Origin of the sequence: Massilia sp. YIM B02769 (assembly GCF_030411995.1) — a bacterium.
GTDB lineage: Bacteria > Pseudomonadota > Gammaproteobacteria > Burkholderiales > Burkholderiaceae_D > Telluria.
In genome coordinates, this window is the sequence record NZ_JASNRC010000004.1 from 1 (window position 1) to 113,846 (window position 113,846).

Below are 113,846 nucleotides of genomic sequence, written 5' to 3' on the forward strand. Positions count from 1 at the left end.
GGACTGAGCCCTGTACAATTCAGGACTCAGCACTTGGCAGCGTAACTCACTGTCCAACGAAATGGGGTCACTTCAGGAGTGCCCACCCTACGTCACCGAACGCCGGATGCCAGGGCTAGTCGCCTGCGAATCCGCTCGACTGCCGCCGTATCGTTCGCGGCCTGTGCGCGCTGCTCCTGCACGCCGAGCCACATCAACAGCGGCCGGCGCCAGCCTTGCTCCGAGGCCGTATTCGCGGCCAACTCGATATCGGCCGGCGTGATGCGCCCTGCTTTGAACAAGGCGCCCGCCGCGACCAGGCGTGCCAGGGGATCTGCCAGGCCAGCCAGCGAGCCGCTCGCCACCACCGGCCGATGCTGCTCCGGCAGCGCCGCCGCATCCAGGCCTTCCCAGCGGCCGGCGATGTAGGCCGCGTACGCGCGCTGCTGCGCCGTGGCGTCGGCCGACAGCGCAACAAATCCCGGACAGCCGTCGAACTCCAGGCTGGCCGTCAGCGTCGCGCAGCGCACCAGCTCGACCTGCGCCACCAGTGCCGGCTGCCCGGTACTGGCGGTCTCGCGCCGCGCGCGCAGGAACTCCGCGTTGGCCGCCGCCGTATTCCCGCGCAGGTAGTCATCGGTAAAACCGTCGAGCGCGTCCTTTGCATCGGCCTGCCAGCTCGGCGGCGCCGGTTTGCTGGCGCAGCCGGCCAGCACCAGAGCAACCAGGATCAGGGGCATCTTCATGGCAGCTTGATCTCCTGCTTCGCTTGGCCGAACGGCCACTTGCGGTTGATTTCATCGACCAGGCGGTTCACCTTGCGCAGGCTGGCGTCGACCTCGCCGCGCAGCGCGCCCAGGTCTTCGGTGGCCACGCGCGCATTCGAACCCACGGCCTGGGCCTCGACCAGCACCGCGTCGACCTTCTTCAGCGTGCCGCGCGCATCCTGCAGCACGCCCTGCAGCTCGACCACTGCCGCCTGGGCATCGTCGACCATGCCCTTCTTGCCGTACAGGCGCTGGTCGGTCTTGGCCAGCAGGGTATCCAGGCGCTGCAGGGTCTGCACGAACTTGCTGGCTTCGTCGTCGCCCAATGCGCCGCTCAGCAAGCCGTACTTGCCGGACAGGCGGCCGGTCAGCGTCTGCAGGTTATCCAGGCTGCCGCTCATCGACGAGCCGTCGGCCGTCATGTTCTCCAGGTTGTTCAGCAGCGAACGGGCGGTGGCCACCAGGCCCGGAATCTCGGCCGTCACGTCGCCGCGCAGCACCGGCCGCACCGAGTTGTCGGGCAGCGGCGGATCGTCCAGCAGGCCGGTAAAGGCGCGAATGCGGGTCTCGCCCACCACGCTGCGCTCCAGGGTGAAGACGCTGGAGGTGCGCAGCCATTTGGCGTCTTCCTTCGAGACGTCGATCACGATGTTGACCTTGCCGTCTTTCGCCAGGTCGACCAGGCGCACGCGCCCGATCGGGAAGCCGGCGAAGGTCATGTCCATGCCGGGGATGACGCCCTCGGAGTTGTCGGTCTCGAGCACCAGTTTCTGGGTCGGCTCGAACACGCCGCGCGCGTACATCACGTACACGACAAAGGCGACGATCAGCGCGGCGACCACCGCCAGCAGGATCATCGCCTTGGTTTCCACGTGGGCCGGTTCGTCCTGGATTGGTTCGTTCATGATGAATGGTCAGATGTATTTGATGGCAAGCGAGGAGCCTTCGATCAACAGCAGCACGAACAGCAGGCGCAGCGCGCCGGGCTGGACGTTCGAGGCCAGGCGGCGCGGGTAGCGCTGCAGTTCGAGGATGGCGGCGGTCGGGATCACGGCCACCGCCAGGCCGAACAGCACAGTCTTGAGCACGAAGCCGATGGTCACCACCGGCTCGAACACGCGGCCGACGGTGCGGGTGTAGTCCGGCAAGCCCCAGGGCGAGAGGCCGTAGACGTTCAGGTAGGCCAGCAGCAGCACGATGCTGGAGCTGACCATCGCCAGGCTCAGGACCGAGAAGGCGTTCGCGAACAATTGCGGCACCAGGTCGCGGCGCAGGCGGCGCAGGGCCTCGGCGTTGATGGCGTCGGTGGGCAGGCCGGCGCGCGCCAGGCCCAGGGCCGAGGCGTCGAAGGCCATGCCGGCGCGCAGCGCGGTGAATAGCGCGGCCGACAGGGGAATCAGTTCCAGCACCAGCACCCGCACCACCATCTCCAGGGCGTAGCGCGACAGGCCGTAGCTGAGCGCCGTCACCAGCACGATGCGGATGATGACGAGGCTGATCAGGGCCGAGAGCAGCGTGAACCAGGGCAGGACTTTCCAGGTGCCGGCGTGGATGTAGAGGGCGGTGGCATGGCGGCTGGCGCGGCTGTAGCTCGAGGGCGTGAGGGCCGTGACGATCGCCACGGCGCCGAGATGGAACATGTACCACCAGCTGCGCAGGTAGCGGGCGAAGGCCAGGCCCCAGAGGCTGGGGCGGGTGGCGAGGTTGAGGGTGCGGCGGACGATCATGCGCTCAAGCCCCGCTTCGCGTGCAGGGGCGAGATCGGGGGCCGCAGGCATGCCCGTATGCACGGCCGCAGGCCGCTCATGCTTCCGCGTGGGCACGGGGTGCCCACCCTACGGTCGCGGCCAACGATGCATCAGGCGCGCGGAGCCGATCGACCATGAACAGCGAGGCCATCATTGGCGCCGCGCCTCGTGCACGTTCTGCACCTCGCGGATCGCGCCCAGGGCCTTTTGCAGCTGGCTGGTCGAGCCGATCTCCGCGGTGAACACCATGCGCGCCTGGCCCTTGGTCGACTGGGTGTTCACGCCCGTGACGTTGATCTTCTCGCGCGAAAACACCTCGGAAATGTCGCGCAGCAGGCCCTGGCGGTCGCTCGCCAGGATGAAGATATCGACCGGGTAGACCGTCTCGCTGCCGGCCGAACCCCACTCGGTCTGGATCACGCGCTCGGGCGCCTTGGTGCGCATCTCGGCGAAGTTCTTGCAGGAGAGCCGGTGAATCGACACGCCCTTCCCGCGCGTGACAAAACCCACGATCGGGTCCGGCGGCGCCGGCTTGCAGCACTTGGCCAGCATCGTCATCAGGCCCTCGGTGCCGACCACCAGCACGCCGGATTTCGCACCCTGCTCCACGCTCGAAGCGCGGCTCTTGTTGACCACGGCCGCGTCTTCGGGCGGCGGCGGCTCGGCGGCTTCGTGCAGCGCCGCTTCCACGTGGCGCAGGCTGAACTTCTCCTTGCCGACCGCGATGAACAGATCGTCGACCTTGGCGAAGCCCAGCTTGTGCGCCAGCGCTTCCAGGTTCACCGCCGTCTTGCCCTCGCGCTGCAGGGACTTCTCGACCAGCGCCCGTCCCTGCGCCAGGGTCTCGGCCATGTCCATCGCGTGGAACCAGGCGCGGATCTTCGAGCGCGTGCGGCTGCTGACCGTGTACTCGGGACTGAGCCAGTCGCGCGACGGTCCGGCGCTGCCGGCCGGGCCCTTGGCGGTGATGACCTCGCAGGTCTGGCCGTTGCGCAGCGGTGTGTTCAGCGGCACCATCACGCCGTCGATCTTGGCGCCGCGGCAGCGGTGGCCGACTTCGCTGTGCAGGTGGTAGGCGAAGTCGATCGGCGTGGCGCCGACCGGCAGTTCCAGCACCCGCGCCTGGGGGGTCAGCACGAAGATGCGGTCGTCGAGCGTGGTCGCCTTCAGCTTCTCGACCCACTCCTTCTGCACGTCCTCGCCGGCCACGGCGTCGGCGACGTCGCTCTTCCAGGCCAGCAGCTGGCGCAGCCAGGCGATCTTTTCGTCGTACTTCTCGCCCTTGAAGGTCGAGCCGCCGGACTCTTTATAGCGCCAGTGCGCGGCGATGCCGTACTCGGCGAAGTTGTGCATCTCCTGGGTGCGGATCTGCACTTCGAGCGGACGCCCGTCCTCGGCCGTGACCACCGTATGCAGCGACTGGTAGCCGTTCGGCTTGGGACGGGAGATGTAGTCGTCGAACTCCTTCGGGATCGGGGTCCAGATGTTGTGCACCAGGCCCAGCACCGTGTAGCAGGTCTTCACATCCGGCACGATCACGCGGAATGCGCGCACGTCGTACAGCTCGGAGAAATCGAGGTCCTTGCCGCGCATCTTGTTCCAGATGCTGTAGATGTGCTTCGGCCGCCCGCTCACCTCGGCCTTGATGCCGGCCGACTTCAACTCGCCTTCCAGGCGGTCGATCGAGGACTGCACGAAGCCTTCGCGCGCCATGCGCTTTTCTTCCAACATCCTGGCGATGCGTTTATACGTATCCGGCTGCAGGAAGCGGAACGACAGGTCTTCCAGCTCCCACTTCAGCTGCCAGATGCCGAGGCGGTTCGCCAGCGGCGCATACAAATCCATCACCTCGCGGCCGTAGTCGCGGGTGGTGTCGTCGAAGCGCTTCTGCTCGGCGAACCAGCGCAGCATGGTGGCGCAGGACGACAGGCGCACCAGCACCACGCGCATGTCGGTGGCCATGGCCAGCAGCATCTTGCGCAGGGTTTCGATGTGGGCCGCCGCTTCCTGGGCCGCGTTCTTGCCGCGCCCGAGCACCGGCTGCGCCACGGTGAGGTCGCGCAGGCGGATCAGTTGCTGGACGCCGCGCACCAGCGTCGCCACCTCGCTGCCGAACAGCTGCTCCAGCGTCTCGACGATGGCCGGCTCGAACATCGCCAGCTCGAACAGCAGGCCGGCGATGCGGGTTTCGACGTCGCTGCGCAAATAGGCCAGCGTGCCGGCCACGCCCAGCGAAAACTCGAAGGCGTTCTGGTTCGATGCCAGGGCGCGCTCGCCATAGGCGGCCGCGGCGTAGTCGAGCGCATGCTGCACGCGTGCGCATTCCTCAGGGCTGAGGCCCTGAACCAGCTGGGTGGTGGCGTCGCCGAGGGCGGCGGTGGAAACCATCGCTTAGCGCAGCGCGGCGGTGACGACGATCTCCACCAGGCAGGCCGGGTTGGCGAGCTTCGATTCGACGGTGGCGCGTGGCGGCGTGTGGCCTTGCGCCACCCACTCGTCGTAGACCGCGTTCATGCCGGCGAAGTGCGCCATGTCGGCGATGTAGATCTGGCACATCAGGATGCAGGTCTTGTCGCTGCCGGCCTCGGTCAGCAGGCGGTCGACGTGGCCCAGCACTTCGCGGGTCTGGCCCTCGATGTCCTGGGTGGTGTCTTCGGCGATCTGGCCGGCCAGGTACACGGTGCCGTTGTGGACAGCGGTTTCGGAGAGGCGTTTGCCAACGTGGTAACGGGTGATTTCCATCTTCTTCTCTTTCTAGAACGTGGGGCTTCGGTCGGATGAACCTCAGCCCAGTAAAAATGCGCGTGCAAGCGCGATCTGGTCGGCGTGCACGAAGGTGGGCGCGTGGCCGACGCCAGGGAACTCGACCAGGCGCGGACGCGGGCCGCGCGTCGTCATTTCCTGCGCCGTCGCGTGCGACAGCAGGTCGGACAGTTCGCCGCGCACCAGCAGCGTCGGGCAACGGATCGCATCGAATGCGCGCCACAAGGCCGCCTGGCCCATTTCGGCGCGCGCGGCGGTGACGGCCTTGAACGGCTCGGCCAGCGCCAGGTCGTAGTGGCGCACCCACTCGCCGTTCGGCGCCTGGCGCAGCACGTCGTGCGCCAGCTTGCGCCATTCGTCATCGGTGTGCGGGCCGAACGAGCTCGACACTTCCCGCACGAAGCGTGCGCCGGCGTCGAAGTCCGGGAAGCGCAGGTCCTGGCCGATGTAGTCGGCGATGCGGCGCATCGCGGCTTCGTCGAGCACCGGGCCGATGTCGTTCAGCACCAGCTTGGCGATCGGCGTCTCCGGCAACGAAGCCAGCACCATGCCGATCAGGCCGCCCATCGAGGTGCCGAACCAGTCGACCCGGCTGTCTTCGCTCTCTGCCGTCACGCGCGCGATCAGCGTCACCATGTCGGCCACGTACTGGGGCACCGCATACAGCTGCGGGTCGCGCAGGTGGTCGGACCGGCCGCGCCCGGCCACGTCGGGGCAGACCACGCGGTAGGTGTCCGACAAGTCGCGCGCCAGGGCGTCGAAGTCGTCGGCCACGCGCGTCACGCCATGCACGCAGACCAGCACGCGCGGGTTGGCCGGGTCGCCCCACTCCTTGTAGGCGATGCGGTGCAGGCCAGCCCGCGAGCTGCACTGCACATGTTTGATCCTCGCTTCGCTCATCCCGCCTCCATGATGCAATATTGTCTGCCTGTTCAGCCGCAACCGACATTTTAGCTGGCAGTGCGATTAGAATTCTACCAATTCCGAGCAGGCACCTTGAACACCACTTTAAAGAGGGCAGCATGAGTCTCAGCAAAAGCGCAAGCACCAGCATAAAGATGTTAAGCGGTAAAACGGCACTCGTCACCGGCTCCACCTCGGGCATCGGCCTCGGCATCGCCCGTGCGCTGGCCGAACAGGGCGCGAACATCGTCTTCAACGGCTTCGGCGACGCCCAGCAGATCGAAAAGCTGTACACCGACGTCGGCCAGGAATTCGGGGTGCAGACCGCCTACCACAACGCCGACATGTCGAAGCCCGAGCAGATCGAGGCGATGATGCAGTTTGCATCCGTCAAATTCGGCGGCGTCGACATCCTGGTCAACAATGCGGGCATCCAGCATGTGGCGCCGGTCGAGGACTTCCCGGTCGAGAAATGGGACGCCATCATCGCCATCAACCTGACCTCGGCCTTCCACACCACGCGCCTGGCCCTGCCCGGCATGAAGCAGAAGAACTGGGGCCGCATCGTGAACCTGGCCTCGGTGCACGGCCTTGTCGGCTCGGCGCAGAAATCGGCGTATGTCGCGGCCAAGCACGGGCTGGTCGGCTTCACCAAGGTGACCGCGCTGGAAACCGCGCAGACCGGCGTGACCTGCAACGCGATCTGCCCGGGCTGGGTGCTGACGCCGCTGGTGCAGAAGCAGGTCGACGACCGCGCCGCACGCGAAAGCGTGTCGAACGACGAGGCGAAGCGCGCGCTGCTGGCGGAGAAGCAGCCTTCGGGCGAATTCGTCACGCCGGACGAACTGGGTGCGCTGGCGGTGTTCTTCTGCTCGCCGGCCGGGGCGCAGGTGCGCGGCGTGGCGTGGAACATGGATGGGGGCTGGGCCGCGCAGTAAGCAGTTTCGTAGGGTTGGGGTAATTGATGCCGGGGGCATCAATTACGTGCCCACGCGGTCTCATCGAATGACCATCGGCGAACGAAAACGAAACCGGGATGCACGCATCGCCATCCCGATTTGTGCCGCCCTCGTGCATGTGATGATCCCGCGTGGACACAGCTGTCCACCCTACGAAAAGCAATCCCGTATGCGACAATTCTGCCCTTCGATACCACAGCAGAACCAGCATGCAGCACTTTGAACGGCGGCGCGACCGCTTCGACCTCTTCGACCGCATGGACAGCCCCGCGGTCAACCTCTGCTTCACGATGGACCTGCCGGACTTCCGGCCCTGGTGCAAGGCGCAGGGCCTGCCGCCCTTCCACGTGCTGCTGTGCGCCGTGCTGCGCTCGGTGCTGGCGATTCCGAACTTCCGCTACCGCGTGTTCGAGGGCGAGGTCATCGAGATCGACCGTTTAATGCCCTCGTTCACGGTCACCAACCAGCACCACGACCTGAATTTCGCCCTGTTCGACTGGTCCGACGACCTGCGCGAGTTCGTACGGCGCAGCGTGGCCGCGCGCGACGAGGCTGGCGCCATGCTGGCGTTGAACAACGCCTACGCCGGCCTGTCGCCGCGCCAGGCAAAGGACCAGGTCTTCATCACCTGCATACCGTGGCTCGATTTCACGTCCATCCAGCATCCGGCCGCCAGTCTCGGCGCGCCCGACATTCCCTCGCTGGCCTGGGGCAAGTTCAAGGATGGCCCGAACGGCCGCCTGGCGCTGCCGTTCTCGGTGCAGGCCCACCACGGCTTCGTCGACGGCTACCACATCCACCAGCTGGCGCAGCGGATCGCAGCCGAGCTGGAAGGTTTCATGGTCTAGCCTGCCGAGGCGATGCCAGCGCGCGGCGCACAGATTCTGCTTGACGCGGAAATATGATGATCATAATATGAAGTCCATCATATTTTGTTTCAGCCGTCATGAACTCCGAAGCCAAGCAAACCCGGCGCGAGCTTTCCCACCAGCGCATCCTCGACGCGGCCGCCCGCGCCGTGCGCCGTCACGGCTATGCCGGTGTCGGCGTGGCCGAGGTGATGAAAGAAGCCGGCCTCACTCACGGCGGCTTCTACGCCCACTTCAAGTCGCGCGACGCCCTGCTCGCCGCCGCGCTCGACCATGCCGGGGCCGGCAGCGCCAGGGTGCTGGCGCGGCGCCTGGAACTGGCGCGCGAAGCCGGCATCAGCCCCTTGCGCGCCCTGGTCGACGGCTACCTGAGCGAAGAGCATGTGGCAGCGGCCGAACGTGGCTGCCCGGTTGCCGCTCTCGGGTCCGAGATGAGCCGCCAGCAGGAAGACGTGCTGGCCGCTTCGCGCCGCCGCGTGCTGGGGCTGATCGGCATCGTGCGCCAGGCGCTGCCGCCAAGCGCATCTGAGGCGCAGGCGCAGGTGATTGCCAGCACCCTGGTCGGCACCCTGCAGTTGGCGCGCGCGCTCGGCGACGGCGCCGGTCCGCTGCTGCAAGCGTCACGCGAGGCCTTGCTGGCGCAGTACGACAAGGCGTCTCCGTAGGGTGGGTTCTCGAACCCACCATCTACATGCGACAAGCACTGGATACGCATGGTGGGTACAAGTACCCACCCTACATTTCGCCTTCAAATATGATGAGCGTCATATTTTCTTAACCTGAAAGAGGAACGCCATGAAACTCGCAGATGCCACCGTCTTCATCACCGGCGCCAACCGTGGCCTCGGTCTCGCCTTTGCGCGTGCTGCTTTGGCAGCGGGCGCACGCAAGGTCTATGCCGCCGCGCGCGACCCGGGCAGCATTGCCCTGCCCGGCGTCGTGCCGATCGCGCTCGACGTCAACAATCCCTCGCAGCTTGCGGTCGCCGCTGCCGACTGCGGAGACGTCACCCTGGTCATCAACAACGCCGGCATCGCCACCACCGGCGGCCTGCTCGACGTCGGCAGCATCGAGGCCACCCAGCGCATGATGGAGACCAATGTCTACGGCATGCTGCGCGTCAGCCAGGCCTTTGCCCCGGTGCTGGCCAGGAACGGCGGCGGCGCGCTGCTGAACGTGCTGTCGGTATCGAGCTGGCTCAGCGCGCCGGTGCTGGCCGGGTATGCGGTGTCGAAAGCCGCCGCCTGGAGCATGACCAACGGCCTGCGCAACGAACTGCGTGCGCAGGACACGCAAGTGCTCGGCCTGCACGTCGGCTTCATCGACACCGACCTGACCAAGGGCTTCGACGCACCGAAGCTGGCGCCGGATTTCGTGGTCGAGCGGGCCTATGCGGCGCTGGAAGCCGGCGCCAGCGAAATCGCGGTCGACGAATGGACGCAGGGGATCAAGCGCGGCCTGTCGAACGAACCCGGCATCTACATCGGCATCTCTCCCGATTCTGCACGCTGATCCTTTTCGGGCCACCACCATGACCACTCCCTCCATCGCCCCGTCCCCGCTGGCCGCCGGCGCCGCAGCCAGCGCCTCTCCCTGGCCCATCTTCTGGATCGCTAGCATCGCCGTCTTCCTGGTCTCGCTCGACGCCACCCTGCTGTACGCCGCCTTCGGCCCGCTCGGGCGCAGCTTCCCGAGCGCCACGCCGGCCGACATGTCCTGGGTGCTGAACGCCTACACCATCGTCTACGCCGCCATGCTGGTGCCGGCCGGCGGCCTGGCCGATACGCACGGCCGCAAGCGCGTGTTCCTCGGCGGCGTAACGATCTTCCTCGCCGCGTCCGCCGCCTGTGGCATGGCCGACAGCGTGGCCTTTCTGATCGCGGCGCGCGTGGCGCAGGCGCTCGGCGCGGCGCTGCTGACGCCGGCCTCGCTGTCGATCATCCTCGACGCTTTTCCGAAGGAGAAGCGCGCCGTTGCCGTCAGCCTGTGGGGCGCCGTCGGCGGCCTGGCGGCGGCCGTGGGGCCGAGCCTGGGCACGACCGTCATCGAACACTTCGGCTGGCCGGCGGCGTTTTACCTGAACCTGCCGCTGGGCGCCTTGTCCCTGTGGTTCGGCGCGGCGCGGCTGCAAGAAGCCGGTGCCGTTGCAAGCCGGCAGCGGGTGGACGTGGTTGGCATGCTGCTCCTGATCCTGGCGGTGGGCGCGTTTGCGATGGCGATCACGCAGTCCGAGTCGCCGCACTGGAGCCGGGTCGAGCTGGCGGTGCTGGCCCTGAGCGGCGTCGTGGGACTGGGCGCCTTTGTCATCTGGGCGCGCACGGCCAGCGCGCCGCTGGTGGACCTGGCGCTGTTTGCGAACCGCAGCTACAGCCTGGTGAACCTGGCGACGCTCGCCTTCGGCACCGCGTTCGCGCTGATGTTCTTCTCCTACTTCGCCTATCTCACCAAGGTCTGGCACTACAGCCTGCCCGCCGCCGGCCTGGCGGTGACGCCGGGGCCGCTGACCGTGGTGCCGACAGCGATCATCGCCGGGCGCATCGCCGCGCGCTACGGACACCGGCGCGTGCTGGTGCCGGGCGCGCTGGTGTATGCGTGCAGCAGTTTGTGGCTGTTGACGATGGTGGGGAGCGAACCGCATTACCTGACGCAATGGCTGCCGGCGGTGCTGCTCAGCGGGACGGGTGTCGGCATGGTGCTGCCGTCGCTGGCGGGTGCGGCCGTGGCCAGGTTGCCGCCGGCGCAGTATGCGGTGGGCAGCGCGGTGAACCAGGCGACGCGCCAGCTGGGCGGGGCGCTGGGGGTGGCGATTGCCGTGGTGCTGGTGGGATCGGCGACGCTGACGCGGGCGGATTTCGTGCCCTTGTATGCCTTGCACGTGACACTGGCGCTGCTCACATGTGGCTTGTGCCTCGGCGTGAATACGCGCAAAACAGGTGAATGAGCCTGGCGGTGCCTCGCCGTATGCGGATGGTGGGTTCGAGAACCCACCCTGCAATGTAGGGTGGGGACTCGTCCCCACCGATCAAGACGAGACGCCGCCGCCCATCCCACGCAGAACCGCAACCTGGCCGATGATGGGCACGCCATTCTCGCTGCGCAGCGGCGACGATTCCAGCAACGTGACCCGGAAGCCATGCGCCTCCGCCAGCCGGCGCAGGTAACCGGCCGAATGCGCATAGCGGTTCGACGCCTGCAGCACGAAGTCCTCGCCCGCGCAGGTTTCGGTGGAAAAGCAGAACGCGCCGCCTGGCTGCAGCACCCGCTTCACTTCACCGAACACGGCGGCCAGGTCGCCGAAGTACACGAACACGTCGGCCGCCACGACCAGGTCGACGCCATCGCTCTCCTGCGCCAGGAAGGCGACGATGTCGGCGCAGGCCAGGCGGTCGTATCGCCCTGTCTCGCGCGCCTTGTCCAGCATCCGCTCCGACAGATCGACGCCCACCAGCGAGCGTGCGCCCGGCTTCAGATAAGGCGCGCACAGCCCGGTGCCACAGCCCAGGTCGAGCACATCGCCACTGATAGACACCTGCGCCTGGCGCAAGGCGGCATCGATGGCCGCCGGCGTGCGGTAGTCCAGCACCCCGGTCAGGTGCTGGTCGAAGTGACCGGCATACTGGTCGAACAGCGCCTTCACGTAATCCTGCGGCGCGCGTTCCGGCGTGCCGCCCACACCAAGCGCGGCAAGCGCGAAGTCGACCTGGCCTGTATCGACGCCATGCTCGCCGAGGATCCGGCGCGCGGACGCGTAGGCGTCGATGGCGTCCGGCTTGCGCTCCAGGGCCACCAGCGTCGCCGCGCGATGCTCGTGCGTGGCCGCATGGCCGGGCCGTAGCGCCAGCGCCCGGTCGTAGCTGCGCAGCGCCTCGTCGAAGCGGCGCAGCTTGTGCAGCGCCATGCCACGGCCGGCATGGGCCTCGGCCATATTCGGGTCGACCGCCAGCGCGTGGTCGTAGGCATCGACCGCATCGCGCAGGCGGCGCAGCAAATACAAGGCATTCGCGCGCACGCACAGCGCCTGCGCATAGCGCGGCTGGCCGGCCAGTGCGCGCTCGGCGCTCTCCAGCGCGGCCTGCGGCTGGCCGAGGTCGAGCAGTGCCGCCGCGCGGTTGCAGGCCGCTTCCGGATACGGCGAGCGCAGCGCCAGCGCGCGGTCGTAGCTGTCGATTGCTTCCTGCGCGCGCCCCAGCTTGCGCAGCGCGTTGCCGCGGTTGGCGAAGGCCATCGCGTACGATGGATTCAGGCGCAGCGCCTGGTCGTAGCTGGCCAGCGCCTCGGCGCTGCGGCCCAGGTCTTGCAAGGCTGCCCCGAGGTTGCAGTGGGGCGCGGCCTGGGCCGGATTGATGGCGATGGCCTGCACGATCAGGTCGACGGCCTGCGCCGCATCGCCCTGCTGGCGCGCAATCACGCCGAGCAGGTGCAGGGCGTCGAACTGCTTCGGCACGGCGGCCAGCACCTCGCGGTACAAGGCCTGCGCCTGCGCCAGCCGGCCTGCCTGGTGATGTGCGACGGCCTGCTGCAACAGCTGCGTCATGTCGCCCTTTCCTGCCTGTGTCATGCCTGCCTTTCGAATGTGGATCGGCGCAAGGATACCGGAAGGCCTGTCACGTCGCCAGGCAGTCCGCTATCATTCCATCTTCACAACAATAAGAGACCCGCCATGCGCCGCTGGACCCGCAAACTCGCCGTCACCACCCTCACCTTACTCGCCGTATCCGCCGCCCAGGCGGCCGAACCGCGCACCCTCTTGCTCACTGCCGACCGCGTCTGGACCGGCGACGGCCAGGCTAGAACCGGCTGGGCGGTACTGGTGGGCGATGGCCGCATCAAGGAAGTCGGCCCGCTCCAGAAGATCGCCGTCCCGGCCGACGCCGAGCGCATCGCCCTGCCCGGCAAGACCCTGATCCCGGGCCTGATCGACCTGCACTCGCACGTGCTGCTGCATCCGTATAACGAAACCACCTGGGACGACCAGGTGATCAAGGAACAGGTGGAGTACCGCACCCTCCTCGCAGGCAAGCACGCAAAGGAGACGCTGCAGGCTGGCTTCACCACCCTGCGCGACCTCGGCACCGAAGGCGCCAACTACGCCGACGTCGCCGTCAAACGCGCCATCGAAGGGGGCGTGGTCGACGGCCCGCGCCTGCTGATCGCCACCAAGGCGATCGTGGCCAGTTTCAGCTACGGCCCGGCCGAGCGCAGCTACCGCCCGGACATGGAGATCCCCTATGGCGCCCAGCCGGCCACCGGCGTCGACGAGGTGACCAGGGCGGTGCGCGAGCAGGCCGCGCACGGCGCCGACTGGATCAAGTTCTATGCCGACTACCGCACCGGCGTCGACGGCACCAGCCGTCCGACCTTTACGATGGAAGAGATGAAGGCGATGGTGGCCGCCGCCCACGTCACCGCGCGCAAGGTGGCGGCCCACGCCAGCACCGACGAGGCGATCCGCATGGCGGTGCTGGCCGGGGTCGACACGATCGAGCATGGCTATGGCGCCAGCGAGGCCACCTTCCGCCTGATGAAGGAGCGCGGCACCGCGTACATCCCGACGCTCACGGCGCCGGAGGCGATCGGCGAATACTTCCAGAAGCATGTGCGCGGCGGCGAGCCGACGCCGTCGATGAAGGAGGCGGCACGGGCCTTTGCCCTGGCGCGCAAGGTCGGGGTCGTGATCGGGAATGGCAGCGACGTCGGCGTGTTCACGCACGGGACCAATGCGCGCGAACTGGAATGGATGGTGCGGCTGGGGATGACGCCGACGGAGGCGCTGCGCGCGGCGACCGCGGTGGCGGGCGATATCCTTGGCAAGGGCAAGGACCTGGGGCGCCTGGCGCCGGGCGCGTTGGCGGACGTGGTGGCGGTCGAGGGCGATCCGACGGCGGATATCGCGGCCCTGCGCAAGGTGGGTTTCGTCATGAAAGGCGGGAAAGTCTACCGCAAGCCGTAACGGGGTTGTAGGGTGGACACCTGTGTCCACGCGGTCGTACCCATGCCAATCCTACCGATGAAAGAAACCGGCGACGTCCGCGACCCTCCGGGTTGGCGTTTCAACATGCATGCGCTGTACCGCGTGGGCTCGGGAGCCCACCCTACGAACATCGGTAGGGTGGGTTCTCGAACCCACCATTTGCGTGGCCAATGCGCACCGGTACGCGTGGTGGGTACGAGTACCCACCCTACATCGGTGCATGCATGCACCACCGTCAGTCATCCGTTTTATTGATATCCGCCATCAATACGGACATCAAGAAACCATATGACGGTCATTCACGGACCTGCGGATATCCACAATATGCACCCGCGAGAGATTTTGTGATGATGCGATCACCATCAACCTCTCGAGAAGAGTTGTCATGAAAAAGCCATTCTATAAAATCCTGTACGTACAGGTCCTCTTCGCCATCGTGCTGGGCGTCCTGCTGGGCGTGTTCCATCCCGAGCTCGGCGAGAAGATGAAGCCTTTGGGAGACGGCTTCATCAAACTGATCAAGATGATCATCGCACCGGTCATCTTCTGCACCGTGGTGGCGGGTATCGCCGGCATGCAGGACATGAAGAAGGTCGGCCGCGTCGGCGGCAAGGCCCTGCTCTACTTCGAGGTCGTGTCGACCTTCGCGCTGGTGATCGGCCTGCTGGTGGCGAACATCGCCAAGCCGGGCGCCGGCTTCAACGTCGACGTCGCCCACCTCGATACCAAGGCGATCGCCCAGTACACCGAGAAGGCCTCGCACCAGAGCACGGTCGATTTTCTCATGAACATCATCCCGAACACCTTCGTGGATGCCTTCGCCAAGGGCGACATCCTGCAGGTGCTGCTGATCGCGATCCTGTTCGGCGTGGCCCTGTCGATGCTGGGTGAGCGCGGCCGTCCGATGACCAAGATCATCGACGACTTCTCGCACGTCATCTTCGGCGTGGTGAACATCGTCATGAAGCTCGCTCCGATCGGCGCGTTCGGCGCAATGGCCTTCACCATCGGCAAATACGGCCTGGCCTCGCTGGTCCCGCTGGCAAAGCTGATGGGTTCGTTCTACCTGACCTGCTTCCTGTTCGTCGTCATCGTGCTGGGCACCATCGCCAAGATGACCGGCTTCTCGATCTTCAAGTTCATTTCCTACATCAAGGAAGAACTGCTGATCGTGCTCGGCACCAGCTCGTCGGAATCGGCCCTGCCGGCCCTGATGCGCAAGCTGGAAAAGCTGGGCTGCTCGAAGTCGGTGGTGGGCCTGGTGGTCCCGACCGGTTACTCGTTCAACCTGGACGGCACCAACATCTACATGACCATGGCCGCCCTGTTCGTTGCCCAGGCAACCAACACCGACCTCACGCTCACCCAGGAACTGACCATCCTCGCCGTGGCGATGCTGACCTCGAAAGGCGCATCGGGCATCACCGGCGCCGGCTTCATCACCCTGGCCGCAACCCTGGCCGTGGTCCCGACCATCCCGGTGGCCGGCATGGCGCTGATCCTCGGTATCGACCGCTTCATGAGCGAATGCCGCGCCCTCACCAATTTTGTGGGCAACGGCGTGGCCTCGGTGGTGGTGTCGAAGTGGGAGAAGGAACTCGACCACGACCGCATGAACGCCGTCCTGAACGGCACCTACGTCGAACCGGCCGAGACCATCGACCCAGTGGTCGGCACCCCGGTGATCCAGAAGGTAGCGTAATCGCCTTCGGCTCCCAGGAAACCGCGCCTCGTGCGCGGTTTTTTTTCGTCCCTGCCCGGCCCAGGCAAACCGCACCGCCTGATGCTAAGATCGCTTGCATGACACAACAGCAAAGGGACACGGACATGAGCAGGGACAGCACTTCCGCGGCGGCGCACGACTTCGACGCCGCCATCGCCCTGGCAAGCATCGGCGACAACGAGACGCAAGGCCAGACCCATCCCGCCTACGGCAACATGGTCGGTCCCTTCGGCGGCATCATCGCCGCCACTTTGCTGAACGCGGTCATGCGCCACCCCGATCTGCTGGGCGAACCGGTCTCGCAGACCGTCCACTTCGCCGCCCCGATCGCCGACGGCGGTTTCACGGTCCGGACGCGTGTGATGCGCACCAATCGCACGACCCAGCACTGGCATGTGGAATTGATCCAGAACGGGGAAGTGGCCGCCTTTGCCACGGCGGTCACCGCGGTGCGGCGCGAAACCTGGGCCACCCTCGACGCCAGCTTCCCCAAGGTGCCGCCGGCCGGCAGCATCGCGCCTGCTCCGCACATTGCCCGCGCCGCCTGGACCGGCCGCTACGAGATGCGCTTCATCGACGGCGCGCCCGGCGCCCCGGACACGCCCAGCGACAGCTCGCAGTCGACCATGTGGATCCGCGACACGCCCGAGCGCCCGCTCGACTACCTGTCGCTGGCCGCCCTGTGCGACGCCTTCTATCCGCGCATCTTCGTGCGCCGCCCGAAGTGGGTGCCGATCGGAACCGTGGCCCTGACCACCTTCCTCCACGCCGACGCGCAGCAGCTGGCAGCGCAAGGCAGCGCGCCGCTGCTCGGCGTGGCGCGCGCGCAGCGCTTCGGCAACGGCTTCTTCGACCAGAGCGCCGAGATGTGGAACGAGCGCGGCGAGCTGCTGGCCACCAGCCACCAAGTGGTGTATTTCAAGGAATGAAGCAGTTCGACCTCGTGGCGATCGACATCGACGGCGCCAGCTTCTGGATCACGCATGACGACCGGCAGGGCGGGATCCAGCTCGAAGCGCAGGCGCCCGCGTTCAACGACATCGTGGCCAGGCTGCGGCGCACGCTCAAGGACGGCGCGCGCTGAATCAGGCTGGCGACGCGGCCTGCCTGGTGTTGGCCGGGCGCCGCGTGTGCCTGCGCCGCCCTCCTCATCCCATCAAGCCACGTTGTCCTCGACCACCGGCGCGTTCGTGCCCGCGCGCACCGTGATGCGCGTACGCTTCGCCAGCGGCGCCGCCGGCTTGCTGCCGTCCGCATTCAACGGCTGCACCTTGTTGAAGACCACCGTGAACGCCGCCGCCGTCACCGTTGCCACCGCATAGCCCTGGGCGTTGTGGTCGACATAGGCAAAGGCCGGGTTGTTCAGGCGCAGCACGCCGTCGAAGGTCTGCGGCGTGGCCACCAGCGGCGCCAGCGGCGTGCCGGCCGAGCCGGCGCGCAGGTACTGGTAGAACGAGGACGAGCTGATACCGGCGCTGACGAAATCCACCGCCACCGCCTTGCCCGTGGCCGGGTCGGCATTGTCGTAGACGACGCCGCACTGGAAGGCGTGCAGGTCGCCCGTGATCGCCACCACGTTGGCCACGTTCTGGCTGCGCAGGTAGCCGAGCAGCTCGGCGCGGTGGGCCGGATAGCCGTCCCAGCCGTCGGCGTTGACGATGTAGAGCTGGTTGAACGGCGCCGGCGCCTGGGTGCGCATGTCGAGCCACATGCGGTTCAGCGTGACTTCGTTGCCCCACACCTTCCAGGTCGCCGTCGAGCCCTTCATGGTGTCCTTCCACCACTGGGTCTGCGTGGCGCCGAGGATACTCGGCGCCCGGCCGCGCGCTTGCGTGGCGGCCGCTTCGAACTGCTGCAGCAGCGGCTGCGGCACGAAGTAGCGGCTGCCGATCGAATCGCTGCCGTTCACCGGGTCGTTCCCCATCATCTGCGCATACGCCGCCTCGCCGACGATGTGGTCGTCGCGGTACAGGCGCTGGTCGGTCATCACCAGGTGCAGCAAGCTGCCGAACCGGAAGTCGCGGTAGATGCGGATGTTGTCGTAGGACGCCTTGTTCAGGTCGAAGGAAACGTCGCCCCAGTCGACCGGCATGTACTCGGCCCAGGCCTGGTTGGCGGCGCGGCGGCGTGCGGTCTGCTGGACGTTGGCGTTGCTGTAGGTCTGGTGGTCTTGCCAGCAGTCGTCAGAGAATTCGTGGTCGTCCCAGATCACGACCATCGGCCACTTGCGGTGCAGCTCCTGCAGGCGCGGGTCGCCACGGTAGGTACGGTAGAGCGTGCGGTAGTCGTCGACCGTGTTCGCATGCAGCGCGGCGCCGCCCATCGCCACGCCGTTCGGCAGCGTGATCTTGCCGTGGGCCGGCTCGGCGGCGCCGGCCTGGAAGGCGGCGCCGACGGTTTCGTAGATGTAGTCGCCGAGATGGACGATGAAGTCCAGTTCTTCCTTCGCCATCAGTTCCATCGCGCCCCAATGGTTGACGCTCCAGTCCTGGCAGGTCATCCAGGCAAAGCGCAGCTGCGCCGGCGCGCTGGCGGCGGCGGGCGCGGTGCGGGCCTGGCCCGCCGGGCTGGTGTCGCTGCCGGCGATGAAACGGTAGAAGTAGGCGGTGGACGGCGCCAGCCCGGTCACCTTGGCGCGCACCGTGAAGTCATACGCCGCCACGGCCTGCAGGTCGACCAGGGCCACCGGACGGCTGAAGGTCGCATCGAGCGCCACTTCGAGGCGCAGGTCGACCGGCGCGCTACCCGAGATCGGGGCGCAGCGGGTCCAGAACACGATGCTGCTGTCCTTCGGGTCGCCGCTGGCGACACCGAGGCCGAACGCGTACATACCTTGCGGCGACGAATCGGAACCGCCGCATGCCGACACGAGTACGCCCGCGCCGGCTACTGTGAAATAGGCTGCGCTCCTGATAAAGCCACGACGATCCATGACACCTCCGTTCGTTGAATGCCGTGAGTCTACTGACGCCATGTGTCGCAATCGTGACAAATACGCAATCGTTTGCCGCGTACCGCGCGCCAGGCGATGCATAGACAATGGAACAATCCATTGCTAATATATGGCAACGACCAATTCCACACAAAAGCATGTCGACATTCATCAAACTTGCTGCCTCTGCCTTGTTGCTGGTCTCCGCGCTCGTCCAGGCCGCACCGGAAGCGCCCCTGACACCCCAGCAGCGCAACCAGGTCATCGCCGACATCGCCAGCGCCTTCGAGCAGACCTACATCTTCCCCGAGGTCGGCAGTGCCATCGCGCGCGATTTGCTTGCCCGGCGCGCGCGCGGCGAGTACGACCACGTCAGCGCCTCGCGCGACCTGGCCGCGCTGCTGAGCAAGCACATCGACGACATCAGCCACGACAAGCACACCGAGGTCGCCTACCTCGAGGAAGACCAGCTGGCCGCGCCGCCGCCGGCCGATCCAGCCACGGTGCGCAAACGCGCCGCGGCCCGGCGCGCCCGGGCCAAAGCCGCCAACTACGACTTCGCCGCGCCGCAACACCTGGACGGCAACATCGCCCTGGTCCGCTTCGACAGCTTTTATCCGCCCGCCGAGGCCGCGCCCTTCGTGCACGCGCTGATGAGCGACCTGGCCGACGCCGACGCCCTCATCCTCGACCTGCGCGAGAACGGCGGCGGCGCGGCCCAGCTCATCCCGGTGCTGGCCAGCTACCTGTTCGACGAGCAGCCGGTCCATCTCTACGACACGCTCGACCGCCGCCTCGGCACCCGCAGCGAAGCCTGGACCGCGCCGGCGCTGACCGGCGCCCGCTTCGGCGGCAGGAAGCCGGTCTACATCCTGACGAGCGCCGGCACCATCTCGGCCGCCGAGAACCTGGCCTACACGCTGCAACAACTGGGCCGCGCCACCGTGGTCGGCGAGCGCACCGTCGGCGCGGCGCATGGCTCCTACGGCAAGCCGGTCAGCAGCCACCTGGTGCCGATGGTCGCCAGCCGTCGCATCATCCACGCGGTCACGAAAAGCGACTGGGACCGCAGCGGCGTGCTGCCCGACATCAAGGCGCCGGCCGGGGAAGCGCTGGACGTTGCGCTGGCGCGCGCCAGGGCCGACCTCGCCAAAAGCGCGCCCTGAAGCGGCGCACGGGCCCGGCGCGTCCTATCGTGCGCCGGCTGGTAGCCCCTTCCACCTTGGTGTAAGCTTTTTCAATTCTGTCGGCATTCCGGCAGCGTGCACCTGTCCCGGCAGGAGGCCCCATGGTCAGCGAGCAGTCTTCCGGTACCCTGGCATGTCTCGACGACGTGCTGATCACCGGCGAGCTGGCGCGGCGCCCCGCCCGCGCCCCGGACTTTGCGTCCGAAAACCGCGCGCTCACGGCGCTGGCGCTCGAGATGGCCAACCAGCCGCACCGCGTGCTGCAAACGCTCGCCGAACTGGTGGTCGAGCTGCTGCGCGCCGATTCGGCCGGCATCAGCATCCTCGAACCCGGCGGCGAGCACGGCGAGTTCCGCTGGCACGCCGTCGTCGGACCCTTCGCCGTGCAGCTCGGCAGCACCCTGCCGCGCGAGCGCAGCCCTTGCGGCGTGGTGGTGGCGCGCGCCGCGGTGCAGCTGTTCGACGGCGTCGAGCGCTGCTTCCCCGAACTGGCCGGCGCAACGCCCCGGCTGCACGAAAGCCTGCTCGCCCCCTGGAACGCCGACTCCGAAGCGGTCGGCACCGTATGGGCGATCGCGCACACGCCCGAGCGCCATTTCGATGCCGAGGATGCGCGCGTGCTGGAGAGCCTGGCGACCCATGCCGCCTCGGCCTACCGGATCGGCGCCGCCCTGGCCGATGCCCACGAAAACCGGCGCGCGCTGGAAGAGCGGGTGGAGGAGCGCACCCGCCTGCTGACCGAAGCCAACGCGCGCCTGCAGCAGGAAGCCGAGGGGCGGCGCCAGGTCGAGGCCGCGCAGCGCGAGAGCGAGGCGCGCTTCCGTGCCCTGGCCGACGCCTCGCCGGCGCTGATCTGGCAGGCCGACGAAGCCGGCCGCGCGGTCTACTTCAACCAGCGTTTCCTCGACGTGGTCGGCCTGCTGCAGGAGCAGCTGCTCGGCCACGGCTGGCACGCGGTGCTGCATCCGGACGACCTGCCAGCCTACCTCGAAACGGTGCGCGCCGCGCTGCGCGAGCAGGCGCCCTGGCAGCGCCGCGTGCGCATCCGCGTGGGCGACGATGGCTGGCACCCCTTCGATGCGCACGGCGCGCCCTGGTTCGGCGCCGACGGCGGCTTTCGCGGCCATGTCGGCATCTGCATCGACATCAGCGCCACGGTCCAGACCGAGGATGCATTGAAGGAGGCCGACCGCCGCAAGGACGAGTTCCTGGCCACGCTGGCGCACGAGCTGCGCAACCCGCTGGCGCCGATCAGCAATGCCGTGCACCTGCTGCGCCACCCCGACGGCCGGCGCGCGGCCGACCGCATGGTCGAGATGATCGAGCGCCAGGTGCGCCAGATGGTGCGCCTGGTGAACGACCTGATGGACGTCTCGCGCATCACACGCGGCAAGATCGGCCTGAGCAAGACGGCGGTGGACCTGGCCGACATCCTGGCCGCCGCCATCGAGACCAGCCAGCCGGCCATCGACGGCGCCCGCCACGCGTTCACGGTGTCGCTGCCGCTTGAACCCCTGATGCTGCAGGCCGACAAGGTGCGCCTGACCCAGGTGTTCGCGAATTTGCTGAACAACGCAGCCAAGTACACCGACCGCGGCGGCCGTATCTGGCTGGGCGCCCACCGCGACGGCGACATGGCCGTGGTGAGCGTACGCGACAACGGCACCGGCATCGACGCCGCCGCCCTGCCCCATTTGTTCGAGATGTTCGCGCAGGCCCACGCGCCGTCCGACCGGCACCAGGGCGGACTCGGGATCGGGCTGACCATGGTGCGCAACCTGGTGCATCTGCACGGCGGCACCGTCGAAGCGCAGAGTGCCGGCAGCGGCATGGGCAGCGAGTTCGTGGTGCGCCTGCCCCTGCGCGCGCAAGGCGCTGCGCCAGCCGGACCGGGCGAGGCCGCGCCCGCGGCCGCCGTGCTGGCCGGGCGGCGCGTGCTGGTGGTGGACGACAACCGCGACGCGGCCGATTCGCTGTGCCTGCTGCTGAAGACCGCCGGGGCCACGGTCGAGGTGCGCTACGACGGCCTGGCGGCGCTGGCGGCGCTGGAAGCGTCGGGACCGGACGGCTTCGATGCGATGGTGCTCGACATCGGCATGCCTGGCATGGATGGGTACACGGTGGCGCACCGGGTGCGGGAGGGTGGGCAACACACGGGAATGAAGATCGTCGCGCTCACCGGCTGGGGCCAGCAGGTGGACCGTGCGCGCTCGCACACGAACGGGATCGACCACCACTTGACCAAGCCGGTGGACTGGAAGACGCTGGTGAATCTGCTGGCGGCCGCGTGAGGTGCGCTGCAGGCTTGCGTGGACGTCGAGGAGAAGAAGCCAGTGCTGGCCGGATCGCTCGACGGCAAGGAAGGCCGGCGCGGGATCTTCGTGTTCGCCACGCCCGAGATCGAGGAGGCGCGGGAGCTGGTGGCGACCGATCCGGTGATCGTGCAGAGGGAGATGGTGGCGGAGTACCACAAGTTGTATGGGTCGGCGGCGATGATGATGATCAACGACGTGCACAACCGGATTCAGAAGAAGTAGGGTGGGCGCCCCGTGCCCACGCGTGAACGATGCGCATTGTTGGCCTACTTTGCCTGGCCAACACCATGCGAACGTTACGCGTGGGCACAGGGCGCCCACCCTACGTTGGATGCACCGGTTCCCCTGCACGCGTTCATCCACGCCGGCCATACCGCGCCGGCGCGCCCCGCTCACGCGCTGAGCGTCATCTTGCTCATCAGCTTATCCAGCGTCACCGGGTAATCCCGGACCCGCACGCCGGTGGCGTTGTAGATGGCATTCGCCACCGCCGCCGCCACGCCGCATATCCCCAGCTCGCCCACACCCTTGGCCTTCATCGGCGAGGAAATCGGGTCGGTCTCGTCGAGGAACACGACTTCCTGGTGCGGGATGTCGGCGTGCACCGGCACCTCGTAGCCGGCCAGGTCGTGGTTCACGAAGAAGCCGCGCCGCTTGTCGACCACCAGGTCTTCCATCAGCGCCGCACCGACGCCCATGGTCATCGCGCCGATCACCTGGCTGCGCGCCGACTTCGGGTTCAGGATACGGCCCGCCGCGCACACGGCCAGCATGCGCCGCACGCGCACCTCGCAGGTGGCGACATCGACGCCGACTTCCACGAAGTGCGCGCCGAAGGTCGACTGCTGGAATTTCTTGTCCAGGTCGCCATACTCCATGGTGTCTTCGCCCACCAGCTCGCCGGCGTCGGCGGCCTGGCGCAGCAACATGGAGCGGCCACCGGCACGCACGCTACCGTCCGCGAATTCGGCCGTCGCCGCATCCAGCCCCAGCTTCGCCGCCACGGCTTCGCGCAGCTTGACGCAGGCCGCGTACACGCCGGCGGTCGAGCTGTTGCCGCCCCACTGCCCGCCCGAACCCGAGGACACCGGGAAGGTCGAGTCGCCCAGCTTGACCACCACGTTCGACAGCGGCACGCCCATCATCTCGGCCGCCGTCTGGGCGATGATGGTGTAGCTGCCGGTGCCGATATCGGTCATGTCGGTTTCCACGGTGACGATGCCGTTTTTATCGAGTTTCACGCGCGCCGCCGATTTCATGACCATGTTGTTGCGGAAGGCCGAGGCCACGCCCATGCCCACCAGCCAGCGGCCGTCGCGCACCTTGCCCGGCTGCGCCTGGCGCTTGTTCCAGCCGAAGCGCTCGGCGCCCTGGCGCATGCACTCGACGAAGCGGCGCTGCGAGAACTTGCGGCCCGGCTTTTCCGGGTCGCTGGTGGTGTCGTTGATCACCCTGAACATCACCGGGTCCATCTTCAGCTTTTCGGCCATCTCGTCGATGGCGATTTCCAGCGCCATCATGCCCGGCGCCTCGCCCGGCGCACGCATCGCGTTCCCTTCCGGCAGGTCGAGCACGGCCAGCTTCAGGCGCGTCAGGCGGTGCGCGCCGGCGTACAGCAGGCGCGTTTGCTGGACCGCCGTTTCCGGCTGGCCGCCCGGCAGGTCGCCCGACCAGCTTTCGTGCGAGATCGCCGTGATGCGGCCTTCGCGGGTGGCGCCGATGCGGATGCGCTGGATGGTGGCCGGGCGGTGCGTGGTGTTGTTGAACATCAGCGCGCGCTGCAGGTTCACCTTCACCGGACGCCTGGCTTCGCGCGCGCCCAGCGCCGCCAGCAGCGCTTCCGAACGCAGGAACAGCTTGCCGCCGAAGCCGCCGCCGATGAAGGGCGAGATCAGGCGCACGTTCTCGACCGGGATGCCGAGGGTCTTGGCCATGTCCTTGGTGCCCCAGTGGATCATCTGGTTCGAAGTCCACAAGGTCAGCTTGCCGTTGTCCCAGGACGCGATCGAGGCATGCGGCTCCATCATCGCGTGCGACTGGTCGGGCGTGGTGTACTCGGCGTCGAGCTTCACCGGCGCGTTGGCGTAACCGCTGTCGAAGTTGCCGAACTTCGATTCCGGCTTGTCTTCCTTCTTCGGCAGTTGCGCCTTGCCCTTGGCCTTTTCCAGGTTGTATTCGCCCTTCTGCTCGGTGTAGTTCACCTTCACCAGATGGGCGGCGGCGCGCGCCTGCTCGAAGGTCTCGGCCACCACCACGGCCACGGCCTGGTGGTAGTGCTGCACGTCCGGACCGGCCAGCAGTTTCGCCGTGTTGTAGTCGCCCTTCTCCAGCTTGCCGGCGTTCTGTGCGGTGACGATGGCGATCACGCCCGGCGAGCGGCGCGCGGCATCGAGCTCCATCGAGGCGATGCGGCCCTTGGCAATCGTGGCGCCGACTACGTAGCCGTAAGCGGCGTTCGGCGCGGCCTCGTGCTGCTCGTAGGCGTAGCGCGCGGTACCGGTGGTTTTCAGGGGGCCGTCGATGCGGTCCACGGGTTTGCCGACCACCTTCAACTGGTCGATCGGGTTGGTGGTGGCGGGGGTATCGAATTTCATGGTTATCCTTTCTTCGCTTCCGCCAGCACGGATTCCAGGGTGCGCTGGACCAGGGTGACCTTGAAGGCATTGTCGGCGGTCGGCTTGGCGCCGGCCAGCAGGCGTTCGACGACGGCATTCGCGCCGCTCGCCATGCGGCCGTCGGCTTCAGGCACGCGCCACGGCCGGTGGGCAACGCCGCCCAGCGCCACGCGGCCGCTGCCGTCCGGCTGCACGACGGCGGCCACCGACACCAGGGCAAAGGCGTAGGACGCGCGGTCGCGCACCTTGCGGTAGAAGTGACGCCCACCGAGTGGACGCGGCAGGGTCACGGCCGTGATCAGTTCACCGGCCGCGAGCGTGTTCTCGATGTGCGGCGTATTGCCCGGCAGGCGATAGAAATCGGCGATCGGGATGGTGCGCATGCTGCCGTCGGCGCGCACGGTTTCGACGCCGGCGTCGAGCAGCTGCATGGCCACCGCCATGTCGCTCGGGTGGGTCGCGATGCAGGCCTCGCTGTGGCCGACGATGGCGTGATTCCGGGTATAGCCGCCGATGGCCGAGCAGCCGCTGCCCGGCACGCGCTTGTTGCAGGGCTGGGCGGTGTCGTAGAAATAGGGACAGCGGGTACGCTGCAGCAGGTTGCCGGCGGTGGTGGCCTTGTTGCGCAGCTGGGCCGAGGCGCCGGCCAGCAGCGCGCGCGACAGCACGGCGTAGTCGCGGCGGACGCGCGCGTCGCTGGCCAGGTCGACGTTCAGTACCTGGGCGCCGATGCGCAGGCCGCCCTCTTTCGTGGCCTCGATCTTGTCCAGGCCGAGGTGGTTCACGTCGATCAGGTGGGTCGGGGTTTCGATCTCGAGCTTCATCAGGTCGAGCAGATTGGTGCCGCCGGCGATGAAGCGCGAACCCGGATGGCGTTCGGCGGCCTGCGCGGCTTCGGCCGGGGTGCTTACGCGCTGGTAGGTAAAGGCCCTCATGCTTTTCCTCCTGCGACTTCAGTGATGGCATCGACTATGTTCGAGTAGGCGCCACAGCGGCAGATGTTGCCGCTCATGCGCTCGCGGATCTCGTCGATGGACAGCAGCGGTTTCTGGTTCAGGTCGGCCGTCACGTGGCTCGGGACGCCCTTCCGGATCTCGTCCAGCACCGACACGGCCGAACAGATCTGCCCCGGGGTACAGTAGCCGCACTGGTAGCCGTCGTGCTTCACGAACGCGGCCTGCATCGGATGCAGCTTGCCGGGCTGGCCCAGGCCTTCGATGGTCGTCACTTCCGAGCCGTCGTGCATGATGGCCAGGCTGAGGCAGGAATTGATGCGGCGGCCGTCGAGGATGACGGTGCAGGCGCCGCACTGGCCCTGGTCGCAGCCCTTCTTGGTGCCGGTCAGGTGCAAATTCTCGCGCAGCACGTCGAGCAGCGAGGTGCGGGTGTCGACGGTCAGTTCGTGCTGCTTGCCGTTCACGCGCAGGCTCACTTTCGAGGTGACCGGCGCGCCCGCCGGCGCAGCGGGCGTGCCGGCGCCGCCCGCATGCGGGGTCTGGGCAATGGCGCCCAGGGGCACGGCGCTGGCGGGGGCCGCGCAGGCTGACGTGGGAGGTGACCGGCGCGCCCGCCGGCGCTGGGGGCGTGCCGGCGCCCCCCGCAGGGGGGGTGGGGGCAATGGCGCCCAGGGGCCCGGCGCTGGCGGTGGCCGCCAGCGCACCGGTCTTGAGCACGTTGCGGCGCGCGATGTTTGTTTCGATGGAGTCGTCCATGTCGGTCCTTCCGGGCTATGGGTGGGTATTGACGTGCCGCGGCCTGCGGCAGCGCAGCAACGGCACTTATATTAAAGACATTCTTGCTGGTACGCGGCACGGTAGACTTTTCGTCACTTCTGTTCATTCCGTACACGGAAGATGTATCATTTTGGAAACCTCAGCCGTTTCCATCGATAAGGAAATCACCGTGATCCCTCGCCTGCCCCACGCCGCTGCGCTCGCCGCCGCACTCAGCTTTTCGCTCACCGCCCAGGCCCAGCTCCCTACGTCACTGAAAACCCAGGTCGCCGCCAGCGTCGACAAGGCCTGGCCCGCGTTGGAAGGCGTCTACAAGGACTTGCACGCGCACCCGGAACTGGCGTTCCAGGAAACCCGCACCGCCGGCAAGCTGGCGGCCGAAATGCGCAAGCTCGGCTTCACGGTGACGGAAAAGGTCGGCAAGACCGGTGTCGTGGCGATCTACAAGAACGGCGCCGGCCCGACCGTGATGGTGCGTACCGAGCTCGATGGCCTGCCGATGGAAGAAAAGTCCGGCCTGCCCTATGCCAGCCGCGCGAAAGCGACCAGCGAAGGGCGCGAAAGCTTCACCGCCCACAGCTGCGGCCACGACATCCACATGACCTCCTGGCTGGCCACGGCGCGCACGCTGGTGAACATGAAGTCGGAGTGGAGCGGCACGCTGATGTTCGTGGCCCAGCCGGCCGAGGAAACCGTGTCGGGCGCAAAGGCGATGCTGGCCGACGGCCTGTTCACGCGCTTCGGCAAACCGGATTATGCGTTCGCCCTGCACTCCTGGCCGCTGGCCCACGGCACGGTCGGCTACAACGTCGGCGCCGTGTCGTCGAACTCGGATGCGATCGAGATCGTGTTCAAGGGCCGCGGCGGCCACGGGTCGGCGCCGGACAAGGCGGTCGACCCGATCGCCATCGCTGCGCGTTTCGTCACCGACGTGCAGACCGTGGTCAGCCGCGAAAAGGACCCGAAGGAGTTCGGCGTGGTGACGATTGGCGCCATCAACGGCGGCACGGTCGGCAACATCATCCCCGACAGCGTGCAGGTGCGCGGCACCATCCGCTCCTACAGCCCGCAAGTGCGCGCCAAACTGCTCGACGGCGTGAAGCGCATCGCCCTGGCCTCGGCCGCGATGGCGAATGCGCCGGCGCCGCAAGTGGAGCTGATCCCGGGCGGCACGGCGATTGTCAACAGCGAGGCGCTGGTGCAGCAATTGGAGCCCGTGTTCAAGGATGCCTTCGGCGACGCCAATGCCCAGCGCATGCCGGCCATGACCGCCAGCGAAGACTTTTCCCAGTTCGTCGACCAGGGCGTGCCGTCGGTGTTCTTCTTCACCGGCGTGTACGACGCCAAAGACGTGGCCGAAGCGGCGCGCGAAGGCGGCAAGCCGATCGCCTTCAACCACTCGCCGTTCTACGCGCCGGTGCCGGAACCGTCGATCAAGACCGCCGCGCAGGCGATGAGCCTGGCGGTGCTGAATGTGCTGAAGCGCTGAGGCCTTATTCGAGCCTGAACACCACGTCGACCGGCTGCATCAGCTTCAGCGCTTCGATGGCGAGGAAGTCGCTCCTCGTCACGTTCGCGCTGGCGCCGCGGCGCGAACTGAAATCCTCGCGCAGCAGGCCCATTGCATAGCCGACGTTCTTCACCCCGGCCGGCGTGACGGCCGTGACGGCGCCGAGCTTGCGGCGCGCGCCCTTGGCGATGATCTCGGCGCGGCGGCGCGCTTCGCGCAAGGCGTTCGCCATCAGCTCGGCCTCGACTTCCTCGCGCGTGCTGGAGTCAAAAGAGGTGGCGAAGCTGCCCAGGTTCGGCATGTCGAGCAGGGGCGCGACCACGGCGGCCCACTTCGACAGATCGCGCATGTTGATGTGCACGCTGGAGCGCAGCTCGTACACGGGCGCGTCCGGCGGCGCGTCCTTCTGCTGCTCCTTGCGCACGTCGCGCGTTTCCATGTCCTCCAAAGACACGCCCTGCGCCTGCAGCAGCGCGCGCACCTCGGCGATGCGGGTCTCGACCGTCGTGCGCGCGGCTTGCGGGTCGGCGCCGGCCACCAGGATCTCGAAGTCGATGGCGCCGATGTCGGGCACGCGGTACACGGAAGCGTCGGCGCTCACGTGCACGAAAGGATAGCCCGGCAGGGGCGATGCGGCGGCGGCGAGCGGCAGCGTGGCGATGGCAACGGCGAGGGCAAGGCGTGTCAGCATGGGGTCTCCAGGGTGGTCAAGTGCTGCCAGCATAGGCCAATGTAGACATCGATGTCTACATATTTCGAGAAGCATTCAAAGCACGATTCAAATCACATAGACAAGAATTTCTAGACAAGCTATTCTGGAAGCGTCCCGTTACCAAGGAAGCGCCATGCCCACCCCGTCCGATCTCCCCAAGCCGACCGCGGCCGAACTCGATCTCCTGCAGGTACTGTGGCCGCTGGGCGCCGCCACCGCGCGCCAAGTGCATGAAAGCATGCAGAAGAACCGCCCCGACGTCACCTACGCCACCGTGCTGCGCCTGATGCAGATCATGCACACCAAGGGCCTCCTGATACGCGACGAAAGCGAGCGTTCGCACGTGTACGCGCCGGCCCAGCCGCAGGATTCGCTGCAGACCAATTTGCTGAAAGACCTGGTGCAGCGCGCCTTTGCCGGTTCGGCCAAGGCCCTGGTGCTGGCCGCGCTGAAAAGCGGCATCTCGAAAAAGGAACGCGCCGAGATCGAGAAGCTGCTGAAGGAGGACAAGGAATGACGCTGCAGACCCTGGTATCCCAGCTCGGCTGGGTGCTGCTCGACTTTCTCTGGCAGGGCGCGCTGATCGGCTGCGCAACCGCGCTGCTGCTGCTCGCCCTGCGCAACGCGCGCGCCGAATCGCGCTACCTGGTGGCCTGCGGCGGCCTGCTGCTCTGCCTGTTGTGGCCGGCCGCCACGCTGGTGCTGCGCCTGTCGCATGGCGCGGATGCCGGCGCCGCCGCCCTGCCCCTCGGCCACTGGATGGCCGGCGGCACGGTGCAGGCCGACGGCTGGTTCGACACCTTGCAGGGCAAGTTGTCCTGGGTGGTCGGCGCCTGGGCTTTCTGCGCGGCGGCGCTGGCCCTGCGCATGGTGCTCGGCCTGGTGTGGATCGGGCGGGCGGCGCGGCGCGAGGCCGGCAATGCGCAGTGGCAGGCGCGCCTGGACCTGCTTGCGCGCGGCGTCGGCATTGGCCGTGCGGTGCGCTTGCGCATCGTCGATGGCCTGGCCAGCCCGGTCACGGCCGGCTGGTGGAAGCCGGTGGTGCTGGTGCCGGCGGCCCTGGCGTCGGGCATGCCGCCGCAATTGCTGGAAGCCTTGCTGGCGCACGAACTGGCGCATGTGCGCCGCTGCGACTACCTGGTCAACCTGGTGCAGAGCGTGATCGAGACCCTGCTGTTCTACCACCCGGCCGTGTGGTGGATCTCGCACCGCATCCGCGTCGAGCGCGAACACATTGCCGACGACCTGGCTGCGCGCCAGATCGGCGAACCGCGGCGCCTTGCCCTGGCGCTTTCCGAACTGGAAAAACTCCAGTTCTCCAACAACAAGCTGGCCATGGCGGCCAATGGAGGAGATCTCATGCAACGCATCAAACGACTGGTCCGTCCCACGCCCGATATGCAGGCACTGAACTGGAAGGCGGCGCTTCCCGTGCTGGGCCTGAGCGCCACCCTGCTGGTCGGCTGCGCGCAGGCGCCGGTGGCCGACAGCGCGGCCGACGCCGTCACCACCCCGCCGCTCGCCCAGTTCAGCAGCTGCGCCAAGCCGCAGTACCCGGCCGACGCGCTGGCCAAGCGGCTCCAGGGCACAGTGACCTTGCAGTTCAAGGTCGAGACCGATGGCAGCGTGCAGGACTCGAAGGTGATGAAGTCGAGCGGGGATGCGTCGCTCGACGAAGCGGCGCGCGTGGCGATTGCCAAGTGCACCTTTACGCCGGCAACGGTGAACGGCAAGCCGAAGGCGGCGTGGGCGCCGGTGCAGTATGTGTGGTCGCTGGAGTAGAGAACCGCGATTGTTCGCCATTGGTTGCGCCGTTCGTAGGGTGGGCACCCCGTGCCCACGCGGAACGATGATCATTGTTGCCGCTTGTCGTATCGAGATTGACGCAGGTTGCCGGCGTGTCAGGAGCGTGTCGCCAACGTCTCCATCATGGTTGGCGCCGCGGAGCGAATCGTCGCGGCAGCGAACGATGGATGCACACGTAACCGCGTGGGCACGGGGTGCCCACCGTACGTTACCGCGAGCGAATCCGGTCGTACCTCGATAATGCGCGCACAGCCGCAGTAAACGACAAAGGGCGCTGATATGTCAGCGCCCTCTTCATTCAACGCGACGAAGGATTACACCGCCGACACGTCCAGCTCCGCCCCGGTCGCCGCCAGCACGTCTTCCTTGCTGACACCCGGCGCCAGCTCGACCAGCTTCAGCCCGGTGCCGGTGACGTCGATCACGCCCAGGTCGGTAATGATGCGGTCGACCACGCCCACGCCGGTCAGCGGCAAATCGCATTTCTTGAGGATCTTGTGCGAGGTCGTGCCGTCCTTGGCGGTGGCGACGTGTTCCATCACCACGACCACGCGCTTGACGCCGGCCACCAGGTCCATCGCGCCGCCCATGCCCTTCACCATCTTGCCGGGGATCATCCAGTTCGCCAGGTCGCCGCCTTCCGAGACCTGCATCGCGCCCAGGATGGCCAGGTTGATCTTGCCGCCGCGGATCATGCCGAAGGAATCCGCCGAGCTGAAGTAGGCAGCGCCCGGCAGCGCCGTGACGGTTTGCTTGCCGGCGTTGATCAGGTCAGCGTCCACCGCATCGTCCGTTGGGAAGGGGCCGATGCCGAGCAAGCCGTTTTCCGATTGCAGGAAGACTTCGATATCGTTCGGTACGTAGTTGGCGACAAGGGTCGGCAAGCCGATACCCAGGTTCACATAAAAGCCGTCCTGCAGTTCCTTCGCTGCGCGCGCGGCCATTTCATCACGAGTCCATGCCATGTTCTGTCTCCGAATAATTAGTTGGCGCGCACGGTGCGCTGTTCGATGCGCTTTTCCGGCGTCGGATTGTGGACGATGCGGTGTACGAAGATGCTCGGGGTGTGCACCTGGTCCGGGTCGATCTCGCCGATCTCGACCAGTTCCTCGACTTCCGCGATGCAGACCTTGCCCGCCGTGGCCACGTTCGGATTGAAGTTGCGCGCGGTCTTGCGGAACACCAGGTTGCCGGCCTTGTCGGCCTTCCAGGCTTTCACCAGCGAGACGTCCGGCACCAGCGAGCGCTCCATCACATACTGTTCGCCATCGAATTCGCGCGTTTCCTTGCCGTCGGCAACGATGGTGCCGTAGCCGGTTTTCGTGAAGAAGGCCGGGATGCCGGCGCCGCCCGCGCGCAGCTTCTCGGCCAGCGTGCCTTGCGGGGTGAATTCGAGTTCGAGTTCGCCGGCCAGGAACTGGCGCGCGAATTCCTTGTTTTCGCCCACATAGGAGGCGATCATTTTCTTGATCTGGCGCGTTTCCAGCAGCTGGCCGAGGCCGAAGCCATCCACGCCGGCGTTGTTGGAAACCGCGGTCAATCCCTTCACGCCCGAATCGCGCAGCGCCGCGATCAGCGCCTCGGGAATGCCGCACAGGCCGAAGCCGCCGACAGCGATCATCTGGCCGTCTTGCACGACGCCGGCCAGCGCCGACACCGCGTCTGGATACACTTTGTTCATACCCGTCCCTTTTATGAGTTAAGCCCGGAAAGCTCTTTATGTCCTGCAGAGTAGAGCGAGCCAGCATAAAATACGCTTGCGCAAAGCACAATACCGTAGAAATACCGCCTCGCGCGGAACTCCCTTCCCAGTCGACCTGCATCAGATGAATTCATCATACGCCATTGATTACGAAATGATTTTCCAGCATGCCCCGGTCGGCATGTGCATTTCGGTGAACCGTGTGATCCAGTCCGGCAACGTGGCGCTGGCATCGATGTTCGGCTACGCGCAAGGCCAGCTCGACGGCCAATCCTTCGCCGTGCTCTACCCCACCATGGATGAATTCCTGCGCACCGGCGACCGCATCGTGCCGATCATGAATGCGCGCGGACGCTATTCCGACGAGCGCATCATGCGCCGCGGCGATGGAGAATTGTTCTGGTGCCACGTGACCGGGCGCTCGCTGAACCCGGCCGAGCCGCTCGGCGCCGGTGTATGGACCTTCGAGGACGTAAGCGAGAAGCGCCCCGTCACCGCCGAACTCACGCCGCGCGAACGCGAAATCGCCGCCCTCCTCGTCGAAGGCAAGACCAGCAAGGTGATCGCGCGCGAAACCGACCTCAGCCCACGCACGGTGGAAATGCACCGGGCGAAACTGATGCGCAAGTTCGCCGCCTCCACCTCGTCGGAACTGGTGCACAAGCTGGTCGGCGTGGCGCGCTGACACCTCTCGCCCAAGCTGCAAGCAAGATCTGTCATTGACAGATTGCCTATTGCGAGAAAAGAAACTAAACTGATGCTCCTGGACAATATTTCGTCTTAACAATACTCTTGGAGCAGCTTCATGAAACGATTCAACCGGCTTCTCGTGGCCCTTCTCGCCAGCCCCCTGCTGGCAGGCGCAGCGCTGGCGGCCCCGATCACCAACACCGACGTCGTCAAATTGCTCGACGCCGGCATGCCGGAAGAAGTCGTGCTGCAAGCGATCAACAATGGCCAGGCACGTTTCGACACCTCGGCCAATGCCCTGATCGCGCTGAAGGCCAAGGGCGCCACGCCCAACGTGCTGAAGGCCATGCTGCAGGCCGGCGACGCGAAGAAGACCGGCGGCGCCGCGCCTGCCGCCAAGGCCGCATCGGGCTACAACCCGGAAGAAGTGACCGTGGTCGTCGACGGCCAGCCGAGCATCATGCAGTACCGCATCGCGCAGTCGCGCAGCGCCGCCCGCGCGCTCGGCTTCGGCGGCATGGCCACCTATGCCACCCTGAGCGGCAGCGCCGCCCAGCGCCGCCTGGCCGGCACGCCGGAATTCATCATCTCGGTGCCGCGCAATGCCCAGGCGCCGGACTACCTGACCCTGGCCAATTTCGCCGTGCGTAACAACGGCACCCGCGAAGTCATGACCGGCGGCGGCTACATGTCCTACACCAGCGGCATCAACAAGAGCCGTGTTGTTCCGGTCAGCAGCGAAGCCTTGGCCGACCAGTCGGGCGCGCGCGACGGCTTCGTCCTGTACTCGGTGAAGCCGTCGGCGCCGCTGCAGAAAGGCGAATACGCGCTGGTGCTGTACACCGGCGAAATGCGCACCGCCGGCTTCTTCTCGCAGAACACCAACAGCTACTTCGATTTCGGAGTGGACTGACTCCAGGATTGGAGTGGCATGCGGGCCGCCTGCGTGGCGGCTAGTCGACGCCGGCCATGTTCATCATGGCCGGTTGCACATCCAGGGCCCGGGTACTGCTCAGCACCAGCGCCAATCCCGGCAATTCGTGGAAGAGATCGTGGGTGGCTTCGCAGCCCAGCTTGATATGGGCCTCGTGGCGGCACCACATTTGGTAAAAGGCGGGCACGCGCGCGGCCGGACCCAGCGCCCGCAAGCGCTCTGCCGGCTCATCCCCAAAGGCCTGGGCGGCAATCGCGAGCACGTCGCGCCCGGGAGCGATGCGTTCGATGTCCAGCCCAACCGGCCCGGACAGGCTGACCGCGCAGGCGACCCACTGGCCGCTGTGGGAAATGCTCAGGCCAAGGCCGGGCTGAGGCGGAAAGGCCAGCGCCGGCGCATTGCCGGGCCGTTCATCGAGCATCACCTCGCGCGGCGCGACGCCCAGCAGTTCGCCCAGCGCCCTGCGCAGCAGCACGCGGCCGGCGACGAACTGGCGCCGCCGCTCGGCGCGCACGAAGCGCGCATGGCGCAGGCGCTCGGCCTCGTTCAGCCAGGCGGCGCCGGCCGCGAACCAGTCCTCGCCCAGCGGCGCCGTATCGGCCAGCCACAGCAGCGTTTCTGTCGTCGCCATGGCTGCTTCCTGCTGCTTACTTGAGCTTGACGAAGTCGGCCTTCAGCGCCACGCCGGTCATCATCGCGCCGTCGTGGCACTCGAACTCGGTTTCGCTCGAATACTCGACGTTCTTGTAGTTGCTGACGATGTTCACCACGGCATTCGCGCCGAGTTCCTGCGCGCGCGCCTTCAGGCGCAGCATGGCCGACAGGAAGGCCCAGTTGCACGACTTCTCGGGCGACTTGCCGAAGGAATTGGTCTTCTGGCTGGTCTGGTCGGTACCCAGCTTCTTCAGGACCGCCGGGGTCTTCTGCTTGCCGAAGTAGAACTTGACGTCGTCGCCCAGGCGCGACTGGGCGTCGTTGTCGGCCATGGCGGCGTCCAGCGGCATCATCAGCTTGGTGTCGCGGGCCTGGGCCGGGAGGATGCTGCCGATGGCGGCGATCACGATGATGGATAAAGCAACTTTTTTCATTGTTATTTCCTTTTTATTGAACATCTTGAAAATGGCGATGCTCACGCGCCGCCGACCTTGCTGCATGATGAACAGAGCGGCTTTACTGAAGCCCATCGAATCCGGCGAGGACCCGGTAAGTGATGTCCGTATTCGTCGCACTGATCACTTCAATACGGGCACCCTTATAGCTGAGCGAAGTCGATTCGGTCAGGTCATAGCTGACGTCGTTACTTGAGGTCGCCTTGCCTGCGCTCTTGATGAACTCGCGGTAGCCCAGCGTTACCTTGTCGGCGATTTTGCCGTTATAGACCAGCACTTGACGTGGTCTTGCACGCGAGAAAGCGGTGGTCTGTCCGAGCGAAAAATCAGCTTCGGCGCAGACAGAACGGCTCGCACACAATTGTTTACTCGATCCATTGCGAGCAAAAAGGAACAACTTCCCACGACTGGAAAGTTTATTGCGCCGAAGCACATTGACGCGGTTGAACAGTTGATGGTCGTCGGTGGAGACGGCCAATGGATAAGTGCCCTGCTTGAATGTCATGTCGCCCATCGTGACATCATTGCGCAGGATCAGTGCGTCGACAATTGCAGCATCGCCTTGCTCGATCAGCTCCTCGCCTACCTCGGCAGTCGAGGTAGTACCGACCGCGGGAAAGGCTTGCAATGAATATGCTGGCGTAACCGGTTTCGTTTTGCAGGCGCTAATTGAGGTAAGGGACAGGGCAATCAACACAAGTCCGGCGATTTTCGATCTGTTCATGGTCTGGGGATCAGGTAGTAAGAAGTTAAGTATCAGCGGTATTTCTTGAAAATCAGGGAGGTATTGATGCCGCCGAACGCAAAATTGTTCGACATGACGTACTCGCAATCGAGGCGCCGTCCCTCGCCCCGGATGTAATCGAGTTCCCCGCACTCGGGGTCGACTTCGTTCAGGTTCAGCGTCGGCGCGAACCAGCCCTCGCGCATCATCTCGATGCTGAACCAGGCCTCGAGCGCGCCGCAGGCGCCCAGGGTATGGCCCATGTAGCTCTTCAGGGAGCTGATCGGCATGCGGCTGCCGAACAGTTCGTGCGTGGCCTGGCTCTCGGCAAGGTCGCCCTGCTGGGTGGCGGTGCCGTGCGCATTCACGTAGCCGATCGCCTCCGGCGCCAGGTTCGCATCCTGCAAGGCCAGCTCCATCGCCACCTTCATGGTGGCGGCGTTCGGCTGGGTCACGTGGGTGCCGTCGCTGTTGGTGCCGAAGCCCACCAGTTCGGCGTAGATGGTGGCGCCGCGCGCCAGCGCGTGTTCGTATTCCTCGAGGATCAGGCAGCCGGCGCCTTCGCCGATCACCAGGCCGTCGCGCGCGCGGTCGAAGGGACGCGGCGTGGTCTCGGGCGTGTCGTTGCAGGTGCTGGTGGCGAACAGGGTGTCGAACACCGCCGCCTCGGTAGCGCACAACTCCTCGGCGCCGCCGGCGATCATGGCCACCTGCTTGCCGCTCTTGATCGCTTCATAGGCGTAACCGATGCCCTGGCTGCCCGAGGTGCAGGCCGACGAGGTCGTGAACACGCGCCCGGTCACGCCGAAGAACACCCCGATGTTCACCGGCGCCGTGTGCGCCATCATCTTGATGTAGGTGGTGGCATTGATGCCGCGCGTGGTGCGCTCTTCCATCATGCGGCCGAAGTCGCCGATGGCGCTCGGGGTACCGGCCGAGGAACCGAAGGACACGCCGACCTGGCCGCTGGACAGGATAGGATGATCGAGCAGGCCCGCATCCTGCAGCGCCAGTTCGCTGGCGCGCGTGGCCAGCAGCGCCACGCGGCCCATGCTGCGCGTGGTCTTGCGGTTGAAGCGGCTGGACAGCTCGAACGGCATGGCCGGCGCGCCCAGACGCGTGTTCAGGCCTTCGTAATCGGCCCAGTCTTCCATGCGCACGATCGCGTTCCGGTACGCGCCCAAACGCTCGCGTACGCTGGCCCAATCGTTGCCGAGCGGGCTGATGCCGGCCATGCCGGTGACGACGACGCGGCGGTTCATGCCAGGCCTCCGTTCACCGACAGCACCTGGCGCGTGACGTAGCCCGCGTCTTCCGACATCAGGTAGCTGACCGCCGCCGCCACTTCGTGCGGACGGCCGACGCGGCGCGCCGGGATCATCTTCAGCGCTTCTTCCATCGGCACCTCGCCGATCATGTCGGTCTCGATCAGGCCCGGCGCCACGCAGTTGACCGTGATGTTGCGCTTCGCCAGCTCCAGCGCCAGCGCCTTGGTGGCGCCGATGATGCCGGCCTTGGCCGCGCTGTAGTTCACCTGGCCGCGGTTGCCGACCAGACCCGACACCGAGGCCATGGTCACGATGCGGCCCGGCTTGCGGCGCTGGACCATCGGCATCACCAGCGGATTCAGCACGTTGAAGAAGCCGTCGAGATTCGTGCCCAGCACCTGGTCCCATTCCTCGCCGCTCATGGCCGGAAAGGCGGTATCGCGCGCCACGCCGGCGTTCGCCACCACGCCGTAATAGCAGCCGTGGGCCTCGACGTCGGCCAGCAGCGCGGCGCTCGTCGCATCGCGTTCGGCGATATCGAACTGCAGCACGCGCGCCTGCCCGCCATCGGCCTGGATGCCGGCGGCGACCGCATCGGCCTCCTCGCGGCGGCTGCGGCAATGCACGACCACCGTGTAGCCGTCGCGCGCCAGGCGCTGGGCGATGGCCTTGCCGATGCCGCGCGACGAGCCGGTCACCAGCACACTCTTGTCCTTACTGTTCATTCTGCACTCCGTTGCAAAAACTCTTCAACATTATCTGGTTGGAAGACGGTGATCGTGGCCGTGGCCACTTCCCTGACGCCGCCGTCTTCGCCGATGTCCTCGATACGGCAATCGAAGGCGCCCAGGCCGTTCTCGCCCTGCAGCGCGCGGTGCACATGGACCGTCAGCACGCTGCCCAGCGCAAAGGCCGGCACCGCGCAGGCATAGCGCCGCGTGCCGAGCAGGAAGCCGACGCGCACCGGCTCGCCGCGCCGGGTGGCTGCGTAACCCGCATGCGCGGCCACCGCCTGCGCCATGTATTCGACGCCGACCCAGGCGCCGACCGCGCCGTCAAGCAGGAACATGGTGTCGGGCCGGATCGTCACCTGCGCCGTCAGGTTGTCCTCGTCGGCGGCGACGAAGCGGTCGAGCAGCGACATGGCGCCGCTGTGCGGGACCAGGCTGTGGATGTCGGGCGCGTTCATGCCGGCCTCCCGAAGACCAGGGTCGCGTTCGAGCCGCCGAAGGCGAAGGAATTGCTCAGTGCGTAGCGGATCGGGCGGCCCAGGCGCGCGCCCGGCGCGGCCACGTTTAACTTGGGCAGCGCCGGATCGGCCGCGCCATCCCACAGGTGCGGCGGCAGCTTGCCCTCCGGGTTATCGTCCAGCATGGCGAGCCAGCAGAAAGCCGCCTCTACCGCGCCCGCCGCACCCAGGGTGTGGCCGGTAAACGGCTTGGTCGAACTCACCGCCACCTCGTGGCCGAACAGTTCGGCCACGGCGCGCGACTCCATCGCGTCGTTCTGCACCGTCGCGGTGCCGTGCAGGTTGATGTAGTCGACCTGGTGCGCTTCGATGCCGGCGCGGCGCAAGGCTTCGCTCATGGCGATGCGCGCGCCGCCGCCCTGCGGGTCCGGCGCCGACATGTGGTGGCCGTCCGACGACTCGCCCCAGCCGCACAGGGCGACCGCCGCCGGCTCCTTCGTCATCAGGAACAGCGCGGCGCCCTCGCCCAGGTTGATGCCCTTGCGGCTGGCGCCGAGCGGATTGCACTGCACCTCGCTCACCGATTCCAGCGCGCTGAAGCCGGCCACCGTGAAGCCGCACAAGGTGTCGACGCCGCCGGTGAGCACGGCATCGACCAGGCCCATGCGGATCAGGCGCGCGGCGCTGGCCATGGCCTTGGCGCTCGACGAGCAGGCGCTCGAGTGCACATAAGCCGGGCCGGTGGCGCCGAGTTCGCGCGCCAGCAGCGCCGCCGGCGACACCATCTCCTGCTGGCCGTAATGGAAGTCGTCCGGCAGCGCGCCGCTGTCCAGGTGCGCGGCCAATGCGGCTTCGGTGGCGCCGACGCCCGAGGTGCTGGTGCCGATGATCACGCCCACGCGCCCGGCGCCGTAGCGCGCGACCGCGGCGTCGACCGCCGGACGGATCTGGGCCAGCGCCGCCAGGGCCAGCGCGTTGTTACGGCTGCGCAGTGGCAGCGGCAGATGGGACAGGTCGGGCAGCGCGGCGTCGGCCTGGCCCAGCGGCAGCGGGCGGCCGGGCGAGCAGGCGTCGGACAGGCGCAGGCCGGAGCTGGCGTCGTCCAGCAGGCGGCGCTTGATCGCCGCGCGGTCCTCGCCCAGCGCGCACACCAGGGCGCAGTCGTTCAGGTAAAGCATGTCGGTTCTCACTCGCTCGCCGACACGATGGTCAGCTTGTATTGGTAGCGCTGGTTGTCCAGCACCGCGGTGCCCTGCCAGCGCGGCAGGCCGCTATAGGTGATCGTGGCCACGGTGTCGCCGTTCAGGCGCAGCGTGCGGCGCAGGCCCGCTTCCTCGACCGTCCAGCCGGCCGGCAGCACGCGCGCGATCTCGGCCACCGGCCACAGGGTCAGCTGCACGTCTTCGAGCACGTCGGCGGCGCGCACCTGGGCCGGCAGCATGGCGTGGCGCCATTCGGTCAGCTCACGGCCGTCGTATTCCAGGCTCAGCACGCGCATGCCGAGCGCCAGGCCGACCAGGCTGACTTTATTCGCATCGACTTCGAGCGCGGCGTCGAGGTCGTTGGTCTTGCCGGCGCGCTGCACCGTCAGGTGCTGCTGCACGCTGATGGTCTCGCCCAGCGCGGCGGGCGCCAGGCGCAGGCCGAGGCGTGCGGGGCCTTCCTGCTTCGTCGCGCAACCCGCCAGGGTCAGCCCGGCGGCAAGCAGTGCGGCCGTCTTAAACGAGGACAGGCGTCGCATGGATGGTTTCCTTTTTCAGCGTAAAACAAGGGGCCGCCAGCCAGACCAGCGCGGTCCCGACCAGCATGGTCATGCCAAAGGCCTGCAGCGCCGGCGTGCCGCTCAGGCCCAGCAGGCCGAACGACAGGATGGCGCTGGCGGCGGACAGGCCGACGGCGAGCCAGGGCGCATCCCCGGCATCGGCATGTTCTTCCTGCATGAAGATGCCATAGTCGACACCCACGCCCAGCAGCAGCATCAGCGCCAGCACGTGGAACAGCATCAGGCCCTGGCCCAGCAGGCCGATGGCGGCAACGGTCAGCACGCTGGCCAGCGCGGTCGGCGCCAGCACCCGCCAGGTGCGGCCGCGATAGCGCGGCAGCAGCACCAGGAACACGACCAGGTAGGCGCCCAGCACCACCCAGCCCATGTCGGCGCGGTAGCGGCCCAGCACCGAGGAGATGCCGCCGACCTTGTCGACCCACTGCACACCCGTCAGGCCCTCGCTCGCCCTTGCCAGCACCGGGATCGAGGCGTAGCGCATGCCGCGCAGCGCGACGATGCTGGCGTGGACGCCTTCGACTTCGCCCAGCCACAAATGGCGCCAGGGCTGGCTGGCCGGGGTGCGCATGAAGGCGTCCAGCGCCACCGGCTGGGCCGATCGTTTCAGGTGCGCGCGGGTTTGCGCCACCCAGTCCGGGTCTTCGCCGATCTCGTGCGCCAGCACGGCCAGCGGGCCGGCGTCGCCCAGCAGCTTGTCGTCGACCAGCGCCAGGCGCGCGCCCTGGGTCTGCTTCGAGGGCACCCAGTTCGACAGCGCCTGGTAGCCGGCGATGTGGTCCTGGCCAATCAGGACATCGAGGCGCCGCTTCAGCGCTTCCTCGCGCTGCAGCACGTCCTCGGTCGTGGCGCCGCGCACCAGGTAGTATTGCACCGGGCTGGGGGCGTCGAGCAGCTTGCCGAGCTTGATCTGGTCGCTCACCAGTTGCGGCGGCGAGGATTGCAGCGAGCGGATATCGTCGTTCGTCTTCAGGCGCGACCAGCCAGCCACCGCGAACACGGCCAGCAGCGCCACCAGCACCAGGCTGCGCGGCGTCATCGAGAAACGCGGCCAGCGCAGGATCGCGCCGCGGTAACGGCGCGCCAGCCAGCCCGGCTTCAGGGTGTCGGCCTTGATCAACGCCGGGAACCAGCACACCACGGTCAGCCAGGCGAACACCAGGCCCAGGGCCGAGAACACGGCCATGTGGCGCAGGCCCGGGAAAGGCGTGAGCGCCAGGCCCAGGTAGCCGATCACGGCGGCCAGCAGGGTCAGGCCCAGGCCGGGGAGCAGGCGGCGCAGCAGCGCCGGGGAGTCGACTTCGCGGCCGGCGCCGAGACGGTGGCACAGGAAGTAGATGCCGTAGTCCTGGGCCACGCCGATCAGGCTCGCGCCGAACACCAGGGTCAGCAAATGAATGCGGCCGAACAGCAGCCAGCACAGCGACAGCGCGCCGAGAAAACCCACGCCGATCGACAGCAGGGTCAGACTGATCGGCTTGACCGAGCGGAAGGTCAGCCAGGTCAGCAGGACGATGCCGACCAGCGAGCCGGCGCCGATGGTGTGCACTTCGCGGCTGGCCTGGGCGCCGGCGGCGGCCGCGTGCAGGATCACGCCGGCGGTGATGATCTCGCTCGACGGGACGGCGGCGTGCGCCGCCGCCTTGGCCGCGTCCAGCAGCGGCACCACGCTCTGCTGGGCGCCGAGCGAAAAGGCCGAGGGTTTCAGGGTGTAGGTCAGCAGCACGTACTCGCGGCCCTCGCCCGCCACGAACAGCCGGCCGTCGCGCGGGCGCACCGGGGTTTCGCCGGCGCGCTCCTGGGCCCAGCCGGCGAACAGCCCGAAGGGGTCGTCGCGGAAGGCGCCCAGCTTGGGGCCGGAGAAAGCGCTGTACAAACGTGCCAGCGCGGACTCGGTCCAGAAGCGGGCCGGCTGCTCGCGCAGTTCCTTTTCCTGGGCCGCGCCGATCAGTACGGCCGCATGCGGCTGCAGGCTGGACAGCCAGTTGGCCTGGGATTCGTCGCCCATGGCGTCGAAGGAAATCAATGCGCCGTGCGGCGCCAGCACCTTGCGGTAAGCGTCGGCGGCGCGGCCGGCGTCATTCCAGTCTTTGGCGCCGACCAGCACCACCACACGCTGCTGGGCGCTGTCGACCATGTGCGTGAACGACTGCTGCAGCACCGGGTCGCGTTCGTCCAGCGGCAGCAGCGCCAGGATGTCGGTATCCGGCGCGATGCGCTGGCCCAGCCACAGCCAGGCGTTATGCCCGAGCAGCAGGCAGACGACCAGCGCCCACAGCGCGGCAAGACGGTGTTGACGCTTCACAGCAGCGCCGCCTCTTCCGGCAGCATCGCGCCGGCGCCGGTCTTGATGTCGGAGAAGACGATGTCGGTGCGGTCGCCGCTTTCTTCCGCCATGTGGATGGTGCGCACATAGGCGCCGCCTTCGAGCGAGATGGCGCCGACCGCGCGCGCCAGGGCCGCATTGCGCGCCTTCAGCGCCACCTTCCAGCTGTCGTTCGTGGCCGTACCGTCGACCTCGAACAGCGAATCGAGCTGGCCCAGGTCGCCGGCCAGCAGCGAGAACAGCACGCCGTTGATCATGCGCACGGTCGGCTCCTGGCTCGCGTCCAGTCGCATCGCCACGCGCTCGCCCTGCAAGTGCACGATCTCGTCGCGCTTCAGGCGCAGCGTGTTCGGGAAAGGTTTCAGGGTGCGCCACAGCACGCCCTTGCCGGCCACCACGCAGAAGCGCCCGCTGGAGGCCAGCGGCTTCTTCATGCCGGCCAGCTGCTTGGTCTGGCTGAAGCTGCCGCACAGTTGCTCGGGCTTGGCCAGCATGGCCTGGATTTTCGCGATCGGTGCGGCGGCATGTGCAGTCGTTGCGGCCAGGGCCAGGGTGGCGGCGATGAACAGGCGTTTCATGGTGCGGGTACTCCCAGTTTCTCGAACAGGATGGCGGGCGAGGCGAAGCACATCTCGCCGCTGTGGACGTCGACCGCCACTTGCGTGGTGGTGGCGCGGTTCAGGCGCTTGCCGCTGGCGGCGTCCGAAATCAGATAGTCGATGCGCAGGCGGTTTTCCCACTCGACGATCTCGGCGCGCAGCAGCAGGCGCTGGCCGAACGTGGCCGGGCCGGCATAGCGCAGGTTCATCTCGATGATCGGCCAGGCATAGCCGGATTCCTTCATCTGCTCGTAGTTGTAGCCGATCTTGTCGAGCAGCGCGCAGCGCGCCACTTCCAGGTATTTCACGTAGTTACCGTGCCAGACGATCTGCATCGGGTCGAGGTCGAAGAACTGGACACCCATCTCGACTTCGGCCCACCAGCGGCTCGGTTCCCTGGACAGTCGCGCACTTTTAGGCATACAGGCTCCAGGCCTGGTCGCGGATGCGGCCCAGCAGCAGGGTCAGTTCCGGATCGAGGCGGCGGTCTTCCAGCACCGGCGCCACGTCCTGGCCGAGCAGGTCCATCATGCGCGCCAGCGGCGCCGGCAAGGTGCGCGCAGTTTCTCCATGCGTGTCCAGGCGCTGGCGCAGCCACACGCCCTGGCGCACCGTCACCAGCAGCGCGGCGGCGACCTGTTCGGTCAGTTCCAGCACGCGCAGGCAATCGCGCGCGGCGATCGTGCCCATGCTCACCTTGTCCTGGTTATGGCATTCGGTCGAGCGCGAGAACACCGAGGCCGGCATGGTCAGCTTCAGGGCTTCCGCGGTCCAGGCCGAGGCGCTGATCTGCAGCGCCTTCAGGCCGTGGTTGATGGCGGCGCGCTCGCCCGTCATGCCCGACAGGTTGGCCGGCAAGCCTTGGTTATAGCGCGCGTCGACCAGCAGCGCCATCTGGCGGTCCAGCAGATCGGCCAGGTTGGCCACCGCGTTCTTCATGCCGTCCATGGCAAAGGCGATGTGGCCGCCGTAGAAGTGGCCGCCATGCAGCACGCGCTCGCCTTCGGCGTCGATGATCGGGTTGTCGTTGGCGCTGTTCAGTTCATTCTCGATGGCGTCGCGGAAGAACGGCAGCGCATCCGCCAGCACGCCGATCACGTGCGGCGCGCAGCGGATCGAGTAACGGTCCTGCAGGCGCTTGCCGTTGCGTTCCAGCTGGCCGGCATACGCCAGGTCCTGGCGCAGCCAGGTGGCCACATTCTGCATGCCGGCATGCGGCTTCACCGAGAACAGGGTCTCGTCGAAGTGGTGGTCGTTGCCGTCCAGCGCAAACGAGGCCAGCGCCGTGATGCGCGTGACCAGGCGCGCCAGGTAATCGGCACGGTCCCAGGCCAGGCAGGCCAGGCCGGTCATCACGGCGGTGCCGTTCATGATCGCCAGGCCCTCTTTCGGACGCAGTTGCAGGGGTTCGATACCCGCTTCCTGCAGCGCTTGCGCTGCAGGAAGCTGCACGCCATCCCTCAGCACTTCGCGTTCGCCGCACAGCACGGCGGCCAGGTACGACAGGGGCGTGAGGTCGCCGCTGGCGCCGACCGAGCCTTCGCTCGGGATCAGCGGCAGCAAACCGGCGTCGAACAGGCGCACGATCTGTTCCAGCAGGCCGACGCTGACGCCGGAAAAGCCTTTCGACAGCGAAGCCAGGCGCGCACCCATCACCGCGCGCGTCTGCGCCGGCGTGAGGACCGCGCCCAGGCCGCAGCCGTGGTAGGTGTAGAGGTGGTGCGGCAGCTCGGCCACCAGCGACAGCGGCACGGCCACGGTGCAGGAGTCGCCATACCCCGTGGTCACGCCGTAGATGGCGCCGTCCTCGCGCAGCAGGCGGTCGAGGAAGTCGGCGCCCTTCGCGATTGCGGCGCGGAAGGCCGGGTCGTTCGAGAGTTCGGCGCGGGCCGTGCCGCGCGCCAGGTCGACGATGTCCTGCAGCGCCAGGCGCTCGCGGTCGAAGCGCACGGTGCGCTGCGGGGTGTTGAGGTCAGTGAGCTGCATCGACGTGTTCCGTTCCGGGTAAATGCCAAAAATCGTAGAAGTTGAACCACTCCAGCGGCGCGCGCCGGACGTGGTGTTCGAGGCGCGCGGCGTAGTGCGCGGCCAGTTCGGCCAGCGCCTGTTCGCGCCCGCGGCGCGGCAGCGTCACGCGCTCGCGCAGAAGTTCGAAGTGCAGTTCGTGGCCATTCGCGAACAATGCGTAGGTCGGGCAGCCGAGCACCGAGGCCATCACCCAGGGGCCGACCGGGAAAGCCGCGTCCTGGCCGAGGAAAGGCGCGATTGCCACGCGCGGCTTGTCGGCCACCGGCACGCGGTCGCCGGCAATCACCACGAACTCGCCGCGCTCGATGCGCTCGGACAGCGTCATCGCCATGGCCGGCGTCATCTCGGTCACCTGCATCAGGTTCAGCTGGCTGCGCGGGTCGAGCTTCGCCAGCATGTCATTGAAGGCCTGGGCGTGGCGCGTGTGCACCAGCACGTTGATTCTCAAGCCCGGCGTGCGCAGCGACAGCGCGCGGCACAAATCCAGGTTGCCGAGGTGCGCGCACACCAGCAGCGCGCCGCGGCGCTCCCGGATCATGTTCCAGAGCGGCTCGGCGCCGTGGATGCGCACCTGCCCGAAGTCGTACAGGCCGCCCCAGAGCAGCATCTTGTCGAGGATGGCTTCGGCAAAGGCGCCGAAGTGGCGCAGCACGCCCATGAAGCCGCCCGGCGCGCCGACGCGCGCCAGGTAGGCCGAGGAAGCGCGGCGCGCGCGCGCCTGGGTCAGCACGTACCAGGCCAGCACCGGATACAGCACCACGCGGAAGGGCCAGCGGCCGAACACGCGGCAGACCCAGAACAGCAGGCGCATGCCGCCGACGAAGCTGGCTTCGTTGATGGCGGCCCAGTGGCGCGAATCGTGTGGACGACTCAGCGCCATCTGCGCACCAGCAAGGAGGGAATACGCGGCAGCATGCCGAAGAACAGGGCCACGTGCATGCGCGTGATCAGGACGTTGTCGGTCCATGCCTGGAAGTGGGACACGCCGTCTTCCGGGTAGCCGACCTCCGTGGGCAGGTTCACCACCTCGACGCCGTCCCAGTACAGGCGCACCAGGATCTCGATGTCGAAGTTCATGCGCAGGCCGAGGCGGCGGCGCTTCGCCAGGGCCAGCACCGGCGCCACCGGATACACGCGGAAGCCGCACATCGAGTCGCGGATCGCCAGCGACAGCGTGTTGATCCACACCCAGACGTGGGTCAGGTAGCGCGCGTACAGGCGCAGCGCCGGAACCGATTCGTCGTAGACCGGGCAGCCGGCCACCACCGCCTGCGGCCGCGCGCGCGCGGCCTCCAGGAAACGCGGGATGTCGGACACCGCGTGCTGGCCGTCGGCGTCGACCTGCAGAACGTGGCTGTAGCCATCGCGTGCGGCGCGCGCAAAGCCGGTCAGCACCGCCCCGCCCTTGCCCTGGTTGACGGCATGGCGCTCCAGCACCACCTGCTGCGGATGCAGGGCCGCCAGGCGGTCCAGCTCCGCCGCGCAGGCGGGCGAGCTGCCGTCGTCGACCAGGATGCAGGGCAGCGCATGCGCCAGCACTTGCGCCAGCACCTTGCCGATCGCGTGCTCGTGGTTGTAGACGGGGATGATGACGCAGGGCTTGAACACGTCAGGCAACCTTGGCAAAGCGCAGCAGCGAATGGCAGTAGCCGATGTTGTCGCGCGCGGTGACGAGTTCCAGGCCGGCCGCTTTCGCCAGACGGATGTAGTCGTCGCTCTCGTACACCTTGCTGTTGCCGCTGGCGAGGTTGTTAAAGTATGGCGAAGTATTAATTAAGCAATACGACGCGATGTCGTAGCGCTGGCGGTCCCAGAAGGTGTCCATGATCAGGACCTGGCCGCGCGGGCCGAGGGCGGCGGCGGCACGTTCCAGTATCGAGGCGATCGCCTCTTCCGAGAAGCAGCTCAGGAACTGGCTCATCCAGATGACATCCATGTCCGCCGGCAGCGCGGCGGCTTTATCCAGCAGGTTCGTCGGGTGCAGAGTCGCACGTTCGCGCAGGCCGGCGTCCTGCAGGTTCTTCTCGGCCACCGCCAGCTGGCCCGGCAAGTCGACCAGGTGCAGTTCGATATTGTCGTTGGCGGCGAGCGCGGCCAGCGTGAACTTGCCGGTGTTCGCGCCGATGTCCATCACGCGGCGCGGCGCGGTGGCGAAGACGTCGGGCAGGATGTCCGGGAAGGAGGTGTCCGAGTAATAGTGGTCGAAGGCGAACCAGCTGGTGCGCGCCGGTTCCGGCAGCTGCGCCAGGCCCTCATAAATAGTCGGCCATTCGCCGAAGACCTTCAGGCCCAGCGGCTTTTCCGCGTCCAGGGTCTGCTCGAGCGAGAACATCGCCTCGTAGCAGACGTCGTGGTTGAAATCGATGTTCACCTGCGTGATCGGGTCGGTGAGGACGACAAAGCCGGCCTTGTCGAGGGCGTAGCGGCCGTCATTGAGCAAGACCACGCCGGCGGACAGGCAAGTCTCCAGCACCACCTTCAGCACATAGGGCCTCCACTGGCCGGTGGCGGCCAGTTCGTCGACCGAGAGGCCCGCCTCGCCGGCATCGGCGATGGCTTGCAGCATGCCGCGCTTCCAGGCATAGCGCACGCACTGGAACACCACCGGGCCATAGGCGATCTTCTGGGCTTCGAAACGGGCTTCGAAGGCACTCTGGCGCTCCGGCGAAAACTTCTTGTTCAACATGCTGTATCAGGTCCCCAGGAGTATGCGGCCGCTTGCGTGCGCGCCGGCATCGGAAAAGTAACGGAAGTTCAGGCTGTTTTTATGCGTATCGTGGACCAGCTCCAGCTGCACCGGATGCAGCGGGCGGATCATCTGCTGGAATTTCAGGGCGTTGATGCCGGCGAAAACACCGGTCAAGCCCAGGTAGGCGCGGCCGTAGCCGATTGCCCAGTCGACCTGCACCACACCCGGCAGCACCGGGGCCACGCTGAAGTGGCCGTCGAAGTACAGCAGGTCGGGCGGCACGGTCAGTTCCAGCAGCACGCGCGCCGGGTCCTGCTCGATCACGCGCAAGGCGGGCCGGCGCGGACGGCTGTCCGGCGCAGGTTCCAGCAGCGCCAGCAACAGCGCCTGCGTGGTCTTGCCCTGGGCATTCACCGGCAGGCGCTCGAGATAGCGCCAGCGGCGCGGCAGCGCCACCGTTTCCACGCTCGCCGTGAGCAGCGTGCGCAGGCGCGTGTTCATGGCGTTCTTGCCGCCTTCTTCCAGCAGCGCGGCGCCCTCCGCCGTCAGCACCACGAAGGCGGCCAGCGACTGGCGCTGGTGGCTTTCCTGGTGCTGAGCGATCAGCGCAAGCACGCGTGCTTCGCGCACCAGGCCACCCGCCAGGAGCGCCGCTTCCACGGCATCGAGCGAAACGCGCTTTTCTTCGATCTTGACGATGCGGTCGGCACGGCCGCGCAGCAGGAAGCGTGCGCCGTCGAGCGCTGCCACGCGGTCCGAAAGCGGATGCCATCCGCCCGGCCCGGCCTGGACCGAATCGACTTCCAGCAGGCCGTCCTCGCCCGCGCGCCAATGCACGAAGGGCAGCGGACTCCAGCCTTCGTCGGGCAACTGTCCGCGCTGGCGCCAGGCGATGCCGCCGGTCTCCGAGCTGCCGTAGACCTCGATCGGCGCCTGGCCCAGCAGCGTGCGCGCGTGGAGCGAGGCGTCGGCGTCCAGCATGCCGCCGGAGGAGAACACGGCGCGCAACTGTGTGCGCGCGCCCTGCCAGTCGAGGTGCTCGGGCAGGCGTTTCAGGTGCGCCGGGCTGCCCAGCAGCACGCAGGGCCGTGCGGCCAGCGCTTGCGCCAGGGTTTCCGGGTATTCGTGGCGCGCGGCGTGGATCGCGCGGCCCGCCATCAGGGGCCAGAGCACGCGGAACAGCAGGCCGTAGATGTGCTGGTGCGAGACCGTGGCCAGTACCTCGGCATCGTCCAGCGCCGCGCCGAACTGGGCGTCGAGCGCCTCGACTTCGCCGGTCAGTTGCGCGAGCTGCTTGTGGATGGGCGCCGGTTCGCCGGTGCTGCCCGAGGTGTAGACCACCATGGCCGGGAAGCCTGGCGCCGGCGCCGTCCACGCCAGGGCGGCATCGTCGCCGCCGGCGGGCACGACTGGTGCGCAGGAGGCGGGGAAGTCGCCCCAGAACCCGGTGACCTGGAGGGCGAGCGTGGCGCAGTTGGCCGGCAGCGTATCGGCCGGCATCCACACGGTTTTGCCGGACAGCCAGGCGCCGACCAGGGCGGCGCCGAACTCCAGGCTATCCTCGACGTAGAGCGCGACCTGGGTGCCGGCCATGCGGCCCCCGAGCGCGGCCCAGGCACGCACGCGTGCCAGCCAGGCGCCATGGGATACGGGCTGGCCGGCGCGCCAGCCTGCCAGCGCGTTCACATCGCGCGTGGCGAGACGGGTAAAGAAATCAGACATGATGCAGCCGCTTGAAGCGTATGCGCAGCAGGAATTCGCCGCCGAACATCAGCCCCATCAGCAGATAGGAAATCACGCCGGTGTAGAGCGACCACACGGCTTCGGAACAGAACAGGGCCGTGCCCAGCGCAAGCGCGCCGTTCACGACAAAGAAAACGCACCAGGCTTGCGTCACGCGGCGGGTGTAGGCAACGCCTTCAGGCGGCAGATCCGGTTCGCGCAGGCGCGCCAGGCGCTCGACCATCGAGGGACCGTGCACCAGGCTGACGCCAAAGGCCGCCAGCAGCGCGCCGTTGACCAGCACCGGATACAGCTTGAGCGGCAGTACCGCGTTCGACGCCACGGCCAGCGCCACCAGCGCCAGCGCACCCGCGGCCGACCAGCGCGCCGACGCATTCACCTTCAGCGCCGGCAAGCGCGCCGCCACCGTTGCCAGCAGCAGGAAGGCCAGCCAGCGCGGCTCCACCACGCCGTGGCCGAACCAGATCGCCAGCGGATACAGCAGCGTCAGCGCGGCCGCGAGGACATTCCAGAGCACCGTCTTTAAGCCGGCTGCTCTTCGGCCAGGCCGGCTTGCGCCGCGTTCGACACTGCCAGGTCCGACAAGGCAGCGACGACGTCGTCGATGGTGCGGATGGTCTTGAAGACTTCCGGCGCCAGGCGCTTGCCGGTCATTTGCTTGAGTTTCACGGCCAGGTCGACGGCGTCGATGCTGTCGATGTCGAGGTCGGCATACAGGTTCGATTCCGGGGTCAGCGCGTCGCGGTCGAGTTCGAACATCTCGGCCAGCAGGTCGGCGATCCAGACAAACAGTTCGTCGCGGTTCATGTCGTTAATGGCTACCATGGCCTTCTCCTACTTCTTGCGGTTAGCTTCAATCATCGCTGCGAGCGCGCGCACCGATGCGAAATGGCGGCGCGTTTCCTGCGACTCCGCCGACAGCGTGATGCCGTAGCGCTTCTGCAGCGCCACGCCGATCTCGAGCGCGTCGATCGAATCGAGGCCCAGCCCTTCCACGAACAGGGGCGCCTCGCTGTCGATGTCGGCGGAGGTGATGTCTTCCAGCTGGAGGACGTCGATGATCAGTTCCTTCACTTCCTGTTCAAGCATGTTGCTGGCCTTCTTCCAAAAATAAGTGTTGCAGGTGTTCGGTGAGGCGGCGCGCGGCCATGACCTCGCTCGCGCCGGATTCCTTGAAGCGCTCGACGCCGATGTCGTCCAGCACCTCGATGCGGAAACTGGCCTGGCGCGGCGGTACGTGCCACCACTTGTCGCCCTTGCCCAGGGTTGGCGGCGTGCAGCTGATCAGCACCGGGGTCACCGCGCGTTCGCCGCGCACGGCGATGTTCGCGGCGCCGCGTTTCAGCTGCATGGCGCCGTCGCGCGGGGTGCGCGTCCCTTCCGGGAACACGATCAGGTTGCCGCCGGCGCGCAGGGAGCCGATGCAGTCCTCGACCAGTTCGGGGCCGCGGTCGTTGCAGATGTAGCGCGCCGCGCGCACCGGGCCGCGTGTGAACGGGTTGTTCCAGAGGCCGCCCTTGACGATGCAGTCGGCGTTGCGCACGAAGGCGATCAGGAAGACGGTGTCGATCAGGGTCGGATGATTCGCCAGGATCAGCTGGCCTTCGCGCGCCAGCTTGTCCAGGCCATGCACCTCGTAGCGCAGCACGCCCAGGGTGCGCATGATGCCCACGAACAGGCGGAAGCTGGCGCGGATGGTGGCGCGCGCCGCGCGCATGCGCGTTTGCGGGTCGCGCAGACACAGCGACAGCAGCGGGAACACGAGCACGCGCAGCAGCAGGCCGCCGAGGCCGAACAGGGCGAAGCTGATGCCGGTGGCGAGGATGCGCCAGCCGTGCCAGAGCCGCTCAAGCATCGCGGCTCCAGGTCCAGCGCATGGCGCCGGTGTGGCGCACCAGCGCGCCGGCGGCGCCGAGCTGGAAGCGCAGGACGTCCAGGCCGCCGGGGGTGCGCGCGGCGTCGCCGCTGTCGGTGGCGCCCTCCCAGGACAGGCGCAGCGGCCTGGCGCCGGCGGCGGTCATGGTCCAGGCAAAGGCCCAGGGCTGTTCGTCGCAGTCTTCGAAGCGGGCCAGCAGTTCCGGCAGCGGCGCGTCGCAGGCCACCAGCAGCACGCTCGGGGCGCCATCGGCCAGCATGCCGCAGGCTTCGATGACCGCGTGTTCGACCGTGGCAGTGCCGCCGGCCAGGGCCACGTGGTTGGCGCGGTCGGCGCGCGCGATCGAGAACAGGCCGGCGCTGGCGTTGTGCACGGCCAGGCCGAACGCGGTGGGCGACAGCGGCTCGCCGCGCGCCAGGTCGGACAGGAGGTCGATCGAGCGCCCCACTTCGCCGTGGCGCGAGCAGAACACGGTCGGCACGTCGGTTTGCCCATCCAGGCATGCGTAGGCCACTTCGAGCGCCATGCGGCCGAGGAAGCCGGCGCGGCGGCGCAGCATGGCGGGCATGGCGGCGACCTTCGGCTCCTCGCCCATGGCCAGCGGCCAGGGCGCGTCGGCCCACGCGGCCCATGCGTCGGACGAAGCCACGCCAGGCGCCCAGGCGGCGTGCCGGGCAATGGAGAAGGCGACTTCGTTTGTGGGCATAGACGAGAAAGGCGTTGAAAGTGGGTTGATTTCAATCGTGCGACGATGCAGTGTGGATCAAATTATAATCGCGCGATTTGCCATCGAGAACAATGTCGGTAGTGGCAAGCCTCTTTTGCAACACTTGACAGACGCCCCTTATGCAGCGGGCATGCGGTCCGACATGGTCGTTTCGAAAGCGCGCCATATTGCCACACCGCAAGGCGGTGAAAACTCACACATTCTCACAATCGACGGGATTACAACGGTCTGTGGCGGGGGCTTGACGGCTGGCGATGGAGGATGTCTTGCGCGTTGTGGCAGGCTAATTTTGGACGATACGCTTCCCGTAGGGTGGGCACCCCGTGCCCACGCGGTACGTGTTTGTCCTTGCACCTGTTGCCTTGAACTGTCGCTCGCCAGCTTCGAGCGGAGTTGGAACGCCGAGCGACGTTTGTCGTGCATGGATGCGTTTCGAGCGATGCCTCGCTGCCGCCGACTGGCGGGGACGTGCGTACCGCGTGGGCACGGGGTGCCCACCCTACGGAGACGTCTCGACTCCGATGAGTCTGTGGGTGTATCTGCCTTGACGAGATCAAAAAAAAAAGCGCCCCGCAGGGCGCTTCGGTCATGCTGCCGGCAGCAGGCTGCGGATCTCGTCCGGCAGCGGCACCGACTTCTCGGCCGCGAAATCGACCCAGACGATCTTCGCCGCCCCCTCGGCATGCAGCGCGCCCGCCTCGCCGTTCGCGTCGACCAGGCGGATCTCGTGCGAAACCTCGAAGCTCGAACGCCCCGGCGGACCGACCCAGGACGTGACCTCGATCTCGGCCGGATACTTCAGCTGCTTCAGGAACGAACACTGCGCATTGATCAGGACCGGACCCGTGCGGGCTGGGTCGGGCAAGGCGCCGACCTGTTCCAGCCAGGCAATGCGCGCGCTTTCGATGTAGCGGAAATAAACGGTGTTATTGACATGGCCCATAGCGTCCATGTCGCCCCAGCGGACGGGCATCCGCATGGTGTGTACCAACTTCTTGTTGCTCATGCTTCCTACTCTTGTTACAAATAAAACGTACTGCGACCTTTACTGCGCCGTCATGCCGTCGTCGGCCGTGATGATGGCGCCATTGATGAAATGCGCTTCCTCGGCTGCCAGCAACAGCAGCAGCCCATCGAGGTCTTCCGGCTTGCCCGGGCGCTTGCGCGGCAGCAGCTCGATCAGCTTCTTGCCCTGCTCGGTCTCGAAATAATCCTCGTTCATTTCGGTGGAGATGTAGCCGGGGCAGATGGCGTTCACGTTGATGCCGTACTTGCCCCACTCCACCGCCATCGCCTTGGTCATCTGCACCACACCGGCCTTGCTCATGCAATACACGCCGATCTGCGGCAGCACGCGCAGGCCGGCGACCGAAGCGATGTTCACGATGCGGTGCTGCTTGCGCGGGTCGCCCTTGGCGCGCTGGATCATGCGCTTGGCCGCCTGCTGCGCGACAAAAAAGGCGCCGCGCAGGTTGGTGTCCATGATGTACTGGTAATCGTCTTCGGTGACGTCCAGCAAACGCTGGGTGCTCTGCACGCCGGAGTTGTTGACCAGGATGTCGATCGGGCCGGCTTCGGTTTCGGCGTGGGCGATGGCCGACTTGATGCTGGCCAGGTCGGTGACGTCGAGGGTAACGACGTGGGCGGCGCCGCCGTCGGCCTCTATTTCGGCGCGCAATTCCTTCAGGCGCTCGATACGGCGCGAGGCCAGCACGACCTGGGCGCCGGCGCCGGCCAGGGCCTTGGCGAAGCGTGCCCCGAGGCCGCTCGAGGCGCCGGTGACCATGGCGATCTTCCCTTCAAAATTCACTTCGATGCCCACGTTGACTCCTGTCCTGGTGTGCGGCGGCACGGATGACTATGTAGGCATATGATGTCACAGAATCACGCCGCCGACTGCCGGGATTAGATTGCCGCCCCTAATAATCGCCCTAAAATGGCGTGCCACATTGCAAACGGCGCGGAAAACCCGCACACTCGTGCTTAAATTTTTTTATCCCTTTTCAAGACCATGACAGAGCCTAATCACATCCTCGAACAATACGGACCGCGCGAAGCAATGGAGTACGACGTTGTGATCGTTGGCGGCGGCCCGGCGGGCCTGTCGGCGGCGATCCGCCTGAAGCAACTCGCCAGCGAAAAAGGCCAGGAAGTCTCGGTCTGCGTGCTGGAAAAAGGCAGCGAGATCGGCGCCCACATCCTGTCGGGCGCGGTGATGGACCCGATCGCCATCAATGAACTGTTCCCGAACTGGAAGGAACTCGGCGCGCCGCTGAACACCCCGGTCACCGAAGACCAGGTGCTGTTCCTGACCGAGACCAAGTCCTACGCCACGCCGGGCTTCATGGTGCCGAAGTCGCTGACCAACCACGGCAACTACATCATCTCGCTGGCCAACGTGGTGCGCTGGCTGGGCCAGCAGGCCGAAGCCCTGGGCGTGGAAATTTTCCCCGGCTTCCCGGCGGCCGAAGTGCTGTACAACGACGACGGCTCGGTGAAGGGCGTTGCCACCGGCAACATGGGCGTCAAGCGCGACGGCGAACCGGGCCCGGACTTCCAGCTCGGCATGGAACTGCATGCGAAATACACCTTCTTCGCCGAAGGCTCGCGCGGCCACCTGGGCCGCCAGCTGATCGCCAAGTACGCCCTGGACAAGGGTGCGGATCCGCAGACCTACGGCATCGGCATCAAGGAACTCTGGGAAATCGACCCGGCCAAGCACAAACCTGGCCTGGTGATCCACACCGCCGGCTGGCCGCTGCCGTCGGATACCTACGGCGGTTCCTTCCTCTACCACCTGGAGAACAACCAGGTCGCTGTCGGCTACGTCGTCGGCCTGGCTTACCAGAACCCGTATCTGTCGCCGTACGAGGAATTCCAGCGCTATAAAACCCACCCTGCGATCCGCGGCTACTTCGAAGGCGGCAAGCGCATTTCCTACGGCGCGCGCGCGATCACCGCGGGCGGCTTGCAGTCCCTGCCGAAGACCGTGTTCCCGGGCGGCGCCCTGCTCGGCTGCGATGCCGGTTTCCTGAACGTCAGCCGCATCAAGGGCAGCCACGGCGCCATCAAGACCGGCATGCTGGCCGCCGAATCGGCCTTTGCCGCCCTCGGTGCCGGCCGCCAGCACGATGAGCTGAGCAGCTATCCGGAAGCCTTCAAGAACTCCTGGCTGCACGAGGAACTGCACATCGCGCGCAACTTCAAGCCGTGGATGAGCAAGGGCCTGTACCTGGGCACCGTGATGACCGGCATCGACCAGCTGGTCTTCAAGGGCAAGGCGCCGTGGACCCTGCGTCACAAGCACGCCGACCACGAGTGCCTGCGCCCGGCATCGGAGTTCACGCCGATCGTGTATCCGAAGCCGGACGGCAAGCTGACCTTCGACAAGCTGTCGTCGGTGTTCATCTCGAACACCAACCACGCCGAAGACCAGCCGGTGCACCTGACCCTGAAGAATCCGGCGGTGCCGGTCGAAGTCAACCTGGCCAAGTACGCAGGTCCCGAACAGCGCTACTGCCCGGCGGGCGTGTACGAGTACGTGAAAAACGATGCGGGCCAGGATCGCTTGCAGATCAATGCGCAGAACTGCGTGCACTGCAAGACCTGCGACATCAAGGACCCGACCCAGAACATCGTGTGGGTGACGCCGGAAGGTGGCGGCGGGCCGAATTATCCGAACATGTAAGACGGTTCGTCCGGTTGATGAAGACAGCTCGCCTTGGCGGGCTGTTTTTGTTTGTGGCGGTCGGGGTATGCATGGACACGAAAGACCGCGTGGGCACAAGTGCCCACCCTACAACGGCGCCCCGCTTTTCGTAGGGTGGACACCTGTGTCCACGCGGTACGGCGCCTGATCATGCGGGACGCTGGCATCTCACACGACGCCGACATATGTTGCAACTCAACAACATATGTCGAACCTATCCAAATGCCTGGTTCACCATATTATCCATATGCAATAATTCGCGCCTTCCATTTCCACCAACCTTGCCCATGCCAAGCACCCTCCGCCGCGCCCTCCTCTGCACCGCCCTCGCCGCCGTCTTCACTCCCGCCAGCGCCCAGACCACGCCGTCCTACCTGATGACCCGCCTGGCCCAGCTGCCCGAATTCAGCCGCGCCGCCAGCACCACCGTCGTCTACGGCACGGTCGACCTCGGCGCGCTGTACACGACCACCGACCACGCGCCCGGCAAATGGCAGATGCAAAGCGGGGGCACCTACAGCTCGAAGCTCGGCTTCTACGCATCGGAAGACCTGGGCGGCGGCCTGAAGGCGGAGATCAAGCTGGAAGCGGGCTTGAATGCCGACGACGGCACCCAGCAGGCGGCGGCGCTGTTCAACCGCGAGTCGTGGATCGGCCTGCGCTCGGCCACCTGGGGCGCGCTGCGCATCGGCAACCAGATCAATGCGATGCTGCCGCTGTTCATCGATCCCTACGGCCTGCCGGTGACGAACTCGGTCTACACCTGGGTCGGCGGCGGCATCATGCAGACGCCGCGCGGCCTCGGCTCGAACACCGATCTTGGCCCCGGCGCCGCCACGATCCCGGTGCGCGTGCCGAAGTCGATCACCTACGCCACGCCGCGTGTCGGCCCGTTCTCGGCCCAGTTCATCTACGCCACCAATCCGACCGGCGCCAACGAGCCGAAGACCGGCGCACGCGGCGGCGTTTTGTCGTACAACACCGGGCCGTTCTACCTGGCGGCCAGCCTGACCCAGGGCTTCAGCAGCCCGGTCGTGGTGACTCCGGGCACGCCGGCGCAAAGCGTGCGCACGGATATCCCGTCGGTCGGGGCGATCTTCGACAACGGCAGGCTGGTGCTGTCGACGTCCTGGGTACAGATCAAGCCGCGCGAGGCGCAGAGCGGCGAGGCGTCGCTGGTGACGCTGGGGCTGATCGTGCCGCGCGGGCCGTTCACTTATCGGGCGTCGGCGGTGTACCGCGATACGGAGCGGGCGCGCGATGTTGCCGGCCAGCTGGCGGAGTCGTCGGCGCTGGGGATCATGCTGGGGGCGGATTACGATTTGTCGCGGCGCACCGGGCTGTACCTGCGCGCGGGGACGGTGCGCAATTTCGGGGTGTCGACGATTATCCTGAATGGCACGGCCTTGCCGCTGGTGGCGGGGACGGCGATGCCGCAGTTGGGGATCGAGACGCGCACGCTCGCAATGGGTGTGACGCACCATTTCTAAGCCAGCGGCACGGGCGGCCCGTCGCGGGGCGGCGGGCCTCTGTGCGCAAGTGCAAGTGCAAGTGCAAGTCAGTACATCATCCGCCGACCATGGGAACCAAAGCGGTGGCCGACCACCAGCGTGGTGCTGGCAACCAGGCTCGACAGGCCGATGATCAGCTGCACCAGCCTGTCGTCAGGCAGCAGCCAGTACTGGCCCGGCGGCGGCTCGGCGCCGGTGGCGGCCGTGATCAGCGGTGCGATCCAGGCCGCGTCCGGCTCGACGTCGAGCACGATCGCATCCGCGCCCGTTTGCATGTAGATATCGCCGCCCTCGGCCAGCGTGAACCGGATGCCGACACCGGTTTCCTGCGGCTTGATCAGCTCCTGCATCGCCTGGTCGTGCTCGGCAATCCAGAGCTCGACGTCCTGCGGGGTGTCGAGGTGGATCCAGGGACGGGGGCGGAAGCGCGGCGCGGGAGTGTTGGCGTCGTTGATGTCGTTTGCTGCGGTCATGACCTGCGATAAGAATAACGTAAGAGCCGTATGCTACGGCATTTCAAAGCGCAGGTGTGCCCGAAGACGTATGTCGAAGCACGGCGAATCGGAAGGATGGTGCAAGGTGTATCAAAGATGCCCGGACCATTCGCTTTCCAGCCGGCGACGCAGTAAAATATTGCTAACAAACAATATCGTTATCGTCTTATTCCTGAAGGTCTGTTGTATGAAGAAACTTGCGCTTGTTATCTGTCTCGGTATTTTGTCCGGCTGTGCCAGCACTGCACCCGCCAAGATCGGCGCCGATACCTATTACTCATCGAAAACGAATACCGCCGGCATCTTCGGCGATGTGTCGGCTGTGGCCGGCGCCCTGATTGTCGAGGGCAATCAATTCTGCGGAACCATGAATAAAGAATTCGAACTGGTTACGCAGTCAATCACGCAAAATATTCCTGGCGTACGTCTTGGCGGTGCGTCGATCACTTTCAAATGCGTCAGTCAAGCGAGAAATCCTGTCATGCGGCCGGATAACGGCGTGTCGGAAGTCTCGGTCAAGTAGCGGTAATGAGCGTCACAATGCGCGGCTTTACTACATCGCCTTCAATTACCAGTTCGGCGCAGGAGATCGGCAGGCTGAAACGCCGCCGTCCGGCACTGCCCGGATTGATGTAGAGAACCCCTGCCCGCTCGCTGCAGGCGGGCTTGTGCGAATGCCCGGACACGACCACGCGCACGCCCGCCGCGACCGGATCGATGTCGAGTTCCTTCAGGTCGTGGATCGCATACAGCGCCAGCTCGCCGAACCGCAGCGTGGCGCTCACGGGGATGGCGGTGGCCCAGCCCTCGCGGTCATTGTTGCCGCGCACGACAGTCAGCGGCGCTATCTGCGCCAGGTGTTCGAGGATCTCGGGTTTGCCGATGTCGCCGCCGTGGACGATATGGTCGCAGCCGGACAGGAAGCGCAGTGCTTCCGGACGCAGCAGGCCGTGGGTATCGGAGATCAGGCCGACGCGCACGGCCCTGCCCTGTATCGGCGCGTCAATGGCGCTTGGCGCCGGCCATCTTTGCCGTCGTGTAGATCGAGTACAGCGCGGCCAGGCCGACCACCACGTACACCAGGCGCGTGGCCGGGCTGCCCGGGCCGAAGATGGTGGCGACGATATCGACGTCGAACAGGCCGACCATGGCCCAGTTCAAGCCACCGACGATCAACAGCGCCATGGCCAGGTAATCGAGTGCCGACATCGCCGAACGGCGGCCTTCGCGCAGGGCGAGGCGGCGTTCCGGGCTGGTACGGCGGTCCATCGTGGGTGCATTCATCGTTGCCATCGTTTCCTCCTCGAATCGGATGAGTCGGCGCAAGGGCGCGTGGGCGCCGTGCGAACCTACGATAGCAAAAATCCCAACGCGCTGGCGCACTCGCAAGCAGAGCGCCAGGCAACGCCTTCAGGGCAAGCGATGCGGCGTGCCGAAACAGCGTCGAAGACAGTACGAACGTACGGCGCGGCGCTGCGACGCGGCCATGGAGGCGTTGCCTGGCGCTGTCAGCCTTTCCAGGTACGGTTCAGGCCAGTATCTGCATGAATCCAGCCGCCCTTCGGCCCGGACCGGTAGTAATACCCGACGCCGCCGGTACGGAAGCTGCGCACGAGGCCGCCCAGCACTTCCTCGTTCAGGCTGGCGATGCGGATGTCCGCCGCCTTGCCCGTCATGTGCAGCGACTTGCGCGCGGCCGGCACGCCGGCTTCGATCAGGCGCGCGTTCGAGGCGGGGGTGCGGTAGCCCGACAGGATCTCGAGCGGCTGCTCGAGGCCGTAGCGGGCGATGAACGCCTGCGTGCTCCACAGGATTTCCAGCAGCTTCGGGTCGATCGGCGCGGTTTCCTTGCCGTTCACGTCGCGCAACAGGTGGCACAGTTGCTGGTAGGCGGAATCGATCATCTCGCCGTCCTTCCAGTACAGCAGCTTGGCCTTTTCGCCGCTGGCCGGACGGGTCACGGTGAGCATGCGCGGCTTGACCCAGAAATCGAGGTCAAGCAATTGCGCGTCGAACAAATCGGGAGGGGGAGTCAGGTCGGCCGGCGCTGCCTGCGCTGCATGTGCAAGAACCGGGGCGGTACCGACCAGCGTCGGGCTCAGTACGCCAAGTGCGGACAGGTGCATGCCCTGTCGGAGGAAATCTCTGCGGGAAGACATAACGTACTCATCATTGCGAAGGTCTGTACTATAACGTAACAACTTCGCTTAAAGAAGATGGTACGTGTTGCTTATTGACTGCAATTGCAAAAACGTTTGCCCTGTTTCGCCGCAACCGCTGGATCGATATCCAGTGCTTTCCACAACAGGCTGCTCTCCATGCCGAAGCAGGACTTTTCCAGGCCGGCATTCGTGTAGCCATGGCGCTCGAAAAACTGGGCCGCGCTGCGCGGGCTGTGCAGGTGCAGCTTGCGGATATTCCAGGTCCGCGCCTGCGCTTCCAGCGCGGCCAGCAGGGCGCGGCCGACGCCGATGCGCAGTGCGTCCGGCTCGACATAGCACAGCGGCACCTTGCCGGCCTGGGTCAGCAAGGCCAGGCCGAGCAGCTTGCCATCCTGCTCGGCAACGATGGCGTAATTGGTCGGCGAAGCGAACCAGGCGCCGACATTCTCCGGCGTCTTGTTGCCGAGCCAGGTGTCGAGCAGGCCCGGCTGGTCGCGATGATCGGCCTCGCAGCCCCGCTCGATCGAGCGGCGTAGCAAGGCGCAGGCGGAAGCGGCGTCGGCCGGTGCTGCTGTGCGAATATCGATACCCATACCATCTAACCTGTCAAACGTTGTCTCATTATTCTCGTGCGCAGCACTATCCTCGTGTTATCCCATCAGGGTAGCGCAATGACCGGACTATACACCGAAAGCGGGTTCGTCTGCCGGATGGGATGCATACCTCGGCCTATCTTCGCGGGGCTTCTAAGCATATGACGAAAGTATTCTTCCGTTTCGACGCGAAATTAAGGAACATGCACACTGTCTTCACTGCATACAAAAAGCGAGAACAACCCTATGCCGAACAAACACCTCCTGCCCCTGCGCCGCCTTACGTTGTCGCTGGGCGCCGCTCTGGCCCTGGGCGCGGCGCTGCCGCTGAGCGCGAGCGCCGCCAATGTCGAGCTGCTGAACGTGTCCTACGACGTGGCGCGCGAACTGTACAAGGACGTGAATCCCGCCTTCATCGCCGACTACAAAAAGGCAACCGGCGACACCGTCACCGTCAAGCAATCGCACGGCGGCTCGAGCAAGCAGGCGCGCGCCGTGGCCGACGGCCTCGAAGCCTCGGTCGTGACCATGAACCAGGCCAACGACATCGACATGCTGGCCGACCGCGGCCTCGTCGCCAAGGACTGGGCGAAAAAGTTCCCGAACAACGCGGCGCCCTACTACTCGACCATGGTGTTCCTGGTCCGCAAGGGCAATCCGAAAGGCATCAAGAACTGGGACGACCTGGCCAAGCCGGGCGTGCAGGTCGTGATCCCGAATCCGAAGACCGCCGGTAACGGCCGCTACACCTACCTGGCGGCCTGGGGCTCGGTGCTGAAAAAAGGCGGCAACGCAGCGCAGGCGCGCGACCTGGTCGCCCGCATCTTCAAGAACGTGCCAATCCTCGACGCCGGCGGCCGCGCGGCCACCACCACCTTTACCCAGCGCCAGATCGGCGATGCTCTGGTGACCTTCGAAAACGAAGTCAGCATGGTGCGCAAGGAATTCGGCGACAACTTCGAGGTCGTGTATCCGCAAACCTCGATCCTGGCGGAATCGCCGGTGGCCGTGGTCGACAAGGTGGTCGACCGCCGCAACCTGCGTAAACCTGCCACGGCTTACCTGAACTTCCTGTACACCCCGGCGGGCCAGGAAATCGGCGCCAAGCATTTCCTGCGCGTGCGCAACGAAGCCGTGATGAAGAAGTACGCGGCCAACTACAAAGCGATCTCGCTGTTCTCGGTGGATGAGCTGTTCGGTGGCTGGCGCAATGCCCAGAAAGTCCACTTCGACGATGGCGGCGAGTTCGACAAGATCTACCAGCCGAAGTAATCGCGACAAGAAGCGGATTGACGAATCAGTCAGCTTCTTGCAACTTCAAAAAGGCCCTGTTACAACGCAGGGCCTTTTTTTCGGGAAAATATGCATATAGAGGTCGTTTTTTCCTGTGCGCCATAGACACACAGAAATGGCGATGCTATCTTTCAAGCTTCGGTGTGCCTTACAGCAAGACTTTGTAGCGTGGCGCCTTCCTGGCGTCCTGGCCCTCAACCCGACTCCCTATTCCGACACCATGATGAAAAAACTGTTCGCTGCCGTCCTATTGTCGATCTCGTCTGCTGCCGCATTCGCGGTGCCGTTCGGTTCGCAATCGGTGCTGGTGGTGGAAGATGACACCGGCAAGGTTTTGCTGGAAAAGAATGCCAGCGCCGTCATGCCGATCGCTTCGCTGACCAAGCTGATGACCGCCATGGTCATCCTCGACGCGAAGCAGGACATGCAGGAACTGATCGAAATCGACCGCAGCGACGTCGACACGCTCAAGCACAGCAGCTCGCGCGTGCCGGTCGGCGCCAGCATCCCGCGTGAAGACGTGCTGCAGCTGGCCCTGATGTCCTCGGACAACCGCGCCGCCGCATCGCTGGCCCGTACCTACCCGGGCGGCGTGCCTGCCTTCAAGGCTGCAGTGCGCCGCAAGATCGCCGCGCTGGGCATGACCAACACCGTGATCGAAGAGCCGACCGGCCTGTCGCCGCACAACCGCTCGACCGCGGCCGACCTGGTCAAGATGGCGAACGCCGCCAGCGGGTACAAGGAAATCACCGACCGCACCACCGATGCCAAGAACCTGATCAGCATCAACAGCCGCGAAGTCGAGTTCCACAACACCAACCGCCTGGTCGGCGCCAAGGGCTGGGACGTCGGCCTGTCGAAGACCGGCTACACCCAGGAAGCGGGCCGCTGCCTGATCATGAGCATCAAGGCCGCCGGCAAGAACGCGACCATGGTGCTGCTGAACGCCGGCGCTTCGTCGGCGCGCATCCTCGACGCCCTGAACATCCGTCGCTACATCACCGGCGAATCGCCGACGGTCGCCAGCGCTGCACGCGCGCCGACACTCAAGGCCAGCAGCCGCGCTCCGCGCATCAAGGCCTCAGCCGGCCGCGTGAAGGTGAAGGCAAAAGCCTCGACCCGCAGCAAATCCAAGGTCGTGGTCACGCCGAAGAAGAAAAAGGCGGTCGTGACGCGCAAGCGCCGCAACTGATCCGGCGCCGCCTGGGGCGGCCTGCTTCATCGACAAAGGGACTTCCGTTAGCGCGGCAGTCCCTTTTGTTTTGGCATGCGCCAGCGTAGGCCACGCACCCGGCGGGTGTTCGCGATTCCTCACATCCGCGCAATCGCACGACAGCCCACGATACCGCACGATTTGCCCGCGAAAGTGCGCGATATGGGTCCGCAATCGCCCGATATCCCAACGAATTCACACGCAGCCAACGCGATTGCGCACGATATCCACGGTCTTATCTCGACATATGCCGCTGCGTATAACGGACCTCATCGTGCGAAATCGTGCGGCGCTCGCGTGATGTCGTGCCGCATTCGTGCGAATGCGCGCCGGCATCGCGCGGTTTCGCGCGCATATCGTGCGATATCGCGGACTATCGTGCGAAAACGGGGCAATCAGGAGAATGACTACCCTGCCTGGACGGCCGGCGCCATCAGCGTGAACCCTTTCAACGGCAGGCGCATCGACACGGCCGCCGCGATCACCAGCAGCACGCCCGACATGCCGAACGCCACCCAGTGCGTGCCGAAGCGGTCGAAGGCCCAGCCGCCCAGCCAGGAGCTGAGCATGGCGCCGACCTGGTGGCCCAGGTAAGCGGTGCCGTACATGACGCCGACCAGGCGCACGCCATAGATATCGGCCAGCATCGCCGACGAGGTGGCGATGCTGCCGGCCCAGACCATGCCGCCGATGGCCGCGGCGATGTACAGCTCCCAGTGGGTGCCCACCAGCAGCAGCGCAAAGAAGCCCAGGCCGCGCACCAGGTAGATCGTGCCGAGGATATTCCGGCGCGGCAGGCGGTCCGACAGGCGGCCCAGCACCAGCGTGCCGAGGATCGCCACCAGGCCGATCAGGCCGATGCCATAGGAACTCGTCATCGCGTCGAAGCCATGGTCCATCAGCATCGGCACGCCGTGGGTACCGAGCAGGTTCATGCTGAAGCCGCAGGCGAACAGGCCGGTCACGATCTTCCAGAACGGCGCCGTCCGGACCGCCGCAGCAAAGCTCAAGCTGACGGGCGCCGCCTGGGTGGCCGCCTTGTGGACGCGGATCTGTTCGGGCAGCAGGTCGGTATGCTCGGGCGCCGCCTCGCGCATGCAGAACAGCGCCCCCGGAATCGTCACCACGGCAAAGATGATGGCGAAACCGATCAGCGTCGACTGCCAGCCGGCCGCGTGGATGGCGGCGGTCAGGATCGGCGTCAGCAGCGCCATGCCGGCCATCGATCCGGTGGACAGGAAGAACAGCGCCATGCCGCGCTGGCGGGTGAACCAGCGGCTGATGATGGGCGTGAGCGCGACCGGACTGGTGAAGCCGAGACCGACCGACATCAGCACGCCAAAGGCGAGCAGGAAGCTCAGTGGAGTACGCGCGTTGACGGTCCAGACTACCGAGCCGAACACGATGGCCGTGCCGAGCAGCAGCACGAAACGGGTGCCGTAACGTCCCACCAGGTAGCCCGCCAGCGGCATCGCCAGGCCGTAGCACAGCATGCCGATGGCGATGATCGAGGCCAGCAGACTGCGGCTGAAACCGAGGTCCTCGACCATCGGCAGGAAGAAGGGACCGATGCCGAGGCGCATGCCTACCGTGAGGGTGGTCAGGAGGGTGGCGGCGGCAACGATGTTCCAGCCGAAGTACCAGGATTGTTTCGTCATGATGAAAAAGCCGGGGTCATGAAAAGCCGGAAAAGCCGGGATCAGGTCTGCCATTCGGATACGGGTTCGGCCGGGGTTCAGCCGGGGTTCAGCTGTAGATCCCGGCGCTTCCTCCTTACGCCCCCGCCATCTACAGCAGGGGCCGTGTTCGGATGGCAGACCTGCCCCCGTCGTGTTGACGCTTGGTTTTCGCTTACTTGCCGATCACTACCGGCTGGTCGAATCCCAGCTCCTGCATGCGCGGCAACTGGGTCTTGGCGTCCCCCACCACCAGCCAGACCATCTTCGACGGATCGAGGTACTTCTGCGACAGCGACTGGATCTGCGGCAGCGTCATGGTCTTGACGATGCCTTCGCGGTCCTTGACGTAGTCGGCGCGCCAGCCGTACTTGCTGATGTTATCCAGCATGCCCAACTTCGCCGCCGAGGTCTCGAAAGCGCGTGCGTTACTCTTGATGAGGAAGTTCTTGGTGGTCTCCAGGTCGGCCGCCGAATAGGTGGACGGATACGCCTGCAGCACCTGCTTCACCAGTTGCGCCGATTCGAGCGTGACGTTGCTGCGTACGCCGCTGGCAATCGTGAACGGCCCGGCGCTCTGGCTGCCCGAGAAGCCCGAATTGATGCCGTAGGTGTAGCCCTTCCCTTCGCGCAGCTGCTGGGTCAGGCGCGAAGCGAAACCGCCGCCGCCCAGGATGTAATTGGTAACGGTGGCCGGGTAAAAGTCCGGATCGGTCGCAGCCAGCGCGCGGTAGCCGATGCGCAGAACCGATTGCTTCGCGTCCGGCACATCGACGAAATACACCTTCGATGGCGCACGCGCGGCCGCACTTGACGCCGCCGGCAGCGTGACCGGTTTGGCTTTCCAGTCGCGGTTCAATTCGGCCAGGGACGCGCTGATCGCCGCTTTCGGCAAGGCGCCGACCACCTGCATGCGCGCCACCGATGGCGACAGGTTTGCGCTGTAATACGCCTTCAGGTCGTCGATGGTAATCGCGTTCACGCTCGCCGCCGTGCCCAGGATATTGCGCGAACGCGGATCGTCCTTGCCGTAGACCAGCTGGTTGAAGTGGATACTGGCCAGTGCGTTCGGATCGGCTTCCTGCTGGCGGATCTGGCTCAACACGCTCTGCTTGATCAGCGCGAATTCCTTCTCGTCCCAGCGCGGCTGTAACAGGATTTCCTCGACCAGGTCCAGCGTCGCCGCGTAATTGCGGGCCAGCGTCGTGACGCTGATGCGCACGTCTTCGCTGCGTGCCGCTACGTTGATCGACGCACCCAGTTGCTGGATCGCTTCTTCCAGTTCCTGCGGGGTCTTCTTCGCCGTGCCCTGGGTCATCAGGCGCGCCATCAAATTGGCCACGCCCACCTTTTCCGGCTTGTCGAGCAGCAGGCCGCCATCGATGGCGATCTCGAACTGCACCAGCGGCACTTCCTTGTTCTCGATGCCGACCACGCGCATGCCATTCGCCAGCGACGCGCTCCACACCTGCGGCACCTTCACCACCGGGGCGGGACCATACGGCGGCTCCTTGCTGCGGTCGAAGCTCGACGGCGTCTTCGCGTACTCGGCGTTCGCGCTCGGGTCGACCGCGTTCTCGGCGCCCTGCACTACCTTCTCTTCGACCACGTCGGCCTTGCCCGAACCGCTCAGGGCCAGTTCCAGCTTGCCGCGCGGGACAAAGCTGGTCGCCACATACGGCTTGCCCTTGATGTAGGTGTCGTACACACGGCGCACGTCGGCAGTGGTCACGGCCAGCGTCTTCCGGATGCCTTCCTCGATGTGGCCCGGATTGCCGGTCAGGTAGTTGTATTCGGCCAGCAGCGCCGATTTACCCAGCACGCTCGACACCGAGTCATAGAAACGCGTTTCGAGGCCGGCCTTGATGCGGTTCAGGTCGCGCTCGGAAATGGCTTCTTTTTCGAACCTGGCGAAGGCCTTGTCGACCGAAGCCGCCACATCGTCGAGCGGCTTGCCTTCGAAGGCGCGCACCTTCAGCATGAACTGGCCGGCCAGTTCGGCGGTCTGGTTGCCCATCTGGACGGCGGGCGCCAGCTTGTCGTCTTCCACCAGCACCTGGTAGAACGGCGCGCGCTTGGTGTCGGACAGGTATTCGGCCAGCACTTCCAGCGCGTAGGAATCCGGGTGCAGGTCCTCGACGGTCGGCCAGGCCATGGTCAGCTCGGGCAGCTTGGCGAAGTTGTCCTCGTGCGCCAGCTTGACGGTCTGCTTCACCACACCGGGACGCTTGGCCATGGCCTGCATCGGCGCGCCGCGCTTGATCTCGGAGAAGTACTTCTCGACCCATTTGCGCGCCTGGGCCGGATCGAAGTCGCCGGCGATCACCAGGGTCACGTTGTTCGGCACGTACCAGAGGCGGTAGAACTCCTTGACGTCGTCCAGGGTCGCATTCTGCAGGTCTTCCAGCGAACCGATCACCTGCCAGTTGTACGGGTGGTTTTCTGGGTACAAGGCCTTGTTGATGACGTAACGCGTGTGGCCATAAGGCGCGTTGTCGACACCTTGGCGCTTCTCGTTCTTGACGACCTGCTTTTCCTTGGCCAGCACCGGATCGGTAACGGTGTTGATGAACCAGCCCAGCTTATCGGCCTCGGCCCAGATCATTTTTTCGAGCGCATCCTTGGGCACCGTCTGCAGGTAGTTGGTACGGTCCTGCGAGGTCGAACCGTTGGCGCCGGAGCCGCCGATGCGCGCCGTCATCTTGTCAAGGCCGCCCTTGCCCAGGTTTTCCGATTCCAGGAACAGCAGGTGTTCGAACAGGTGGGCAAAGCCGGTGCGGCCGGCCTTTTCGCGCGACGAGCCGACGTGCGCGGTCAGGTTGACGGCAACGACCGGGTCGGAGCGGTCGATGTGGAAGACCACGTCGAGGCCGTTCGGCAGCGTGAACTTCTGGAAGTCCACTTTCAGGCCGGCTTTCGCCGCGCTGGCCGCCGGCTTGGTGGCGGCCTGGGCCGGCGCCAGGGCGGTCGACGCGAAGGCCGATGCGATACACGCTGCCAACAACAGCTTCGATGGAATAGTCTTCATGCAATCAGATCCTCAGAGTAGAACGGTGCGTGACAACGCAGGTTCTGGATAGTATTGCAATTTCCTGATTGCTACAATCTTGACGCCGGGGTCGCTCGTTTGGCGGGCGTGTTGGGGGATTGCCGCGCTGTCCTTGCTGAAAACCATTGAGTTCGCTATTCCGCTACTTGCCAGATTGAAACAGTGCTAATCTGACTGCTTTCATCACGCGAGGGCGATCATGTTCAAGAGACTGGCAGCGGAAGCACTAGGGTTCAGCGATATCGGCGTCATTGTCGGCTCGGCCGATTACGACAAGGTCGATGCCGACGATTACCTGTTCAGCGAAGACGGGGAGCAGATTTTCTTCCTCATCAAGAGCAAGAAGGACGAATACTGCTTCACCAACCTCGCCCTGATCCACGTGGACGGCGATTCGGCCGTGTCGTCGAAGCGCTCGATCAAGCGCTACGATTACGCGTCGTACCAGATCACCGACGTCAGCATCGAGACCGCCGGTACGCTCGACATGGACATCGAACTGAAATTCAACTTGGAAGGCACGAAGTTCTCGATCGACGTGAAGAAGAGCTTCATCGAGCAGCTGAAGGACATCTATAAAGCCCTGATCACGATCGGCAAGCAGCAAAAGCGCAATGCGCTGTCGCGCGAGAATGCCCTGCGCGCGCTGGACGCGACGGCGTCGGTGCACAAGCTGAATATCGCGCCGGGCGCGGGCAGCCTGGTGAGCCAGTATGGGGAATTGTTGGAAGCGCTGAATACGGCGATGTTCGATACGCATACCAAGCGCGATTTCAGCGATGTGTTTGTGAAGTACATCCACAACTAAACAAGCAGGGGACATTCGGACACGCGCTCTGTTCCAGGCGCCCGCCTGAGCAGGCGGCCTGGAATTCAAGGCTGAGAGCGTGTCTGAATAGGAGACCTGCCCCCGGTTGCTGTCAATTTCTCGATTGTTGCGATGACAGTGGGCCAATCGTACGGATAGCGGGGGTTCGCCAACTCATTGTCCAGCTGTCGCTTGCGCCTTTCCTGTTCTTCCGCAAGCGCCGCGACATCGATCCGAACCCCGGTCGCCAATCCGTTGGCCTCCAGTCTCCCTATTCGCTCCTGCATCGCGGCGCACAAACGCTCGCAAAAGTCTCGCAGCTCGGCGATGAAGCGCTCGCGCGGCAGGTAACGTGCGGCTCGTATGACGCGGGAGGCAATGGTGCCTTCAGCGACATCCGCCCGGTTCTCCCATTGGATGTGGACCCGGCCCTCGAATGACCACATGAGTGTTGTGGAAGACGCCGTCATATAGCTTGTGTCCAAGGTCCGGAGGCGGCGCATTTCGCTGGACGCGCGCAGCAAGTTGTCGCCTTCGGCCGTTGGCGGCGCATCAGCGATGTGGTTCCACCAGGCTTCCCGGTAGTTTTGCCAGGATCTTCCGGCTTCACGGGCGAAAAAGGCGTGCAATGGCTGCGGCACCTCCGTCAGGACGAATGGCGCCATCTCGGTCAGATCATCGAATAGGCGGGCCACCTGGTATTCGCAGACGTTTCCCAATGGCGTAGCTTCGTCCTTATCCGGCTCGCACCCGAACACCTGCGAATCGCCGGCATCGATCCAGAACCAGCCATCCGTCAAGCCGAACCAATTCAACGCCGGGCCATCCGGTTCACTCCATGGAGCGATGTCTTCCAAGCGGCGCAGGCGAAACGCAAACAGTGGATGGGGCATGGCGGGACGGTTTCCTATCTTGTCGAGAGTGGCGCGCGTTCAGCGCTCGATCAGGCTGCGCAGCCCACTGGCCCGGTGCGTCCTTCTCGCCACCGCCTCCGCCAGCACCGACCCGGCCGGCGACACCAGCGTGAACTCCGCACTGGCCCGCGTAATCCCCGTGTACACCAGTTCGCGCGTCAGGATACCGTGCCGGTCCTCGGGCAACACCAGCACCGTATGCCGGAACTCCGAGCCCTGCGATTTGTGCACGGTCATCGCGAACGCCGTCTCGACGTTGCGCAGGCGGGTGGCCAGCACCGAGCGCACGGCATCGCCTTCCATGAAATACACGCGCAAGGAACCCGGGCGCGCCGGATCGCTCAGCGTTAATCCAATATCGCCATTGAACACGCCGGTGCCATAGTCGTTGCGCGTCACCATCACCGGCCGCCCGACATACCACTCGCCGCCACGGCGCAGCAGGCCCGCCGCTTCCAGGCGCTGCTCGATGGCGGTGTTCAGGCCCGACACGCCCCACTCCCCTTCGCGCACCGCGCACAGGATGCGGAAGGATTCGAAGCGCCCCAGCACCGAACGCACCCAGTCTTCGTGTGCGCTGCCCGCCGGCCGGTCGACCAGCAGCGCCAGGTAGGGCTGGTAGCCCTCCAGCGCCAGGTTGACCACGTGGTGCTGGTGCGCGCGCTCGATCCAGCGCACCTGGGCGGCGTCGCCGTTGCGCAGCACGGCCTCGGCCTCCTCGGCATCGCCGGCATTCACCGCCAGCGCCAGCTGGCCGATCGGGCCGCCGAAGCGGCGGCTGTGGCGCAGCATCACGGTTTGCTGGGCCAGCGGGCCGGCGCTGCCGAGGAATTCGGCGGGCAGCTCTTCGCCGCTGGCGACGCGCACGTAATCCGCCGTCTCCTGGCTGTAGCCGCCGGACTGGGCGTTGTGGCACAAATCGCCCAGCACGGCGCCGGCTTCCACCGAGGCCAGCTGGTCCTTGTCGCCCAGCAGGATCAATACGGCGCCGGGCGGCAGCGCGTCGAGCAGGCTGGCCATCATCTCCAGGTGCACCATCGAGGCTTCGTCGACGATCAGCACGTCGACGTCGAGCGGATTCCCGGCGTGGTGGGCGAACGAGCGTGTGTCGGGCCGCGCACCGAGCAGGCTATGCAGGGTGCGGGCGGCGCCCATGCGCTCGGTCAGCTGGCGCAGCGGCAGCGCCTCGCCCACGCGTTCGGCCAGCTCGGTCAGGGCCTTGTCGATCGACTGCTTCAGGCGCGCGGCGGCCTTGCCGGTCGGTGCTGCCAGGGCGATGCGCTGGCGCGCGGCGTCGGGTGCGGTGGCGAACAGCAGCGCCAGCAGGCGCGCCACCGTATAGGTCTTGCCGGTCCCGGGGCCGCCGGTGATGATCGCCACCGAGCCGCGCAGGGCCACGGCGCAGGCCAGCTTTTGCCAGTTCGGCTTTTCGGTGGCGCGCTGCGAGAAGAACAGCAGATCGAGCCAGGAGTGCACCTTGGCCGCGTCCACCGCGCGGGTGCCGGCGGCGCGCGCGCGGATGCTGGCGGCAACCACGGTCTCGTCGCGCCAGTAGCGGCGCAGATACAGGCGCTCGCCGTCGAACACCAGCGGCTCGCCGTAATCGAGGTCGCCCACCTTCCACACCTGTTCGCAGGCGGCCAGCTGGGTGGCCCAGGCCTTGGCGGTCTTCGGCAGCGGCGCGACGGTGGCCGCCAGGCCTTGCCACTGTTCCTCGGTCCAGCCGAGCAAGGCGGCCGGATCGCCGGCCAGGTCGGTCAGTTGCAGGCAACTGTGACCATGCCCTTCGAGTTCGGACAGCACCGTGGCCGCCAGCAGCATGGCCGGCGAAGCCCCACCCAGCGAGGCCACGAAGCGCGCGAATGCGCCGGACAGGCGGCGCAGCTCGCCGGCCTCCGTCAGGCGCGCGGTCTCAAGCCACAGCGCGTCGATTTTTTCTTGTTCTGTCATGCGAGACTTCCGTTGGCAAGCAGGCGGTCCAGCCCGTCGAGCAGGGCCAGGTCCGGTTCGAGCAGATAGCAGCCATGGGTGGCCGTATTCGCGATCCCGCGCAGGAACAGGAACACGGCGCCGCCCAGCTGTTCGGCCGGGTCGTAGTTGTCGCCCAGGCGGCTTTTCAACAGGCGGTGCAGGGCCAGCATGTAGATGGCGCCCTGGATGTCGTAGCGGTGGCCGGCCATGCCCTCTTCCATTGCGCGCTTCGTGTAAGCCGCGTCGCCCGTGCCGAGCGCATTCGATTTGTAGTCGAGTACCCAGTAGCGGCCGGCGTGTTCGAACACCAGGTCGGCGAAGCCTTTCAGCATGCCGTGCAGCGCGCGCTCGGGCAGGGTCGGGCGCGCGGTGTTGCCGAGCAAACGGCGCCGGCACAGGCGGTCAAGCGCGCCCACGTCCAGTTCTTCGCTCGGGAACCAGAATTCCATCTCCGGCAAAGGCGCGTCGATTTCAAACAGGCTGGCGCCGAACGGCGGCAGGCGCGTGGTGGCGATCATGCGCAGCCAGGCCAGGGCGTCGTCGAGGCGGTTGCCCCAGCCGGCGCGCTGGATCCGCTGCACCAGGCGCGATTCGAAGCTAGGATCGTCGATGGCGAAGCCTTCCTGCGCCATCCACTCCAGCTGCTCGTGCAGGAAGTTACCCGGCACCGAGCCGCGCGGGAAGCGGTGCCAGGGCGCGTCTTCGCCGCGCGGCGCGGCGACCGCGACCTCTTCTTCTTCGAGCAGCGTCTCTTCGGCAGCGCGCTGCGGCGGCGCCATTGTGTGACGCGTGATCGAGGTGAAGGAGCCGACCGACCAGTTGCGCTCGAACTGGGCGTCGAAGGGCGCCGGCTCGATCAGCGGGGCGCGGGTTTCCACGCGTTCGAGCATGGTGCAGCCGTCCAGGTTGTCGTCCAGGGTATGCAGCTCGATGCCTTCGCAGTCGCCGCGCAGGCGTTCCAGGTGCTCGGCCAGGTGCGCCGTCGCGACCGGGCTGCCGCCGCTGAGCAGGTAGCCGAGCGCCGATTCGTGCAGGCGGTTCTCGCCCTTCTTGCTGGCCGCCACCGCCGCCACGCCCAGCCACAGGAAGTGGCGCGCGCGCGTCAGCGCCACGTACAGGAGACGCAGGTCTTCTTCCAGGCGCGCGCGGTCGACCGCCTGCAACGCTTCGTCGGACAGGGCCAGGTCGATCTTGCGGCCGCCCTCCGCGTCCACGTATTCGAAGAAGGTGCGATTGCGTTTGTCGGTCTTGCGCGCGGTGACGGCAAACGGCAAATACACCAGCGGGTATTCCAGGCCCTTCGACTTGTGCACCGTGATCACCTTCACCAGCTCGGCGTCACTTTCCAGGCGCAGCACGCGTTCGTCGCCGCCCTCGCCCAGGCCTTCGACCTGTTCGGCGAACCAGCGGATCAGGGCTTGCTCGCCGTCGAGCTGGGTGGAAGCCTCTTGCAGCAGCTCGGCCAGGTGCAGCAGGTTGGTCAGGCGCCGCTCGCCGCCGGGTTCGCGCAGCAGGCGCGCCGGCAGGCCGAGTTCGTGGATGAAGCGGCGCAGCATGGCCAGCACGCCCTGGCGCTGCCAGCAGTTGTGCAGGTTCTTCAGTTGCTCGACGCGGGTTTCCCAGGCCGTCTCATCACTCGACAGCAGCGCCAGTTCGCCCAGCGGCAGGCCGGCCGTACGCGTGGCCAGCGCAGCGCGCGCGAGTGCGCCATCGAGCGGGTTCGCCACCGCATGCAGCCAGCGCAGCACGTCCTGCGCTTCTTCGCTTTCGACCACCGAGTCCTTGTCGGACAGGTAGACGCTGGCGACGCGGCGGCGCATCAGGGCGTGGCGGATGGCCGCCGCCTCGCGCCGGTCGCGCACCAGGATGGCGATATCGGCCGGCATCAGGCGCGTGAAGCTGTCGCCATCATCGAAGCCCACCGCCTCGTCGTTCAGCAGCTTGACGATGTGCTCGGCGCAGTGGTGGGCGAAGAATTCCCGGTACTCGTCGGCCTTCATGTCCTCGCGCGCGGTAGCGCTCATGGTCAGCGCCTGGTAGGGGCCGTCGACGCCGACCAGTTCGGCCTTGCGCCCGGCCGCGCCCACCGGCTCGAAGGGCAGCGGGTTCTCGTCGCCCTTGCGGAAGCGGAAGGCGCCGGTGGCATAGCCCGGATGCGCCGTGTCGCGTTCCGCGTAGTCGAACATGCGGTTCACCGCCTTCACCAGCGCCGCGGTGGAGCGGTAGTTGGTGCCGAGCTGGTAGTGCCGGCCCGCGGTGGCGCGCCGTGCCGACAGATAGCTGTGGATGTCGGCGCCGCGGAAGCCGTAGATCGACTGCTTCGGGTCGCCGATCAGGAACAGGCCGCCGTTCGCGTCGTTCTCGGCCACGCGGTACAGCAAATCGAAGATACGGTACTGGTCGGGCGAGGTATCCTGGAATTCGTCGATCAGCGCCACCGGGTACTGGGTGACGATGCGGCGGCGCAGGGCTTCGCCGTTCGGGCCTTCGAGTGCATCCTTCAGGCGCGCCAGCATGTCGGCAAAGCCGAACTGGCGCGTGCGCTGCTTCAGCTCCGCCATGCGCGCGGCGATATGGCCGGCGGCGTGGCGCAGCAAGGCGTGGGCCAGCGGATCGATCGCATCGAGCGCTGCGCGCAGCGCTTCGGTGCCGTCGAAGCAGGCTGGCACGTCGGCGCTGAAGTCCTTGCTGAAGGCGTCCGCGATGCCGTGCGGCGTGAGGCGCTTCCAGGCGGTGTCGGTGACGTCGGGTTCCAGCATGGCCGGGTCCTGGGCCCAGGCGCGCAAGGCCTCGAACCATTTGACCAGCGAATCGGCACGCATCTTGTTGCCGTTGAAGCACTTGGCGTTCGCGGCGCGGTGGCCGGCGATCCAGCGTTCCATCTCGTTGGCGCGCTCGAACCAGCCGTCCTTCAGGCGCGCGAGTTCGGCCTGCTGGCTGCGCTGCACGCGCGCCACCAGGCTGGCCAGCGGTTCCGGATCGGGTGCGCCCAGCACCGCCGTGCGGCCCACCAGGTCGCGGACCGACGATTTCATGGCCTCGACATCGCGCCAGGTGTCGATCACGGCCGCCAGTGCATGGCTGTTCAGTGGATACACGTGCTGGCGCCAATAGTCGTGGGCCGCGTCCTCGAACAGGGCGCGCTCGTCGCTCACCAGTTCCTCGTCGAACAGGCTGCCGCTGTCGAACGCGTGTTCGCGCAGCATGCGCTGGCACCAGGCGTCGATGGTGAAGATCGCCGCTTCGTCCATGGTTTCGGCTGCCAGCACCAGGCGGTGGGCGGCGACGAAGCGTTCGCTGTCATCGCCGTAGCTGTCGGCCAGGTCCTGCAGGTAGGGATCGTCGAGATCGAGTTCGCCACGGAAGTAGGCGGCGGCCTGCACCAGGCGCTCGCGCACGCGGTTCGACAGTTCGCGCGTGGCGGCGCGGGTGAACGTCATCACCAGGATGTCGGACGGCAGCAGCGGGCGAACAAAAGCCGCGTCGCCGCCATGGCCCAGCACCAGGCGCAGGTAGAGCGCGGCGATGGTCCAGGTCTTGCCGGTGCCGGCGCTGGCCTCGATCAGGCGCGAGCCGTGCAGCGGGAATGCCAGGGGTTCGAGCAGCTGGCTCATGCTTCTTCTCCGTCGAGCTTCGTGATCTGCACGCCTTCCAGCCAGCGCGCCAGTCCGCCATACAATTCGTCCGCCAATGCCGGCCAGTTGCCGCCCGCCGTCAGATAGGCGAAATCGGGCCAGAGACGCGCGAGACACGGGTCGGCCACTTCGCCCGAGAGCTCGAAGCCGCCTTCGTACACGGTACGTGGATCACCGTCCTGCACTTGCGCCAGCGCGGTCTTGCAGGCCAGCGGCAGCGGCGCGTCCAGGTTGCGGCGCCACAGGCGCGCCAGGTTGGCCAGTTCGTCGTAGGCGGCTGCGTTATCCAGAGGCGCCATCGTGATCACCGCATCGCGCGCCACCAGGTAGCCCGTCACTTGGGCACCGCTTGCCGCGGCCGCCAGCTGGCGCAGCCAGGGAGCGATCAGCTTGTCGCCGCGCGGCTTGCCGGCCTTGTCCAATACCTTCGACGAAATCTGCATCAGCCAGGCGGTTTGCTCACCGTTGCTGCGCAGGCGGTCGATCCAGTCGTCGAGCAGCAGGCCGTTCAGTTCCAGGCTCACCGCCAGCTTCGGCGCGGCCTGCGGAAAGCGCGCGCCAAGGCGCAGCCAGCTGCTCCGCACCGGCACCAGCCCTTCGACCAGTTGCTGCTGCCATTGGCGGCCAAGCAGGCCGATCGGCAGCACGCCTTCGCGCGCCAGGCGCTCGGCGCGCACGTCGAGCGTGGTGCGCACTTCGTCGAGCTGCTCGGGCTTGCCGGCGTCGTCGAGCAGGCTGTCTTCCAGGAAGTAGCGTTCGAGCGCATCGAGTGCGAACGGTTCCTCGTCTTCGCCGATCACCTCGGCCTCGCCGAACATCACGCCCAGGCGGCGGCGGAAGAAGTAGCGCGCCGGCTGCTTCAGGAAGCTGGCCAGATCCGACAGCTTCAGGCGGAACTCGGAATCGAGTTCGTAAGGGGGCAGGTCGCCAACGACGCCGCCCTCTTCCGCACCATGTGCCGCGCGCCATTCGCGCGCATAGGTCAGCAGGCCGCCTTCCTCGAAGTAGCGGCGGCTGAAGGGCTGCAGCGCGTGTTCGACGGTGATGTCGTGCAGGTCGAGATGCCAGCCGAGTTTCAGGTAGTCGCGCAGCTGCGATACCAGCACCGATGGCGGCTGCTCGCTGTTGTCGCGCACGTTGCGGCCGACCCAGCTGACGTACAGCTTGTCGCGCGCGGCCAATAAGGCTTCGAGCATCAGGTAGCGGTCGTCGTCGCGGCGCGAGCGGTCGCCGGGGCGGTGCATGCCCGGCAGCGCCAGCAAGTCGAAGTCGGCCTGCGGCGCGCGGCGCGGGAAGTCGCCGTCGTTCAGGCCCAGCAGGCACACCACGCGAAACGGCACGGCGCGCATCGGCATCAGGGTGCAGAAGGTCACGCCGCCCGAGACGAACTGGTGGTTCAGGGTCGGCTGGTCGATCTGGCTCAGCCAGGCTTCGCGCAGCACGGCCAGCGGCACCGGCTCGTCGAAGCCGCCCGCCTCCACCATTTCGAGCCAGCATTGCAGGCCTTCGTTCAGCTGCGACAGGGTCAGGCGGTCGGCTTCTTCGCGGCCGTCGAAGAAAGTGGCCAGCAGTTCGCGCGCTTCCACACCCCACTCGGCAGGGGTGAGCGATTGCGCCAGGCGCGCACGCCATGCGAGCAGGCTTTCGACCAGCTGGGCCAGCGAACCGGCCAGCGCGGCGTCCAGCCCGCCGACTTCGGCATACGGTTCGATGTCGCCATAGCGCGCGCCGGCGCCGCTGGCATACCCCAGCAGCATGCGCCGCACGCCGAAGATCCAGGCATTCTGTTCGCCGGCCGCACCCAGCCCGAGGCCGGCGCGGTGTTCGCGGTCCAGGCCCCAGCGCACGCCGGCGCCTTCGATCCAGTGGCCCAGGGTCGGCAAATCGTCTTCGTGCAGGCCGAAGCGGGTGGCCACCGCCGGCACGTCGAGCAGGTCGCGCACTTCGCTCTGGCGGCAGCGCTGCTGCGGCAGGCGCAGCAGCCATTCCAGCGCCACCAGCAGCGGATTGACGCTGCGGTCGCGCGTGTCGCCGATCTCGAAGGGGATATAGCGCGGGTCGTTGCGGCGGTGCTGGTCGAACACGGCGTGGATCGCCGGCGAGAAGGTGTCGATGTCGGGCACCATCACCACCACGTCGCGCGGGCGCAGCGTGCTGTCCTGCGCAAACATGGCCAGCAGCTGGTCGTGCAGCACCTCGACTTCGCGCTGGGTGCTGTGGGTGACGTGGAACTCGATCGAGCGGTCGTGCGGCTCGGGCGGCATCTGCGGGTGCTCGGACAGCGGCAGCAAGTCGCGCACGGCGGCCTGCACCTGCTGCAACAGCGTCTCGCCCTGGCCGTCCGAGAACAGGTCGATGCGCAGTTTGGTCATGCCGGCGGTTTCCGGGCGCCCTTCCTCATTGTCGAATTCGTCGAGCATGCGCACGAAGTCGCGCCCTTGCCGGCCCCAGCTCGCCAGCAGCGGGTGGCTGTGCGCGTGCAGTTCCTCGATCGGCAGCGCGGCCAGGTCGATGCCGCCGCGCTCCGGGTGGCGTTTATGGGCGGCCTTCAGCAGTTCGCGCCCCTCGATGATGTCGCCCCAGTAAAACTGGCAAGGGTTCGGCACCGCCAGCAGCACCTGCGTATGGCGCGACAGTGCGGCGATCGCCTGCAGCGTCTGGTACGGCAGGGCCGACATCCCGAACAGCACCACGCGCCGCGGCAGGCGGTGCTTCGGCTGGTCGCCCGAGAGGATGGCCGAGACGAAGACTTCGTGGATCGCCGCGCGGCCGGTACCGCGCTGCATCACGGGGACGCTCTCGTGCACCGCACGCCAGAGGCGCGCCTGCCAGCACTGGTCGGCAGCCAGCGGCACCGGCTCGCCGCCGGCGCGGCGCAGCTGGTCGCGCCCGACTTCCCAATCCGTCAGCCAGTCGGCGCGGTAGACCTGGTACTGGTCGTACAGATCGGCCAGGCGCTCGGCCAGCTGCAGGCGGCGCTCGGGGCAGCCGTCGCCGAGGAAGTGGGTCAGCGGCGCGAACACCGGCTCCTTCAGCAGCGTCGGCAACAGGCGCATCAGGCGCCAGGTGAGCGGGTCCTTGTCGAACGGCGAGCGGGTTGGCACGCGCTCGCGCCCCAGGGTGGCGCGGTAGGCTTCCCACAGGAAGCGCGCCGGCAGCGCCACGCGGGTGGCGGCGCACACGCCCAGGTCCTGGGCCAGCGCGATCTTCAGCCACTCGGCAAAACCGTTCGACTGCACCAGGATGGTTTCCTGCTCCAGCGGCCCGAGCGGATGGGTGCGCAGCCAGTCGAAGACGGCTTCGCGCAGCATTTCCATCTGGTTGCCATGCAGGATCAACAGGCCGGGCGTAATGGTGGAAGACATGGGCAATGGGAGCAGATAGGCTGGTGAATCGGCTGGTGAATCGGCTGGTGAATCGGCTTGGGCAGCTCGGCGCCACAGGATACTCTGTTTGGCACAGCTTTTAAAGGACAGGGGCGGCTCAGCGCTGATCCGTCGCGCGCGCGCCAAGTTCCGCCGCGACCTGGCGCTCCAGCCGTGCAAACAGGCTGCGCAAGCGCGCGCCAAGCGCACGCGCCTGGGCCACGGCGCCGCGCTGTTGCTGCTGCTCGAGCTCGGAGCAGACTTCGCCGAAGGCCATGGCGCCGACCGCGCGCGCCGAGGACTTCAAACGGTGCGCCGCCGCCCCGGCGCGCGCCAGGTCGCCCGAGACCAGGGCGATGTCGATCTCGGCCAGTCCCTCGCGCGCGCTGTCGAGGAACATGAAGGCATATTTACGCAGCTTGTCGGGGTTGTCGCCGAAGGTGGCGGCCAGCACCGCGGTGTCGAACAGCGGCGCGGCATCCGCCTTCGCAGGTGCCGGCGCCGCCGCCGGCGCCGCAGCCTGCGCCGCTTTCGCCGTGGCCGCAGCAGGGGTCGTTATGGGCGCCGCTTGGGCCGCGCCGCCGCGCCGGATCGCGCGCGCGATGGTCGCCGCCAGGTGCTCGGGCGCCACCGGCTTGGTGAGGAAATCGTTCATGCCCACCGCCATGCAGCGCGCCTGGTCCTCGACGCCGGCGTTCGCGGTCATGGCGATCACCACGGTGTCGGCCAGGCGCGGGTCGGCGCGGATGCGGCGCGTGGCCTCGAAGCCGTCCATCACCGGCATCTGCACGTCCATCAGCACGCAGTCGAACAGCTGGCGGTACATCTGCACCAGCGCTTCGGCGCCGTTGTTGGCCACCACCACCGTGGCCCCGGCCTCGCCCAGCAGCTCGCGCCCGACCTGCTGGCTGAACACGTTGTCCTCGACCAGCAGGATGCTGCGCCCGTCCAGGCGCGCGCCAGCGGCCGGCGCGGTCTCGACGCGCCGCCGCGGCTGCGTCGGCAGCTGCGCCGGCTGCGTTCCCGCCTGCTGCGCGCCCCCCTGCTGTACGCCTGGCTGTTGCACGCTTGTCCCCTCGCCCCTGCCCAGGCGCGCCGTGAACCAGAAGGTGCTGCCGCTGCCCTGCACGCTCCCGACGCCCACCTCGCCGCCCATTGCCTCGGCCAGCTGCTTGCTGATCGCCAGTCCCAGCCCGGTGCCGCCGTAGCGCCGTGTGGTCGAGGGATCGGCCTGGTGGAAGGAGGTGAACAGCCCGTCCAGCTCTTCGGGCGCGATGCCGATGCCGCTGTCCTCGACCTCGAAGCGCACCACGGTTTCGTGGCCAAAGGCGCTGACGGACCGGGCGCGGATGTGGATGCTGCCGCGTTCCGAGAACTTGATGGCGTTGCCGGTGAAATTCAGCAGCACCTGTTCCAGGCGCAGCGGGTCGCCGCGCAGGGGCCGCGCCAGTTCCGGCGCGATGTCGAATTCCAGGCGCAAGCCCTTGCTGGCGGCCACTTCGCCCAGCTGGGTCTCGATGTTGCGCATCAGCGCGTCGAGGCGGAAGTCGAGCAGTTCCAGCTCCAGGCGCCCGGCCTCGATCTTGGAGAAATCGAGGATGTGGTTGATGATGCCCAGCAGGTGCTGGCCCGAGTGGCCGATCTTTTCCAGGTAGTCGCGCTGGCGCGGATCGAGCTCGGTCTTCAGGGCCAGGTGGGTCATGCCGATGATGCTGTTCATCGGCGTACGGATCTCGTGGCTCATGTTCGACAGGAAGTCGCTCTTCGCCTGGTTGGCGGCGTCGGCCTGGGCCTTCAGCTGGTGCAGCTCGGTGACGTCGGTGGCCACGCACAGCACCCCGCTGACGTCGCCCTCGAGGCGCACCGGCACCTTCACTTCCCACAGCTGCAGGGCCGACCCGTCGAGCCGCTCGACGCCGACCTGGCTGGCATGGCGGGCGCCATCGAACACGCCGCGCTCGCGCTCCCAGGCGGCATCGGCCTGCGCGGCCGGCATGACTTCGCGGTCGATTCGGCCGACGATCTCCTCGGCCGGCAAGCCGAGCGCCTGCGCCATCCCGGCGTTCACGTAGCGGTAGCGGCGGTCGCGGTCCTTCATGTAGACAAAGGCGTCGAGGTTGTCGAGCACCGTGTCGAGCAGGGTACGCTGGTCGATCGCGCCGCGGCGCGACCAGTACAGCGTGAGGAACAGGCTGTAGACCAGCAAGGTGCCGAGGAAGCCGCCGGCCAGCGCCAGCCAGGGGAACCAGCGGTCGAGCGGCGAATACAGCTCGCTCTTGCGGGCGCTGAAGTGGGCCTTCCACAGGGCGCCGCTGAAGTCGACCGGCAGCACCGCCGTGAACAGCGCGGCATTCTGTCCGGCCTCGCGCACCCCGGCGTCGCCGTACAGCGGGCGGTCGGCGGGCGCCAGCGCCAGCCTGGCGCCGGGCCTGGCGCCGTTGCGGTCGGCCGCAAACAGCGACAGCGACAGCGCCGGCCCCTGCTGCCCCGACAGCGCGCGCTCGACCAGGGCCTGCACCGAGAACGCGACCCCGACCGCGCCCACATAGGCCGCGCGGCGGCTGGCCACATCAAGCGGCGCGCTGGCGCCCATGTACACCGGCGCACGGATGCCGAGCGCGGTGTGCGGCGTCGGCAGTGACACCTGGATCGGATGGCCGGAGGCGCTGATGCCGCCGCTGTCACGCGCGCGCGCCATCGATTCGGCCACCGGGCTGGCGGCGCTGAGGTCGAGGCCGAACTTCTCGGGCAGCATCTCGGGCGGCTCGATCAGGGTCAGCACGTTGTAGCTGGGGCGGCGCCCGGCCGGGCGGATGTCGAACTCGGGATAGCCGCCCGGCGCCAGGCTGCGGTCGGCGCGCACGGCGGCAACGAAGGCCTCGCGTTCGGCATCGGGCACCTCCTGCGAAAACGAGACGGCATCGATGGCCGGGTAGTTGGCGCGCAGGTCGAGCAGCTGCACGTAGCGGTGGAACTGCAGGCGCGTCACCGGCGTCTTACTCGATGAGAACAGGGCCACCAGCGAACGGGTGACGTCGGTGTAGGACTTGATCGAATTGGCCAGGCGCTCCTGGGCGGCGTGGGCGCGGTTCTCGAAGCGGCGCCGCGCTTCTTCCTCGACGTTGCGGCTGGCGCCCATGTGCAGCAGCGCGCCGACCAGCAGCGCCAGCCAGGCGCCCGCCGCCCACAGCACGAGGCGGGTGGTGCCGCGCGCACCGAAGGCGGCGCCGATGCCGCGGGTGATCGAAAGATTCATCGCCATTGCCGTGCCAGGTGGTTAACCGATGGGTCAGCTGCATTCGTTGGTAATATACGCGATCAGTGCGCCAGGGGGCGCTCAACAGTAAATACACGACTATGCGAAAAATGGCGGCAAAGGTAGTGATGGGTTTGGCGGCGCTGGGTGCTGCCGGAGCACAGGCGCAAACCCCGGCGGCGGGCACGGGTCCGGCAGCGGCCGACCCGCGCCTGTGGCTGGAAGACGTGGGCGGCGAGAAGCCGCTGGCCTGGGTGCGCGAGCACAATGCCGTGACCGAACGCGAACTGGGCGGCGCCGCCGAGGGAGCCCTGCGCGCGCGCCTGCAGACCATCCTCGACGCCAAGGAGCGCATCCCCTACGCCAACAAGCATGGCGACTACCTGTACAACTTCTGGCGCGACGCTCAGCACGTGCGCGGCATCTGGCGCCGCACCACCCTGCTCGAGTACCGCAAGGAAGCGCCGAACTGGGAAACCGTGATCGACCTCGACGCCCTCGCCCGCAGCGAGAACGAGAACTGGGTCTGGGCTGGCGCCTCCTGCCTCGAGCCGCGCGGCGACCGCTGCCTGGTGTCGCTGTCGCGCGGCGGCGGCGACGCCCAGGTGGTGCGCGAGTTCGACCTGAAGGAGCGCGCCTTTGTCGCGAAGGGCTTCACGCTGCCTGAAGCGAAGAGCAACATCGCCTGGATCGACCAGGACACGCTGTTCGTCGGCACCGACTTCGGCAAGGATTCGATGACCACCTCGGGCTACCCGCGCATCGTCAAGGAATGGAAGCGCGGCGAACCGCTGGCGAATGCGCGCACCGTGTACGAGGCGAGCGCCACCGACCTGTCGGCCTCGGGCAGCCGCGACCTGACGCCGGGCTACGAGCGCGACTTCGTCTCGCGCCAGATCGACTTCTATACCTCCGAACTGTTCCTGCGCGAAGGCGGCAGGCTGGTCAAGGTCGACAAGCCGCTCGATGCGAATGCCTTTGCGGTGCGCGACCAGATGCTGGTCGAACTGCGCTCCGACTGGACCGTGGGCGGACGCACCTGGCCGCAGGGAAGCCTGCTGGCGATGGACTTCCAGCGCTTCATGCGCGGCGAGCGCGACTTCGAGGCCCTGTTCACGCCATCGGCCACCACCTCGCTCGACGGCGTGGCGGTGACGAAGAACGCGCTGCTGCTGACGGTGCTCGACAAGGTCAAGAACCGCGTGGTCGAACTGCGCCGCGTCGACCAGACCTGGCAGCGCCGCGACCTCGCCGCCCCCGGCATCGGCACCCTCGGCGTGTCGGCCCTCGACAACCTGGAATCCGACCAGTACTTCCTGACCGTGACCGACTTCCTGAACCCGACCACGCTGTATCTCGGCGAAGTCGGCAGCGACAAGCGCGAGCGCGTGAAGGCGATGCCGGCCTACTTCGACGCCAGGCCCTACACGGTGGCGCAGTACGAGGCGAAGTCGAAGGACGGCACCATGGTCCCCTACTTCGTGGTCATGGACCGCAAGGCGAAAATGGACGGCAAGAACCCGACCGTCCTGTACGGCTACGGCGGCTTCGAGGTTTCGCTCAAGCCGTCGTACAGCGCCGTGGCCGGCAACGCCTGGCTGAGCAAGGGCGGCGTGTACGTGCTGGCGAACATCCGCGGCGGCGGCGAATTCGGCCCGCGCTGGCACCAGGCGGCGCTGAAGGAAAACCGCCAGAAGGCCTACGACGACTTCATCGCCGTGGCCCAGGACCTCATCGCGCGCAAGGTCACCAGCCCGCGTCACCTCGGCATCATGGGCGGCAGCAACGGCGGCCTGCTGGTCGGCGCCACGCTGGTGCAGCGCCCGGATTTGTTCAACGCCGTGGTGTGCCAGGTGCCGCTGCTCGACATGCAGCGCTACCACAAGCTGCTGGCCGGCGCCTCGTGGATGGGCGAGTACGGCAACCCGGACGATCCGAAGCAGTGGGACTATATTTCGAAGTATTCGCCTTACCAGAACGTGTTCAAGGACAAGCACTACCCGCGCGTGCTGTTCACCACCTCGACCCGCGACGACCGCGTGCACCCCGGCCATGCGCGCAAGATGGCGGCGCTGATGCAGGAGCAAGGGCATGACATCCTGTACTGGGAGAATACCGAGGGCGGGCATGGCGGCGCGGCCAACAACGAGCAGGCGGCGCGCATGTGGGCGTTGACGTACACCTTCCTGTTGAAGCAGTTGAAATAAGCAAGTCACGGTCGCGGCGATTGGATGTTGGCCGCGACCGTACGGTGGGCACCCCGTGCCCACGCGGTACGTGCGCCTCCTTTTTGCGTTGGCGGTGACGTGTCGCTCGAAACGCTCGACAACGGCCCACGGCCATCGCATGCTTAGCGAGCGATACCTTCCTGTCGCTGACTACGGACACGCACGTAACCGCGTGGGCACGGCGTGCCCACCGTACGTTGAAGCCGCGGGGCGCCACCGGCATCGCGACCGATCCGGCGCCCGCGCTTCTCAACTCGCCAGCCGCCGATCGAACAACACCCGGCAGGTCGGCTCGATATCCACATACAAGGCCACCGCCGTCTCCACCCCGATCACCAGCGGCGGCCCCAGGCGCTCGGTCACCACCCCGGCACGCCGCAGCAGCCGTTCGATCGCCGTCGTGGTCACCGTCACATAGCGCTCGATCCCCTGCTCGTGGCCATAGCGGATGATCGCCGCGATCGATTCCATCGTGATTTCCGAGAACCCGAAGTGGCTACAACCCTCGGTCTCGATGGCGAAGCGCGACAACTCCCAGATATGTTCGTCACAGGGCGCCGCCTGGCCGTGCAGCAGCTGGGCGAAGGAATCCTTCAGCATGTAGGGGCCTTCGGTCGGCAGGATGCGCCAGCAGCCGCGCAGCACGCCGCCGCCCGGTTCGCGCATCATCATGTAGTGCGGCTCCAACGCATCGTAGCCGTCGATTTCCATCCCCGAAAGGACAGGCACTTCCCAGCCCAGACGGCCCTGGAACACTTTTGCGCGAAGGGTATGCATTTCCCACAAATCGCGGGACTTGAATTCGCGCCGTGCTGCGATATTGATCTGCAGTGCCATTTCGTTCTCCCTATGTCGTGAATGAAAAGTATGCGAAACGCATAAAGGTTCATGCAATCCGGGCAAGAGGGGAACTAGCAGCTCTGCTAGGTGGGCTGCGCGAAACGGCGGTGGAATACTAGGGTTTTGCTACCGAACAACCAGGAGACCGCATCATGCCAAACGATTTCGTAAGCGAAACCATGCTGGCCCGCCCGAACCTGCAGGCCGCCCTGCACCAGCCGCCGCGCGCGGCGCATGCCGACCTGCGCCAGTTCCGCATCAGCAAGCGTGAAAGCCAGGAAAAGTTCTGGGGCCGCTTCGGCGTGACCCAGTCGAGCGGCAGCCGCTTCGAGACCGGCCTGGCGATCCCGGCCCCGGTGGCGATCCTGCTGAAGCTCTACGTCAACGGCAAGCTCAACGATGGCGATCTTCAGGGCTGATCAGCCCGAGCGCGATCGCCTTCACCACCGCCTGCTGGCGGGTGTTGACGTTGAATTTCTGGCGCACGTTGGCCAGATGGAAATTGACGGTCGCCTCGGAGCAATTGGTGATCTTTGAGATTTCCCAGGACGATTTGCCCGCCATGACCCAGTTGAGCACTTCCAGCTCGCGCCGGGTCAGGCGCGGCACCGGCTCGTGGCCGGGACCGTCGTTCATGAAGCGGATCGCCGACGCGAACGCATAGTCGCGTACCAGGGTGAGCGTGGGCATCACGTCGGCGATACTGCGCGAAAAGTCCCGGCCGGCCGGCGCATCCGAAGCAAAGCTGAGCACGCCAAACTCGCCGCTCGGCCCATGCACCGGCAGCGTCACACCGGTCCGGATGCCGTAGGCACAGGCTTCCTCGTACAGCGCCCGTCCCTCCTCCCCACCGAAGGTCTCCGGTTCCCAGACGATGGGCAGCGTGCTGCTCAGGCAATGGCCGACCGTGGGGTCGACATAGGCCAGGCGCTCGGCATCGTAGCGTTCGCGCCACGCGGACGAATAATTACTGCGCAAGAAAGCGCGTTCGAATTGGGCATGGCGCGAGCCGACCATGCCATACAGCACCTGATCGAAGCCGAGCTGGCGCGCCAGCCCGAACAGGAGCTGGCTCCAGGCGCCAGGATCCTGCATCTCCATCAGCTGCACCAGTTGTGCAGTCTCGACCATGTGTGCTCGCTTCTATCGAAAAGTGTGACATTCCCATGTTATCGCAATCACCCTGAAAAAGAATGCAGATTGGAAAATTTAACAAGCTTCAACAATGGAATGTGAGAATGTGTGGTAGCGATTGCACCACAAACATTGTTAAATCGAAAAACAACCGAAGCCCTCGTTCTTTTTACTTGAAGTAATAGGGTCATGTCCAATACTTATTTCAATCGTGCAAGATCGATTCCTTGAATCCACCCCTGCCCGCTGTGGCTTTCGCATCAAAAATAGTGCAGCCGATGAATTTTATTGCCCAGCCGCTAATACAATATCTTTTCTATAACAATACGGAGAGGAACACATGCGGAATACCTTTGCCCTGATCTCGAGCCTGGTCGTGGCGGCACTGCTGGGCGGCTGCGCCACGCCGGTGATCGATCATACCCAGCACGCACGGCCGAAGACCGTGGCCATTGCCGACTTCCCGGACGCCAAGCCGGCAGCCATCATCGGCATCATCAACTCGCGCTGGCCGCAGATCTTCTTCCTGGGATCGGCCGACCCGTATTTCGTCCCGGCCGGCGGCCAGTTCGGCATGCCTGCCGTCGACAAGCAGGTGGTCGGCGCAACGGTGGTCGGCGCGGTGGCAGGCCGCCAGGCAGCCCGCGCTGCCGGCACCAGCAAGGCGCACGGCACGGCAGGAGGGGCCGCGGCCGGGCTGCTGGTTGGCGCGCTGATCGATGCCGGGGCCGAGGCCACCCAGAGAAAAGCCGAGCGCTATCCCGAGGTGGTGCAAACGGCCATGCCGGGCATGGACATCCGGACCGACGTCCTGAAGGCCCTGCGCGGCTCGCTGGAAGCGAAAGGGATCACCGTGACCATGCTCGACGATTCGCGCAACCTGCCGCCACGCCTGCGCTGGCCTGCGAGCGCGGACGGCAAGCAGATCGAGGCCGGTCCGCTGGCCGGCACCCCGCCGGTCGACGTCGACATCGTTGCCCAGATCGTGCCGATGGAACTGTATGCGTCGCCGGGTCCGCTCAACAACTACAACAGCGTGGTCGGGATCGCGGTGGCGCTGTATGAGGGACGCACCCGCAAGTTCCTGGGCTGGCAGGCCTTCCAGTCGGACCAGAACAAGCTCTGGTATGCCCGCTACGATTCGCTGGTCGACGATATCCGAAATGCCGCACCCGCCCAGCACACGGCGCTGATGTCCCTGATCCCGCAAGTGTCCGACGCGATCAGCGGCGGCAAGTAATCCGGTTTTTGCCCTGTTTTGCCGTCCACAACAGGATGGCAAAACAGCGGCTTCCTCGTCTGAGATCAATCGTGCGCCCAGTAAATTCCTTTTAGGCTAACCTGCGCGCGCCTGACCAATAATTATTTCAATTTTGCAAGACATCGCGCGCGGCCTACTTGACTTGATCCGACACAAGCGTATCGTTAAATAATTTCCGTTTAACAGTTTCCTACATTCGTAGAAGGCGCCCTGCCTGGCGTCACGCCGCCCCAGTCCGCCTATCCGAGCCGCATCACCTTTACTTTCCAAAACAAGGATTTTCCGTCGATGAACACGATGACCGACATGGCCGAACAGCTTGACGTCAAGCTCTTGCTGGCGACATTGATGGCCCTGAAAAAAGGCGACTTTTCGGTACGCATGCCGTCCGACTGGACCGGCGTCTCGGGCAAGATCGCCGACACGCTGAACGACATCATCGAGACCAAGCAGAAGATGGTCGAGACCGTGACCGAGGTGTCGCGCGTGGTCGGCCGCGAAGGCCACCTGACCCAGCGCGCCGACGTGCCGGGCGTGGTGGGCGGCTGGAGCACCATCATCAGCTCGGTCAACACCCTGATCGACGACCTGGTGCGTCCGACCACGGAAATGGCGCGCGTCATCGGCGCCGTGGCCAAGGGCGACCTGTCGCAGACCATGGCGCTCGAAGTCGACGGCCACCCGCTGAAGGGCCAGTACCTGCGCGCGGCCACCACCGCGAACACGATGGTGGAACAGCTGTCGTCGTTTTCGTCGGAAGTCACGCGCGTGGCGCGCGAAGTCGGTACCGAGGGCAAGCTCGGCGGCCAGGCGCAGGTGAAAGGCGTGGCCGGCACCTGGAAGGACCTGACCGACTCGGTGAACTCGATGGCGGGCAACCTGACCTCGCAGGTGCGTAACATCGCGGAAGTGACGACCGCCGTGGCGAACGGCGACTTGTCCAAGAAGATCACGGTCGACGTGCGCGGCGAGATCCTGCAGCTGAAGGACACCATCAACGTCATGGTGGACCAGCTGCGCTCCTTCGCATCCGAGGTCACGCGCGTGGCGCGCGAGGTCGGCACCGAAGGGAAACTCGGCGGCCAGGCCTACGTACCGGGCGTCGGCGGCACCTGGAAGGACTTGACCGACAACGTCAACTTCATGGCATCGAACCTGACCGGCCAGGTGCGTAACATCGCCACCGTGACCACCGCGGTGGCGAACGGCGACCTGTCCAAGAAGATCACCGTGGACGTGAAGGGCGAAATTCTCGAACTGAAAAACACCATCAACGTGATGGTCGACCAGCTGTCCTCGTTCTCCTCCGAAGTCACGCGCGTGGCGCGCGAAGTCGGTACCGAAGGGAAGCTGGGCGGCCAGGCGCAGGTGAAGGGCGTGGCCGGCACCTGGAAAGACTTGACCGACTCGGTGAACTCGATGGCGGGTAACCTCACGGGCCAGGTGCGCAACATCGCCGACGTGACCACCGCCGTGGCGAACGGCGACCTCTCGAAAAAGATCACGGTCGACGTGAAGGGCGAGATTCTCGAGCTGAAGAACACCATCAACGTGATGGTCGACCAGTTGAACTCCTTCGCATCCGAGGTGACGCGCGTGGCGCGCGAAGTCGGTACCGAAGGCCGTCTCGGCGGCCAGGCCAACGTGCCGGGCGTGGCGGGCACCTGGAAGGACTTGACCGACGGCGTGAACTCGATGGCGGGTAACCTGACCGGCCAGGTGCGTAACATCGCGGAGGTGACCACCGCCGTGGCGAACGGTGACCTCTCCAAGAAGATTACCGTGGACGTGAAGGGCGAGATTCTCGAACTGAAGAACACCATTAACGTCATGGTCGACCAGCTGTCTTCCTTCGCATCCGAGGTGACGCGCGTGGCGCGCGAGGTCGGTACCGAGGGCAAGCTGGGCGGCCAGGCTTACGTGCCGGGCGTGGGCGGCACCTGGAAGGACTTGACCGACAACGTCAACTTCATGGCGTCGAACCTGACCGGCCAGGTGCGTAACATCGCGGCGGTGACCACCGCCGTGGCGCGCGGCGACCTCTCGAAGAAGATTACCGTCGACGTGAAGGGCGAGATCCTGGAACTGAAGGACACCATCAACGTCATGGTCGACCAGCTGTCGTCGTTCGCATCCGAAGTGACCCGTGTGGCACGCGAAGTCGGTACCGAGGGTAAGCTGGGCGGCCAGGCGAATGTGTCGGGTGTCGCCGGTACCTGGAAGGACTTGACCGAGAACGTCAACCAGCTGGCGGCAAACCTCACCAACCAGATGCGCGCGATCGGTGAAGTCGCAACGGCGGTGACCCGCGGCGACTTGTCCCGTTCCATTCAGGTGGAAGCACGCGGCGAGGTGTCCTACCTGAAGGACAACATCAACGAGATGATCCGCAACCTGAAGGAAACCACGCAGAAGAATGCGCAGCAGGACTGGCTGAAGACCAACCTGGCGCGCTTCACGCGCCTGCTGCAGGGCCAGCGCGACCTGCAGGCGGTGACGAAACTGATCCTGTCCGAGCTGGCGCCGCTGGTCTCGGCCCACCACGGCGTGTTCTACATGATGGATTCGCAGGACGACGACGCGCGCCTGCGCATGATCGCCTCCTACGGCTACCGCTCCAGCCGCAAGCTGCCGACCTCCTTCCTGCCGGGCGAAGGCCTGGTCGGCCAGTGCGCGGTCGAGAAGACCCGCATCTGGCTGACCGACGTGCCGCGCGACTACATCGTGGTGTCCTCGGGCCTGGGCTCGGCGCCGCCGAACAACATCGTGGTGCTGCCTATCCTGTTCGAACAGCAGGTCAAGGCGGTGATCGAGATCGCCTCGCTGGACCGCTTCACCGAAACCCACCTCTCCTTCCTCGACCAGCTGATGGAATCGATCGGCGTGGTCCTGAACACGATCGAGGCGAACAGCCGGACCGAGTCGCTGCTGACCCAGTCGCAGTCGCTGGCCCAGGAACTGCAGCAGACCAACCAGGAACTGGCGGAAAAGGCGCGCCTGCTGTCCGAGCAGAACATCGAGGTGGAACGCAAGAACCGCGAGGTGGAGCAAGCCAAGCTGGCACTGGAAGAAAAGGCGACCCAGCTGGCCCTGTCCTCGAAGTACAAGTCCGAGTTCCTGGCGAATATGTCGCACGAACTGAGGACGCCTTTGAACTCGCTGCTGATCCTGGCCCAGCAGCTCTCCGACAACCCGGAGGGCAACCTGTCCGGCAAGCAGGTGGAATTCGCGAAGACCATCCACGGCTCGGGCTCCGACCTGCTGACCCTGATTAACGACATCCTCGACCTCTCGAAGATCGAGTCCGGCACCGTCACGCTCGACGTGTCGGAGTACCGCTTCTCGAACCTGCGCAACTACGTCGACCGCACCTTCCGCCACATGGCCGAAGCCAAGCACCTCGGCTTCCACGTCGACCTGGCGGAAAACCTGCCGACCGCGGTGATGACCGACACCACGCGCCTGCAGCAGGTGTTGAAAAACCTGCTCTCGAACGCCTTCAAGTTCACCAGCCACGGCCAGGTGTCGCTGAACATCAGCCTGGTCACCAGCGGCTGGACGGCGGACCACCCGCACCTGCTGCATGCGGACGCGGTGCTGGCCTTCTCGGTCAGCGACACCGGCGTCGGCATCCCGCAGGACAAGCTGCAGCTTATTTTTGAAGCCTTCCAGCAGGCCGACGGCTCCACCGCCCGCAAGTACGGCGGCACCGGCCTGGGCCTGTCGATCTCGCGCGAACTGGCGCGCCTGCTGGGCGGCGAGATCCGCGTCGAGTCGGTGGTGAACGCCGGTTCGACCTTCACGCTCTACCTGCCCTACAACCGCGCCGGCTTCATCAACTATGAAGCCAGCACGCGCCAGCCGCAGCAGGCACGCCTGGCGCCACCCGCTTCGTCAGCCGCAGCGGCGGCGCCGAGTGCACCCGTGGCATTCGGCACGGGCGAAGCCGAGGGCGGCGCCGTGGCCACCATCGAAGTGCCGGCGCCGGCCGGCAGCGGCCTGGTCGAATACGCCTCGATGCTGGACGACCGCGCCCTGATCGCCCCGGGCGACCCGTCGGTGCTGATCGTCGAGGACGACGACCGCTTCGCCAAGGTGGTGCTGGAATACGCCCGCGAGAAGAACTTCAAGGCCATCGTCACCCACCGCGGCGACTCGGCCCTGTCGCTCGCGCGCGACTACCTGCCGTCGGCGATCCTGCTCGACATCGACCTGCCCGACATCGACGGCTTCACGGTGCTGGATCGCCTGAAGCGCGACCCGAGCACGCGCCACATCCCGGTGCACGTGATGTCGTCCCTGCGCGAACGCGAGCGCGCGCTGCGCCAGGGCGCCATCTCCTACCTGAACAAGCCGGTCGAGCGCGAGGCGCTGCAGGAAGAATTCACGCGCATCCAGAAGTTCCTGATGGGCGGCAAGCGCTCGCTGCTGGTGGTGGAAGACGACATGGCCCAGCGCGAATCGATCGTGTCGCTGATCGGCGACGCCGACCTGCGCATCGTCACCGCCGTCGACGGCAAGTCGGCGCTGGAAGCACTGGCCGGTTCGCACTTCGACTGCATGGTGCTGGACCTGACCCTGCCCGACATCTCCGGCTTCGAGCTGCTCGACCAGATCGGCAAGCAGCCGGAACTGCGCGACCTGCCGATCGTGATCTACACGGCCCAGGAACTGAACCGCAAGGAAGTCACGAAGCTCAAGAAGTACGCCAAGACCATCGTGATCAAGGATGCGCGCTCGCCGGAACGCCTGCTCGATGAAACGGCGCTGTTCCTGCACCGCTCGCACGCCTCGCTGCCCGAACTGCAGCGCAAGATGCTGGAAGATATCCACGCCCAGGACGGCGGCCTGGCCGGGCGCAAGGTCCTGATCGTCGACGATGACTTGCGCAACATCTTCGCCCTGTCCTCGCTGCTCGAGCGCCAGCAGATGCAGGTGTCGTTCGCCGAGAACGGCCGCGACGGCATCGAAGTGCTGGAAAAGGACCCGAGCATCGAGATCGTCCTGATGGACATCATGATGCCGGAGATGGACGGCTACGACACGATGCGCGCGATCCGCCGCATCCCGAAATTCAAGTCGCTGCCGATCATCACCCTGACTGCGAAAGCGATGAAGGGCGACCGCGACAAGTGCATCGCCGCCGGCGCCTCGGACTACATCACCAAGCCGGTCGATGTGGCCCAGCTGCTGTCGCTGATGCGCGTGTGGCTGCATTGAACGCGCCGGTGTTGTCGTCCAGCTTCGCCGCCGATCCGGCGGTCGAAGAGCTGGAGATCGCGCTCCTGCTGGACGCTCTCTACCAGCGCCACGGCCACGATTTCCGCGACTACGACCGCGCGCTGGTGCGGCGCACGCTGTGCGCGGTCATGGCCGAGCGCGGGCTGAAGACGGTGTCGAGCCTGCAGGAACGCGTACTGCACGAATCCGGCGCCGCAGCCGGCGTGCTGCGTGCGCTGGCCGGCCCGCCGTCCGACCTGTTCGACGATCCGCCCCGGGCCAGGGAGGCGCGTGAGCTGCTGGGAAAGTCGTTGCGCTCGGCCGCCGTGCCGAGGGTGTGGCTGGCCGAATGCGCCGGTCCCGGCCAGGCCTGGACGCTGGCCATCCTGCTGCACGAGGAAGGGGTATTGGCGCGCACCGAGATCTTTGCCACCGTGGCCAACGAGGAGCTGCTGGCCGGGATGCGCACGGCCTCGCTCGACGCGGACACCTTGCCGGTGCTTGAGCAGCATTACCGGGAAGGCGGCGGCAGCGGCCGGCTGGCGGATTATTTCGAGGTCGGCGATGGCCGTGCTGTCCTGCTGCCGCAGCTGCGCGCGCGCATCACCTGGGCCGGCCACAACCTGGTGACCGACGCCTCGTTCAACGAGTTCCAGGCAATCGTCTGCTGCCGCGACCTGCGCGATTTCGGCCCGATGCTGCGCCAGCGCGCGCTGCGCCTGTTCCACGACAGCCTGGCGCGTTTCGGAGTGCTGGGCATCGCCTGCGCGCTGGTGCCGGGCGACGCGATCGTGGGGGATTACCAGCTGCTGGGCTATCCGGGCTGGTACAAGCGCGTGGCGTAATTACAGGTCGATTCCATCCAGGAGCCGATACGGTCCATGGTGGCCCGAGGCGATGCTTTGGTAGGGTGGGCGCCCCGTGCCCACGCTTAAAGCCGGCGTCATGCGAACGTCACGCGTGGGCACGGGGCGCCCACCCTACCGCACATCCGCCAACAACTCCGGTCACGCCAAGCGCCAACACGCAACGCGAAAAAAAAGCCGCGCAGTCGCTGCGCGGCCGCGAACAACCGTCCCTGTCAGCCGACCAGGCGCAGGGTCATCGGGTAGCGGTAGGTCTCGCCGTTGCTGGCCTTGACCGCTGCCAGGATGCAGAGGATGAGGTTGGCCAGGATGACGATCCAGAGCAGGAAGATGCCGATCAGGACGAACGAGAGGATGAAGCAGACCACGTAGGCGATCACCAGCGTGATCTGGAAGTTCAGCGCCTCGCGTGCATTCGCCGTCGTGAATTCGTCGCCGCTGCCTTTCTTGATCAGGTAGACGACCAGCGGCGCCAGCCAGCTGAAGAAGATCGCGCCGATGTGCACCAGGATGGCGAGCGTCTTGTCGCCGGTCTGCGTCGTCGCGACGGGGGTGTGTTCCATTCTGCTTCTCCTCGATTAGATAATGGTGGGGTTCACCGGGCCGGGCCCGATGATCCGGCACATTATACGTATCGTTGCAAAATAGAAACTATCAGATTGTCACGACGCAGCGACTATTTATGCGCGCCGCAGCGCGGCCCTATTTCGCGGCCGCCGATGGCCGCGCCGCGATCCGGTCGCGCCAGGCCTGCAAATGGGCCATGCCCTCCTCGCCCGGCCTGAACTTCAGCAGCCCGCGTCCGAATTCGAGCGCGCAGAAGGCGGTGATGTCGGCCACCGTGAAGCGCGCGCCGGCCACATATTCCTGGCGCGCCAGCAGTTGGTCGAGCCAACGCGCGGTGATGCGCATCTTGTCACCCTGTGCCGCGCCGAAGTCGGCGAACTGCGGCTGCTCCAGCGCGGCCAGGGCCGGGTGGGTGTGGCGCGCGGCGCTCGCGGTTTCCAGCAGCAGGTGCAGTTCCATGCGGCGGTCGGCCATCTCGATGAAGGCGCGCTCGTCGTAGTCCACGCCCATCAGGTTCAGTTCCGGATGCAGGCCTTCGAGGTAGGTGCAGATCGCGCGCGCTTCGCTCAGCACGCGGCCATCGTCGAGTTCCAGCGCCGGCACCCGGCCCAGCGGGTTCTTGCCCAGGTAGCCTTCGCTGCGGTGCTCGCCCTTCATCAGGTCGATCATCACGGTCTCGATGCCGGTGATGCCCTTTTCGGCGATGAACATGTTCACGCGGCGCGGGTTCGGCGCATGGCTGCTGATGTAGAGTTTCATGGGTCTCCTTCGGTGATTGTCGGTGGCCGTATCAGGACGGCCTGTCAGGATCATAGCGCACACGGCGGCTTGTGGCGCGGGCGGGTTGACCGATTGACATCAACCGTATTAAGCCGCAAGATGCCCGCGCACGGCTACCATTGCGCGTCGCCGGCACGGACCACTTCACGAAAGACCTTCATGCACCGCAGCCTGATTTCCCTCGCAGTCGCCCTGGCCCTTGCCGGCGGCGCGGCCGCCCCCGTCATTGCCGCATCCAGGCCATCCACCGCCCCTGCCGCCGAGAGCACGACCCAGTTGCCGCGCGGCGTGCGCCCGCTGCACTACGACATCGCGCTCACGCCCGATGCCGCGTCGGCGCGCTTCACAGCCCGTGTCGGCATCGACCTCGAGGTCGCGGCGCCGACGCGCAGCATCACGCTCAACGCGGCGGAACTGAGCTTCGCGCGCGCCAGCCTGGCATCGGACAAGGGCGCCGCCCAGGACGCCAGCATCGCCGTCGACGACGCGGCCCAGACCGCGACCTTCCGCTTCCCCAGGCCGCTGGCCAAGGGCCGCTACCGTCTCACGCTCGACTACAGCGGCGTGATCGGCAGCCAGGCCGCCGGCCTGTTCGCGCTCGACTACGACAGCGAAGGCGGCAAGCGGCGCGCCCTGTTCACCCAGTTCGAGAACTCGGACGCGCGGCGCATGATCCCGTCGTGGGACGAGCCGGCCTACAAGGCCAGCTTCGCGCTGGAGGCCACCGTGCCGGCCGGCGAGATGGCGGTCAGTAACATGCCGGTGCAGTCCTCGAACACGCTCGCCGATGGCCGGGTGCGGGTGCGCTTCGCCGACTCGCCGAAGATGTCGACCTACCTGCTGTTCTTCGCGCTGGGCGACTTCGAGCGCGCCACGGCGAACGTCGACGGCACGGAACTGGGCGTGGTGACGCGCCGCGGCGCCCTGCCGCAGGCCCGCTTCGCATTGGACGCGTCGAAGGATATCCTGCGCGAATACAACGATTACTTCGGCGTGCGCTACCCGCTGCCGAAGCTCGACAACGTGGCCGGCCCTGGCCGCAGCCAGTTCTTCAGCGCGATGGAAAACTGGGGCGCGGTGTTCACCTTCGAATACGCGCTGCTGCTCGACCCGAAGATCTCGACCCAGTCCGACAAGCAGGAAATCTTTATCACCGCCGCCCACGAAATGGCGCACCAGTGGTTCGGCGACCTGGTGACGATGCAGTGGTGGGACGACCTCTGGCTGAACGAGGGCTTCGCCTCGTGGATGGAAAGCCGCATCACGGCGCGCCTGCACCCGGAGTGGAACACGGCGCTGGGCGCGGAGGGCGTGCGCGACGGCGCCATGGCGCGCGACTCGGTGGCCACCACCCACCCGGTGGTGCAGCACGTCGAGACCGTGGAGCAGGCCAGCCAGGCCTTCGACGAGATCACCTATTCGAAGGGCGAAGCCGTGATCCGCATGCTCGAAGCCTACGTCGGCGAGGATGCCTGGCGCAGCGGCGTGCGGGCCTACATGCGCGAACATGCCTACGGCAACACGGTATCGAACGACCTGTGGCGGCAAATCGAGCGCGCCGCCGCCAAGCCGGTGAGGGCCATCGCCCACGACTTCACGCTGCAACCGGGCGTGCCGCTGATCCGCGTGGCCGACCCGGTGTGCAAGGACGGACGCAGCACGGTGGCGCTGTCCCAGGGCGAGTTCTCGCGCGACCAGCCCGAGCGCAAGCCGCTGTCCTGGCGCGTGCCGGTGATCGCGCAGATCGCCGGATCGAGCGCGCAGGGCCGCACCCTGGTCGCCGGCGGCAAGGGCAGCGTCAGCCTGCCCGGCTGCGGCGCCGTGATCGTCAACGCCGGCCAGAGCGGCTACTACCGCACGCTGTATGCACCGAAGGCCTTTGCCCAGCTGGCGGGCGGCTTCGCCGGCCTGGCGCCGATCGACCAGCTCGGCCTGCTGGCCGACAGCTGGGCCCTCGGCATGGCCGGCCTGCAGCCGGCCTCCAGCTTCCTCGACCTGGCCCAGGCCACGCCGGCGCACGCCGACCCGCAGGTCTGGGGCCGCGTCGCCGCCACCTTTGCCGGGATCCATGCGCAGTACGCGGGCGACGCCGCCGGCCAGGCGCGCTTCGACAAGTTCGCGCTGGCGCGCCTGGCGCCGGTGATGGCCGACATCGGCTGGACCGCCGTCGACGGCGAAGCCACGCCGCGCACCAACCTGCGCGCGCAGCTGATCGAGGTGCTCGGCCACCTGGGCGACCCGGCGACGCTGGCGGAAGCGCGGCGCCGTCATGCCGCCATGGCGAACGACCCGCAAGCCGTGCCGCCGGCGCTGAAGAAGAGCATCCTGGCCGTCGTGGCCCAGCATGCCGACGCGCCGACCTGGGACGCGCTGCGCGCCGCCGCCCGCGCGGAAGCCTCGCCGCTGGTGCGCGACACGTTGTACGGGCTGCTGGCTACGACCGACGACCCGGCCCTTGCGGGGCGCGCGCTGGCGCTGGCGATCACCGGCGAGCCGGGGGAGACGATCGGGGCCGAGATGATCTCGACGGTGGCCGAGACCCATCCGGACCTGGCCTTCGATTTCGCGGTGGCGAACATGGCGGCGGTGAATGCGCGCATCGATGCGAGTTCGAGGAGCCGCTTCTTCCCGATGCTGGCGCGCGGGTCGACGAATCCCGAGATGGTCGGCAAGGTGCGCAAGTATGCCGAGGCGAACCTGGCGCCGGAGGCCAGGCGCGATGCGGAGACGGCGATTGCGGCGATCCAGGATCGCCTGAAGGTGCGTGCGCAGCGGGTGCCGGAGATTGATGGGTGGCTGGCGCGCAAAGGCATTTGACTTTCGTCGTTCGTGGCGCTGTTGCGTGAGCCGTTAGTGGTACGCATCATCCGCGTGGGCACGGGGTGCCCACCGTACGGACACCGTTATAGGCGAGTTCTTACAAAAACCTCGCCGCGAATGCGTGATCATTCGAAACCCGGATACATAACGTCTCCCGTAGGGTGGGCACTCGTGCCCACGCGGATCCAACCTACCAATAACAGCCCAGGCAACAGCCCCATTAACGCGTGCGCACCGGGTTGAGCGCAACTACCCCACCTCCACCCGCCCCATCCGCCGCGCCCCCATCCACTCCCCCACCCGCCCCACGCTCCCCGCCCCCACATGCAAGCCCAGCTTGCTCCTCCGCCACAGCACATCCTCCGCCCGCGTTGCCCACTCCTGTTCCATCAAATAATCGATCTCCGCCGCGTACAGGCCCGGCGCCACCTGCTCCCCCATGTCCGCCATCCCATTGCGCCGCGCCAGCAGCAGGTCGATCCTTGTCCCATACGCCCGCACATACCGCTGCAACAAAGCCGGCGGCAGCCACGGATAGCGCACGCCCTGGGTCGCCGTCCAGGTCCCGAATTCCAGCACGCCCCGCTTGTCCGGCCGTTCCCCGAACACATCCCCGCCCGGCAGGCAAGCCGCCGCCGTCCATCCCGCCACACGTTTGCCCAGCACAGGCGCGATCCAGTCCACCGCCTGCTCCGCCAGCTTGCGGCTGGTCGTGATCTTGCCGCCGAACACCGACAGCAGCGGCGCCCCGTCGGTATCCGTGTCCAGCCGAAAATCGCGCGTGACCGCCGCCGCGGCGCCGGCGCTGTCCTGCACCAGCGGCCTCACGCCCGCATAACTCCACACCACATCGCCCGGCGTCACCGCGCGCACGAAGTAGCGGTTCGCCAGCTGGCACAGATACGCAATCTCCCCGGCGTCGATCGCCACCTGGTCCAGGTCCCCCGTGTAATCGACGTCGGTGGTGCCGATCAGCGTGAACGCCCCCTCGTAAGGCAGCGCAAACACGATCCGTCCATCCGGATGCTGGAAGAGATAAGCGTGGTCGTGCTCGAACAGGCGCGGCACCAGGATGTGGCTGCCCTTGATCAGCCGCAGCGCGGCGCCGCCCGCCCCCTGCGCGCAGCCGTCGAGAAAACGCGCGGCCCAGGGCCCGGCCGCATTCACCAGGCAGCGCGCCCGCACCTTGGTCGTGGCCTCGCCATGCACCAGGGTCGCCTCCCAGTGCGCCCGATGGCGTTGCGGCGCCAGGCAGCGGGTGCGCGTGAGGACCGTCGCGCCGTGCTCGCGTGCATCGACCGCGTTCAGCACCACCAGGCGCGCATCGTCGACCCAGCCGTCGGAATACAGGAAGCCGCGCGTATAGCGCGCCTGCAGCGGCGCGCCGGCCGGATGCGCGCGCAAATCGACCGCATGCGAGCCCGGCAGGAATTCGCGCCGCGCCAGCCGGTCGTAGAGGAACAGCCCGGCGCGGATCAGCCAGGCCGGCCGGTTGCCGCCGTCCTCCCCGCGATCGTGGGGCATCACGAAGCGCAGCGGCCGCATGATGTGCGGCGCGCTGCGCAGCAGCACCTCGCGCTCGATCAGCGCCTTGCGCACCAGGCCGAATTCGTAGTGCTCGAGGTAGCGCAGGCCGCCGTGGATCAGCTTGCTCGACGCCGACGAGGTGTGCTGGGCCAGGTCGTCTTTTTCGCACAGCACCACGCGCAGGCCGCGCCCGGCGGCATCGCGCGCGATGGCGGCGCCGTTGATGCCGCCGCCGACAATCAGCAGGTCGCAATCGATGTGGTCCATTCAACGCTCCGCAAACGCAACCGGTCCAGTGTAGGTCTGCCGCCCTGCCCCATGTTCGCACAGATCAACGGCGGCGGATGTCCCGGCCGATGTGTAGAATCCCAGCATGATGATGAGATACCTGCAGCAACAGATTCGGAAGGTGCGATGCTGATGGAGCAGCAACGCGCCTGGGTACGCATGCCTTCGGGCAAGCGTCTCGATTTGCTGAACCCCACGCCCTTCGACTGGGACGACGCCGACCTGGCCCTGGGCCTGGCCCGCACCTACCGCTGGGGCGGGCACTCGGCCTGGCCGCTGCCGCTGTCGGTGGCCCAGCATTCGATCACGGTGATGCTGCTCCAGCGCGCCGAGCTCGGCGGCCGGGTCGACCCGCTGCTGGAACTGCGCGAACTCCTGCACGACGCCGAGGAAGGCCTGCTCGGCTTCGACGCACTGTCCGTCATCAAGCCCTTCCTGGGCGAGGGCTTCCGCGCGCTCACCAAGCGCCTCGAACATGTGGTGTTCCTGCGCTACGGCCTGCCGTCCTGGACGGCAAGCGAGCACGCCCGCCACAAGCGCGCCGACCGCCTGGCCGCCGCCAGCGAGGCGGTGCACGTGGCCGGCTGGTCGCGCGAGGAAGTGCGCCGCACCCTCAAGATCCGCGCCGCCGTGCTGCAGGACGACCCGCTGGCTGCCGTCTATGGCGGCAAGCCTTGGGAACCCTGGCCGCCGGGCCTGGCCTGCGAGCGCTTTCTTGCCGAGCTGGAACGCCTGAGCCGACTAGTCAGGGAGGGCGAACGTGCCTGAACACGACATCGCCCAAGCCGCCGCCCTGATCGACGGCGCCGACGCCCTCCTGGTCTGCGCCGGGGCCGGCATGGGCGTCGACTCCGGCCTGCCCGACTTCCGCGGCGACGCCGGTTTCTGGCAAGCCTATCCGGCGCTGGGCAGCGCGCGCATTCCCTTCCACGAGATCGCCAATCCCGCCAGCTTCTGTACCGACCCCGCACTCGGCTGGGGCTTCTATGGCCACCGTCTCGACCTGTACCGCAACACGGTGCCGCACGCGGGCTTTCGCCTGCTGCTGGAGATGGCGCGCGCCAAGCCGGGCGGCGCCTTCGTCTTCACCAGCAATGTCGACGGCCAGTTCGCGCGCGCAGGGTTCGCGGAGGACCGGATCGTCGAATGCCATGGCTCGATCCACCACCTGCAATGCACGCGGCCCTGCAGCGATGCGATCTGGCCGGCCGGCGCCTTCCGGCCCGAGGTCGATGCGATTGCCTGCCGCCTGCTGAACGACCCGCCGCGTTGCCCGCACTGCGGCGCGCTGGCCCGGCCGAACATTTTGATGTTCAACGACAGCGGCTGGGTCGAGAGCCGCACCGACGCCCAGTTTGCCCGCCTGCACAGCTGGCGGGCCGGCATCGGTAAATTGGTGGTGATCGAGCTCGGCGCCGGTGTCGATATCCCCTCGGTGCGCCGCATGAGCGAGCGGCAGCGGGCGCCCCTGGTACGCATCAATCCGCGCGCGCCGCAGCTGGACAGCTGTGCCGGCGTGGGCCTGGCGCTGGGCGCTCTCGATGCCCTCGGACGCATCGAGCAGGCGATGTCAAAGCCGCGCTGAAGGCAGCCACACTGCGATTTTCATGCAGCCTGCAGGGTTCGGCTGTAAATCCTTGATTTTATTAGACTTACATCGATATCCACAAGAAATGTGGATAAGTATGTGGAAAAGCACACCTTGACAAGCCGCAAGCGCAGTATTGATGCGGGTTTCAACAAAATGCCCGTTCCGAAGGCAAAAATAAGTCCCTTTAAAATCAAGGACCTGCACAAACACCCTTCTAGCGTTGCGCAGCCCTATCAGAAAATTCCTACAGAGCAGCTGCGCGGGGGATAAGTCATCAAATCAGGTGTTCGGAAGACTCAGTTTCGGCTTATTTACGACAATTATTTCCACGCATTCCTGGCCCGGTCGCGCACCAGCATGCGCACGCTGTCCGGCATGGGTTTGCGCGATTGCGCCACGTCCGCCGTCATCCACACGCACTCCTCGAAATGCTTGAGCATGGCCGGCGTGACGAAGCGCGTGCGCGCCGCATACATGTGGCGGTCGCCCATCTGCGCCTGCTGCTTCACATAGAAGCGGTTCGGCACCACCAGGTGCAGGTGCTCCTTGGCGCGCGTCATCGCCACGTACAGCAGGCGCCGCTCTTCCTCGATTTCCTCGGCGCTGCCGGTGCTCATGTCCGACGGAATGCAGCCGTCGACCACGTTCAGCACGTGCACCGATTTCCATTCCTGGCCCTTGGCCGAGTGGATCGTCGACAGGATCACGTAATCCTCGTCCAGCAGCGGCGGGCCGGCGCGGTCGCTCGTCGCTTCCGGCGGGTCGAGCGTGATCTCGGCCAGGAAGCTTTCGCGGTTGCCATAGCCGCCAGCCAGTTGCGCCAGCTGTTCCAGGTCGGCGGCGCGCACCGGTGCATCGTCGTGCAGCCGTTCCAGATGCGGCTGGTACCAGTTCCTGGCCAGCTCGATGTCGGCCGGCCAGCGCAGCCCGGGCGTACGCAATTGCCGGTACAGTTCGACAAAGGCTTGCCAGTCGCCTTGCGCCTTGGCCGGCACGGCAAAGGTTTCGACGGCCGCCAGCGCCTCCGGTGCCTCGGCCACCGCATCGAGCAGGCGCGTGGCGATGGCCGGGCCTATGCCGGGAATCAGTTGCGCCACGCGGAAGCCGGCCATGCGGCCGTTCGGATTCTGGGCGAAGCGCAGCACGGCCAGCACGTCCTTGATGTGCGCGGCTTCCAGGAATTTCAGGCCGCCGAATTTGACGAAAGGGATATTCCGGCGCATCAGCTCGAGTTCCAGCGCCGCGCTGTGGCTTGCCGCGCGGAACAGCACGGCCTGCTGGGTGAGCTTGATGCCGGCCTCGCGGTGTTCCAGGATGCGGTTGCAGACCCAGCGCGCCTGCTCGGCTTCGTCTGGAATCAGGATCAATTGTGGCAAGGCAGTCGCGACCTTGTCGGTCCACAGGGTCTTGGCGTGACGCTCGAGCGCGGCGGCAATCACGGCGTTCGAGGCGTCCAGGATCGGCTGGGTCGAGCGGTAGTTGCGTTCCAGCGTGATCATGGCGGCCGGCTGCGAAAACTGCTGCGGGAAGTCGAGGATGTTGCGCACCGTGGCGCCGCGGAAGGAATAGATCGACTGGGCGTCGTCGCCGACCACCATCACGCCCTGCCCGTCCGGCTTCATGCCGGTGATGATGCTCGACTGCAGGCGGTTGGTGTCCTGGTATTCGTCGACCAGCACGTGGTCGAACAGGGATCCGAGTTCCTGTCCCAGCTCGGCGTCGGAGGCCATGTCGGCCCAGAACAGCAGCAGATCGTCGTAGTCGAGCACGTTCTGCTCCTGCTTGGCGTCGACGTAGGCGCCGAACAGGCGCTTCAGTTCCGGCTCCCACTCGGTGCACCAGGGGAAGGTGCTCTGCAAGACCATGTCGAGCGGCTCGCGCGAATTCACGACCCGTGAATAGATCGCCAGGCAGGTGCCCTTCAGCGGAAAGCGCTTCTGGGTGCCGGTCAGGCCGATCTCGTGGCGCACCATGCCCATCAGGTCTTCGGAGTCGCCACGGTCGTGGATGGTGAACGATTCGTCCAGGCCGATGCGTCCGGCGAACTCGCGCAGCAGGCGCGCGCCGATGCTGTGGAAGGTGCCGGCCCAGGGCAGCGTGACGGTTCCATTGCTGCGGCCCATGATCCGCTGCAGCACGTTACCGGCGCGCTGGCTCATCTCGTTGGCGGCGCGCCGCGAAAAGGTCAGCAGCAGGATGCGCTGCGGGTCGGCGCCGCCTATGATCAGGCGCGCCACGCGGTGCGCCAGGGTATTCGTCTTGCCGGACCCGGCCCCGGCCACCACCAGCAAGGGGCGCGTGCGGGCGGCGCCGATGTCGTGCTCGACAGCGGCGCGCTGGTCGGGATTCAGGCTGGCGAAGGGATCGTCGGCAGCGGCGGCGGCAGGAAGGTCGGCGGCAGGGTCGGCAACAGCGGCGGTCATGGAAGAAGTGGCAATGATGAACCAGCGCAACTGTATATCTGTCCAGTAAGCTCGCGCAAGTGCATTTTTGGTACTCGGCAGGCGAAGCTGTCGTAAAAAGGCCGCGTTCGCTTTTTACCTAGTTCAAACGGCTTGCGAAGAGTCTGTGCTAAGTCTGTGGAATTAAAGAACTTTTCTGGATATCCACAAACTTTGTGAATAACTTTGTGGAAAAGGCGGGGCTTGACATCGCGAAAGCGCGTCTGGATGCGGCTTTCAATAAAATGCCCAAACGGCGGGCAAGGTCGAAGCTCTGCAAAATCAATGACTTGCACGCATTTATACGCGTGCGGATAAAAATCGGTTCAACTTAGAAAAAAGAAATTTTTGTGTATAACGGGGCTTCCCAGCGCGCCACAAACATGCCTCTTTGGTAACGAAAAGTCGAACTGTAGAGCAACTATTTACTGCTGGGAACGGCGTCTTGCCGGTTCCAGCAAGACGCGCTCGATCACGGCGCGTCCGACATTGCGCGAACGCAGGTACTCGACGGCCGACATCGTGTTCGCGCTGAACTGCACGGCGATTCCGTCGTCGACCACGGCGCGCTGCTGGATGTCGGTGCGGGCCTCGCCCGTGCTGTCCGCGGCCATGCCACGCAAAAATGCTGGTGCCTGCTCCATCGTTCCTCCGCCTTGTCATCGTTGATCGGTACTCTGCGTAACGAGTATTGATCAAGACGCGGCAATGTCAATGTCAATTTTCCATTGAACCGAATAAAGTTGTGTAGGCATGCCGGACGGCAGCGTAGCGCCGCCCCGCGCGTAGCAGGCCTAGAATGGCCGCGTTGGCACTTCCTTTCCGACTTTTTCACCAAGCGCGAGGCAGCGATGAACACGACACCGCAACCGGACCTGAACCCTGGCGACGAAGCCGCACCCGGCACACCCGGCGCCGGCGAAGACATCTGCGATGCCTGCTCGGGCAGCGGCAAGCTGGCCGACGGCAAGCCCTGCCCCGAATGCGGCGGCAGCGGCAAGGTCATGCGCGGCATCGGCGGCGGCTGACAGCGGCCGTCGGTCGGGTCGCGCACGATTCGACGTTTCGTGACAGAAACGTTTGACGGCGAGATAATCGCCGGATGACTCCTGCGCCCCTTGCGGACCGTCCGCGCCCTGCTTCCCTGCCCGACCTGTTTGTCGCCTTTACGCTGCTGGCCCTGCAGGGTTTCGGCGGCGTGCTGGCCGTGGTCCAGCGCGAACTCGTCGACCGCAAGCGCTGGCTGACCCAGGACGAGTTCATCGAGGACTGGGCGGTGGCGCAGATCATGACGGGCCCGAACGTCGTCAATCTGTCGATGATGGTCGGCGCGCGCTACTTCGGCCTGCGCGGCGCCATGACCGCGCTCGCCGGCCTGCTGGCGGTGCCGCTGGTGCTGATCCTGCTGCTGGCCACCATGCATGCGCGCTTTGGCGGCAACCCGCATGTGGAAGGCGCCCTGCGCGGCATGGCGGCCGTATCCGCCGGACTGATCGCCGCCGCCGGCCTGAAGCTATCGAGCGCGCTGGCACGCAGCCCCTTGCCGCCCGCCTGGTGCGCCGCCATCAGCGTGCTCGGCTTCGTGCTGGTGGCGCTGCTGAAGGTGCCGCTGGTCTGGGTCCTGCTCGGCCTGGGCGGCCTGGGCTGCGTGCTGACTTACCGGAACATGAAGTCGTGAACGCGGAAACGATCCACCTGACGCTCAGCTGGCACGACTGGCTGAATCTGTTTGCGCATTACCTGATGCTGTCGCTGATGTCGCTCGGCGGCGCGATTTCCACCACCTCGGAGATGCACCGCTTCCTGGTCGAGCAGCACGGCTGGCTGACCCAGGCCCAGTTCAACGATTCGATCGCCCTGGCCCAGGCCGCGCCGGGGCCGAACGTGCTGTTCGTGGCGCTGATGGGCTGGCACGTCGGCATGAACGCGGGCAGCACCACGGCCGCCTTCCTCGGCGTGGCGGTGACCATGGTCGGCATCCTGCTGCCGTCGACGATCTTTACTTACCAGGTTGCGCAGTGGGGACACCGCAACCGCGAACTGCGCGCGGTGCGGGCCTTCAAGCAGGGGATGGCGCCGGTGGTGATCGCGATGCTGTTGTCGACGGCGTGGATCCTGGCCAGCTCGGCCGGGCGCGGGGTGGCGGACTGGCCCTTGTGGGTGCTGGCGCTGGCGAGTTGCCTGGTGATGTGGCGGACCAGGCTGCATTTGCTGTGGGTGCTGGGGGCGGGGGCGTTGCTGGGGGCGTTCGGGGTCGTGTGATCGTTGGCTCTGTGTTCGGACCCATCTGCCTTTGTACCGCGTGGACACAGGTGTCCACCCTACGAAACCCGGGGCTGTAGGGTGGACCGGGCCGCGCAAGGCTCCCGAGTCCACGCGGTTGCGGCACAGGATGGTCGAAAACCGAACCGCTACCACCACCCGATGCCAAACTGGCATACTTGCACCATCGACCATTCACGGACCTGACACCATGCCCCAACTCCTGAGCGAGCACGCCTGCTTCGGCGGCGTCCAGCGTTTCTACCAGCACGACGCCGCGGCCATCGGCCTGCCGATGAAATTCTCGGTCTACCTGCCGCCCGGCCACGAGAACAAGCAGTTGCCCGTGCTGTTCTACCTGGCCGGCCTGACCTGCACCGAAGAAACCTTCATGATCAAGGCCGGCGCCCAGCGCGTGGCCGCCGAACTCGGCGTCATCCTGGTCGCCCCCGACACCAGCCCGCGCGGCGCCGACGTGCCCGGCGAAACCGACAGCTGGGACTTCGGTGTCGGCGCCGGTTTCTATGTCGACGCCACAGCCGAACCGTGGTCGCGCCACTACCGCATGTATAGCTACATCCTGGAGCTGCGCGAACTCGTCATGCGGGAATTCGGCGCCGACCCGGCGCGCTGCGGCATCTTCGGCCACTCGATGGGCGGCCATGGCGCCCTGATGCTGGCGCTGCGCAATCCGGAGCTGTTCCGCTCGGTATCGGCCTTTGCGCCGATCGCCGCGCCGACTCGCTGCCCCTGGGGCGAGAAAGCCTTCGGCGGCTATCTCGGCGCCGACCGCGCCGCCTGGAAAGCCAACGACGCTACCGAACTGGTCGCCAGCGGCCCGGTGCGCTTCCCGCAAGGCATCCTGGTCGACCAGGGCCTGGCCGACAAGTTCCTGCCGGACCAGCTGAACCCGGACGCCTTCGAGGCCGCCTGCCGCGCCGCCGGCCAGCCGCTCGAACTGCGCCGCCACGAAGGCTATGACCACGGCTATTACTTCATCTCGACCTTCGTCGAAGACCACCTGCGCTTCCACAGCCGCCAGCTCGGCTGATCCTCGCAAGGCATTCGCTGGCATGGCACTCGGCTTGCCAGCGAATGCGCGCTTCACCCCTCCCTTCCTCGCTATCTCGTCCCCTGAACCCTGTTGCGGCAGCACTGTTTTCGCGGTGCCGCACGGCCTGCCCGCGCCTCACGGCTGAGGAAAAATGCCGCTGGGCAAACGGGCGCATGGGCCTGAAAACGTGGTGTATTCTGAAACTTGAATAGGCAAGCCCGCAAGCCTGGAGCGAAGCAAGTGGCAGACCTACAGCGTTTCAAGAACCGCGCACAGGCTGGCAGGCTGCTGGCGAAGCGGCTGGCCAGGTATGCATGCCGGGACGGTGCGCATGCGCCCGGCGCCATCGTCCTGGCCCTGCCGCGCGGCGGTGTGCCGGTGGCATATGCGGCGGCGACGGCGCTCGGCCTCGAGCTCGACCTGCTGCTGGTGCGCAAACTCGGCCTGCCGTATCAACCCGAGTTCGCCATCGGCGCGGTTGGCAGCGGCGGCGTACAGGTGCTGCAGCCGGGCGTGCCCGGCTTGATGGGTGTGACGCAGGAACAGGTCGACGCGATCAGCGCGCGCGAGCTGGTGGAACTGGAACGCCGTGCGCGCCTGTACCGGGGCGGACGTCCCGAACCGGCACTGGCGCAGCGCCAGGTGATCATCGTCGACGACGGCATCGCCACCGGCTCGACGATGGAAGCGGCGGTGAAGGTCGCACGCCAGCGCCAGGCCGCGCGCGTGATCGTGGCGGTGCCGGTGGGGCCGCCGGATACGCTGGAGCGGCTCGCCCCGAGGTGGACGAGCTGGCCTGCCTGCTGTCGCCCTTGCGCTTTCGCGCGGTGAGCCAGTGGTACGACGCATTCGACCAGACGAGTGACGAAGAAGTGCAGGATTTGCTGGCGACGGCCTGGAACAAGCAGGCCGATTGCCCCTTTGACAAGCAAGCTAACGGAAAGGATAAACCATGAAACAGACCCGCACCGAGACCGGATACGAGGCAAGCGATCTTGCCAAGCTGCTGGGCGGCGCCGCCGCCGGCGCCCTCCTGATGTACATGCTCGACCCCGACCGCGGCAGCGCCCGCCGCTCGACCTCCACCGCGGCCCTGCGCAACGCGGGTTCGCGCACCGGCAGCGCCCTCGGCAATGCCTGGCATGGCGTCAGCGAGCGCGTCGGCTCGCTCGCCAGCAGCGCGAGCGACAGCGCCAGCCACCTGTTCGACAAGGCCAGCAGCCGCGCGGGCGACCTGGCCGACGACGCCGGTTCGCGCGCCAGCCGCGCACTCGAAGCGGCCAAGCCCGACGGCGCCGCCCACCGCGCCTGGGACAACACGGTCGATAGCGTCTCGCGCATGGCCAGCTCGGCCGGCTCCGAACTCGATGTCGCCGGCTCGCGCCTGAGCCGCCTGGCCAGCCAGGCCGGCAGCAGCGTCATGGGAGCCCTGCACCTGAACGACCGCGACGACCTCGCCGCCCTGCTGCGCAATCCGGCCGTCGTCAGCGGCGGCCTGCTCGGCATCTTCGGCCTGATGCGCCGCTCGCCGCTGGCCGGCGCGCTGGGCCTGGCCGGCCTGGCCCTCGCGGCCCGGAGTATCGGCAACCAGGGGGCCGGCGGCCAGAGCGGCGGCGGCCTGCTGTCGAACCTGCTGGGCGGCCGTAGCTTGGGGCGCGGCCAGCGCATCGACCTGGAAAAAACCATCCGCATCGACGCTTCGCCAGAAGACGTCTATGAACTGTGGAGCAACTACGAAAACTTCCCGCGCTTCATGTCGCACGTGGTCGAGGTGCGCGATACCGGCCGCCGCCGTTCGCACTGGGTGGTGCAGGGTCCGGCCGGCAGCCAGTTCGAATGGGATGCGGTGCTGACCGAACAATCGAAAGGCAAGCGCCTGGCCTGGCGCAGCGAACCGGGCGCGCAGATCGCCAACGAAGGGTCGATCACCTTCGAGCCCTACCGCGGCGGCACCCTGGTCACCGTGCGCCTGTCGTACACGCCGCCGGCCGGCATCGTCGGCCATGGCCTGGCGGTGCTGCTGGGCTCGGACCCGAAACGGCAAATGGACGACGACCTCGCGCGCATGAAGCACTTCGTCGAACGCGGCGTCATCCCGCGCGACGCGCAAGGGCGTGACGGCGCGCGCGACAAGTCGGGCAGCCGCTTCCTGCACTGACAGGTACCCGCGCATGGTAACGGCCACAGACATCGGCGCGGCCGCCCTGGCCGACGCCGCCCACCCGCTCACCGGCGGGCCCGGCGACTACGACGCCCTGATGAACCTCGTGGGCGACGCCCGCTTCGTGCTGATCGGCGAAGCGACCCACGGCACCCACGAGTTCTACGAGGAACGGGCGCGCATCACCCAGCGCCTGATCCGCGAAAAGGGTTTCACGGCGGTGGCGGTGGAGGCCGACTGGCCCGATGCCTATCGGGTCAACCGTTACGTGCGCGGCGAGGGCGGCGACCAGGATGCCAACGCCGCCCTGTCCGGCTTCGAGCGTTTTCCCGCCTGGATGTGGCGCAACACCGATGTCACCGCCTTTGTCGACTGGCTGCGCGCACACAACGAGGGCTTGCGCGCCGGTCCCAAGGTCGGCTTCTACGGGCTCGACCTGTACAGCCTGTTCACCTCGGTGCGCGAAGTCCTGAATTACCTCGACAAAGTCGACCCGACGGCCGCCGCCGAGGCCAGGCGGCGCTACGCCTGCTTCGACCATTACGAAGAAGACAGCCAGCACTACGGCTACGCCACCGGTGTCGGCCTGTCCGAATCCTGCCAGCAAGGCGTGCTGACCCAATTGCAGGAACTCCAGCAACGCGCTTTTGATTACATGCAGTCCGACGGCGCATCGAGCGAAGACGCCTTTTTCTACGCCCAGCAGAACGCACGCCTGGTCAAGAACGCCGAGGAATACTACCGGACCATGTTCCGTGGCCGCATCTCATCCTGGAATTTGCGCGACAGCCACATGGCCGAAACACTCGACGCGCTCACGCGCCACCTGTCGCGCGACGGCGAACCGGCCAAGATCGTGGTCTGGGAACACAATTCGCACATCGGCGACGCCCGCGCCACCGATGTCGGCAACCTGGGCGAGTGGAATGTCGGCGAACTGGCGCGCAAGGCCTACCCGGGCCAGACCTGCCTGATCGGCTTTTCCACCTACGACGGTCACGTGACGGCGGCGTCCGCCTGGGACGGCGAGGCCGAACGCAAGCGCGTGCGCCCTGCCCTGCACGGCAGCTACGAGGAATTACTGCACCACGTGGGTTTGCCGCGCTTCTGGCTGAACCTGCGCGACGACACGCCGGTACGGCGCATCATGATGGAGCGGCGCCTGGAGCGCGCGATCGGCGTGCTGTATTTGCCGCGCACTGAACGCCAGAGCCATTACTTCAATGCGCAGATGGCCCAGCAGTTCGATGCCGTGATCCATATCGACCGCACCGAAGCGCTGGTGCCGCTCGATGCGACGAGCGGCTGGCATTCGGGGGAACCGCCGGAGACCTACCCGGAAGGGATTTGATTTCGCGCTCAGGGAAGGGGCGGATTCGTGGCGGCGACCGAATCCCAGCCGTCGGTGTTGCGCACCGCCTGTACACGCTCCCAAATCGACTCGGGCATCGTGTATTGCCAAACACCACCAAGCACCCATGCAAATGTCGGATCGGTGCGAGCGCATTCCTCCACTCTGTCGATAAAGGCAGGTCCATGTAAGCTCAACAAATCTTCGAGCGGCGCAGCCGCAAGCAGGCCAAGATAAGCCTGCATCCTCGGCTGCTCGATCGCTTCGAGAATCGCCTGCCATGCCAATTCCGGTTCATCCTCGACGACCCAGTTGAACTCGAACCAACCCGTCAGGCCTTCGCCCTCCGCCTCGTCACGATCCTTTGAACTGATCCACTTGGCCCAGAGATACCACGCGTCGAGCAGTTCCGGTACTGGCAAAGGGCCACTCATCTCCAGTCTCCTTTGAGCAAACAACGTAGCGACGCTGACTTCACCTGGGCACGCGCCGGCGAACGCTTCACGTTGACATACGCATTCCTGCCGGGGTCAGTTTGACCGGGGCATCTTCGACAAAGCCAGTTTCAGGTTCGTCATACTTGAATGCCTGGGACCTGAAAAATCGCCGGGAACCTCCAGCACCTTGTCATCCGCGTCGACAAACACAAAGATGCCGTAGTGATTGTCGACGTCATCGAAACCAACGAAGGTCACGCGCTGGCCTTCTTTCAGGTCACCGATATCGTTTGTGATGAGGAATTCCTCGTCCGGCCTGATGTCCAGCTCGTCCAGTACCCAGGAATCATAGAACCGGTAATCGGAAATTTTCTTCACTTGTCGCCCCTCCCGGGATTCAGCTCTGCCGCGTCCCGCACTCGGTGCAGAATTTGGTCCCCGGCTGCAGCATCGTCGCGCACCCCGTGCACGCCACCTGCTGCGCCATCTTGAACCCGCACTCCGGACAAAACTTGGCGCCGTGGGTCTCGCAGCGGCATTGCGGGCAAACCAGCTGCATGGCCTGGGTGACGTCGCGCCGCGCGCCTCGCACCTTGCCTTCGTCGTTTGCAATTTCCGATGCGGCACTGACTTCGCCCTGGGCGCGCGCCTGCGAGATCTTGACGTTGACGTTCGGCGCGCAGTTGTAGCACAGGCCGTTCTGACCATCGAAACAGGTGGCGCACACGTAGTCGTGGCAATTGCCGCAGCGGTTGAAGTGGGCCTTGCCTGCCGCGATCGCTTCGGTGAACGCTTCGTCGCGCGCGCTGTGCCAGCCGGCCTGGGCCATGCCGGACAAGACGCTGCTGGCATTGCCCAGCATGCCGCCGAACATGCTCGCCCCTTTTTGCAGCCAGCCCGAGGCCTGGGCGCTGCGGTAGGGTTTGAAGTGGGTGCGCCAGCGGTCGCTGCAACGCTCGCAATAGAACTCGAACTGGAACCCGGCATCCACGCCTTGCGAATCGCTCAGGTCGCGGTAATTGTTTGAGAACTGCATTTCCGACATATCAGTGACCACTTGTCTGTACAGGGAGTGGCCGATTATATCCACTTAGCAAAAAAACAGCAGCTTTCGACTGCGCCTGGCCGGGCAGCGTCGCACCGTCGCCACGCGCCAGCCGCGCCATCGTCATTGCAACAATTTGCTAACAATAAACTCTTCCTGACCTAATTTTTTCCTGCCGGCTTTTGGTAGCATGCTCGGGTTTATCATCCGGCTAGGAACGGTTCATGAGTACATTTACGCTGAATATCAACGGCAAGCGCCAGCAAGTCGATGTCGAACCCGATACCCCGCTGCTCTGGGCCTTGCGCGATACGCTCGGCCTGGTCGGCGCCAAGTATGGCTGCGGCGCCGGCATGTGCGGCGCCTGCACCGTCCACGTCGACGGCGTACCGACCCGTTCCTGCCTGATGCCGGTATCGAGCCTCAGCACGCAAAAAATCACCACCATCGAAGGCCTGGACAAGGGGCACCAGCATCCGCTGCAGCAAGCCTGGCAGGAACTCGACGTGCCGCAGTGCGGCTACTGCCAGTCGGGCCAGATCATGACCGCCTGCGCCCTGCTGAAACAGCACCCGAAGCCGACCGACGCCCAGATCGACGAAGCCATGGCCGGCAACCTGTGCCGCTGTGCCACCTACACCCGCATCCGCGCCGGCATCCACCGCGCCGCCGAGATCGCCAACGTAGAGCGTGTTAAAAAAACGCCAGGGCAAGGCGCATCGGCGAAGGCAGTACAACTGTACGACGAGGCGATGCAACGCCGCCATGGAGAATTTTTTAACACGCTCGGAAAGGGCAAGGCATGAACGCGCCGCTCTCTCCTTCGCGCCGCCGCTTTCTTGGTACAAGCGCCGTCGGCACCGGCGCCCTGGTCATCGGCATGAGCCCGGCCGGCGTGCTGGCCGCGCCAGGCACCGCAAGCGCAACGGCCTTTACCCCGAACGTTTTCATCACGATCGACCGCAAGGGCATCGTCACCCTGGTGTCGAAGCAGCCGGAAATCGGCCAGGGCATCAAGACCTCGCTGCCGATGGTGATCGCCGAGGAACTGGAAATCGACTGGAAGGACGTGCGCATCGTCCAGGGCGACCTGAACCCGGCCTACGGCAGCCAGGGCGCCGGCGGGTCGACCTCGACGCCGACCAACTACGAGAACTTCCACCGCCTCGGCGCCACCGCGCGTACCGTCCTGGTCCAGGCCGCGGCCCAGACCTGGAAGGTGCCGGTCGCCGAATGCAGCGCCGCGCATGGCGCCGTCGTCCACGGCCCCACCAAACGCAAGCTCGGCTACGGCGCCCTGGTGCCGCTGGCCGCGACCCTGCCGGTGCCGGACGCGGCGCAGGTGCAACTGAAGGACCCGGCTTCGTACAAACTGCTGGGCACGCGCATCGGCGGCGTCGACAACGCGGCGATTGTCAGCGGCAAGCCGCTGTTCGGCATCGACATTCAGTTGCCGGGCATGCTGTATGCGGTGTACGCCAAGTGCCCCGTGTTCGGCGGCAAGCCAGTGAGCGCCAACCTGGATGCGATCAAGGCCATGCCGGGCGTGAAGGATGCCTTCATCATCGAGGGCACCGAGAACCTGAACGGCCTGCGTCCAGGCGTGGCCATCGTTGCCACCTCCACCTGGGCCGCCTTCAAGGCACGGCGTGCGCTGGAAGTGAAATGGGACGAAGGCATGGGCGCCGGCCACAGCTGGGCCGACTTCGCCGCCCAGGCCGCGGCCGCCGCCGGCAAACCCGGCACGACCACCCTGCGCAAGGATGGCGACGTGGCCGCCGCCTTTGCCGGCGCCGCGAAACGTGTGGAAGCCAGCTACGTCTACCCCTTCATTTCGCACGCCAGCATGGAGCCGCAGAACTGCACCGCCTGGTTCAAGCCGGCGGACGGCACGCTGGAACTGTGGGCGCCAACCCAGAATCCGGGTGCCGGCCAGGCCCTGGTGACCACCACCTTCGGCATCCCGAAGGAAAAGATCACCCTGTACATCATCCGCAGCGGCGGTGGCTTCGGCCGGCGCCTGAGCTCGGACTTCATCGTCGAAGCGGCGGCCATCGCCCAGAAAGTCAACGCCCCGGTCAAGCTGACCTGGACCCGCGAAGACGATTTGCAGCACGACCATTTCCGTCCAGGCGGCTTCCACCACCTGCGCGGCGGCATCGATGCGAACGGCAAGCTGGTCGGCTGGCACAACCACTTCGTCACCTTTGCCAACCGCGTCGAACGCGAGGGCAAAAGCATCCTGCAGCCGGGCAGCGGCGGCAGCCTGTCGGGCGACGAATTCCCGGGCCGCTGGCTGACCAATTGCCTGCTGGAACAAACCGCCCTCGAATGCCGCATCCCGATGGGGCCGTGGCGTGCGCCGGGCAGCAGCGTGTTTTCCTGGGTGTTCCACAGCTTCATCGACGAGCTGGCCCATGCCGGCGGACGCGACCCGATAGCATTCCG

General features: G+C 66.4%; 100 protein-coding genes and 1 pseudogene (1 of these 101 running past the window's edge). 41 read left to right on the top strand and 60 right to left on the bottom strand.

Annotated features, from left to right (window positions below):
* Positions 1 to 92: 92 nt before the first annotated feature.
* From QPK31_RS07305 to QPK31_RS07330, 6 genes are all read right to left on the bottom strand, one after another.
* Positions 93 to 725, bottom strand: a complete 633-nt coding sequence (locus tag QPK31_RS07305; RefSeq protein WP_290422290.1) for a hypothetical protein — start codon at positions 723 to 725, stop codon at positions 93 to 95.
* Positions 722 to 1,651 (bottom strand): MlaD family protein, encoded by a 930-nt coding sequence (locus QPK31_RS07310; protein ID WP_290422291.1) that lies wholly within the window; start codon positions 1,649 to 1,651, stop codon positions 722 to 724. The genes QPK31_RS07305 and QPK31_RS07310 overlap by 4 nt, the downstream gene beginning before the upstream one ends.
* A gap of 9 nt (positions 1,652 to 1,660) precedes the next feature.
* On the bottom strand, positions 1,661 to 2,524 hold the full coding sequence (locus tag QPK31_RS07315) for an ABC transporter permease (RefSeq protein WP_290422292.1): 864 nt from the start codon (positions 2,522 to 2,524) through the stop codon (positions 1,661 to 1,663).
* A gap of 120 nt (positions 2,525 to 2,644) precedes the next feature.
* Positions 2,645 to 4,882: a bifunctional (p)ppGpp synthetase/guanosine-3',5'-bis(diphosphate) 3'-pyrophosphohydrolase gene (locus QPK31_RS07320; protein ID WP_290422293.1), complete on the bottom strand. Its 2,238-nt coding sequence runs from the start codon at positions 4,880 to 4,882 to the stop codon at positions 2,645 to 2,647.
* A gap of 3 nt (positions 4,883 to 4,885) precedes the next feature.
* On the bottom strand, positions 4,886 to 5,236 hold the full coding sequence (locus QPK31_RS07325; RefSeq protein WP_290422294.1) for a RidA family protein: 351 nt from the start codon (positions 5,234 to 5,236) through the stop codon (positions 4,886 to 4,888).
* A gap of 42 nt (positions 5,237 to 5,278) precedes the next feature.
* Positions 5,279 to 6,157 carry an alpha/beta fold hydrolase gene (locus QPK31_RS07330; RefSeq protein ID WP_290422295.1) on the bottom strand — a complete coding sequence of 293 codons (879 nt, stop codon included), beginning with the start codon at positions 6,155 to 6,157 and terminating at the stop codon, positions 5,279 to 5,281.
* Between the two features lie 158 nt (positions 6,158 to 6,315).
* On the opposite strand from QPK31_RS07330, the gene QPK31_RS07335 reads away from it, so the two are divergent.
* From QPK31_RS07335 to QPK31_RS07355, 5 genes are all read left to right on the top strand, one after another.
* Positions 6,316 to 7,098 (top strand): 3-hydroxybutyrate dehydrogenase, encoded by a 783-nt coding sequence (locus tag QPK31_RS07335; RefSeq protein ID WP_290422606.1) that lies wholly within the window; start codon positions 6,316 to 6,318, stop codon positions 7,096 to 7,098.
* A gap of 230 nt (positions 7,099 to 7,328) precedes the next feature.
* A complete protein-coding gene (locus QPK31_RS07340) occupies positions 7,329 to 7,967 on the top strand; it encodes a CatA-like O-acetyltransferase (RefSeq protein ID WP_290422296.1) in 639 nt (212 codons plus the stop codon).
* A gap of 98 nt (positions 7,968 to 8,065) precedes the next feature.
* On the top strand, positions 8,066 to 8,653 hold the full coding sequence (locus QPK31_RS07345) for a TetR/AcrR family transcriptional regulator (RefSeq protein WP_290422297.1): 588 nt from the start codon (positions 8,066 to 8,068) through the stop codon (positions 8,651 to 8,653).
* Positions 8,654 to 8,783: 130 nt separating this feature from the next.
* Positions 8,784 to 9,500, top strand: coding sequence for an SDR family oxidoreductase (locus QPK31_RS07350; RefSeq protein ID WP_290422298.1), 717 nt, complete (start codon positions 8,784 to 8,786; stop codon positions 9,498 to 9,500).
* Between the two features lie 19 nt (positions 9,501 to 9,519).
* Positions 9,520 to 10,929, top strand: coding sequence for an MFS transporter (locus tag QPK31_RS07355; RefSeq protein ID WP_290422299.1), 1,410 nt, complete (start codon positions 9,520 to 9,522; stop codon positions 10,927 to 10,929).
* 81 nt (positions 10,930 to 11,010) lie between these two features.
* Here QPK31_RS07355 and QPK31_RS07360 read toward each other — a convergent pair whose 3' ends face one another.
* Positions 11,011 to 12,522, bottom strand: a complete 1,512-nt coding sequence (locus QPK31_RS07360) for a tetratricopeptide repeat protein (RefSeq protein ID WP_290422300.1) — start codon at positions 12,520 to 12,522, stop codon at positions 11,011 to 11,013.
* Between the two features lie 126 nt (positions 12,523 to 12,648).
* Here QPK31_RS07360 and QPK31_RS07365 point away from each other — a divergent pair, with 126 nt between their 5' ends.
* The 4 genes from QPK31_RS07365 to QPK31_RS07380 all read left to right on the top strand — a co-directional run bounded on the left by QPK31_RS07365 (position 12,649) and on the right by QPK31_RS07380 (position 16,766).
* Positions 12,649 to 13,938 (top strand): amidohydrolase family protein, encoded by a 1,290-nt coding sequence (locus tag QPK31_RS07365; RefSeq protein ID WP_290422301.1) that lies wholly within the window; start codon positions 12,649 to 12,651, stop codon positions 13,936 to 13,938.
* A gap of 406 nt (positions 13,939 to 14,344) precedes the next feature.
* A complete protein-coding gene (locus tag QPK31_RS07370) occupies positions 14,345 to 15,661 on the top strand; it encodes a dicarboxylate/amino acid:cation symporter (protein WP_290422302.1) in 1,317 nt (438 codons plus the stop codon).
* A gap of 125 nt (positions 15,662 to 15,786) precedes the next feature.
* Positions 15,787 to 16,611: an acyl-CoA thioesterase II gene (locus tag QPK31_RS07375; RefSeq protein ID WP_290422303.1), complete on the top strand. Its 825-nt coding sequence runs from the start codon at positions 15,787 to 15,789 to the stop codon at positions 16,609 to 16,611.
* The gene (locus tag QPK31_RS07380; RefSeq protein WP_290422304.1) at positions 16,608 to 16,766 is read left to right on the top strand and encodes a hypothetical protein; all 159 of its coding nucleotides are present in this window, start codon (positions 16,608 to 16,610) and stop codon (positions 16,764 to 16,766) included. The genes QPK31_RS07375 and QPK31_RS07380 overlap by 4 nt, the downstream gene beginning before the upstream one ends.
* Before the next feature lie 72 nt (positions 16,767 to 16,838).
* Here the strand turns inward: QPK31_RS07380 and QPK31_RS07385 are convergent, their stop codons facing one another.
* On the bottom strand, positions 16,839 to 18,614 hold the full coding sequence (locus tag QPK31_RS07385) for an alkaline phosphatase (RefSeq protein WP_290422305.1): 1,776 nt from the start codon (positions 18,612 to 18,614) through the stop codon (positions 16,839 to 16,841).
* Positions 18,615 to 18,772: 158 nt separating this feature from the next.
* Between QPK31_RS07385 and QPK31_RS07390 the strand changes: the two genes are divergently transcribed.
* From QPK31_RS07390 to QPK31_RS07400, 3 genes are all read left to right on the top strand, one after another.
* Complete coding sequence (locus QPK31_RS07390) at positions 18,773 to 19,780, top strand: S41 family peptidase (protein ID WP_290422306.1); 1,008 nt, start codon at positions 18,773 to 18,775, stop codon at positions 19,778 to 19,780.
* A gap of 122 nt (positions 19,781 to 19,902) precedes the next feature.
* Entirely contained in the window at positions 19,903 to 22,092 is a 2,190-nt protein-coding gene (locus QPK31_RS07395; RefSeq protein WP_290422307.1) for an ATP-binding protein, read from the top strand.
* A gap of 18 nt (positions 22,093 to 22,110) precedes the next feature.
* Positions 22,111 to 22,338 carry a hypothetical protein gene (locus tag QPK31_RS07400; RefSeq protein WP_290422308.1) on the top strand — a complete coding sequence of 76 codons (228 nt, stop codon included), beginning with the start codon at positions 22,111 to 22,113 and terminating at the stop codon, positions 22,336 to 22,338.
* Positions 22,339 to 22,508: 170 nt separating this feature from the next.
* On the opposite strand, the gene paoC is transcribed toward QPK31_RS07400, so the two are convergent.
* Genes paoC through paoA form a run of 3 tightly spaced genes read right to left on the bottom strand, consistent with a single transcriptional unit; the run spans position 22,509 to position 26,334 of the window.
* Positions 22,509 to 24,710 (bottom strand): aldehyde oxidoreductase molybdenum-binding subunit PaoC, encoded by a 2,202-nt coding sequence (paoC, locus tag QPK31_RS07405; protein WP_290422309.1) that lies wholly within the window; start codon positions 24,708 to 24,710, stop codon positions 22,509 to 22,511.
* 2 nt (positions 24,711 to 24,712) lie between these two features.
* On the bottom strand, positions 24,713 to 25,666 hold the full coding sequence (locus QPK31_RS07410; RefSeq protein ID WP_290422310.1) for a xanthine dehydrogenase family protein subunit M: 954 nt from the start codon (positions 25,664 to 25,666) through the stop codon (positions 24,713 to 24,715).
* Positions 25,663 to 26,334 (bottom strand): aldehyde dehydrogenase iron-sulfur subunit PaoA, encoded by a 672-nt coding sequence (gene paoA / locus QPK31_RS07415; protein ID WP_374045795.1) that lies wholly within the window; start codon positions 26,332 to 26,334, stop codon positions 25,663 to 25,665. Before paoA ends, QPK31_RS07410 begins: the two co-directional genes overlap by 4 nt.
* A gap of 299 nt (positions 26,335 to 26,633) precedes the next feature.
* Here paoA and QPK31_RS07420 point away from each other — a divergent pair, with 299 nt between their 5' ends.
* The gene (locus tag QPK31_RS07420) at positions 26,634 to 27,953 is read left to right on the top strand and encodes an amidohydrolase (RefSeq protein WP_374045790.1); all 1,320 of its coding nucleotides are present in this window, start codon (positions 26,634 to 26,636) and stop codon (positions 27,951 to 27,953) included.
* Positions 27,954 to 27,957: 4 nt separating this feature from the next.
* On the opposite strand, the gene QPK31_RS07425 is transcribed toward QPK31_RS07420, so the two are convergent.
* Positions 27,958 to 28,665: an SIMPL domain-containing protein gene (locus QPK31_RS07425; RefSeq protein WP_290422311.1), complete on the bottom strand. Its 708-nt coding sequence runs from the start codon at positions 28,663 to 28,665 to the stop codon at positions 27,958 to 27,960.
* Positions 28,666 to 28,819: 154 nt separating this feature from the next.
* Between QPK31_RS07425 and QPK31_RS07430 the strand changes: the two genes are divergently transcribed.
* Together QPK31_RS07430 and QPK31_RS07435 are read left to right on the top strand one after the other, a co-directional pair.
* Positions 28,820 to 29,203, top strand: a complete 384-nt coding sequence (locus tag QPK31_RS07430; protein WP_290422312.1) for a BlaI/MecI/CopY family transcriptional regulator — start codon at positions 28,820 to 28,822, stop codon at positions 29,201 to 29,203.
* Positions 29,200 to 30,468: a M56 family metallopeptidase gene (locus tag QPK31_RS07435; protein ID WP_290422313.1), complete on the top strand. Its 1,269-nt coding sequence runs from the start codon at positions 29,200 to 29,202 to the stop codon at positions 30,466 to 30,468. The genes QPK31_RS07430 and QPK31_RS07435 overlap by 4 nt, the downstream gene beginning before the upstream one ends.
* A 338-nt stretch (positions 30,469 to 30,806) precedes the next feature.
* Here QPK31_RS07435 and QPK31_RS07440 read toward each other — a convergent pair whose 3' ends face one another.
* Positions 30,807 to 31,457, bottom strand: coding sequence for a 3-oxoacid CoA-transferase subunit B (locus QPK31_RS07440; RefSeq protein WP_290422314.1), 651 nt, complete (start codon positions 31,455 to 31,457; stop codon positions 30,807 to 30,809).
* 17 nt (positions 31,458 to 31,474) lie between these two features.
* The gene (locus QPK31_RS07445; RefSeq protein ID WP_290422315.1) at positions 31,475 to 32,173 is read right to left on the bottom strand and encodes a CoA transferase subunit A; all 699 of its coding nucleotides are present in this window, start codon (positions 32,171 to 32,173) and stop codon (positions 31,475 to 31,477) included.
* A 145-nt stretch (positions 32,174 to 32,318) separates the two neighbouring features.
* Between QPK31_RS07445 and QPK31_RS07450 the strand changes: the two genes are divergently transcribed.
* Together QPK31_RS07450 and QPK31_RS07455 are read left to right on the top strand one after the other, a co-directional pair.
* The gene (locus tag QPK31_RS07450) at positions 32,319 to 32,879 is read left to right on the top strand and encodes a LuxR C-terminal-related transcriptional regulator (RefSeq protein WP_290422316.1); all 561 of its coding nucleotides are present in this window, start codon (positions 32,319 to 32,321) and stop codon (positions 32,877 to 32,879) included.
* 120 nt (positions 32,880 to 32,999) lie between these two features.
* Positions 33,000 to 33,797, top strand: coding sequence for a hypothetical protein (locus QPK31_RS07455; RefSeq protein ID WP_290422317.1), 798 nt, complete (start codon positions 33,000 to 33,002; stop codon positions 33,795 to 33,797).
* 40 nt (positions 33,798 to 33,837) lie between these two features.
* Here QPK31_RS07455 and QPK31_RS07460 read toward each other — a convergent pair whose 3' ends face one another.
* The 23 genes from QPK31_RS07460 to QPK31_RS07570 all read right to left on the bottom strand — a co-directional run bounded on the left by QPK31_RS07460 (position 33,838) and on the right by QPK31_RS07570 (position 53,698).
* Positions 33,838 to 34,449: a 4'-phosphopantetheinyl transferase superfamily protein gene (locus QPK31_RS07460; protein ID WP_290422318.1), complete on the bottom strand. Its 612-nt coding sequence runs from the start codon at positions 34,447 to 34,449 to the stop codon at positions 33,838 to 33,840.
* Between the two features lie 16 nt (positions 34,450 to 34,465).
* Positions 34,466 to 34,906 carry an excinuclease ATPase subunit gene (locus QPK31_RS07465; protein ID WP_290422319.1) on the bottom strand — a complete coding sequence of 147 codons (441 nt, stop codon included), beginning with the start codon at positions 34,904 to 34,906 and terminating at the stop codon, positions 34,466 to 34,468.
* Between the two features lie 82 nt (positions 34,907 to 34,988).
* The gene (locus tag QPK31_RS07470; RefSeq protein WP_290422320.1) at positions 34,989 to 35,651 is read right to left on the bottom strand and encodes a hypothetical protein; all 663 of its coding nucleotides are present in this window, start codon (positions 35,649 to 35,651) and stop codon (positions 34,989 to 34,991) included.
* 32 nt (positions 35,652 to 35,683) lie between these two features.
* Positions 35,684 to 36,913: a beta-ketoacyl-ACP synthase gene (locus QPK31_RS07475; RefSeq protein WP_290422321.1), complete on the bottom strand. Its 1,230-nt coding sequence runs from the start codon at positions 36,911 to 36,913 to the stop codon at positions 35,684 to 35,686.
* Positions 36,910 to 37,644, bottom strand: coding sequence for a 3-oxoacyl-ACP reductase FabG (fabG, locus tag QPK31_RS07480; RefSeq protein WP_290422322.1), 735 nt, complete (start codon positions 37,642 to 37,644; stop codon positions 36,910 to 36,912). The genes QPK31_RS07475 and fabG overlap by 4 nt, the downstream gene beginning before the upstream one ends.
* Positions 37,641 to 38,108: a 3-hydroxylacyl-ACP dehydratase gene (locus QPK31_RS07485; protein WP_290422323.1), complete on the bottom strand. Its 468-nt coding sequence runs from the start codon at positions 38,106 to 38,108 to the stop codon at positions 37,641 to 37,643. Before QPK31_RS07485 ends, fabG begins: the two co-directional genes overlap by 4 nt.
* On the bottom strand, positions 38,105 to 39,286 hold the full coding sequence (locus tag QPK31_RS07490) for a beta-ketoacyl-ACP synthase (RefSeq protein ID WP_290422324.1): 1,182 nt from the start codon (positions 39,284 to 39,286) through the stop codon (positions 38,105 to 38,107). Before QPK31_RS07490 ends, QPK31_RS07485 begins: the two co-directional genes overlap by 4 nt.
* Before the next feature lie 8 nt (positions 39,287 to 39,294).
* Positions 39,295 to 39,849, bottom strand: a complete 555-nt coding sequence (locus QPK31_RS07495; protein ID WP_290422325.1) for a DUF3261 domain-containing protein — start codon at positions 39,847 to 39,849, stop codon at positions 39,295 to 39,297.
* Positions 39,827 to 42,193 (bottom strand): MMPL family transporter, encoded by a 2,367-nt coding sequence (locus QPK31_RS07500; protein ID WP_290422326.1) that lies wholly within the window; start codon positions 42,191 to 42,193, stop codon positions 39,827 to 39,829. Before QPK31_RS07500 ends, QPK31_RS07495 begins: the two co-directional genes overlap by 23 nt.
* Positions 42,190 to 42,792: an outer membrane lipoprotein carrier protein LolA gene (locus QPK31_RS07505; protein WP_290422327.1), complete on the bottom strand. Its 603-nt coding sequence runs from the start codon at positions 42,790 to 42,792 to the stop codon at positions 42,190 to 42,192. The genes QPK31_RS07500 and QPK31_RS07505 overlap by 4 nt, the downstream gene beginning before the upstream one ends.
* Positions 42,789 to 43,235, bottom strand: a complete 447-nt coding sequence (locus QPK31_RS07510) for a thioesterase family protein (protein ID WP_290422328.1) — start codon at positions 43,233 to 43,235, stop codon at positions 42,789 to 42,791. The genes QPK31_RS07505 and QPK31_RS07510 overlap by 4 nt, the downstream gene beginning before the upstream one ends.
* On the bottom strand, positions 43,228 to 44,799 hold the full coding sequence (gene hutH, locus QPK31_RS07515) for a histidine ammonia-lyase (protein WP_290422329.1): 1,572 nt from the start codon (positions 44,797 to 44,799) through the stop codon (positions 43,228 to 43,230). Before hutH ends, QPK31_RS07510 begins: the two co-directional genes overlap by 8 nt.
* Positions 44,786 to 45,721, bottom strand: coding sequence for an acyltransferase (locus tag QPK31_RS07520; RefSeq protein WP_290422330.1), 936 nt, complete (start codon positions 45,719 to 45,721; stop codon positions 44,786 to 44,788). Before QPK31_RS07520 ends, hutH begins: the two co-directional genes overlap by 14 nt.
* A complete protein-coding gene (locus QPK31_RS07525) occupies positions 45,712 to 46,458 on the bottom strand; it encodes a glycosyltransferase family 2 protein (protein WP_290422609.1) in 747 nt (248 codons plus the stop codon). The genes QPK31_RS07520 and QPK31_RS07525 overlap by 10 nt, the downstream gene beginning before the upstream one ends.
* Positions 46,451 to 47,527 carry a class I SAM-dependent methyltransferase gene (locus QPK31_RS07530; protein WP_290422331.1) on the bottom strand — a complete coding sequence of 359 codons (1,077 nt, stop codon included), beginning with the start codon at positions 47,525 to 47,527 and terminating at the stop codon, positions 46,451 to 46,453. The genes QPK31_RS07525 and QPK31_RS07530 overlap by 8 nt, the downstream gene beginning before the upstream one ends.
* A gap of 6 nt (positions 47,528 to 47,533) precedes the next feature.
* Entirely contained in the window at positions 47,534 to 49,252 is a 1,719-nt protein-coding gene (locus QPK31_RS07535) for an acyl-CoA synthetase family protein (RefSeq protein WP_290422332.1), read from the bottom strand.
* Positions 49,245 to 49,790, bottom strand: a complete 546-nt coding sequence (locus QPK31_RS07540) for a hypothetical protein (protein WP_290422333.1) — start codon at positions 49,788 to 49,790, stop codon at positions 49,245 to 49,247. The genes QPK31_RS07535 and QPK31_RS07540 overlap by 8 nt, the downstream gene beginning before the upstream one ends.
* Before the next feature lie 5 nt (positions 49,791 to 49,795).
* On the bottom strand, positions 49,796 to 50,098 hold the full coding sequence (locus tag QPK31_RS07545; RefSeq protein ID WP_290422334.1) for an acyl carrier protein: 303 nt from the start codon (positions 50,096 to 50,098) through the stop codon (positions 49,796 to 49,798).
* Between the two features lie 9 nt (positions 50,099 to 50,107).
* Positions 50,108 to 50,362, bottom strand: a complete 255-nt coding sequence (locus tag QPK31_RS07550) for a phosphopantetheine-binding protein (protein ID WP_290422335.1) — start codon at positions 50,360 to 50,362, stop codon at positions 50,108 to 50,110.
* Complete coding sequence (locus QPK31_RS07555) at positions 50,355 to 51,128, bottom strand: 1-acyl-sn-glycerol-3-phosphate acyltransferase (RefSeq protein ID WP_290422336.1); 774 nt, start codon at positions 51,126 to 51,128, stop codon at positions 50,355 to 50,357. Before QPK31_RS07555 ends, QPK31_RS07550 begins: the two co-directional genes overlap by 8 nt.
* Positions 51,121 to 51,855, bottom strand: a complete 735-nt coding sequence (locus tag QPK31_RS07560) for a beta-ketoacyl synthase chain length factor (protein ID WP_290422337.1) — start codon at positions 51,853 to 51,855, stop codon at positions 51,121 to 51,123. The genes QPK31_RS07555 and QPK31_RS07560 overlap by 8 nt, the downstream gene beginning before the upstream one ends.
* A 607-nt stretch (positions 51,856 to 52,462) precedes the next feature.
* A complete protein-coding gene (locus QPK31_RS07565; RefSeq protein ID WP_290422338.1) occupies positions 52,463 to 52,882 on the bottom strand; it encodes a thioesterase family protein in 420 nt (139 codons plus the stop codon).
* Between the two features lie 39 nt (positions 52,883 to 52,921).
* Complete coding sequence (locus QPK31_RS07570; RefSeq protein ID WP_290422339.1) at positions 52,922 to 53,698, bottom strand: SDR family oxidoreductase; 777 nt, start codon at positions 53,696 to 53,698, stop codon at positions 52,922 to 52,924.
* Between the two features lie 189 nt (positions 53,699 to 53,887).
* Between QPK31_RS07570 and QPK31_RS07575 the strand changes: the two genes are divergently transcribed.
* Positions 53,888 to 55,564, top strand: coding sequence for an electron transfer flavoprotein-ubiquinone oxidoreductase (locus tag QPK31_RS07575; protein ID WP_290422340.1), 1,677 nt, complete (start codon positions 53,888 to 53,890; stop codon positions 55,562 to 55,564).
* Positions 55,565 to 55,872: 308 nt separating this feature from the next.
* Complete coding sequence (locus QPK31_RS07580) at positions 55,873 to 57,075, top strand: porin (protein WP_290422341.1); 1,203 nt, start codon at positions 55,873 to 55,875, stop codon at positions 57,073 to 57,075.
* Positions 57,076 to 57,143: 68 nt separating this feature from the next.
* Here the strand turns inward: QPK31_RS07580 and QPK31_RS07585 are convergent, their stop codons facing one another.
* On the bottom strand, positions 57,144 to 57,569 hold the full coding sequence (locus QPK31_RS07585) for a hypothetical protein (protein ID WP_290422342.1): 426 nt from the start codon (positions 57,567 to 57,569) through the stop codon (positions 57,144 to 57,146).
* Positions 57,570 to 57,777: 208 nt separating this feature from the next.
* Between QPK31_RS07585 and QPK31_RS07590 the strand changes: the two genes are divergently transcribed.
* Positions 57,778 to 58,113: a hypothetical protein gene (locus QPK31_RS07590; RefSeq protein ID WP_290422343.1), complete on the top strand. Its 336-nt coding sequence runs from the start codon at positions 57,778 to 57,780 to the stop codon at positions 58,111 to 58,113.
* Here the strand turns inward: QPK31_RS07590 and QPK31_RS07595 are convergent.
* The 4 genes from QPK31_RS07595 to QPK31_RS07610 all read right to left on the bottom strand — a co-directional run bounded on the left by QPK31_RS07595 (position 58,106) and on the right by QPK31_RS07610 (position 60,345).
* A complete protein-coding gene (locus QPK31_RS07595; RefSeq protein WP_290422344.1) occupies positions 58,106 to 58,570 on the bottom strand; it encodes a metallophosphoesterase family protein in 465 nt (154 codons plus the stop codon). The two genes, QPK31_RS07590 and QPK31_RS07595, sit on opposite strands and share 8 nt — an antisense overlap.
* Positions 58,571 to 58,592: 22 nt before the next feature.
* Positions 58,593 to 58,883 carry a DUF378 domain-containing protein gene (locus QPK31_RS07600; protein ID WP_290422345.1) on the bottom strand — a complete coding sequence of 97 codons (291 nt, stop codon included), beginning with the start codon at positions 58,881 to 58,883 and terminating at the stop codon, positions 58,593 to 58,595.
* Positions 58,884 to 59,098: 215 nt separating this feature from the next.
* Entirely contained in the window at positions 59,099 to 59,716 is a 618-nt protein-coding gene (locus QPK31_RS07605) for a DUF882 domain-containing protein (protein WP_290422346.1), read from the bottom strand.
* Positions 59,717 to 59,820: 104 nt separating this feature from the next.
* Complete coding sequence (locus QPK31_RS07610) at positions 59,821 to 60,345, bottom strand: GNAT family N-acetyltransferase (RefSeq protein WP_290422347.1); 525 nt, start codon at positions 60,343 to 60,345, stop codon at positions 59,821 to 59,823.
* Between the two features lie 246 nt (positions 60,346 to 60,591).
* Here QPK31_RS07610 and QPK31_RS07615 point away from each other — a divergent pair, with 246 nt between their 5' ends.
* Together QPK31_RS07615 and QPK31_RS07620 are read left to right on the top strand one after the other, a co-directional pair.
* Positions 60,592 to 61,617 carry a sulfate ABC transporter substrate-binding protein gene (locus QPK31_RS07615; protein WP_290422348.1) on the top strand — a complete coding sequence of 342 codons (1,026 nt, stop codon included), beginning with the start codon at positions 60,592 to 60,594 and terminating at the stop codon, positions 61,615 to 61,617.
* Between the two features lie 244 nt (positions 61,618 to 61,861).
* A complete protein-coding gene (locus QPK31_RS07620; RefSeq protein ID WP_374045791.1) occupies positions 61,862 to 62,830 on the top strand; it encodes a serine hydrolase in 969 nt (322 codons plus the stop codon).
* Between the two features lie 428 nt (positions 62,831 to 63,258).
* Here the strand turns inward: QPK31_RS07620 and QPK31_RS07625 are convergent, their stop codons facing one another.
* Together QPK31_RS07625 and QPK31_RS07630 are read right to left on the bottom strand one after the other, a co-directional pair.
* Positions 63,259 to 64,509: an MFS transporter gene (locus tag QPK31_RS07625; RefSeq protein WP_290422350.1), complete on the bottom strand. Its 1,251-nt coding sequence runs from the start codon at positions 64,507 to 64,509 to the stop codon at positions 63,259 to 63,261.
* 193 nt (positions 64,510 to 64,702) lie between these two features.
* Positions 64,703 to 67,555: a pitrilysin family protein gene (locus tag QPK31_RS07630; RefSeq protein ID WP_290422351.1), complete on the bottom strand. Its 2,853-nt coding sequence runs from the start codon at positions 67,553 to 67,555 to the stop codon at positions 64,703 to 64,705.
* A 220-nt stretch (positions 67,556 to 67,775) separates the two neighbouring features.
* Between QPK31_RS07630 and QPK31_RS07635 the strand changes: the two genes are divergently transcribed.
* Positions 67,776 to 68,384: a PH domain-containing protein gene (locus QPK31_RS07635; RefSeq protein WP_290422352.1), complete on the top strand. Its 609-nt coding sequence runs from the start codon at positions 67,776 to 67,778 to the stop codon at positions 68,382 to 68,384.
* A 65-nt stretch (positions 68,385 to 68,449) separates the two neighbouring features.
* On the opposite strand, the gene QPK31_RS07640 is transcribed toward QPK31_RS07635, so the two are convergent.
* From QPK31_RS07640 to QPK31_RS07660, 5 genes are all read right to left on the bottom strand, one after another.
* Positions 68,450 to 69,277 carry a DUF5984 family protein gene (locus QPK31_RS07640; RefSeq protein ID WP_290422353.1) on the bottom strand — a complete coding sequence of 276 codons (828 nt, stop codon included), beginning with the start codon at positions 69,275 to 69,277 and terminating at the stop codon, positions 68,450 to 68,452.
* Positions 69,278 to 69,316: 39 nt separating this feature from the next.
* Positions 69,317 to 71,248: an exodeoxyribonuclease V subunit alpha gene (gene recD / locus QPK31_RS07645; protein WP_290422354.1), complete on the bottom strand. Its 1,932-nt coding sequence runs from the start codon at positions 71,246 to 71,248 to the stop codon at positions 69,317 to 69,319.
* Positions 71,245 to 74,883 carry an exodeoxyribonuclease V subunit beta gene (gene recB / locus QPK31_RS07650; protein WP_290422355.1) on the bottom strand — a complete coding sequence of 1,213 codons (3,639 nt, stop codon included), beginning with the start codon at positions 74,881 to 74,883 and terminating at the stop codon, positions 71,245 to 71,247. The genes recD and recB overlap by 4 nt, the downstream gene beginning before the upstream one ends.
* Positions 74,880 to 78,269, bottom strand: coding sequence for an exodeoxyribonuclease V subunit gamma (gene recC, locus QPK31_RS07655; protein WP_290422356.1), 3,390 nt, complete (start codon positions 78,267 to 78,269; stop codon positions 74,880 to 74,882). The genes recB and recC overlap by 4 nt, the downstream gene beginning before the upstream one ends.
* Positions 78,270 to 78,387: 118 nt before the next feature.
* Positions 78,388 to 81,525, bottom strand: a complete 3,138-nt coding sequence (locus tag QPK31_RS07660; protein ID WP_290422357.1) for a CHASE domain-containing protein — start codon at positions 81,523 to 81,525, stop codon at positions 78,388 to 78,390.
* Between the two features lie 110 nt (positions 81,526 to 81,635).
* Here QPK31_RS07660 and QPK31_RS07665 point away from each other — a divergent pair, with 110 nt between their 5' ends.
* Positions 81,636 to 83,732: a prolyl oligopeptidase family protein gene (locus QPK31_RS07665; RefSeq protein ID WP_290422358.1), complete on the top strand. Its 2,097-nt coding sequence runs from the start codon at positions 81,636 to 81,638 to the stop codon at positions 83,730 to 83,732.
* Between the two features lie 270 nt (positions 83,733 to 84,002).
* Here the strand turns inward: QPK31_RS07665 and QPK31_RS07670 are convergent, their stop codons facing one another.
* Complete coding sequence (locus QPK31_RS07670) at positions 84,003 to 84,590, bottom strand: acyl-homoserine-lactone synthase (protein WP_290422359.1); 588 nt, start codon at positions 84,588 to 84,590, stop codon at positions 84,003 to 84,005.
* A 155-nt stretch (positions 84,591 to 84,745) separates the two neighbouring features.
* On the opposite strand from QPK31_RS07670, the gene QPK31_RS07675 reads away from it, so the two are divergent.
* Positions 84,746 to 85,012, top strand: a complete 267-nt coding sequence (locus tag QPK31_RS07675) for a helix-turn-helix transcriptional regulator (RefSeq protein ID WP_290422360.1) — start codon at positions 84,746 to 84,748, stop codon at positions 85,010 to 85,012.
* Here the strand turns inward: QPK31_RS07675 and QPK31_RS07680 are convergent.
* Positions 84,987 to 85,724 (bottom strand): LuxR family transcriptional regulator, encoded by a 738-nt coding sequence (locus QPK31_RS07680; RefSeq protein ID WP_290422361.1) that lies wholly within the window; start codon positions 85,722 to 85,724, stop codon positions 84,987 to 84,989. The two genes, QPK31_RS07675 and QPK31_RS07680, sit on opposite strands and share 26 nt — an antisense overlap.
* Positions 85,725 to 86,067: 343 nt before the next feature.
* On the opposite strand from QPK31_RS07680, the gene QPK31_RS07685 reads away from it, so the two are divergent.
* The 3 genes from QPK31_RS07685 (at position 86,068) to QPK31_RS07695 (ending at position 93,053) form a co-directional block, all read left to right on the top strand.
* A complete protein-coding gene (locus QPK31_RS07685; protein WP_290422362.1) occupies positions 86,068 to 86,967 on the top strand; it encodes a hypothetical protein in 900 nt (299 codons plus the stop codon).
* A 309-nt stretch (positions 86,968 to 87,276) separates the two neighbouring features.
* On the top strand, positions 87,277 to 92,208 hold the full coding sequence (locus tag QPK31_RS07690; RefSeq protein ID WP_290422363.1) for a response regulator: 4,932 nt from the start codon (positions 87,277 to 87,279) through the stop codon (positions 92,206 to 92,208).
* Positions 92,196 to 93,053, top strand: a complete 858-nt coding sequence (locus tag QPK31_RS07695; protein ID WP_290422364.1) for a CheR family methyltransferase — start codon at positions 92,196 to 92,198, stop codon at positions 93,051 to 93,053. The genes QPK31_RS07690 and QPK31_RS07695 overlap by 13 nt, the downstream gene beginning before the upstream one ends.
* 236 nt (positions 93,054 to 93,289) lie before the next feature.
* Here the strand turns inward: QPK31_RS07695 and QPK31_RS07700 are convergent, their stop codons facing one another.
* Both QPK31_RS07700 and QPK31_RS07705 read right to left on the bottom strand, forming a co-directional pair.
* Complete coding sequence (locus QPK31_RS07700) at positions 93,290 to 93,637, bottom strand: DUF4870 domain-containing protein (protein ID WP_290422365.1); 348 nt, start codon at positions 93,635 to 93,637, stop codon at positions 93,290 to 93,292.
* Positions 93,638 to 93,776: 139 nt separating this feature from the next.
* Positions 93,777 to 94,400, bottom strand: a complete 624-nt coding sequence (locus QPK31_RS07705) for a glutathione S-transferase family protein (RefSeq protein WP_290422366.1) — start codon at positions 94,398 to 94,400, stop codon at positions 93,777 to 93,779.
* Between the two features lie 180 nt (positions 94,401 to 94,580).
* Here QPK31_RS07705 and QPK31_RS07710 point away from each other — a divergent pair, with 180 nt between their 5' ends.
* Positions 94,581 to 97,238: a M1 family metallopeptidase gene (locus QPK31_RS07710; protein WP_290422367.1), complete on the top strand. Its 2,658-nt coding sequence runs from the start codon at positions 94,581 to 94,583 to the stop codon at positions 97,236 to 97,238.
* Between the two features lie 252 nt (positions 97,239 to 97,490).
* Here the strand turns inward: QPK31_RS07710 and glpD are convergent, their stop codons facing one another.
* Complete coding sequence (glpD, locus tag QPK31_RS07715; RefSeq protein WP_290422368.1) at positions 97,491 to 99,035, bottom strand: glycerol-3-phosphate dehydrogenase; 1,545 nt, start codon at positions 99,033 to 99,035, stop codon at positions 97,491 to 97,493.
* Between the two features lie 147 nt (positions 99,036 to 99,182).
* Between glpD and QPK31_RS07720 the strand changes: the two genes are divergently transcribed.
* The 3 genes from QPK31_RS07720 (at position 99,183) to QPK31_RS07730 (ending at position 100,917) form a co-directional block, all read left to right on the top strand.
* Positions 99,183 to 99,824 (top strand): phosphohydrolase, encoded by a 642-nt coding sequence (locus tag QPK31_RS07720; RefSeq protein WP_290422369.1) that lies wholly within the window; start codon positions 99,183 to 99,185, stop codon positions 99,822 to 99,824.
* Positions 99,817 to 100,641, top strand: coding sequence for a Sir2 family NAD-dependent protein deacetylase (locus QPK31_RS07725; RefSeq protein WP_290422370.1), 825 nt, complete (start codon positions 99,817 to 99,819; stop codon positions 100,639 to 100,641). The genes QPK31_RS07720 and QPK31_RS07725 overlap by 8 nt, the downstream gene beginning before the upstream one ends.
* Before the next feature lie 102 nt (positions 100,642 to 100,743).
* Positions 100,744 to 100,917 carry a hypothetical protein gene (locus QPK31_RS07730; RefSeq protein ID WP_290422371.1) on the top strand — a complete coding sequence of 58 codons (174 nt, stop codon included), beginning with the start codon at positions 100,744 to 100,746 and terminating at the stop codon, positions 100,915 to 100,917.
* Between the two features lie 50 nt (positions 100,918 to 100,967).
* Here QPK31_RS07730 and QPK31_RS07735 read toward each other — a convergent pair whose 3' ends face one another.
* The 3 genes from QPK31_RS07735 to QPK31_RS07745 form a co-directional block, all read right to left on the bottom strand.
* The gene (locus QPK31_RS07735; RefSeq protein WP_290422372.1) at positions 100,968 to 103,070 is read right to left on the bottom strand and encodes an ATP-dependent helicase; all 2,103 of its coding nucleotides are present in this window, start codon (positions 103,068 to 103,070) and stop codon (positions 100,968 to 100,970) included.
* Positions 103,067 to 103,384 carry a hypothetical protein gene (locus tag QPK31_RS07740; protein WP_290422373.1) on the bottom strand — a complete coding sequence of 106 codons (318 nt, stop codon included), beginning with the start codon at positions 103,382 to 103,384 and terminating at the stop codon, positions 103,067 to 103,069. The genes QPK31_RS07735 and QPK31_RS07740 overlap by 4 nt, the downstream gene beginning before the upstream one ends.
* Before the next feature lie 129 nt (positions 103,385 to 103,513).
* Positions 103,514 to 103,732, bottom strand: coding sequence for a hypothetical protein (locus tag QPK31_RS07745; protein WP_290422374.1), 219 nt, complete (start codon positions 103,730 to 103,732; stop codon positions 103,514 to 103,516).
* Between the two features lie 207 nt (positions 103,733 to 103,939).
* Here QPK31_RS07745 and QPK31_RS07750 point away from each other — a divergent pair, with 207 nt between their 5' ends.
* The 7 genes from QPK31_RS07750 (at position 103,940) to QPK31_RS07780 (ending at position 109,916) form a co-directional block, all read left to right on the top strand.
* On the top strand, positions 103,940 to 104,116 hold the full coding sequence (locus tag QPK31_RS07750; RefSeq protein WP_290422375.1) for a hypothetical protein: 177 nt from the start codon (positions 103,940 to 103,942) through the stop codon (positions 104,114 to 104,116).
* 74 nt (positions 104,117 to 104,190) lie between these two features.
* The gene (locus tag QPK31_RS07755; RefSeq protein WP_290422376.1) at positions 104,191 to 104,766 is read left to right on the top strand and encodes a chromate transporter; all 576 of its coding nucleotides are present in this window, start codon (positions 104,191 to 104,193) and stop codon (positions 104,764 to 104,766) included.
* Positions 104,763 to 105,350 carry a chromate transporter gene (locus QPK31_RS07760; RefSeq protein WP_290422377.1) on the top strand — a complete coding sequence of 196 codons (588 nt, stop codon included), beginning with the start codon at positions 104,763 to 104,765 and terminating at the stop codon, positions 105,348 to 105,350. Before QPK31_RS07755 ends, QPK31_RS07760 begins: the two co-directional genes overlap by 4 nt.
* 211 nt (positions 105,351 to 105,561) lie before the next feature.
* A complete protein-coding gene (gene fghA, locus QPK31_RS07765; RefSeq protein ID WP_290422378.1) occupies positions 105,562 to 106,401 on the top strand; it encodes an S-formylglutathione hydrolase in 840 nt (279 codons plus the stop codon).
* Positions 106,402 to 106,644: 243 nt separating this feature from the next.
* Positions 106,645 to 107,235 (top strand): phosphoribosyltransferase, encoded by a 591-nt coding sequence (locus QPK31_RS07770; protein ID WP_374045792.1) that lies wholly within the window; start codon positions 106,645 to 106,647, stop codon positions 107,233 to 107,235.
* A gap of 121 nt (positions 107,236 to 107,356) precedes the next feature.
* A complete protein-coding gene (locus tag QPK31_RS07775; RefSeq protein ID WP_290422379.1) occupies positions 107,357 to 108,562 on the top strand; it encodes an SRPBCC family protein in 1,206 nt (401 codons plus the stop codon).
* A gap of 13 nt (positions 108,563 to 108,575) precedes the next feature.
* On the top strand, positions 108,576 to 109,916 hold the full coding sequence (locus QPK31_RS07780) for an erythromycin esterase family protein (protein WP_290422380.1): 1,341 nt from the start codon (positions 108,576 to 108,578) through the stop codon (positions 109,914 to 109,916).
* Between the two features lie 8 nt (positions 109,917 to 109,924).
* On the opposite strand, the gene QPK31_RS07785 is transcribed toward QPK31_RS07780, so the two are convergent.
* From QPK31_RS07785 to QPK31_RS07795, 3 genes are all read right to left on the bottom strand, one after another.
* Positions 109,925 to 110,350 carry a DUF6869 domain-containing protein gene (locus QPK31_RS07785; RefSeq protein WP_290422381.1) on the bottom strand — a complete coding sequence of 142 codons (426 nt, stop codon included), beginning with the start codon at positions 110,348 to 110,350 and terminating at the stop codon, positions 109,925 to 109,927.
* Between the two features lie 96 nt (positions 110,351 to 110,446).
* Positions 110,447 to 110,731 (bottom strand): hypothetical protein, encoded by a 285-nt coding sequence (locus tag QPK31_RS07790; RefSeq protein ID WP_290422382.1) that lies wholly within the window; start codon positions 110,729 to 110,731, stop codon positions 110,447 to 110,449.
* A gap of 19 nt (positions 110,732 to 110,750) precedes the next feature.
* Positions 110,751 to 111,389: a zinc ribbon domain-containing protein gene (locus tag QPK31_RS07795; RefSeq protein ID WP_290422383.1), complete on the bottom strand. Its 639-nt coding sequence runs from the start codon at positions 111,387 to 111,389 to the stop codon at positions 110,751 to 110,753.
* A gap of 233 nt (positions 111,390 to 111,622) precedes the next feature.
* Here QPK31_RS07795 and QPK31_RS07800 point away from each other — a divergent pair.
* Both QPK31_RS07800 and QPK31_RS07805 read left to right on the top strand, forming a co-directional pair.
* Positions 111,623 to 112,072, top strand: a pseudogene (locus QPK31_RS07800) ((2Fe-2S)-binding protein); the annotation flags it as partial.
* A gap of 128 nt (positions 112,073 to 112,200) precedes the next feature.
* Positions 112,201 to 113,846 carry the 5' portion of a molybdopterin cofactor-binding domain-containing protein gene (locus QPK31_RS07805; protein WP_290422384.1) on the top strand. It continues 586 nt past the right edge of the window, so only the first 1,646 of its 2,232 coding nucleotides appear in the window; it begins with the start codon at positions 112,201 to 112,203; its stop codon lies off the right edge, out of view.

Bases quoted from the DNA above. Each gene is read 5' to 3' on its own strand.
- QPK31_RS07305 (WP_290422290.1), bottom strand. From the start codon at position 725: ATGAAGATGCCCCTGATCCTGGTTGCTCTGGTGCTGGCCGGCTGCGCC.
- QPK31_RS07310 (WP_290422291.1), bottom strand. From the start codon at position 1,651: ATGAACGAACCAATCCAGGACGAACCGGCCCACGTGGAAACCAAGGCG.
- QPK31_RS07315 (WP_290422292.1), bottom strand. From the start codon at position 2,524: ATGCCTGCGGCCCCCGATCTCGCCCCTGCACGCGAAGCGGGGCTTGAG.
- QPK31_RS07320 (WP_290422293.1), bottom strand. From the start codon at position 4,882: ATGGTTTCCACCGCCGCCCTCGGCGACGCCACCACCCAGCTGGTTCAG.
- QPK31_RS07325 (WP_290422294.1), bottom strand. From the start codon at position 5,236: ATGGAAATCACCCGTTACCACGTTGGCAAACGCCTCTCCGAAACCGCT.
- QPK31_RS07330 (WP_290422295.1), bottom strand. From the start codon at position 6,157: ATGAGCGAAGCGAGGATCAAACATGTGCAGTGCAGCTCGCGGGCTGGC.
- QPK31_RS07335 (WP_290422606.1), top strand. From the start codon at position 6,316: ATGTTAAGCGGTAAAACGGCACTCGTCACCGGCTCCACCTCGGGCATC.
- QPK31_RS07340 (WP_290422296.1), top strand. From the start codon at position 7,329: ATGCAGCACTTTGAACGGCGGCGCGACCGCTTCGACCTCTTCGACCGC.
- QPK31_RS07345 (WP_290422297.1), top strand. From the start codon at position 8,066: ATGAACTCCGAAGCCAAGCAAACCCGGCGCGAGCTTTCCCACCAGCGC.
- QPK31_RS07350 (WP_290422298.1), top strand. From the start codon at position 8,784: ATGAAACTCGCAGATGCCACCGTCTTCATCACCGGCGCCAACCGTGGC.
- QPK31_RS07355 (WP_290422299.1), top strand. From the start codon at position 9,520: ATGACCACTCCCTCCATCGCCCCGTCCCCGCTGGCCGCCGGCGCCGCA.
- QPK31_RS07360 (WP_290422300.1), bottom strand. From the start codon at position 12,522: ATGACGCAGCTGTTGCAGCAGGCCGTCGCACATCACCAGGCAGGCCGG.
- QPK31_RS07365 (WP_290422301.1), top strand. From the start codon at position 12,649: ATGCGCCGCTGGACCCGCAAACTCGCCGTCACCACCCTCACCTTACTC.
- QPK31_RS07370 (WP_290422302.1), top strand. From the start codon at position 14,345: ATGAAAAAGCCATTCTATAAAATCCTGTACGTACAGGTCCTCTTCGCC.
- QPK31_RS07375 (WP_290422303.1), top strand. From the start codon at position 15,787: ATGAGCAGGGACAGCACTTCCGCGGCGGCGCACGACTTCGACGCCGCC.
- QPK31_RS07380 (WP_290422304.1), top strand. From the start codon at position 16,608: ATGAAGCAGTTCGACCTCGTGGCGATCGACATCGACGGCGCCAGCTTC.
- QPK31_RS07385 (WP_290422305.1), bottom strand. From the start codon at position 18,614: ATGGATCGTCGTGGCTTTATCAGGAGCGCAGCCTATTTCACAGTAGCC.
- QPK31_RS07390 (WP_290422306.1), top strand. From the start codon at position 18,773: ATGTCGACATTCATCAAACTTGCTGCCTCTGCCTTGTTGCTGGTCTCC.
- QPK31_RS07395 (WP_290422307.1), top strand. From the start codon at position 19,903: ATGGTCAGCGAGCAGTCTTCCGGTACCCTGGCATGTCTCGACGACGTG.
- paoC (WP_290422309.1), bottom strand. From the start codon at position 24,710: ATGAAATTCGATACCCCCGCCACCACCAACCCGATCGACCAGTTGAAG.
- QPK31_RS07410 (WP_290422310.1), bottom strand. From the start codon at position 25,666: ATGAGGGCCTTTACCTACCAGCGCGTAAGCACCCCGGCCGAAGCCGCG.
- QPK31_RS07425 (WP_290422311.1), bottom strand. From the start codon at position 28,665: ATGCTGACACGCCTTGCCCTCGCCGTTGCCATCGCCACGCTGCCGCTC.
- QPK31_RS07430 (WP_290422312.1), top strand. From the start codon at position 28,820: ATGCCCACCCCGTCCGATCTCCCCAAGCCGACCGCGGCCGAACTCGAT.
- QPK31_RS07435 (WP_290422313.1), top strand. From the start codon at position 29,200: ATGACGCTGCAGACCCTGGTATCCCAGCTCGGCTGGGTGCTGCTCGAC.
- QPK31_RS07440 (WP_290422314.1), bottom strand. From the start codon at position 31,457: ATGGCATGGACTCGTGATGAAATGGCCGCGCGCGCAGCGAAGGAACTG.
- QPK31_RS07445 (WP_290422315.1), bottom strand. From the start codon at position 32,173: ATGAACAAAGTGTATCCAGACGCGGTGTCGGCGCTGGCCGGCGTCGTG.
- QPK31_RS07450 (WP_290422316.1), top strand. From the start codon at position 32,319: ATGAATTCATCATACGCCATTGATTACGAAATGATTTTCCAGCATGCC.
- QPK31_RS07455 (WP_290422317.1), top strand. From the start codon at position 33,000: ATGAAACGATTCAACCGGCTTCTCGTGGCCCTTCTCGCCAGCCCCCTG.
- QPK31_RS07460 (WP_290422318.1), bottom strand. From the start codon at position 34,449: ATGGCGACGACAGAAACGCTGCTGTGGCTGGCCGATACGGCGCCGCTG.
- QPK31_RS07465 (WP_290422319.1), bottom strand. From the start codon at position 34,906: ATGAAAAAAGTTGCTTTATCCATCATCGTGATCGCCGCCATCGGCAGC.
- QPK31_RS07470 (WP_290422320.1), bottom strand. From the start codon at position 35,651: ATGAACAGATCGAAAATCGCCGGACTTGTGTTGATTGCCCTGTCCCTT.
- QPK31_RS07475 (WP_290422321.1), bottom strand. From the start codon at position 36,913: ATGAACCGCCGCGTCGTCGTCACCGGCATGGCCGGCATCAGCCCGCTC.
- fabG (WP_290422322.1), bottom strand. From the start codon at position 37,644: ATGAACAGTAAGGACAAGAGTGTGCTGGTGACCGGCTCGTCGCGCGGC.
- QPK31_RS07485 (WP_290422323.1), bottom strand. From the start codon at position 38,108: ATGAACGCGCCCGACATCCACAGCCTGGTCCCGCACAGCGGCGCCATG.
- QPK31_RS07490 (WP_290422324.1), bottom strand. From the start codon at position 39,286: ATGCTTTACCTGAACGACTGCGCCCTGGTGTGCGCGCTGGGCGAGGAC.
- QPK31_RS07495 (WP_290422325.1), bottom strand. From the start codon at position 39,849: ATGCGACGCCTGTCCTCGTTTAAGACGGCCGCACTGCTTGCCGCCGGG.
- QPK31_RS07505 (WP_290422327.1), bottom strand. From the start codon at position 42,792: ATGAAACGCCTGTTCATCGCCGCCACCCTGGCCCTGGCCGCAACGACT.
- QPK31_RS07510 (WP_290422328.1), bottom strand. From the start codon at position 43,235: ATGCCTAAAAGTGCGCGACTGTCCAGGGAACCGAGCCGCTGGTGGGCC.
- hutH (WP_290422329.1), bottom strand. From the start codon at position 44,799: ATGCAGCTCACTGACCTCAACACCCCGCAGCGCACCGTGCGCTTCGAC.
- QPK31_RS07520 (WP_290422330.1), bottom strand. From the start codon at position 45,721: ATGGCGCTGAGTCGTCCACACGATTCGCGCCACTGGGCCGCCATCAAC.
- QPK31_RS07530 (WP_290422331.1), bottom strand. From the start codon at position 47,527: ATGTTGAACAAGAAGTTTTCGCCGGAGCGCCAGAGTGCCTTCGAAGCC.
- QPK31_RS07535 (WP_290422332.1), bottom strand. From the start codon at position 49,252: ATGTCTGATTTCTTTACCCGTCTCGCCACGCGCGATGTGAACGCGCTG.
- QPK31_RS07545 (WP_290422334.1), bottom strand. From the start codon at position 50,098: ATGGTAGCCATTAACGACATGAACCGCGACGAACTGTTTGTCTGGATC.
- QPK31_RS07550 (WP_290422335.1), bottom strand. From the start codon at position 50,362: ATGCTTGAACAGGAAGTGAAGGAACTGATCATCGACGTCCTCCAGCTG.
- QPK31_RS07555 (WP_290422336.1), bottom strand. From the start codon at position 51,128: ATGCTTGAGCGGCTCTGGCACGGCTGGCGCATCCTCGCCACCGGCATC.
- QPK31_RS07560 (WP_290422337.1), bottom strand. From the start codon at position 51,855: ATGCCCACAAACGAAGTCGCCTTCTCCATTGCCCGGCACGCCGCCTGG.
- QPK31_RS07565 (WP_290422338.1), bottom strand. From the start codon at position 52,882: ATGAGCAACAAGAAGTTGGTACACACCATGCGGATGCCCGTCCGCTGG.
- QPK31_RS07575 (WP_290422340.1), top strand. From the start codon at position 53,888: ATGACAGAGCCTAATCACATCCTCGAACAATACGGACCGCGCGAAGCA.
- QPK31_RS07580 (WP_290422341.1), top strand. From the start codon at position 55,873: ATGCCAAGCACCCTCCGCCGCGCCCTCCTCTGCACCGCCCTCGCCGCC.
- QPK31_RS07585 (WP_290422342.1), bottom strand. From the start codon at position 57,569: ATGACCGCAGCAAACGACATCAACGACGCCAACACTCCCGCGCCGCGC.
- QPK31_RS07590 (WP_290422343.1), top strand. From the start codon at position 57,778: ATGAAGAAACTTGCGCTTGTTATCTGTCTCGGTATTTTGTCCGGCTGT.
- QPK31_RS07600 (WP_290422345.1), bottom strand. From the start codon at position 58,883: ATGGCAACGATGAATGCACCCACGATGGACCGCCGTACCAGCCCGGAA.
- QPK31_RS07605 (WP_290422346.1), bottom strand. From the start codon at position 59,716: ATGCACCTGTCCGCACTTGGCGTACTGAGCCCGACGCTGGTCGGTACC.
- QPK31_RS07610 (WP_290422347.1), bottom strand. From the start codon at position 60,345: ATGGGTATCGATATTCGCACAGCAGCACCGGCCGACGCCGCTTCCGCC.
- QPK31_RS07615 (WP_290422348.1), top strand. From the start codon at position 60,592: ATGCCGAACAAACACCTCCTGCCCCTGCGCCGCCTTACGTTGTCGCTG.
- QPK31_RS07620 (WP_374045791.1), top strand. From the start codon at position 61,862: ATGAAAAAACTGTTCGCTGCCGTCCTATTGTCGATCTCGTCTGCTGCC.
- QPK31_RS07625 (WP_290422350.1), bottom strand. From the start codon at position 64,509: ATGACGAAACAATCCTGGTACTTCGGCTGGAACATCGTTGCCGCCGCC.
- QPK31_RS07630 (WP_290422351.1), bottom strand. From the start codon at position 67,555: ATGAAGACTATTCCATCGAAGCTGTTGTTGGCAGCGTGTATCGCATCG.
- QPK31_RS07635 (WP_290422352.1), top strand. From the start codon at position 67,776: ATGTTCAAGAGACTGGCAGCGGAAGCACTAGGGTTCAGCGATATCGGC.
- QPK31_RS07640 (WP_290422353.1), bottom strand. From the start codon at position 69,277: ATGCCCCATCCACTGTTTGCGTTTCGCCTGCGCCGCTTGGAAGACATC.
- recD (WP_290422354.1), bottom strand. From the start codon at position 71,248: ATGACAGAACAAGAAAAAATCGACGCGCTGTGGCTTGAGACCGCGCGC.
- recB (WP_290422355.1), bottom strand. From the start codon at position 74,883: ATGAGCCAGCTGCTCGAACCCCTGGCATTCCCGCTGCACGGCTCGCGC.
- recC (WP_290422356.1), bottom strand. From the start codon at position 78,269: ATGTCTTCCACCATTACGCCCGGCCTGTTGATCCTGCATGGCAACCAG.
- QPK31_RS07660 (WP_290422357.1), bottom strand. From the start codon at position 81,525: ATGAATCTTTCGATCACCCGCGGCATCGGCGCCGCCTTCGGTGCGCGC.
- QPK31_RS07665 (WP_290422358.1), top strand. From the start codon at position 81,636: ATGGCGGCAAAGGTAGTGATGGGTTTGGCGGCGCTGGGTGCTGCCGGA.
- QPK31_RS07670 (WP_290422359.1), bottom strand. From the start codon at position 84,590: ATGGCACTGCAGATCAATATCGCAGCACGGCGCGAATTCAAGTCCCGC.
- QPK31_RS07675 (WP_290422360.1), top strand. From the start codon at position 84,746: ATGCCAAACGATTTCGTAAGCGAAACCATGCTGGCCCGCCCGAACCTG.
- QPK31_RS07680 (WP_290422361.1), bottom strand. From the start codon at position 85,724: ATGGTCGAGACTGCACAACTGGTGCAGCTGATGGAGATGCAGGATCCT.
- QPK31_RS07685 (WP_290422362.1), top strand. From the start codon at position 86,068: ATGCGGAATACCTTTGCCCTGATCTCGAGCCTGGTCGTGGCGGCACTG.
- QPK31_RS07690 (WP_290422363.1), top strand. From the start codon at position 87,277: ATGAACACGATGACCGACATGGCCGAACAGCTTGACGTCAAGCTCTTG.
- QPK31_RS07700 (WP_290422365.1), bottom strand. From the start codon at position 93,637: ATGGAACACACCCCCGTCGCGACGACGCAGACCGGCGACAAGACGCTC.
- QPK31_RS07705 (WP_290422366.1), bottom strand. From the start codon at position 94,400: ATGAAACTCTACATCAGCAGCCATGCGCCGAACCCGCGCCGCGTGAAC.
- QPK31_RS07710 (WP_290422367.1), top strand. From the start codon at position 94,581: ATGCACCGCAGCCTGATTTCCCTCGCAGTCGCCCTGGCCCTTGCCGGC.
- glpD (WP_290422368.1), bottom strand. From the start codon at position 99,035: ATGGACCACATCGATTGCGACCTGCTGATTGTCGGCGGCGGCATCAAC.
- QPK31_RS07720 (WP_290422369.1), top strand. From the start codon at position 99,183: ATGCTGATGGAGCAGCAACGCGCCTGGGTACGCATGCCTTCGGGCAAG.
- QPK31_RS07735 (WP_290422372.1), bottom strand. From the start codon at position 103,070: ATGACCGCCGCTGTTGCCGACCCTGCCGCCGACCTTCCTGCCGCCGCC.
- QPK31_RS07745 (WP_290422374.1), bottom strand. From the start codon at position 103,732: ATGGAGCAGGCACCAGCATTTTTGCGTGGCATGGCCGCGGACAGCACG.
- QPK31_RS07750 (WP_290422375.1), top strand. From the start codon at position 103,940: ATGAACACGACACCGCAACCGGACCTGAACCCTGGCGACGAAGCCGCA.
- QPK31_RS07755 (WP_290422376.1), top strand. From the start codon at position 104,191: ATGACTCCTGCGCCCCTTGCGGACCGTCCGCGCCCTGCTTCCCTGCCC.
- fghA (WP_290422378.1), top strand. From the start codon at position 105,562: ATGCCCCAACTCCTGAGCGAGCACGCCTGCTTCGGCGGCGTCCAGCGT.
- QPK31_RS07775 (WP_290422379.1), top strand. From the start codon at position 107,357: ATGAAACAGACCCGCACCGAGACCGGATACGAGGCAAGCGATCTTGCC.
- QPK31_RS07780 (WP_290422380.1), top strand. From the start codon at position 108,576: ATGGTAACGGCCACAGACATCGGCGCGGCCGCCCTGGCCGACGCCGCC.
- QPK31_RS07785 (WP_290422381.1), bottom strand. From the start codon at position 110,350: ATGAGTGGCCCTTTGCCAGTACCGGAACTGCTCGACGCGTGGTATCTC.
- QPK31_RS07795 (WP_290422383.1), bottom strand. From the start codon at position 111,389: ATGCAGTTCTCAAACAATTACCGCGACCTGAGCGATTCGCAAGGCGTG.